Origin of the sequence: Mesorhizobium newzealandense (genome assembly GCF_042682145.1) — a bacterium.
Classification (GTDB): Bacteria; Pseudomonadota; Alphaproteobacteria; order Rhizobiales; family Rhizobiaceae; genus Mesorhizobium; species Mesorhizobium newzealandense.
Genome location: NZ_JBHUGZ010000028.1, coordinates 108,799 through 197,045, shown reverse-complemented (window position 1 = coordinate 197,045; position 88,247 = coordinate 108,799). Strand labels below are relative to the sequence as shown.

At 63.5% G+C, this 88,247-nt stretch carries 75 protein-coding genes, 1 tRNA gene and 3 pseudogenes (1 of these 79 running past the window's edge); 40 read left to right on the top strand and 39 right to left on the bottom strand.

From position 1 onward, the window contains the following. The first annotated feature begins 187 nt into the window (after positions 1-187). Positions 188-487 carry a hypothetical protein gene (locus ACFSOZ_RS33290; RefSeq protein ID WP_379105193.1) on the top strand — a complete coding sequence of 100 codons (300 nt, stop codon included), beginning with the start codon at positions 188-190 and terminating at the stop codon, positions 485-487. A 1,963-nt stretch (positions 488-2,450) separates the two neighbouring features. Here ACFSOZ_RS33290 and ACFSOZ_RS33285 read toward each other — a convergent pair. From ACFSOZ_RS33285 to ACFSOZ_RS33255, 7 genes and pseudogenes are all read right to left on the bottom strand, one after another. Next, positions 2,451-2,825 (bottom strand): RNase H family protein, encoded by a 375-nt coding sequence (locus tag ACFSOZ_RS33285; RefSeq protein ID WP_379105191.1) that lies wholly within the window; start codon positions 2,823-2,825, stop codon positions 2,451-2,453. A gap of 214 nt (positions 2,826-3,039) precedes the next feature. Then, positions 3,040-3,995: pseudogene (locus ACFSOZ_RS33280) on the bottom strand (homoserine kinase). 220 nt (positions 3,996-4,215) lie between these two features. After that, positions 4,216-4,590: a hypothetical protein gene (locus tag ACFSOZ_RS38845; protein ID WP_465264478.1), complete on the bottom strand. Its 375-nt coding sequence runs from the start codon at positions 4,588-4,590 to the stop codon at positions 4,216-4,218. Positions 4,591-5,103: 513 nt separating this feature from the next. Further along, complete coding sequence (locus ACFSOZ_RS33270) at positions 5,104-5,253, bottom strand: hypothetical protein (RefSeq protein WP_379105190.1); 150 nt, start codon at positions 5,251-5,253, stop codon at positions 5,104-5,106. A 259-nt stretch (positions 5,254-5,512) separates the two neighbouring features. After that, positions 5,513-7,507 carry an aldehyde dehydrogenase family protein gene (locus ACFSOZ_RS33265; protein WP_379105188.1) on the bottom strand — a complete coding sequence of 665 codons (1,995 nt, stop codon included), beginning with the start codon at positions 7,505-7,507 and terminating at the stop codon, positions 5,513-5,515. 73 nt (positions 7,508-7,580) lie between these two features. After that, positions 7,581-8,636 (bottom strand): deoxyribose-phosphate aldolase, encoded by a 1,056-nt coding sequence (gene deoC, locus ACFSOZ_RS33260; protein WP_379105187.1) that lies wholly within the window; start codon positions 8,634-8,636, stop codon positions 7,581-7,583. A 249-nt stretch (positions 8,637-8,885) separates the two neighbouring features. Next, positions 8,886-9,713: a ferredoxin--NADP reductase gene (locus tag ACFSOZ_RS33255; protein WP_379105185.1), complete on the bottom strand. Its 828-nt coding sequence runs from the start codon at positions 9,711-9,713 to the stop codon at positions 8,886-8,888. Positions 9,714-9,933: 220 nt separating this feature from the next. Here ACFSOZ_RS33255 and ACFSOZ_RS33250 point away from each other — a divergent pair, with 220 nt between their 5' ends. From ACFSOZ_RS33250 to ACFSOZ_RS33235, 4 genes are all read left to right on the top strand, one after another. Then, positions 9,934-12,018 carry a hydantoinase/oxoprolinase family protein gene (locus tag ACFSOZ_RS33250; protein ID WP_379105183.1) on the top strand — a complete coding sequence of 695 codons (2,085 nt, stop codon included), beginning with the start codon at positions 9,934-9,936 and terminating at the stop codon, positions 12,016-12,018. A 1-nt stretch (position 12,019) separates the two neighbouring features. Further along, the gene (locus ACFSOZ_RS33245) at positions 12,020-13,759 is read left to right on the top strand and encodes a hydantoinase B/oxoprolinase family protein (protein WP_379105181.1); all 1,740 of its coding nucleotides are present in this window, start codon (positions 12,020-12,022) and stop codon (positions 13,757-13,759) included. A 116-nt stretch (positions 13,760-13,875) separates the two neighbouring features. Next, complete coding sequence (locus tag ACFSOZ_RS33240) at positions 13,876-14,652, top strand: ABC transporter substrate-binding protein (protein ID WP_379105179.1); 777 nt, start codon at positions 13,876-13,878, stop codon at positions 14,650-14,652. A gap of 69 nt (positions 14,653-14,721) precedes the next feature. After that, positions 14,722-15,837 carry an aminomethyl transferase family protein gene (locus tag ACFSOZ_RS33235; RefSeq protein WP_379105177.1) on the top strand — a complete coding sequence of 372 codons (1,116 nt, stop codon included), beginning with the start codon at positions 14,722-14,724 and terminating at the stop codon, positions 15,835-15,837. Between the two features lie 81 nt (positions 15,838-15,918). Here the strand turns inward: ACFSOZ_RS33235 and ACFSOZ_RS33230 are convergent, their stop codons facing one another. Further along, positions 15,919-17,823 carry a BTAD domain-containing putative transcriptional regulator gene (locus tag ACFSOZ_RS33230; protein ID WP_379105175.1) on the bottom strand — a complete coding sequence of 635 codons (1,905 nt, stop codon included), beginning with the start codon at positions 17,821-17,823 and terminating at the stop codon, positions 15,919-15,921. A 117-nt stretch (positions 17,824-17,940) separates the two neighbouring features. Between ACFSOZ_RS33230 and ACFSOZ_RS33225 the strand changes: the two genes are divergently transcribed. Next, complete coding sequence (locus ACFSOZ_RS33225) at positions 17,941-18,147, top strand: hypothetical protein (RefSeq protein WP_379105173.1); 207 nt, start codon at positions 17,941-17,943, stop codon at positions 18,145-18,147. 124 nt (positions 18,148-18,271) lie between these two features. Here the strand turns inward: ACFSOZ_RS33225 and ACFSOZ_RS33220 are convergent, their stop codons facing one another. From ACFSOZ_RS33220 to ACFSOZ_RS33210, 3 genes are all read right to left on the bottom strand, one after another. Further along, positions 18,272-18,928, bottom strand: coding sequence for a methionine ABC transporter permease (locus ACFSOZ_RS33220; RefSeq protein ID WP_379105171.1), 657 nt, complete (start codon positions 18,926-18,928; stop codon positions 18,272-18,274). Continuing rightward, complete coding sequence (locus tag ACFSOZ_RS33215) at positions 18,909-19,997, bottom strand: methionine ABC transporter ATP-binding protein (protein WP_379105169.1); 1,089 nt, start codon at positions 19,995-19,997, stop codon at positions 18,909-18,911. Before ACFSOZ_RS33215 ends, ACFSOZ_RS33220 begins: the two co-directional genes overlap by 20 nt. A gap of 85 nt (positions 19,998-20,082) precedes the next feature. Then, positions 20,083-20,937, bottom strand: a complete 855-nt coding sequence (locus tag ACFSOZ_RS33210; RefSeq protein WP_379105167.1) for a MetQ/NlpA family lipoprotein — start codon at positions 20,935-20,937, stop codon at positions 20,083-20,085. On the opposite strand from ACFSOZ_RS33210, the gene ACFSOZ_RS33205 reads away from it, so the two are divergent. Then, positions 20,936-21,127 (top strand): hypothetical protein, encoded by a 192-nt coding sequence (locus ACFSOZ_RS33205; protein ID WP_379105165.1) that lies wholly within the window; start codon positions 20,936-20,938, stop codon positions 21,125-21,127. The genes ACFSOZ_RS33210 and ACFSOZ_RS33205 overlap by 2 nt on opposite strands. Before the next feature lie 203 nt (positions 21,128-21,330). Here ACFSOZ_RS33205 and ACFSOZ_RS33200 read toward each other — a convergent pair whose 3' ends face one another. From ACFSOZ_RS33200 to ACFSOZ_RS33190, 3 genes are read right to left on the bottom strand one after another with little or no spacing between them, the layout of a single operon-like run. Then, positions 21,331-22,818: an aldehyde dehydrogenase gene (locus tag ACFSOZ_RS33200; RefSeq protein WP_379105163.1), complete on the bottom strand. Its 1,488-nt coding sequence runs from the start codon at positions 22,816-22,818 to the stop codon at positions 21,331-21,333. Continuing rightward, a complete protein-coding gene (locus ACFSOZ_RS33195) occupies positions 22,815-24,017 on the bottom strand; it encodes a cytochrome P450 (protein WP_379105161.1) in 1,203 nt (400 codons plus the stop codon). Before ACFSOZ_RS33195 ends, ACFSOZ_RS33200 begins: the two co-directional genes overlap by 4 nt. Positions 24,018-24,063: 46 nt before the next feature. Further along, positions 24,064-25,512, bottom strand: coding sequence for an APC family permease (locus tag ACFSOZ_RS33190; protein ID WP_379105159.1), 1,449 nt, complete (start codon positions 25,510-25,512; stop codon positions 24,064-24,066). Between the two features lie 166 nt (positions 25,513-25,678). On the opposite strand from ACFSOZ_RS33190, the gene ACFSOZ_RS33185 reads away from it, so the two are divergent. The 6 genes from ACFSOZ_RS33185 to ACFSOZ_RS33160 are packed head-to-tail and all read left to right on the top strand — an operon-like array spanning position 25,679 to position 32,132. After that, complete coding sequence (locus ACFSOZ_RS33185) at positions 25,679-26,449, top strand: IclR family transcriptional regulator (protein WP_379105215.1); 771 nt, start codon at positions 25,679-25,681, stop codon at positions 26,447-26,449. Beyond that, positions 26,449-27,735 carry a Tm-1-like ATP-binding domain-containing protein gene (locus tag ACFSOZ_RS33180; protein ID WP_379105157.1) on the top strand — a complete coding sequence of 429 codons (1,287 nt, stop codon included), beginning with the start codon at positions 26,449-26,451 and terminating at the stop codon, positions 27,733-27,735. Before ACFSOZ_RS33185 ends, ACFSOZ_RS33180 begins: the two co-directional genes overlap by 1 nt. Positions 27,736-27,743: 8 nt before the next feature. Beyond that, a complete protein-coding gene (locus tag ACFSOZ_RS33175; RefSeq protein WP_379105213.1) occupies positions 27,744-28,400 on the top strand; it encodes an HAD family hydrolase in 657 nt (218 codons plus the stop codon). 20 nt (positions 28,401-28,420) lie between these two features. After that, complete coding sequence (locus tag ACFSOZ_RS33170; RefSeq protein ID WP_379105155.1) at positions 28,421-29,770, top strand: aminotransferase class III-fold pyridoxal phosphate-dependent enzyme; 1,350 nt, start codon at positions 28,421-28,423, stop codon at positions 29,768-29,770. A 35-nt stretch (positions 29,771-29,805) separates the two neighbouring features. Beyond that, positions 29,806-31,113, top strand: a complete 1,308-nt coding sequence (locus tag ACFSOZ_RS33165; protein WP_379105153.1) for an aminotransferase class III-fold pyridoxal phosphate-dependent enzyme — start codon at positions 29,806-29,808, stop codon at positions 31,111-31,113. Further along, positions 31,110-32,132 carry a phosphotransferase enzyme family protein gene (locus ACFSOZ_RS33160; protein ID WP_379105151.1) on the top strand — a complete coding sequence of 341 codons (1,023 nt, stop codon included), beginning with the start codon at positions 31,110-31,112 and terminating at the stop codon, positions 32,130-32,132. The genes ACFSOZ_RS33165 and ACFSOZ_RS33160 overlap by 4 nt, the downstream gene beginning before the upstream one ends. A 17-nt stretch (positions 32,133-32,149) precedes the next feature. On the opposite strand, the gene hpaH is transcribed toward ACFSOZ_RS33160, so the two are convergent. From hpaH to ACFSOZ_RS33135, 5 genes are read right to left on the bottom strand one after another with little or no spacing between them, the layout of a single operon-like run. Further along, positions 32,150-32,950 carry a 2-oxo-hept-4-ene-1,7-dioate hydratase gene (gene hpaH, locus ACFSOZ_RS33155; RefSeq protein WP_379105149.1) on the bottom strand — a complete coding sequence of 267 codons (801 nt, stop codon included), beginning with the start codon at positions 32,948-32,950 and terminating at the stop codon, positions 32,150-32,152. Next, complete coding sequence (locus ACFSOZ_RS33150; RefSeq protein WP_379105147.1) at positions 32,947-33,822, bottom strand: fumarylacetoacetate hydrolase family protein; 876 nt, start codon at positions 33,820-33,822, stop codon at positions 32,947-32,949. The genes hpaH and ACFSOZ_RS33150 overlap by 4 nt, the downstream gene beginning before the upstream one ends. A 31-nt stretch (positions 33,823-33,853) precedes the next feature. After that, positions 33,854-34,834, bottom strand: a complete 981-nt coding sequence (gene hpaD, locus ACFSOZ_RS33145; RefSeq protein ID WP_379105145.1) for a 3,4-dihydroxyphenylacetate 2,3-dioxygenase — start codon at positions 34,832-34,834, stop codon at positions 33,854-33,856. 14 nt (positions 34,835-34,848) lie between these two features. Further along, on the bottom strand, positions 34,849-36,366 hold the full coding sequence (gene hpaE, locus ACFSOZ_RS33140) for a 5-carboxymethyl-2-hydroxymuconate semialdehyde dehydrogenase (protein WP_379105143.1): 1,518 nt from the start codon (positions 36,364-36,366) through the stop codon (positions 34,849-34,851). Positions 36,367-36,377: 11 nt separating this feature from the next. Further along, positions 36,378-36,764, bottom strand: coding sequence for a 5-carboxymethyl-2-hydroxymuconate Delta-isomerase (locus ACFSOZ_RS33135; protein WP_379105141.1), 387 nt, complete (start codon positions 36,762-36,764; stop codon positions 36,378-36,380). 223 nt (positions 36,765-36,987) lie between these two features. On the opposite strand from ACFSOZ_RS33135, the gene hpaR reads away from it, so the two are divergent. Then, on the top strand, positions 36,988-37,383 hold the full coding sequence (hpaR, locus tag ACFSOZ_RS33130) for a homoprotocatechuate degradation operon regulator HpaR (protein ID WP_379105211.1): 396 nt from the start codon (positions 36,988-36,990) through the stop codon (positions 37,381-37,383). Between the two features lie 30 nt (positions 37,384-37,413). On the opposite strand, the gene ACFSOZ_RS33125 is transcribed toward hpaR, so the two are convergent. Continuing rightward, positions 37,414-37,923, bottom strand: a complete 510-nt coding sequence (locus ACFSOZ_RS33125; protein WP_379105139.1) for a flavin reductase — start codon at positions 37,921-37,923, stop codon at positions 37,414-37,416. Positions 37,924-37,929: 6 nt separating this feature from the next. Then, positions 37,930-39,474 (bottom strand): 4-hydroxyphenylacetate 3-hydroxylase N-terminal domain-containing protein, encoded by a 1,545-nt coding sequence (locus tag ACFSOZ_RS33120; RefSeq protein ID WP_379105138.1) that lies wholly within the window; start codon positions 39,472-39,474, stop codon positions 37,930-37,932. A 93-nt stretch (positions 39,475-39,567) separates the two neighbouring features. On the opposite strand from ACFSOZ_RS33120, the gene ACFSOZ_RS33115 reads away from it, so the two are divergent. Next, a complete protein-coding gene (locus ACFSOZ_RS33115) occupies positions 39,568-40,437 on the top strand; it encodes a helix-turn-helix domain-containing protein (RefSeq protein ID WP_379105136.1) in 870 nt (289 codons plus the stop codon). 42 nt (positions 40,438-40,479) lie between these two features. On the opposite strand, the gene ACFSOZ_RS33110 is transcribed toward ACFSOZ_RS33115, so the two are convergent. Together ACFSOZ_RS33110 and ACFSOZ_RS33105 are read right to left on the bottom strand one after the other, a co-directional pair. Then, positions 40,480-41,883, bottom strand: a complete 1,404-nt coding sequence (locus ACFSOZ_RS33110; protein WP_379105134.1) for an RtcB family protein — start codon at positions 41,881-41,883, stop codon at positions 40,480-40,482. Positions 41,884-43,098: 1,215 nt separating this feature from the next. After that, positions 43,099-44,658: a vWA domain-containing protein gene (locus tag ACFSOZ_RS33105; protein ID WP_379105132.1), complete on the bottom strand. Its 1,560-nt coding sequence runs from the start codon at positions 44,656-44,658 to the stop codon at positions 43,099-43,101. Between the two features lie 207 nt (positions 44,659-44,865). Here ACFSOZ_RS33105 and rtcR point away from each other — a divergent pair, with 207 nt between their 5' ends. The 13 genes from rtcR to ACFSOZ_RS33040 all read left to right on the top strand — a co-directional run bounded on the left by rtcR (position 44,866) and on the right by ACFSOZ_RS33040 (position 59,594). Continuing rightward, complete coding sequence (rtcR, locus tag ACFSOZ_RS33100; protein ID WP_379105130.1) at positions 44,866-46,464, top strand: RNA repair transcriptional activator RtcR; 1,599 nt, start codon at positions 44,866-44,868, stop codon at positions 46,462-46,464. A gap of 177 nt (positions 46,465-46,641) precedes the next feature. Further along, positions 46,642-47,736 carry a transporter substrate-binding protein gene (locus tag ACFSOZ_RS33095; RefSeq protein ID WP_379105128.1) on the top strand — a complete coding sequence of 365 codons (1,095 nt, stop codon included), beginning with the start codon at positions 46,642-46,644 and terminating at the stop codon, positions 47,734-47,736. Continuing rightward, on the top strand, positions 47,733-48,335 hold the full coding sequence (locus tag ACFSOZ_RS33090) for an ANTAR domain-containing response regulator (protein ID WP_379105126.1): 603 nt from the start codon (positions 47,733-47,735) through the stop codon (positions 48,333-48,335). The genes ACFSOZ_RS33095 and ACFSOZ_RS33090 overlap by 4 nt, the downstream gene beginning before the upstream one ends. Before the next feature lie 19 nt (positions 48,336-48,354). Further along, on the top strand, positions 48,355-49,221 hold the full coding sequence (locus ACFSOZ_RS33085; protein ID WP_379105209.1) for an ABC transporter permease: 867 nt from the start codon (positions 48,355-48,357) through the stop codon (positions 49,219-49,221). Then, positions 49,218-50,138 carry an ABC transporter permease gene (locus ACFSOZ_RS33080; RefSeq protein ID WP_379105125.1) on the top strand — a complete coding sequence of 307 codons (921 nt, stop codon included), beginning with the start codon at positions 49,218-49,220 and terminating at the stop codon, positions 50,136-50,138. Before ACFSOZ_RS33085 ends, ACFSOZ_RS33080 begins: the two co-directional genes overlap by 4 nt. 75 nt (positions 50,139-50,213) lie before the next feature. Beyond that, positions 50,214-51,857 (top strand): ABC transporter substrate-binding protein, encoded by a 1,644-nt coding sequence (locus tag ACFSOZ_RS33075; protein ID WP_379105123.1) that lies wholly within the window; start codon positions 50,214-50,216, stop codon positions 51,855-51,857. Further along, positions 51,847-52,791, top strand: coding sequence for an acetamidase/formamidase family protein (locus ACFSOZ_RS33070; RefSeq protein WP_379105121.1), 945 nt, complete (start codon positions 51,847-51,849; stop codon positions 52,789-52,791). Before ACFSOZ_RS33075 ends, ACFSOZ_RS33070 begins: the two co-directional genes overlap by 11 nt. Next, entirely contained in the window at positions 52,788-54,605 is a 1,818-nt protein-coding gene (locus ACFSOZ_RS33065; protein ID WP_379105119.1) for an ABC transporter ATP-binding protein, read from the top strand. The genes ACFSOZ_RS33070 and ACFSOZ_RS33065 overlap by 4 nt, the downstream gene beginning before the upstream one ends. 428 nt (positions 54,606-55,033) lie before the next feature. Beyond that, positions 55,034-56,242: an ABC transporter substrate-binding protein gene (locus ACFSOZ_RS33060; protein WP_379105117.1), complete on the top strand. Its 1,209-nt coding sequence runs from the start codon at positions 55,034-55,036 to the stop codon at positions 56,240-56,242. A 12-nt stretch (positions 56,243-56,254) separates the two neighbouring features. Further along, complete coding sequence (locus ACFSOZ_RS33055) at positions 56,255-57,034, top strand: ABC transporter ATP-binding protein (RefSeq protein ID WP_379105115.1); 780 nt, start codon at positions 56,255-56,257, stop codon at positions 57,032-57,034. Further along, complete coding sequence (locus ACFSOZ_RS33050) at positions 57,027-57,737, top strand: ABC transporter ATP-binding protein (RefSeq protein ID WP_379105113.1); 711 nt, start codon at positions 57,027-57,029, stop codon at positions 57,735-57,737. The genes ACFSOZ_RS33055 and ACFSOZ_RS33050 overlap by 8 nt, the downstream gene beginning before the upstream one ends. Then, entirely contained in the window at positions 57,737-58,624 is an 888-nt protein-coding gene (locus ACFSOZ_RS33045) for a branched-chain amino acid ABC transporter permease (RefSeq protein WP_379105207.1), read from the top strand. Before ACFSOZ_RS33050 ends, ACFSOZ_RS33045 begins: the two co-directional genes overlap by 1 nt. 1 nt (position 58,625) lies before the next feature. Continuing rightward, positions 58,626-59,594, top strand: coding sequence for a branched-chain amino acid ABC transporter permease (locus ACFSOZ_RS33040; protein ID WP_379105111.1), 969 nt, complete (start codon positions 58,626-58,628; stop codon positions 59,592-59,594). Between the two features lie 19 nt (positions 59,595-59,613). Here the strand turns inward: ACFSOZ_RS33040 and ACFSOZ_RS33035 are convergent, their stop codons facing one another. The 7 genes from ACFSOZ_RS33035 to ACFSOZ_RS33005 form a co-directional block, all read right to left on the bottom strand. Then, a complete protein-coding gene (locus tag ACFSOZ_RS33035) occupies positions 59,614-60,594 on the bottom strand; it encodes a 2-dehydropantoate 2-reductase (protein ID WP_379105109.1) in 981 nt (326 codons plus the stop codon). A 2-nt stretch (positions 60,595-60,596) separates the two neighbouring features. Beyond that, positions 60,597-62,123 carry an acyl--CoA ligase gene (locus ACFSOZ_RS33030; RefSeq protein ID WP_379105107.1) on the bottom strand — a complete coding sequence of 509 codons (1,527 nt, stop codon included), beginning with the start codon at positions 62,121-62,123 and terminating at the stop codon, positions 60,597-60,599. A 71-nt stretch (positions 62,124-62,194) separates the two neighbouring features. Then, a complete protein-coding gene (gene ggt, locus ACFSOZ_RS33025; protein WP_379105105.1) occupies positions 62,195-63,781 on the bottom strand; it encodes a gamma-glutamyltransferase in 1,587 nt (528 codons plus the stop codon). A 30-nt stretch (positions 63,782-63,811) separates the two neighbouring features. Beyond that, a complete protein-coding gene (locus ACFSOZ_RS33020; protein WP_379105104.1) occupies positions 63,812-64,612 on the bottom strand; it encodes an ABC transporter permease in 801 nt (266 codons plus the stop codon). Then, positions 64,609-65,511 carry an ABC transporter permease gene (locus tag ACFSOZ_RS33015; RefSeq protein WP_379105102.1) on the bottom strand — a complete coding sequence of 301 codons (903 nt, stop codon included), beginning with the start codon at positions 65,509-65,511 and terminating at the stop codon, positions 64,609-64,611. The genes ACFSOZ_RS33020 and ACFSOZ_RS33015 overlap by 4 nt, the downstream gene beginning before the upstream one ends. Then, positions 65,508-66,593: an ABC transporter ATP-binding protein gene (locus ACFSOZ_RS33010; protein WP_379105205.1), complete on the bottom strand. Its 1,086-nt coding sequence runs from the start codon at positions 66,591-66,593 to the stop codon at positions 65,508-65,510. The genes ACFSOZ_RS33015 and ACFSOZ_RS33010 overlap by 4 nt, the downstream gene beginning before the upstream one ends. Positions 66,594-66,670: 77 nt before the next feature. Next, positions 66,671-67,711, bottom strand: a complete 1,041-nt coding sequence (locus tag ACFSOZ_RS33005) for an ABC transporter substrate-binding protein (RefSeq protein ID WP_379105100.1) — start codon at positions 67,709-67,711, stop codon at positions 66,671-66,673. A gap of 238 nt (positions 67,712-67,949) precedes the next feature. Here ACFSOZ_RS33005 and ACFSOZ_RS33000 point away from each other — a divergent pair, with 238 nt between their 5' ends. Beyond that, positions 67,950-68,651 carry a GntR family transcriptional regulator gene (locus tag ACFSOZ_RS33000; protein ID WP_379105098.1) on the top strand — a complete coding sequence of 234 codons (702 nt, stop codon included), beginning with the start codon at positions 67,950-67,952 and terminating at the stop codon, positions 68,649-68,651. A 675-nt stretch (positions 68,652-69,326) separates the two neighbouring features. Here the strand turns inward: ACFSOZ_RS33000 and ACFSOZ_RS32995 are convergent. Both ACFSOZ_RS32995 and ACFSOZ_RS32990 read right to left on the bottom strand, forming a co-directional pair. Next, positions 69,327-70,085 carry an SDR family NAD(P)-dependent oxidoreductase gene (locus ACFSOZ_RS32995; RefSeq protein ID WP_379105097.1) on the bottom strand — a complete coding sequence of 253 codons (759 nt, stop codon included), beginning with the start codon at positions 70,083-70,085 and terminating at the stop codon, positions 69,327-69,329. Positions 70,086-70,206: 121 nt separating this feature from the next. Then, the gene (locus tag ACFSOZ_RS32990; protein ID WP_379105096.1) at positions 70,207-71,736 is read right to left on the bottom strand and encodes a winged helix-turn-helix domain-containing tetratricopeptide repeat protein; all 1,530 of its coding nucleotides are present in this window, start codon (positions 71,734-71,736) and stop codon (positions 70,207-70,209) included. Between the two features lie 229 nt (positions 71,737-71,965). Between ACFSOZ_RS32990 and ACFSOZ_RS32985 the strand changes: the two genes are divergently transcribed. Together ACFSOZ_RS32985 and ACFSOZ_RS32980 are read left to right on the top strand one after the other, a co-directional pair. Then, positions 71,966-72,220: a DUF1127 domain-containing protein gene (locus ACFSOZ_RS32985; RefSeq protein WP_379105095.1), complete on the top strand. Its 255-nt coding sequence runs from the start codon at positions 71,966-71,968 to the stop codon at positions 72,218-72,220. 101 nt (positions 72,221-72,321) lie between these two features. After that, positions 72,322-72,528: pseudogene (locus ACFSOZ_RS32980) on the top strand (MFS transporter); the annotation flags it as partial. 133 nt (positions 72,529-72,661) lie between these two features. On the opposite strand, the gene ACFSOZ_RS32975 reads toward ACFSOZ_RS32980, so the two are convergent. From ACFSOZ_RS32975 to ACFSOZ_RS32965, 3 genes are all read right to left on the bottom strand, one after another. Next, positions 72,662-74,365 (bottom strand): phospholipase D-like domain-containing protein, encoded by a 1,704-nt coding sequence (locus tag ACFSOZ_RS32975; protein WP_379105093.1) that lies wholly within the window; start codon positions 74,363-74,365, stop codon positions 72,662-72,664. Positions 74,366-75,089: 724 nt separating this feature from the next. Next, positions 75,090-75,166: transfer RNA gene (locus tag ACFSOZ_RS32970), tRNA-Arg, on the bottom strand. 277 nt (positions 75,167-75,443) lie between these two features. Next, the gene (locus tag ACFSOZ_RS32965; RefSeq protein WP_379105091.1) at positions 75,444-76,934 is read right to left on the bottom strand and encodes an ATP-binding protein; all 1,491 of its coding nucleotides are present in this window, start codon (positions 76,932-76,934) and stop codon (positions 75,444-75,446) included. 277 nt (positions 76,935-77,211) lie between these two features. On the opposite strand from ACFSOZ_RS32965, the gene rpmH reads away from it, so the two are divergent. The 4 genes and pseudogenes from rpmH to ACFSOZ_RS32945 form a co-directional block, all read left to right on the top strand. Beyond that, a complete protein-coding gene (rpmH, locus tag ACFSOZ_RS32960; RefSeq protein WP_008833937.1) occupies positions 77,212-77,346 on the top strand; it encodes a 50S ribosomal protein L34 in 135 nt (44 codons plus the stop codon). Between the two features lie 16 nt (positions 77,347-77,362). Then, positions 77,363-77,716 carry a ribonuclease P protein component gene (rnpA, locus tag ACFSOZ_RS32955; protein WP_111545239.1) on the top strand — a complete coding sequence of 118 codons (354 nt, stop codon included), beginning with the start codon at positions 77,363-77,365 and terminating at the stop codon, positions 77,714-77,716. 14 nt (positions 77,717-77,730) lie between these two features. After that, a complete protein-coding gene (gene yidC, locus ACFSOZ_RS32950) occupies positions 77,731-79,545 on the top strand; it encodes a membrane protein insertase YidC (RefSeq protein WP_379105089.1) in 1,815 nt (604 codons plus the stop codon). 57 nt (positions 79,546-79,602) lie between these two features. Beyond that, positions 79,603-79,686, top strand: a pseudogene (locus ACFSOZ_RS32945) (fasciclin domain-containing protein); the annotation flags it as partial. A 174-nt stretch (positions 79,687-79,860) separates the two neighbouring features. Here the strand turns inward: ACFSOZ_RS32945 and ACFSOZ_RS32940 are convergent. From ACFSOZ_RS32940 to ACFSOZ_RS32930, 3 genes are read right to left on the bottom strand one after another with little or no spacing between them, the layout of a single operon-like run. Further along, on the bottom strand, positions 79,861-81,408 hold the full coding sequence (locus tag ACFSOZ_RS32940; protein ID WP_379105087.1) for a DHA2 family efflux MFS transporter permease subunit: 1,548 nt from the start codon (positions 81,406-81,408) through the stop codon (positions 79,861-79,863). Further along, positions 81,405-82,697: an HlyD family secretion protein gene (locus ACFSOZ_RS32935; RefSeq protein WP_379105085.1), complete on the bottom strand. Its 1,293-nt coding sequence runs from the start codon at positions 82,695-82,697 to the stop codon at positions 81,405-81,407. Before ACFSOZ_RS32935 ends, ACFSOZ_RS32940 begins: the two co-directional genes overlap by 4 nt. Continuing rightward, positions 82,690-83,154 carry a MarR family winged helix-turn-helix transcriptional regulator gene (locus ACFSOZ_RS32930; protein ID WP_379105083.1) on the bottom strand — a complete coding sequence of 155 codons (465 nt, stop codon included), beginning with the start codon at positions 83,152-83,154 and terminating at the stop codon, positions 82,690-82,692. Before ACFSOZ_RS32930 ends, ACFSOZ_RS32935 begins: the two co-directional genes overlap by 8 nt. A 156-nt stretch (positions 83,155-83,310) precedes the next feature. On the opposite strand from ACFSOZ_RS32930, the gene ACFSOZ_RS32925 reads away from it, so the two are divergent. The 3 genes from ACFSOZ_RS32925 to yihA all read left to right on the top strand — a co-directional run bounded on the left by ACFSOZ_RS32925 (position 83,311) and on the right by yihA (position 85,066). Next, entirely contained in the window at positions 83,311-83,646 is a 336-nt protein-coding gene (locus ACFSOZ_RS32925) for a hypothetical protein (protein WP_379105081.1), read from the top strand. 125 nt (positions 83,647-83,771) lie between these two features. Then, positions 83,772-84,410, top strand: a complete 639-nt coding sequence (locus ACFSOZ_RS32920) for a CatB-related O-acetyltransferase (RefSeq protein WP_379105080.1) — start codon at positions 83,772-83,774, stop codon at positions 84,408-84,410. Further along, positions 84,407-85,066: a ribosome biogenesis GTP-binding protein YihA/YsxC gene (yihA, locus tag ACFSOZ_RS32915; protein ID WP_379105078.1), complete on the top strand. Its 660-nt coding sequence runs from the start codon at positions 84,407-84,409 to the stop codon at positions 85,064-85,066. The genes ACFSOZ_RS32920 and yihA overlap by 4 nt, the downstream gene beginning before the upstream one ends. A 52-nt stretch (positions 85,067-85,118) precedes the next feature. Here the strand turns inward: yihA and ACFSOZ_RS32910 are convergent, their stop codons facing one another. Beyond that, positions 85,119-85,853 (bottom strand): TetR/AcrR family transcriptional regulator, encoded by a 735-nt coding sequence (locus ACFSOZ_RS32910; RefSeq protein WP_379105076.1) that lies wholly within the window; start codon positions 85,851-85,853, stop codon positions 85,119-85,121. Between the two features lie 144 nt (positions 85,854-85,997). Here ACFSOZ_RS32910 and ACFSOZ_RS32905 point away from each other — a divergent pair, with 144 nt between their 5' ends. Beyond that, positions 85,998-87,182, top strand: a complete 1,185-nt coding sequence (locus ACFSOZ_RS32905; RefSeq protein ID WP_379105074.1) for an HlyD family secretion protein — start codon at positions 85,998-86,000, stop codon at positions 87,180-87,182. 22 nt (positions 87,183-87,204) lie between these two features. Beyond that, on the top strand, positions 87,205-88,247 hold the 5' portion of the coding sequence (locus ACFSOZ_RS32900; protein WP_379105073.1) for a DHA2 family efflux MFS transporter permease subunit. The gene runs 553 nt beyond the window's last position; the window shows 1,043 of its 1,596 coding nt (coding positions 1-1,043); its start codon is at positions 87,205-87,207; the stop codon falls past the right edge of the window.

Sequence of the window (88,247 nt, the reverse complement as noted above, 5' to 3'; positions counted from 1 at the left end):
GTACATAGCATCAATGTGATGCAAACCGTGTTTGATCGAGCAGGATGTCAAGCATTCGCGGTCAGCGGCTACGTGCGGCGAGGTGGCGGCGCGCCTGCACATATTCAGTATCTTGTGATGGACCAGGACGTAGACATTCCTACCGTCGACGGCGAAGGAAATTTGCGCGGTTCTGCTCGATCAGGAAATGCGCATCGATCAGGAGATCGATCTCGATCTCGAAATCTCTTCGGACGTCGACGGTGTACTCCATCTGGATGTTTTCCTGTGGGACTCCGGTCGAGGTCGAACAGGATACGACGATCGATCGCGCGATCAGCGACGGACCACCTGGTGGCACGGCGACGTGAACAGATATCGAGCTCGATCAGCAGACGTCGACATCGACATCGACATCGACAGCGACTGGAAGAACTTTACGCTGTCAGAGCATATGTTGACGTGCCCAGCAGGCCACGCGATCAGTACGCCGTCCGTGGACATCTGAGGACTGAATGGCAAGATCGACATGGATGTGGACGCAACACAAACACGCGATCATCTCGAACAGCAAACGTCGTGCAATGTCGATTTTGCACCACTGGTCTAAATCATCTGGGCAAACTGATCACATATCGTGTGAATCTGCACGCAGCCGAGGAAACCGGGCGCGAGTTCGTCTCAGCGCGCGCACAAATGGGGCGTGAGTGCTGACCCTGTCGGAGAGGGCGCCCGATGCAGTGTGCATCGCGTAGTTTTTGCCTGTCGGATCAGCGCTGAATTTAAACGGTTCGACGCGAATTGGGAGTATCTGCCTCGGCGCCACGGCCTGCAGGATCGCGGTGGAAGTCCGTCAGACAGAATGCCGCAATTTGTCTGTCAAATGCGAACCGATCTTAACCATACGCCAACTAAGGTAGATTAGGCAGCAGCTAACTCGCTATATTATTTTTTGTGGGGAGCCATAAGAGGAGGTGTCTGATTGTATTGACTCTCTCGCTGTCGCGTCGAACAGAACGGCTCGCCTTGCGAGCGTCCTTCCATCGTTATAGTCGACCCCCATCGCTATGGCGAAGTTGTCTCGCGCGGATTCTTCGTGATGAGTTCCGGGATTTCGCTATCCTGGATGGATCGAGAGCCCCGCATCAATTGGACTCCGTGGTCGGAAAGCTATCAGTCTGCTACGCTGCAACATCGGAGGCGCTGCCATAACGGACGAGCGCGTACTGAAGAGCCTCTCTTTGCTTCACCGATTGCTGCCCGAACGCCCCTCTCATGCTCCTCACGCGGCTCGAAGCATCAACATTTCAGATGCAATGATTTCGAAGTGACCCGCTTTGCGTGAGAGGCTACATGCACACTCCGTTTCTGTCCGAGAATGCTTGCTGCGCTTCGATGGTATCGCCGGTGGGCGTGTTACTTTCGGCGATCGCTGGACATGGACTGCGCAAGCTGGGTTGCCTGTTTCGCCGGAGACTATCGTCGCTTGCAAACGCCTATTGCCGAAACGGCATGGCGACCGCGCTGCCCGTGATCGCGAGCCCAGCATCGTATTCACGGGACGCGTAGCGACAGGTGCTGGCAACCTGTTGCGCGGCCTGTCAACAAGGTCATCGCCAATGAACTGAACTTGTCGCAGAATACGTCAAGTCGCACATCTCGCGTATCATGCCCAGGCTGCATGCGAAGAACAGGATGAGGCGGTTGTTCTGTCCAGCACAATGCTGCATGTCGCAATGGAGACGCGACAGAGCGGCTTTCCGACGCATAGAACCCAGCCACCTAGTAGTCCGTCATAGTAACCAGTCAGATCGGCTCTCTATGATATTGTGGATAGACAAATCCGGCGCTATCTCAGGACGCCATGACCAACAACTCGCTGCCATCAGGCAGCCCGATGGACATCTCCGCATGGTCCCACTACCATTTGGCAAGTGAATTTTCTGAGGCACCTTTACCTCAATGGCCGAAGAACGCGTCCAGCGCCGTCTTGCGCATCTGGCCGCGGACGTTGTCGGCTACAGCCGCCTCATGGAAGCGGACGCAGCAAGGACGTCGAGGTCCTCAAGGCCCGACGGCGCGATATTCTGACTCCCCTGATCGCTCGATATCGAGGCCGCCTGGTTACGGTCATGGGTGACGGCGTGTGGTCGAGTTCGCCAGCGCGTCGAGGCCCGTCAGTGCGCAGTCGACCTCCAACGCACGGCCGAGGCAAAACGCCAGTTGGCGGACTCCCGGCGGGTGATCCTCGCGCATCGCTATCAATCTCGGCGACATCATGTGGACGGTACAGCGATCTCTTTACGGCGATCGGCGTCAACGTTGCCGCTCGGCTGGAGGCATTGGGCGAACCTGGAGACATCTGCGTTTCGGGCAGCGTTTACGAATTCAGGTCAAGCGGAAGGTGCGAGACGGGTTCGACGATCTACGGACAGACGTCGTCGAGAATATTGCTGAGCCCGTGCGCGTCTCTACCGGGTGCGGCATCTGGCAATTGCAGCCCGGAAAGACGGCGAAACCGTGGCACTGGCGCTGCCGTCAAAACCCTCTATCGCCAGCCTGCCTTTTTCACCACTGAGCGCGACGCCGAACAGGACGTGCTCAGGCTTTGGCGCCGCAGCAGCTGACCGGGCCTTTCTTGAACGTTGCCATGCCTTCGCGCGCGAGTTCGTCGGCGCGTTCTGTTCTCGGCGTGGCCGCAAGTGGCCCTTGACCCAGTTCCAGGTCACCTTGTGGCGCCTGTTGGCCTCATCCAGCGCTGCCAGAGTTCGCCATTCTTGACGGCTGTTTGTCGGCGTCTTCCAGCCGTTCTTCTTCCAACCGTGGATCCACTGGATGCCGTCCATGACGTATTTGCTGTCGGTGGAAGGCCGACCGTGCAGGGTTTGCACGTCAACGCATTCAGCGCGAGATGGCGGCGAGCAGTTCCATGCGGTGTTGGTGGTCTCGGCCTCGCCGCCGGAAAGCTCATTGGTGGTGGCGTGAAGCGCAGGATCGCGCCCCAGCCGCCAGGGCCGGGATTGGCCGACAGCGCCGTCGTGAATATCTCAACCTGTTTGCTCATGCCAATCCATATTCCGAAGGAGCTCTGATCGCCCGCTGGAATCGCATCCTGCGGCTATACTCGGTCGGATGCGGACGTTTCATCACCAGCCGCCATTGGGAACAGTCAACCAGTCGTAGAGCCGGGTCAGCATGAAGCGCAGCGCCGATCCGCGCGCAGCATCGGCAGCGCCGCACATTCCTGGTCGCTCAGCGACGCACGCTCTGATAGCCAGCCAGCAATGCCTTGCCCTGGTCAGGTTGAAGGAGAATCCTTCTCGAAGCACCAGGCATGAGGCAGGTGGCCTGACATCGTAGGCGTAGAGGTCGTCGCAGCGAAATAGAAGTCGATCAGACCGGAAGCTTCTCGCGTGGCGAGGAAGAGACATTGTCGGGAAAAGATCGGCATGGATGATGCCTTCGGAAGATCCTTCGGCAGTTCCGCTCGAAGTCGGCGACGTCTGGCATCAACCTCGCGGCCAGGCCCGGCTCAACCTCGTCGCGCGTCGCGGGAGGTCGTTCCAAAGCTTGCGCACAGCCGTCGATGGCGAGCGACGTTCGGCGGTCATCGAAAAAGTCGGCTCCGGCCAGATGCAAGGCCGCCAGGGCCTTGCCAACCTCGCGCAATGCGTTGCTGCCGGCCGCCGCAGCGAAAGCCCTTCGAGAAGGTGATGATCGACCGCGGCCGGCCGCGAGCGTGCGGATGACGCTGCCGTCTATGCGCGGTCACCGGCACTGGGCAAGAGACGCCTTTCTTGGCGAGGTGGCCCATAAGTCGAGGAAAAACGGCAGATCGCGCTTCTCGACGCGCTTTTCATAGAGCCGTCAGGATGGAGGAGCCGCTGGGTGTGCAGCAGGAAGTTCGAGTTTTTCCGTGCTTCGGCGATACCTTGCTAGGACAGGAGATCGCCGACCGGATAGTGTTTGAGGAATGCCGCCGATTCGCCTCCGGCAACGTCGGTGTAGACCGCCATGTGGCCTTACGGCGCTCCATTGACGAAAGCATGTCGGCTCGCGTCAGTCGACATCGCGCAGTACCCGCATGACCGGAAAATCCTCGTTTCCGTGGCCGTGATGGCCAGGTCGATCGTGACATCGAGCGCTGGCGGAACGCATCGATGCTCTCGTCGACGATGATCTCCGGTGCCGATGCCCCTGCCGACACAGGCCGAGCGCTCGAGATGCCTGGCGATGTCATTCCACGAATCTCGCGGCGCGCTGCACGAGAAGCGACATGCGAGGCGCCGGCACGCTCCGCCACTTCAGACACGAGCGCCGCGAATGGATGAATGGCGCGCCAACGATCAGTAGAGATCGGCGCCGGCGCGGTTCCTTGACCGCCTCCTGGCGGTTGGTGGTGGCGTATCGTAGCAGATCGATGTCCGCAGCCGGGGCTATGGAGGTCTGAAAGCGATCCTGCAAGGCACGGATGATGCCGGCGGTGTCCTCGACGCGACAGCGTGGTCTTGGGTGACGAAGCCGAGCGCCTGCGATGCGGCAGGCGCAAGCTATCGCCGCGTCGGCCTCGGTCTCGATCAGCGTCACCGCGCCGTCCGGCAACTGGCCCATGGTGCCGATCACCTCGGGGTGTCGGCATGCCGATCAGCAGCACATGGCGGCCCAGCCGCTGATGGCGCATCGGCTGCTTGTGACCTTCGACACCAGCGGACAGTAGCGTCCAGATAGAGAGGTGGCGCGCCTGGGCATCCGCCGGCACCGTCATTTCGGCACGCCATGCGCCGAGAACACGACCGGCGACTGCGATGCTCAGGGGGAATCTCGAGAGCTCTTCGTATGAACTAGCGGCGCCAAGGCTTGCAGTCCTCGACGACGTAGCGGTTGTGCACGATCTCGTGGTCGGACATAGACGGAGCGCCATATTCTTCAGCGCCAGCACGACGATCTGGATGGCGCGGTCGACGCCCGCTCGCCAAAAACCGCGCGGCTGCAGAGCCGGATCGTCAGCTTGGTGGTTGTCTGAAGTCATGACTCCGGGCCACGGTTGCTCAAGCCGCAATGAGGTGCCTACCCCCGCCCTGTCAGTGCATCGGAGAAAGGGGGCGGCGATAGCCTTCATCCTCTTCACGGGACGGCGAAGCCGCAGGATGAGCACGGCGGCGAGTGCGGCGGCAAGGCATACCAGGTCATCGCATATTGCAGATGGCTGTTCGGCAGGTCGATGATGGTGGACGCCGCCGACAGGCAACCGCCGGATTGGCGTCTTGTCCGCATCGATGAAGATCGCAGCCAGCGTGGCGCCCGCCGCCAGCCGGCGCTCGCCGCATGCGTCGCGGTCCTTCCAGTAGAAGATGTTCTTGGCCACGGTCGTTGTCGGAAGCATCATCGACGGCTTTGCCGGCAGCGGGTTGCGGTGGGAGGCCGGTGATCGTCACCTTGCCCCGTCACTGCCCTTCGCGCGGCTTGCGAGCATCTTCAGGTCGTAGGGCACGAGCCGCGATTGACCAGGACGAAGCGGCCATCGCGAGGGCCATCACCCAAGCAGCGGCGAGGCATCGGGTGCTACGATGCCGACGACGCCGACAGGCTCGTGCAACGCCAGCGTCACGGCGCGGGCCGGCGGCTGGTGGACGCGGCCCTCGAACTTGTCGGCAAGGCCGGCATAGAGGAACAGCCGTTCGATCGACTGGTCGACCTCGTCGCGCGCCGCCTTGGCGCTGGCGCCGGTGAGGTCGGTGAGGCGGGTGGCAAACTCGCCGGCGCGGCCGGAAAGGTTCTCGGCCAGATAGTAAAGCACCTGAGACCGGTTGTAGGCGGTCGCCTCCGGCCAGCCCTTGCAGGCCCGCGCCGCCGAAACGGCGTCCCGGATATCCTTGCGGCTGCCGAGCCCGACTTCACCGGCGACCTTGCCCTTGGCGGTTGCGACGGCAAGCGAATAATTGCCGTCCGGCCGCACCTGCTTGCCGCCGATGAACAGCTTCGCCGTGCGGTCGATGACGCCGCCGTCGGACTGCTCGACAGGCTGTGCCGAGACGGTCGCTGGCTTGATGACCGGGCCGAGCGGCAGTTTTGCCGAGAGATACTCGAACATGCCCTCGCGCCCGCCTTCGCGGCCGAAGCCGCTCTCGCGGTAGCCGCCGAAACCGCAGGCGGCGTCGAACATGTTGGTGCCGTTGACCCAGACGACGCCGGCCTTCAACTGCGGCGCGACATGCAAGGCGAGATTGACATTTTCGCTCCATACCGAGGCGGCCAGCCCGTAGCGCGTGTTGTTGGCGAGCTCGATCGCTTCCTCGGTGTTGCGGAAGGTCATGGTCGCCAGCACCGGACCGAATACTTCCTCTTGGGCCAAGATGTTAGCCGGCGAAACACCTGTGGCGAGCGTCGGCAAATGGTAGTAGCCCGATGACGGTAGTGCGGCGTCCGGCTGCCAGCAGACGGCGCCCTGCCTGGCGCCTTCGGCAACCAGTCCCTTGACCCGGTCGAGCTGTGTGGCGTCGACCAGCGGGCCGATATCGGTGTTCTTGTCGAGCGGGCTGCCGACGCGCAGCCGGCTCATCCGCGTCTTGACCTTGGCGATCAAGGCATCGGCGATGCCTTCCTGCACCAGCAGACGCGAACCGGCGCAGCAGACCTGGCCCTGGTTGAACCATATACCGTCGACCAGCCCTTCGACGGCGCTGTCGAGATCGGCGTCCTCAAAGACGATGAAGGCCGATTTGCCGCCAAGCTCCAGCGACAGTTTTTTCCCTGAGCCCGCCGTGGCTTTCCTGATGATCTTGCCGACTTCCGACGAGCCGGTAAAGGCGATCTTCTGGATACCGGGATGGTTGACGATGGCCACGCCGGCCTCCGGGCCGCCCTGAACGATGTTGACGACACCCTTCGGCACGCCCGCACGTTCGCAGATCTCGGCGAACAGGATGGCGGTCAGCGGCGTGAATTCGGCCGGCTTCAGCACCACGGTGCAGCCGGCGGCAAGCGCCGGCGCGATCTTCCAGGCCAGCATCAGCAGCGGAAAATTCCACGGGATGATCTGGCCGACGACACCGACGCCCTTGTGGCCGGGGAAATCCCTGTCCAGCGCCTGCGCCCAGCCGGCGTGGTGGATGAAATGGCGGATGGCCAGCGGCACGTCGATGTCGCGGCTTTCGCGGATAGGCTTGCCATTGTCGATCGATTCCAGCACCGCGAACAGGCGCTGGTGACGCTGCATGGCGCGGCCGATGGCGTAGAGCACTTTTGCTCGGCTGTAGCCTGAAGACGCCGCCCATTTCGGCAGCGCCTTGGTGGCGGCCGAAACGGCTGCGTCGATATCGGCCGCGTTGGCATCGGACACTTTGGCCAGCAGCTTGCCGGAAGACGGTTCGCTGGTCTCGAAGGTCTTGCCGCCGGCAGCGGCTTTCCAGTCGCCGCCGATGAACAGCGCCTTGCCGAAGTCGCGCGCGGCGAGCCACGCATCGGCCTCGTTGCGGGCTTCCGGCGCCGGGCCGTACTCCATGGCGTGATAGCGGTCGAGAATGTTCATCAGGTGCCTCCTTCACCCTCCCCCTTGTGGGGAGGGGTCGATCGGCAAGCCGATCGGGGTGGGGGTTGGTCGCTCAAGCCATCGCGTGGCGATGATTGGCCGAATAGTGACCGGTCAGGTGATGCTCGAGCTGCCGCTCGATGTCGGTCAAAAGGCTCGAGGCGCCGAAGCGGAACAGGTCCGGCTCCAGCCACGGCCGGCCGAGCTCTTCCTTCATCAGCACCAGCCAGTCGAGCGAAGCCTTTGCCGTGGAAATGCCGCCGGCCGGCTTGAAGCCGATGAGATAGCCGGTCTCCTCGAAATAGGCGCGGATGGCGCGCACCATGGCGAGGCCAACGGGCAGCGTCGCGTTGACGCTTTCCTTGCCGGTCGAGGTCTTGATGAAGTCGGCGCCGGCCATCATCGCGACCATCGACGCCAGCATGACATTACGCAACGTGGCGAGGTCGCCAGTGCCGAGGATGACCTTCAGATGCGCGTCCCCGCAGGCGGCGCGCATAGAAACAATCTCGTTGTAGAGCTCCCGCCACTTGGCGCCGAACACCAGCCCGCGCGGAATGACGACGTCGATCTCGTCGGCGCCGTCCTTCACCGAGGCCTCGATCTCCTGCAGGCGGGTCGACAGTGGCGCAAGGCCATGTGGGAAGGCGGTGGAGACGGCGGCGACATGGATGCCGGTGCCGCGCACGGCGTCGACGGCGGTGGCGACGAAGGGATGATAGACGCAGACGGCCGCCGGTCGGATGGTCTCGCCCGCGATGCCGAGCCCCTCGACGATGTCGCGGCGGAACGGATTGATCGCCTTGGCGCAAAGCCGGCGCACGCGCTCTTCGGTGTCGTTGGAATTCAGCGTCGTCAAATCCATGCAGGCGACGGCGCGCAGCAGCCAGGCTGCCTGGTTGTCGGCCTTGATAGAGCGTCGCTTGGTCAGGCTGGCGACGCGGCGTTCCAGCGCCGAGCGATTCACGCTGCGCACCGATTCCATGAAGCCGAGATCGAGCTTCATGCCGGGGTTGCGGGCAATGCGATGGTCCAGTGGGACGGGGGTATTGGCGGCGGCACGCGCCGGCAGCGGCGTCACCTTCGACGCGCCGGCACCAAGCTCGGCTTCGCGGATTGTGCTGCTCATCTCCTGCCCTTTCATTCAGCGATCATGCCGAAGATAGCCCGCGAAGTCGTCCTTCACGAGTCCCTTAATGCATGTCGCCCAAAAGTGCGCAGCGGTTTTGGGACAACGACATGCATCGACTAAAACATAAAGCGCTTCGCGCCAGTCGACGCGACGTGCTTTAGGCGCTCATAGCTGAAAAAGGCTGCGAATGCAGCTGGTTTTTGACCGAAAGGTCAAAATACAGATTTGATTGCGTCGGCGCCCGGCTCAGCCGACGAAGGCGCGTTCTACCACGAAGCTCGCCGGATGATGCAGCGAGCCTTCCTCGAAGCCGAGGCTTTCGGCCAGCTCCTTGACGTCCTTCAGCATGTGCATCGAGCCGCAGATCATGATGCGGTCGGTTTCCGGATTGAGCTTTTCGATGCCGAGGTCGGTGTAGAATTTGCCGGACCCGATCAGTGCGGTGATGCGGCCCATGCAGGCCGATTCTTCGCGGGTCGTCGAATTGTAGAGGGTGACGCGGCCACCGGTCAGCTCGCCGATCAGCGGATCGCTTTCAAGCGCCGCCACCAGCTCCTGGCCATAGGTGAGCTCGGCATTGTCGCGGCAGGTGTGGGTCAGGATGACCTGCTCGAACTTCTCGTAGGTGTCGGGGTCGCGCAGCAGGCTGGCGAAGGGCGCGATGCCGGTGCCGGTCGAGATCATGAACAGGCGTTTTGCCGGCGTCAGCGCGTCGACCACCAGCGTGCCGGTCGACTTCTGGCGCATGATGACGGTATCGCCGACCTGGATCTTCTGCAGTTCCGAGGTCAGCGGGCCATCCGGCACCTTGATCGAGAAGAATTCCAGCTCGTCGTCCCAGGCCGGGCTCGCCACCGAATAGGCGCGGAACACCGGCTTCTCGGCATTGGGCAGGCCGATCATGACGAACTCGCCGGAGCGGAAGCGCAGCGACTGCGGCCGGGTGATGCGGAACGAAAACAGCCGGTCCGTGTAGTGCTTCACTGAGACGACGGTCTCGGCATAGACATTGGCCGGAATCGGGAACTGCAGCGGGCGGGCGCCGACGACGTTGAGTGCGGATGTGGTGTTCATCAAATCCAACCTTCTGGCCCAATTGCGAACGCGGGCACCAAACCTTCACCTGCGCGCCCGAACCATTCAGGTTTCGGCGCGCTGTCTGCACACTCCAAAGCGGTAAGCTCTTGTGTCCGGAATTTATTAGTATACAAACGATATTTGCGTCAAGATACCAGCGTAAAACACCTTTCCAAACTGACGCATATCCGTAGTCCGGGCATTTCGGGTTTCGACAATGAAAGAGAATTTTTCGGCGCAAGCGCGCGATTCCCTGGGAAATGTCGTTGCCGGTATCGATGTCGGCGGGACCTTCACCGACCTGCTTCTGATCGATGGCCGCGACGGTGGCCGGGTGCATATCGCCAAGACTCCCACCACGGTCGACAACCAGGCTTTCGGTGTCGTTTCGGCGCTCGGTGCCACCGGATTTCCGATCGACGGCATCGACCTCATCGTGCATGGCACCACCACCACCACCAATGCGGTGCTCGAGCGCCGGCTGGCGAAAACCGGCATGATCACCACGCGCGGCTTTCGCGATGTGATCGAGCTCGGCCGGCGCACACGGCCGCAGGCCTATGGCATGACCGGCAGCTTCGTGCCGATCATACCGCGCAATCTCAGGCTCGAAGTCTCGGAGCGCGTCGAGGCGTCAGGCACGGTGCGCACGCCACTCGACGAGGCCGAAATGCGCGCGGCGGTGAAGACGCTGATCGAGGCCGGTTGCGAGTCCCTCGTCATTCATTTCCTGCATTCCTACGCTAACCCTGCGCATGAGCGGCGAGCCGCCGAGATCGCCGCCGAGCTCTGGCCGAACGGCTACATCACCTCGGGCCATGCGCTGCTGTCGGAAGCGCGCGAATTCGAGCGCGGCGTCACCGCCTCGGTCAACGCCTCCGTGCAGCCGATCCTCGAGCGCTATGTCGAGCGGCTGCGCAAGGAATTGGGGGCAAAAGGCTATGCCCGCGACTTCCTGATCATGAACGGCAATGGCGGCATGATCTCGGCCCGCTTCGTCACACGTGAGTCGGCCAAGACCGTGATGTCCGGGCCGGCCTCGGGCGTCATCGCCGCTGCCTATACGGGAAAACGCGCCGGCTTCGAAAACCTCGTCACCTATGACATGGGCGGCACCTCGACTGACGTGGCGCTGATCCGCAACGCCGAGCCGGCGGTGTCGAACGAGATCGAGATCGAATACGCCATGCCGATCCATGTGCCGATGGTGGCGGTGCACACGGTCGGCGCAGGCGGCGGCTCGATCGCCCGCGTCGACGCGGCCGGCCTGATCCAGATCGGCCCGGAAAGCGCCGGCGCCAATCCCGGCCCGATCTGCTACGGGCGCGGCGGCCTGGAGCCGACCATCACCGACGCCAATCTGGTGCTCGGCCGGCTGGCACCGAAGAAGCTGCTGGCGGTCGAAAATCCGGTCACCGTCGAGCGCGTCACCGGCATCTTCGAGGACAAGATCGGCAAGGCGACCGGCCTGTCCGGCGTCGAGGCGGCGGGCGCGGTGCTGCGGCTCGGCAACATGAAGATGGCCGGCGCCATCCGCATGGTCTCGGTGTCGCGCGGCCATGATCCGCGCGATTTCGCGCTGTTCGCCTTTGGCGGCGCCGGTCCGCTGCATGCGACGGCCCTGGCGCGCGAACTCGGCTTGCCGAAAGTGCTGGTGCCGGCGCGGCCAGGCATTACCAACGCGCTCGGCTGCGTCGTCGCCGACCTGCGCCACGACTTCGTCAACACCATCAACCAGCCGGTTGCCATTCTCGATGAAACCCAGCTCCACGCTGTATTGGAACGGCATCGAAACGAAGGCGAGGAGCTGATCGGCAAGGAAGCGGTGAAGCCGGAGTCGATCCGCGTCAGCCACTCCGCCGACATGCAGTTCGTCGGCCAGACCCACATCATCAACGTGCCGTTGCCGTCCTCGTCGGTGACCCGGCACGAGCTGCAGTCGCTGTTCGAAAAGGCCTATTTCGCCCGCTTCAAGGTCGAACTGCCGGAAATCCGCGCCAACCTGGTCAACCTCAACACTTCGGTGACCGGTGTGCGGCCCGCGATCGACCTGTCGCGATTGATCGATCCGGCGGGGCGCGGAAAAACGCTCGACGAGGCGCTGAGCGAGATCCGGCCGGTCTGGTATGGCGGGCGCTGGCACGACACACCGGTATACGCACGCGAAAAGCTGCCGCTCGACGCGGTCATCGAAGGCCCGGCGATCCTCGAACAGATGGACGCAACCACCGTGCTCGAACCCGGTGACCGGGCGCGCTCGGACGCCGACGGCAACATCATCATCGACATTGGCGAGGCCTGAGATGAAGCTCGACGCCATCACACTTTCGGTCCTCCAGGCCGCTCTGCAGCAGGTCTGCGACGAGATGGACCTGACCTTCTCGCGCGCCGCCTTCTCGCCGGTCATCGCCGAGGCCAACGACCGCTCCGACGGCATCTATTCAGCGGTCGACGGTTCGCTGATCGCGCAGGGCAGCCAGGGCCTGCCGGTGTTCGTCGGCGTCATGCAGTATTCGACCAGGACGGTGATCGAGATGATCGCCGACGGCCGCTGCCTGCCGCCGGAGCCCGGCGACATCTACATCGTCAACGATCCCTATCTCGGCGGGACCCATCTGATGGATGTGCGCTTCGCCATGCCGGTCTATCGTGCCGGAAAAATCTTCTGCTGGCTGTCCAACACCGGCCATTGGCCAGACATTGGTGGCTCGGTGCCCGGCGGTTTCTCGGCCTCCGCGACCGCGGTCGAGCAGGAAGGCCTGCGGTTGCCGCCCGTCAAGCTGTTCAAGAAGGGCGTGCTCGATCCCGAGATCTACGCCATCATCTGCTCCAACATCCGTGTTGCCGACCAGCGCATCGGCGATATCAGAGCCCAGGCCGCCGCATTGCTGATCGGCCAGGACCGGCTCAATGGAATCCTGGATCGTTACGGTGACGAAACTGTTGTCGAGGCGATTGCCGAACTGCGCCGGCGGGCTGCCGAACAGATGCGCGCCAACATATCGGCCATCCCCGACGGCACCTACCATTCCAAGGCGTTCGTTGATTCCGACGGGGTGGTCAACGAGCCGCTGACCATTGCGCTTGCCGTCGAGAAACAGGGCGACACACTGACTTTCGATTTCGCCGGCTCGTCAAAGCCTTGCGCCGGGCCGATGAACAGCGTGCTGGCGACCACGCTGTCCTCGGTCTATCTCGCCATGCGCCACATTTTCCCGGATGTGCCGATCAGCGCCGGCGCCTTCGAGCCGCTCATCGTCAAGCGGCCGGAAGGCACTTTCCTCGACGCCAAATACCCGCGCCCGGTTTCGGGCTGCGCTGCCGAGGTGTCGCAGCGCATCGCCGAGGCGGTGTTCGCGGCCATGGTGCAGGCGTTGCCCGACAAGGTGACGGCGGCCCCAGCCGGATCCAGCGGCAATTTCGCGCTCGGCGGCAACGATCCGGCGCGCGGCCGCGACTACGTCATGTATCAGATCTCCGGCGGCGGCTATGGCGGCAATTCAGGCCATGACGGCCTGACCAATGGCTGCTCGACCATCGGCATTTCCAAGTCGCCGCCGGTTGAGATCATGGAGCAGGCCTTTCCGGTGCTCTACCGGCACTACGCGTTGCGCGAGGGTACGGGCGGCGCCGGCAAGCATCGCGGTGGTTTTGGCCTCGCCTATGAGGTCGAGATCCTGCGCGGCGACGCGCGCGCCTCCTTCGTCATGGACCATGGCCGTTTCGGCCCGCAGGGCGCGCTCGGCGGCAAGGACGGCGCGGTCAACACGGTGACGGTCTTCCGCGGCGGCGAGGAACACGTGCCGCCGCATCTCTCCAAGGAGCAGGACATCGCCCTGAAGGCCGGCGACCGCGTGCGGGTTGGCACGCCCGGCGGCGGCGGTTACGGCGATCCGCTTGAACGCGATGCCGATCTGGTGCTGCGCGACGTGGCGCTGGGGTATTACACGTCGGAGGAAGCCGGCGAAAAATTCGGCGTTGTCTTGTCGGCAGGCGAGCTCGCCGTTGACCGGAAGGCGACGGACAAGCAGCGCGCCGGCTGACACTGCCGGCGGCTTGGATCTCCGGCTGCGCCGTGATCGGCGCATGACATGTCGTTTCCGTCTCCGCCGGGGGCACGAAAGACCGTAGACTTCTCCGGTCAACGGAGATCTCGGACATGCGTCTTTTCGGTCGTTTCGTGCTCGCTACTTCGGTCGCCCTGGTTCTCGCAACGGGTGCCGCTTCCGCCCAGGACAAGAAGCTCAGGATCGGCACCGAGGGCGCCTATCCGCCCTTCAACTACGCCAATGCCGACGGCACGCTGGGCGGCTTCGACATCGACCTCGGCAAGGCGCTGTGCGCCGAGATGAAGGCCGAGTGCGAGTTCACCGTGCAGGATTTCGACGGCTCGATACCGGCACTGCAGGCCGGCAAGTTCGATGCGATCATCAACATCACCATCACGCCGGAGCGGGCCGAGAAGGTCGAGTTCACCCACAAATACTACCAGACGCCGCCGGCCATCGCGGTGCCGAAGGATTCGACCATCGCCGGTACCTCGCCGGACGACCTGAAAGGCAAGGCGCTCGGTGTGCAGACCGCGACCATCCACCAGAAATTCGCCGAGCAGAAATACTCGGGCTCGACCGTCAAGGCCTACCCGACCGGCGACGACGCCCGCACCGACATGGCCAATGGCCGCCTCGACGCGATGATGGACGGCTCGATCATCCTGACCGAATGGCTGAAGAAATCAGACGGCGCCTGCTGCAAGCTGCTCGGCACCCTGACGGCAGATCCGGCCATTCATGGACCCGGCGTCGGCATTGCGCTGCAGAAGGGCGACAAGGACCTGGCCGACAAGTTCAATGCAGCCATCGACGCGCTGCGCGCCAACGGAAAGTACAAGGAAATCAACGACAAGTACTTCACGTTCGACGTCTACGGGGGTTAATCCCGGCACCAAACAGACTTCGGCGGCGTCGTCCGGCGCTGCCGATTTTTATGAACGATGGAGACTTTCTTGGCTGAGCGGCGCTCCCCCTTCTACAGCAGCATCGTCGGACTGGGCGCGACCATGGGTCGGGTCGGCGGCGATTTCATCTCGGCCAAGACCTATTCCGGCATCGCCGACGAGCACCTGAACACCCGCAGGAATGTCGGCGTGCAGGATCTCAGCACCATGGGCAAGATGGACATCAAGGGGCCGGACGCCGAGGCGCTGGTCAACCATGTCATCGTCAATGACGCCGCGGCGATGAAGCCGGGCCAGGTCCGCTATTCCACCGTCTGCCGCGACGACGGTGGCATCATGGATGACCTCACCGTGTTCCGGCTGGCGCCGGAGCACTTCATGCTGGTCACCGGCTCGGTCAACCGCCTGAAGATGCTGCCCTGGCTTTTGCACCATGCGCAGGGCCGCAAGGCCTATGTCACCGACATCACCGCGGCCATCGCCTTCCCGACCATCCAGGGCCCGCGCTCCCGCGAATTGCTGAAGGCGTTGATCTCGGATGCCGATCTGGACGGGCTCAAACGCTGGTCGCTCACCTCGGGGCGCATTGGTGAGACGAAGATACTGATCTCGCGCACCGGCGTGACCGGCGAACTCGGCTTCGAACTGTTCGTGCCGGCCGACGAGGCGGCCTCGCTCTGGGACGCGCTGATGCGGACCGGCGGTGACTTCGGCCTGAAACCCTATGGCGTGCTGGCGATGTTCACGCTGGGGCTGGAAAAGGCCTATCCGGCGCATGGCATCGACATGGATGAGACCCGCACGCCGTTCCATGTCGGCCTCGACCGCTGGATCAAGTTCGACAAAGGCGATTTCGTCGGCCGGCAAGCTCTGCTCAAGGTTCGCGACAAGGGCCTCGACGAGCAATGGGTCGGGCTGATCCTCGACGGCGACAAGCCGGCCGCAACCGATGCCAGGGTCCTGGCCGATGGCGAGGATGCCGGCATCGTCACTTACAGCGACCACGGCTATTCCTTGGGCAAGGTGCTGGCCACCGCGCATCTGCGGCTGCCTTTCACCGCCATCGGCACCGAACTCAGCATCGACATCGACGGCAAGCCGACCCGCGCGATCGTGGCGCCGATCCCGTTCTTTGACCCCGAGGGCGTCAGGCTGAGGGGCTAACGCGGCTTATTCCGGAAATTGCTTTTGGGCTTTCCTTTTGGGTTAAGCCTATGAACGGGTATCGTCGCGGAAGGCCGACATTCATCCATCTGGTATGCCGACAGCAAGCAGGTCTCTCCGAAGATCCTCCAGGATTTTTGGGTTGCGATACGGATCGATCAAGATGGTGCTTACAGTCGCATCGGGCCTTGCCGCCAGACACTGTCTGGCTGCGTGAGCGGCGAGCAGCTCGTCACCCATTCTCCAATGACAGACCGCTAGAAACGCATATCCCCAAAATGCATAGGAATTGAGATTCCGGTAGGAGGCTATCGCCTCAGGATACCGTCCGAGAACCAGAAGAACCTGTCCACGCAGATCCCAGAACCAATCGTAGTTTAGGGGATCACGGGCGATGCAGACGTCCAGATCGGACAAAGCTTCCTCATGCCGACCGAGATAGCTCCAGCACAAACCCCGTATCGCTCTCGCCCGGGTTTCGTTCGGATTGAGCTTCACACCCTGCTCGAGATGCAGCAGCGCCTCCTCCAATTGTCCCATGAAGATGAGAGTGTGACCCACCGCTATATGGCTCCATGCCTGTTTCGGCTCAAGTATTAGAGCGCGGCGACCGTGGGAAAGAGCGATCTTGAGCGTGTTCCCGTCTCCCTCAAGCAGCCATTTGCTCGTGAGTACAGTCGCCATCATTGCATGGATGGTGGCGACATTCGGGTCGAGCTCAATCGCCCTGGCAAGATAGGGCTCTGCTTCCAGAGTAGTGTCATAGCGAACCATCCGAACGCGAGCCTGAAGATACAGATCGTAGGCATCGAGCTGGGCGATCGGAAGGCGCCGTATCTTCTCCACACCCGAAGTTCGGATTGTGCCGACGACGGTGATGGCGACACTTCTGGCGATCTCCTCCTGGAGTTCAAAAATATCTGTCAGCTCCCGATCAAATCGATCGGCCCAGATTTGATTGCCGGATCTGGCTTCTATGAGCTGCGACGAGATCCTGACCCGGTCGCCGGCACGGCGAATGCTACCCTGAAGCAGGTAATCGACGGACAACTGCTTCGCGATGGTGGCGGCGTCGACAGTCCTTCCCTTGAACACAAAGGAGGAATTGCGGGATATGAGATGAATTTCGCCGAATCGCCCCAGTTCGGTGATGATGTCCTCGGTGACCCCGTCGCTGAAATATTCTTGGCTGGCGTCGCTGCTCATATTCTCGAATGCAAGAACTGCAACGACTGGCCCGCGGCTTGATGCGCCACCGGTTTGCGGTTTGGACGTCTCGTCCATGCTCCGGCGCAATAGCCGAAGCTCGTCACCTGGCTCGAGGTTCAGCTCGCGCTTCAGCAACAGCCTGCACGCCTCATACTGCTTGATGGCGAGCGCAGCTTGACCCAAGGCGATATGCGCCCGCATCAGCGCGACGTGCGACGGCTCCCGCAGCGGATCAAGAGCAACCAGCCGTTCGGAAATAGCAACGCGCTCGCTACCGCTCACCGATTCAGCCAGAACTTGGAACACATCGATTGCGCGCAAGGACAGGTCGGCACGGACTTCGCGCAGCCAATCCTCGAAAGCATTGTCGGACGTGCTCAACCCATCAAGAAAAGGCCCGGCATAGAGGGCGGCTGCCCGCCGAAGATCGGCTGTATCACGGCTCGCGGATGCAGCGACGAATTCAGTTACGTCGATGGTGAACAATTTCGGATTGAGCGCGACGCGATCCCCGACCAGGACCAAGGCATCGGCCCCCAACCCGGCAAAGTCCTTGCGGATAGCAGCCAGGGCCTGCCGCAGGCTGTTTCTCGCCTGCTCCTCACCTCGATCGCTCCACAGAAGAGCAGCCAGCTTGTGACGCGTCACCTCCTGGTTCGGCGCTACGGAGAGAATGCCCAGGAGTGCTCTATTCTTCTTGGCGGGCATCTCCAAGGGTTTCCCCTGCGGCGACGTCAGGTGAAAACCACCCAGGAGATCGAGCCGCGCCGGGCTCATCGCGATGTACTCTGAATTTCTGCTTTTTTCGCGATATTCACGAGCTTTTCACAGGCATCTCACGCCCCGCATTCGATGTTGCCTCTCGCAACTAACAACATCCGAGAGGAAACTCCAATGTCCATCGTCACGGAGGTCTTGGGAAAGGCAGGTGAGACGCTCGCGAACGAACTGCCGAAGTGGCGTAAGGTCCGTCTTGGCCGATTTTTGTACAGCATCGCAGAGGCATATGCCTCTGCGACCTGGAAGGCCTACGGGGCGGCTACTGGCCTTGGTGCGAATGGTCCCGGACGTCAACCTGACGACGATGTCGGCAACTACTGAACTTCTTCGTCCCGACGCCGCAACGCAGACCTCGTCCGTGCCATGATCGGCGGGCTTTGTGGTTCAGAAGCACCGCTACAGGATCGTATGGAAGACAACGTCGCCCAGGTCGTTGGCCCAGTCCTTAGGCCCGCCGATCCAGCCTCGCCACCAACCGGTCGCCGGCCCACTGGATGCCGCAGACCAGGATGATCAGCACTATGACCACGGCGATCATGACTGACGTTTCGAAGCGCTGATAGCCGTAGCGGATGGCGAGGTCGCCGAGTCCGCCGGCGCCAATGGCGCCGGCCATGGCCGAGGCGCCGATCAGCGTCACCAGCGTTACGGTGAAGCCGGCGACGATGCCGGGCAGCGCTTCGGGCACCAGCACCTCGCGGATGATCGTCCAGCGGTTGCCGCCCATGGCGCGCGCCGCTTCGATCAGGCCGCGGTCGACCTCGCGCAGAGATACTTCGGCGATGCGCGCATAATAGGGCGTGGCGGCGATCGATAGCGGCACGATCGCCGCCCAGGTGCCGATCGAGGTGCCGACGATCAGCCGTGTCACCGGGATCAGTGCCACCAAGAGGATGATGAAGGGCACCGAGCGGAAGCCGTTGATGACGGCGCCGAGCGCGCGGTTCACCCACAGGCTTTCCGCAATGCCGCCGCGTTCGGTGGCAATCAACGCCAGGCCGAGCGGCAGGCCGAAGACCAGCGAGATGAGGCCGGAGGCCGCCGTCATCAGGACCGTTTCCCAGATCGAACGCAGCAGAAGCTCAAGCAGAATTGGCGACATGGCCAAGCACCTCCACCCGCGCCTGGCGGGCCTTCAGGAATGTGATTACGTGCGCGAGATGTCCTGCATCGCTGCCCGGCACGGCCAGGAACAGCGTACCGACAGGCTGCTGCTGGATATGGTCGATGCCACCATGGACGAGGCGGAAGGAGCCTGGAACAGCAACGGCAAGGTCGGACAGCAGCGGGCCGCGCGCCGCTTCGCCGGCCACGTCGACGCGCAGGATTGTTTCCGTGCCGGCTGACGGCACCAGCCGGGCTGCGAGGTCTGCCGGCAATTGCGGCCGGATGGCGCCGAGCAGGCTGCGCGTAATGTCGGAGCGCGGGTCGGCAAACACCGACCAGACCGGCCCTTCCTCGACGATGCGTCCGGCATCGATCACCGCTACGCAGTCGGCAATCGAACGGATCACCTCCATCTCATGGGTGATCAGCAGGATGGTCAGCCCAAGCTGCCGGTTGATGTCTTTCAGCAAGGCAAGGATCGACCGCGTCGTCTCCGGATCGAGCGCCGAGGTGGCTTCGTCCGACAGCAGCATCGCCGGCCGCGCCGCAAGTGCCCTTGCGATGCCGACGCGCTGCTTCTGGCCGCCCGACAGCGACGCCGGATAGGCCTTGGCCTTCTCCGACAGGCCGACGAGGTCAAGCAGTTCGGCGGCGCGCTGCAGCCGCTCGGCCCTAGGCCGCCCCTCGATCTTCAGCGGCAGCGCCACATTGTCCTCGACGGTCTTGGCCGACAGCAGGTTGAAATGCTGGAAGATCATGCCGATGCGCCGCCGCAGCGGCTGCAGGTCGCGCTCGCCAAGCCGGCTGATTTCGCGGCCCTCGATGAACACCGCGCCGGAATCGGGCCGTTCCAGCCCGTTCAGGCAGCGGATCAGCGTCGATTTGCCGGCGCCGCTGCGGCCGATGATGCCGAGGATCTCGTCCTTGCGCACCGTCAGCGAGACGCCATCGAGCGCCGGCGTGGCGCCAAAGCGGCGCTTCAGGTCGACAAGGCGCACAACGTCCTGCGGTGTTGCAGCGGTCTGGTCCGTGGTCTCGGCGGTTGTGGCAAAATGCTGGTTCATGCGCATATCCCAAATACGATTGCGGCCCGCGCGTTGCGCGGACCGCCTTCCCAGTCAAAGCGGGCACATCAGCGCCCGTAACTTACTAGTAGGCGCTGAGGCCGGTGCCCTTGTAGACCTTGTCGAACTCGGCCTTCACCGCCTCGTTCTGATAGGACGCGACCAACGTCTTGACCCAGGCCTCGTTCTCATTGCCGGCCTTCACCGCGATGAAGTTGCGGTAGGGATTGTCGGCAATGGGCTCTTGCGCGATGCGGTTTTCCGGCGTCAGGCCGCTTTTCAGCGCCCAGTCGGTGTTGACCACCGCGGCGTCGAGATCCTCGACCGAGCGGCCGACGATGCCGGCGTCGAGCTCCTTGATCACCACCTTCTTGGCATTTTCGGCGATGTCGGCGGTGGTGGCGAGAATGCCGGTGCCGTCCTTCAGCTTGATCACGCCCTCGTTCTGCAGCACGCGCAGCGCCCGGCCTTCATTGGATGGATCGTTCGGCACGCCGATCACCGCGCCCTCGGGCAGGTCGGCGACCTTGGTGTACTTCTTCGAGTAGAGGCCGATCGGCCAGACGCCGGTGTAGCCGACGCGAACGATATGGTAGCTCTGCGTCTTGATCTGGTTGTCGAGATAGGGCTGGTGCTGGAAGGCATTGGCGTCGATTTCACCGCGCTCCAGCGCCTCGTTGGGCTGGGTGTAGTCGTTGAACACCACGGTCTCGATGGCGAGGCCCTTTTCGGCCGCCTGCGCGACGACGACCCGCCACACATCCTCGTCCTCGCCGCTGATGATGCCGACCTTGATCGCCTTCTTGTCCTCGGCGAACGACGCATGGGGCGCCATCAAGCTGCCGATGGCGACGGCCGATGCGAACAGCAGAGCAAGGCCACTGCGCCGGTTGAGGGTTGACCAGAGGGAAGACGGCAAAGTGTTTTTGGAGTCAGTCATGATTGATCTCTGCGGTTGTGAAGTCATGCAGCCAGGCGGATTGCCGAGCCTTGGGCACATCGTCAGAAATTCTATCGACTTTATCAAAGAAAGCGTTTCGCCGTTCCCGTCAAAGCCGGGAATATTCTCTCAAAGTTTTCAGGAGAGTGAGCACAAGACGTCGCCGGCCGACCGCAGCGAGCTGCTGTGAGATCCTGCGCGCCATTGGAGGGACGTCAGATTCGCGAAACACCTGGCGTGACTATTGGCCTTGGGGTGTGTTGAGATTCAGGTCAGGCCGAGCTGAGATTGGTGGGCTCCGAGAACCGGAGCGGAGCGCACTTTTGGTACGTGAGCACCGGAAGCGCAGGAAACCGCCGTTCGCAAGCCGGCCTCACCTGAATGCCAACACACCTAAAGCGCGATCCAGGCGGTCTTGAGATCAAGATATTTGTCCAGCGCGTGCAGCGACTTATCGCGGCCGAAGCCGGATTGCTTGACTCCGCCGAGCGGCACGGTGATGTCGGCGCCGCCATAGGTGTTGACGTGGACGACGCCGGCATTGATGGCGCGCACCATGCGGTGGGCGGTGGAAAGGTTGGCGGTCCACACCGCTGAGGCGAGGCCGTAGACGGTCGAGTTGGCAAGGCGCACCGCTTCCTCCTCGATCTCGAAACGCATGACGCCGAGCACCGGTCCGAACACCTCCTCGCGGGCGAGCTGCATCTCTTGCGTCACATTCTCGAAGATCGTCGGCGCCATGTAGCTGCCGCCAGTCTCGGTGAGAATGCGTTCGCCGCCGGTGACGAGACGGGCGCCCTCAGCCTCGGCGCGTGCGACGAAGCCGAGATTCTTCATCAGCTGTTCGGCGCTCGACACCGCGCCGACGTCGCTCGACAGATCGAGCGGATCGCCGACCTTCAGCCGCGCGGTTGCCGAGAGAAGCTCGGCCATGAAGCGGTCATAGACCGACGCCTGGACGAGCAGGCGCGAGCCGGCGACGCAGACCTGGCCGGAATTGCGAAAGATGCCGTTGGCCGAGACGACCGCCGCCTGTTTCAGGTCAGGAGCATCGGCAAAGACGATGTTGGGCGACTTGCCGCCAAGTTCGAGAAAGACGCGCTTTAGATTGGAACGCGCGGAATATTCGAGCAGCCGCCGGCCGACCGGTCCCGAGCCTGTGAAGGTGATGGCGTCGACATCCATATGCAGGCCGAGCGCTTCACCAGTGACCGCGCCGCGCCCGGTGACGACATTGAGCACACCGGCGGGAAGTCCGGCCTCGCTGGCCAATTCAGCCAGCCGCAGCAGCGTCAGCGAAGCGATCTCCGGCGGCTTGACCACCACGCAATTGCCAGCGGCCAGCGCCGGCGCGATCTTCCAGGCGCCGATCATCAGCGGAAAATTCCATGGCACGATGACGCCGATGACGCCGAGCGGCTCCTTGTGGATCAGCCCGAGCACGTTGTCGGCCGTCGGCGCGATCTCGCCATAGATCTTGTCGATCGCCTCGGCATAGTAGCGGATGGTACCAGCCGCCGACAGCGGTTCGGCCTTGTAGGCCATGCCGATCTCGGTGCCGTTGTCGCGCACGCCAAGCACGGCCAGTTCGTCGGCATGCTTTTCGACCAGCTCGGCGAGTTTTGTCAGAACCTTCTTGCGAAAGGCCGGCGCGGCCCGTGACCATGAACCTTTCTCGAAGGCCTTGCGTGCCGACTTGACGGCGCGTTCGATGTCGGCGGCATTGCCGTCGGCGATGCTGGCGAAGGGGCGGCCGTCGATCGGCGATATCACCGGCAGCGTCGCGCCGCTTGTCCCCTCGGCCTGCAAGCCATCGATGAACAGGCCTCGCGCGCCGATTTCCGTCTTGCGCAGCGTGTCGATGGCATTCTGGCTGATCATTGGGGATTGGCTCCGAAACTAACATGCAATGTGGTTGGCGCGCGGAATTCCCAGCCGCGAAACACCGGCTCCTTGCCCGGTACCAGGCGGAGATCGGGGAAGCGTTTGAGAAGCAGCGTTACTGCAAGGCACATCTGCTCGCGCGCGAAAACCCGGCCCGAACAGAAATGATGGCCAAAGCCGAAGGCAGCATGGTTGCCTTCGTCGCGGTTGATATCGAAACGGTCGGGGTCGGCAAAGCGGCTCTCGTCGCGGCTGGCCGAGGAGACAAGTGCCGCGACCGCTGCGCCGGCCGGGATCGTCACGCCGCCAAGCTCGACCGCCCGCGTCGTCTGCCGCGTCTGCGTGCCGATCGGCGCCACCCAGCGCAAGCCTTCGTCGACGGCCTTCGGTACGAAGTTTTCCAGGTCGTCGAGGACCTGCCGCAATTGCCCGGGATGCGAAAGCAGGCCGGCCAGGATCGAGCCGGCGCCATGTCCTGGTTCCTGCATGCCGCCGAGCAGGATGACCTTGATGCTTGGCATCAGGAAGTCGATCGGCCGCGTTGTGCCTTCCGGCATGCCGTCATGCAGCATGTGCGACAGTGCGGAGTCATCGGGCGCGCGCGCAAGTCTCTCCAATGTGGGCAGGATGGTGGCGCCGACCTCGGCGCTGATCGCATCGGCGATCTCCTGCCGCTTGGGGTTGTTCTCGAAATTGATGGCACCTTGGGCAAGGCCGTAGAACCAGCGGCGCAGCGTTGGCATGTCGATGTCGGCGAGGCCGAGCGAGCGCGCCAGGCTGAGCGTCGACACCGACTCGAAATAGTCGGCCATCAGCTCGGCCGAGCCGCGTTCGGCGATCTGGTCGAGAAAAGGTTCGGCGATCGACCGCACCAGATCGCCGGCATAGGCGGCAACGGTGCGCGGCCGGTACTTCGGGTCGACACCTCCGCGCAATTGCTTGTGCGTCTCGCCATCGGTGGTCAGGATCGTCGGCTTGCCGAAGGACCGCTCGACGGGCGACGAGCCAACCACGGCGGAAAAGATGTCGGGCGATTTCGCCACGCTCTCGACATCCTTCCAGCGGGTAACGAACCACAGATTGACCGCCGGCACGAAGGCGACTGGGGCGCTGCGCCTGAGCTCGGCATAGATCGGATAGGGATCGGCCTCCAGCGCCTCGACGGTGATGTTTTCGGCAAAGCCCAAGGCCGCCACTCCTTCGCAGTGGAGGGGGCGGCGTAACCGCCCCCCTTTGCTTCGCTCAATCTTTCAGCGGCTGGCCGAGGTTTTCGAAGGCGACCGGATCGCGGCTCTTCAGCGCGCTCGCCAGCAACAGTCCGACCACCGCGGCAATCAGCACCAGCCCCGGCAGGAATACGCCAAGGAAGCCGCTGGCGCCCGACAGGCCACCGAAATTGATGACGATCAGATAGATGATGACGACGAAGGCGATGAAGGTCAGTCCGGGCAGGATGGTGGTCTTCAACGCATTCTCCTGCGCGGCCGGATTGGCCCGGAAAAACATCACCACGGCCAGCGACGCCACCGCCATCATGACGATGACGCCGAGCGTCGCGACATTGGTCAGCCACGAAAACAGTGCCAGCACCGGATCGAGGCCGAGCACGGCGAACAGCCCAACCACGATTGCCGCCAGCACGCTCTGGATGACCGAGGCGACATGCGGGCTCTGGTGCACCGAATGCGTCACGCCGATCGTCTGCGGCAACAGCTTCTCGCGCCCCGAGACATAGATGTAGCGGGCGACCGCATTGTGGAACGCCAGCACGCCGGCAAACAGGCTCGAGACGAACAGGATGCTCATCGCATGCGACAGCATCGTTCCGGCGTAACGATCGGAAAGGCCGAACAGGAAGGTCGTCGGATCCTGCAGCCCCTGCAGCGCCGGCAGCAGCTTGTCGACACCGGCGCCGACCGCCATCAGCCATGCCGTGACCATGTAGAAGACACCGATCAGCAGCACGGAGAAATAGGTGGCGCGCGGAACCGTGACCTCGGGGTCGCGGGCTTCCTCGGCATAGATGGTCGTCGCCTCGAAACCGATGAAGGCGGCAAAGCAGAACAGGATGGCGATGGCCGGCGCGCCTGAAGTGATCTGGCTCCAGCTGAACGGCGCCATCGACAGGCCGCTATCGCCACCGGTCTTGAGGATGGCGATGTCGAGGACCAGCACCACCAGATATTCGCACAGCACCAGCACCGTCAGGATCTTGGCCGACAGGTCGACCTGCCGGTAACCGAGCACGGCGACCAGCGCGATGGCGATGAAACTCCACACCCACCAGGGCAAGTTGATGCCCCAGCCGGCGAACAGCCCTGATGTGGCCGCGCCGAGCAGGCCCATGACGCCGATCTGCATGGCGTTGTAGGACAGGATGGCGATCAGTGCCGTGGCGCCGCCGGCCAGGCCGCCGAGCCCGCGCGCCGCATAGGCATAGAAGGCGCCGGCATTGCCGACATGGCGCGACATCGTCACATAGCCGACCGCGAACAAAAGCAGCAGGATGGTCACGATGAGATAGGTGCCGGCAAAGCCGGCGCCATTACCCATCAGCATGCCGAGCGGCGTGCCGCCGGCGACTGCCGTAAGCGGTGCCGCCGCCGAAATCACCATGAAGGTGATGGCGCCGACACCGAGACTGTTCTTGCGCAGCCTGTTGGCTGGCGCCTGCTCCGAAACTGCTGACATTGGTCCCTCCTGTTTGCGAACCCTCAGGCTCGCCGGCCGATCGGCCTGTCCCATGCGCTCTGGATGTCGGTTCATTATTTGAACCATTATTTTGAATATAGACTTGCAAACAAAGCCGATGCCTGTCAAGTTAATTCACACGTTAAATGATTATCCGGAGGCGGAATTGGGTACGGTCGGCAAGGCGATTTCACTTCTGGAGCTGTTCACCGTCGACGAGCCCGCGCTCGGACTGTCCGACCTTGCGCGCCGGTCGGGCTTCGACAAGGCGACGACGCGGCGGCTTCTGATCGCGCTGACCGGCCATGGCTTCGTAGAGCAGGATACCGCCACCCGGCACTATCGCCTCGGCGCCGGCCTGTCGCGGCTGGCGAGCATCCGCGAGGCGCGCTTTCCTTTCCTGCAGACGGCGGTTCCCCTGGTACGGGATCTCGCGGCCTCGACCGCTGAGACCGTGCATCTCTCGGAATTCGGCGTCGACACGCTGGTGACCGTCCATGTCGAACATCCGGCCTGGGCAAACCGGGTCAATGTCGATATCGGCCAGCTTTTGCCCTTGCACTCCACCGCGTCGGGCATCGCCTATCTGGCCTTCGCCCGCGACGAGACCGTCAAGGCATGCCTGGCGAGCTCGCTCGATGCCTTCACGGCGCATACGCTCATCGAGCCAGCCGCCATTTCCAGCTCCATCGGCGAGACGCGTGACCGAGGCTATTCGATCTGCGATCAGGGTTTCGAGGAGGGCGTGATCAGCGTCGCGGCGGCGATCCGCGCGGCGGACGGCTTTGCGCTCGGCACGATCGCGGTGGCCGCGCCAAAGGCCAGGACGACGGCGGCGGCGATCGCGGAACGGGGACTTGCGGTGATGGCCGCGGCACGGGAGATTTCGATGCGCCTCAATGGCGAAAACCTGCAAAACCTGAGGAGGCAGGCGTGATGTCTGCAGAGACGGCAACGGCGCCCCGCATCCTGGTCATCGGCACGGGTGACACCAAGGCTGATGAGCTCCAGTTCATGAAGCAATGCATCGAGGCATCGGGCGGCAGCGCGGTGATGATGGATGTCAGCGTGCTGGGCGACCCGCCCTACAGCCCGGATCACGACAAGCACGCCGTCGCCCGGGCTGTGGATGTGACGATCGCCGAGATCGTCTCGAGCGGTGATGAAAACACCGCCATGACACTGATGGCCGGCGGCGCCGTGCAACTGGCGCGCCAGCTTCATCAACGCGGCGAGATCGACGGCTTCATCGCCATCGGCGGCTCGATGGGAACCGACCTGGCGCTCGACGTCGCGCTTTGCCTGCCGCTCGGCGTGCCGAAATTTGTCGTCTCGACCATCGCCTATTCACATCTCATCCCGCCCGAACGCGTCGCGCCCGACCTGATGATGATCCTCTGGGCAGGTGGGCTGTATGGCCTCAACAGCATCTGCAAGCTTGTCCTGTCGCAAGCCTGCGGCGCGGTCGTCGGCGCGGCGAAGATCGTGCTGGCGTCGCGCGCCTCGGCGCAGGCTACGGGGCCGACCGTCGGCATGACGTCGCTGGGCAGCAGCTGCCTGCGCTACATGAAGACGCTGAAGCCGGCGCTGGAGCGGCGCGGCTATGACGTCGCCGTCTTCCACACCACGGGAATGGGCGGCCGCGCCTTCGAATCGATTGCCGGACAAGGGCACTTCTGCGCGGTGTTCGACTTCAGCCTGCAGGAAATCACCAACCATCTCGCCGGCTCCGTTGTCAGTTCCGGCGCGGACCGCCTGGAAAATGCCGGCGCCCGTGGCATTCCGCAGATCGCCGCACCCGGCGCGGTCGACATGGTCGATCTGCCGACCTGGCAGGATTTGCCGGCTAAGTTCTCCGAGCGCCCGTTCCATGCCCACAACCGGCTGATCGGCTCGGTCACAGTCGACGCCGACGATCGTCGCCAGGTCGCCAGAACCATCGCCGCCAAGCTCGGCGCGGCGAAGGGGCGCTCAGCCTTCATCCTGCCCTCCGGCGGCATCCAGGAATGGGACATGCAGGGTGAGCCGCTGTATGAGCCCGAAGCCCTCGCCGCCTTCGTCGACGAAATGCGCAAGACCATTCCCGCAGGCGTCGAGTTCCATGAGATCGACGCCCACATCAACAGCGACGACTTCGTCGGCAAGGCGCTCGAGATTTTCGACCGCTGGGTCGAGGAGGGCATTGTCCCGCGCGGCACACCAGTCAAGGGAGTGGCCGCGTGAGCACTCCTTTGGCCCAGGCGCTGGTTCTTGATTTCGGCGGCGTCGTCACCCGGACGCTGTTCGAGACGCATGCGCTGACCGAACAGGCGCTCGGCCTCATCGAGGGAACGTTGCAATGGCGCGGGCCGTTCGATCCGGACAGCGATCCGCTGTGGCGCGCGATGCAGGCCGACGAGATCAGCGAGCGCGACTACTGGCGCACGCGCACCCGCGAAGTCGGCCGGCTGGTCGGCGAGGACTGGCGGGCGATGGAAACCTTCGTCCAGCGTGCACGCGGCGCGGAGCCGGAAAAGGTGGTGCGGCCCGAGGCCGACAGCGCCATCCGCGCCGTGCATGCGGCGGGCTTTCGCCTGGCGATCCTGTCCAACGAGCTCGACCTGTTCTACGGCGCCGACTTTCGCCGGCGGCTGCCGCTGCTTAGCCTGTTCGACACAATAACCGACGCCACCTATACCGGTATCCTCAAGCCCGACCCCCGCGCCTATGCCTTCGTCACCGCGGCGCTCGGCCTGCCTGCCAGCGCCTGCGTCTTCGTTGATGACCAGCAGCGCAATGTCGATGGCGGTCGTGCCGCAGGCATGCGCACCGTTCATTTCGACGTTGCGCAGCCGGCACTTTCCTATGCCGAGGCCCTCGGCCATTTCGACCTCGTCCCAGCCGTCTGAGACCATTTGCGGAGCCTGTCATGCGCGACATCAATTTCCTCACCGAGACAAATGCCAAGCCGATCTGGCATCCGATGGCGCATCCGGCCGAGATGCGGGCCAATCCGCCGAAGATCATCATGAAGGGCGAGGGCGTCACCGTCACCGACATCGACGGCAACAGCGTGCTCGACGCGGTCGGCGGTCTGTGGAACGTCAATCTCGGCTACAGCTGCGACCCGATCAAGAAGGCGATAGCCGACCAGCTCGGCGCGCTGCCCTACTATTCCGGCTTTCGCGGCACCTCGACCGGACCGTCGATCGAGCTCGCCTACGAGCTCAGTGAATGGTTCGAGCCGGAAGGCATGGTGCGGACGTTCTTCACCTCGGGCGGCTCGGACTCGGTCGAAACCGCGCTGCGGCTGGCCCGGCAATACTGGAAGATCCGTGGCCAGGGTGACCGCACCAAGTTCCTCGCCCTGAAGAAGGGCTATCATGGCACGCATTTCGGCGGCGCGTCGGTCAACGGCAACGCCAATTTCCGCCGCAACTACGAGCCGCTGCTGCCCGGCGTCTTCCACATCCCGGCGCCGTGGACCTTCCGCAACCCCTTCGACGAGGCCGACCCGGCACGCCTGGCGAAACTGTGCGCCAAGGCGCTGGAGGACGAGATCGCCTTCCAGGGCGGTGACACCATCGCCGCTTTCATCATGGAGCCGGTCCTGGGTGCCGGCGGTGTCATCGTTCCGCATGAAAGCTTCATGCCGCTGGTGCGCGAGATCTGCGACCGTCATGAGATCCTGCTGATCGCCGACGAGGTGGTGACAGGCTTCGGCCGCTCGGGCGAATGGTCGGGCTCGCGACTGTCGGGCGTGAAGCCGGATTTCATGACCATCGCCAAGGCGATCACCTCGGGCTATTTCCCGCTCGGCGCCACCTTGATCGGCGCTAAGGTTGCAGACGTCTTTGAAGCCGACAAGACCAGCTTCGGCTCGATCGGCCATGGCTATACCTATTCCGGCCACCCGGTCGGCTGCGCCGCGGGGCTGGCGGCCCTTGCCGAGACAAAGCGGCTTCGCCTCAACGAGAACGCGGCCGCGCGGGGCAGCGAGCTCGCGGCCGTGCTGGAAGGGCTGAAGGCCAGGCACGCCATCGTCGGCGATGTCAGGTACAAGGGCCTGATGGCGGCGCTCGAACTGGTCTCGGATCGCGCGACGAAGAAGCCTGCCGACAAGAAAACCATGGCCGTGGTTTCGGAGGCGGCTTATGAAGCCGGCGTCATGCTGCGCGTCTCCGGCAACAACATCATCCTGTCGCCGCCGCTGATCATCAGCGCCGCCGACGTCGCGAAGATCGGCGAAGCGCTGGATGCTGGCCTGTCGAAGGTCTGACAGATCGGCTGTTACAACGGAGTTTCGGTACGCAAATGGCTCAATCACAGGAAAAACTGGCCGAGGAAGCGCTGGTTAGCCGGCGTTCCCGCCTGCTCGGCGCGAAATCGCAACTGTTCTATGACGAGCCCGTGCATCTGGTGCGCGGCGAAGGCGTCTGGCTCTACGATGCCGACGGCCGCAAATATCTCGATGCCTACAACAACGTCGCCCATGTCGGCCATTGCCACCCGCATGTGGTCGAGGCCCTGTGCCGGCAGGCAAGCCTGCTCAACACCCACACGCGTTACCTTCACACCGCCATCCTCGACTATGTCGAACGGCTGACCGCGACCTTCGATGCCAGCCTGTCTACCGCCATCCTCACCTGCACCGGCAGCGAGGCCAACGACATTGCGCTGCGCATGGCGCAGGCCGCCACCGGCCGCATGGGCATCATCGCCACCGACGCCACCTATCACGGCAACACGGCAGCGGTTTCGCAGCTCAGCACGCGTATGCCGCCAGTCGGCGGCCGAGCCCGTCATGTCAGGCTGGTGCCGGCGCCCGACAGCTATCGCCATCCGGATGCAATGGCCAACGGCAAGGCTTTTGGCGACGCGGTGCGAGAAGCCATCGCCTCGCTGCAACAGGACGGCATCGGCCTGTCCGGCATGATTCTGTGTCCGCTGCTCGCCAATGAAGGCTTCCCGGCGCTGCCATCCGGATTCTTCGATGACGCGGTGCATGCCGTGCGCGAGGCCGGCGGCCTGGTCATCGCCGACGAGGTGCAGCCGGGCTTCGGCCGCACCGGCAGCCATTTCTGGGGCCATCAGCGCGCCGGCTTCGTTCCCGACATCGTCACCATGGGCAAGCCGATGGGCAACGGCCATCCGGTCGCTGCCGTGGTCACCACCGGGGACATCCTGGCGACCTTCCGCAACGCCTTTCGCTACTTCAACACGTTTGGCGGCAACCCGGTTTCCACTGTGGTGGCGAATGCCGTTCTCGATGTTCTGGAGCAGGAAGACCTTGTCGCCAATGCATTTGATGTCGGCGCCTATGCACTGGGCCTGCTGCGCCCGCTGGCCGACCGCCATGAATGCATCGGCGAGGTCAGGGGCGCCGGGCTGTTCTTCGGCGCCGAACTGGTTCACGACCGCGAGACGCGCGAGCCGGCGCCAGACATTGCCGAGCAAGTCGCCAACCGGATGCGCCATCGCGGCGTGCTGATGGGCAAGACAGGCATCCATGGCAACGTGCTGAAGATCCGCCCGCCGATGCCGTTTTCGCGCGACAATGCCGCCTTTCTGATCGGCACGCTCGACGAGGTGCTTGGCGAAGTTTGCGGAGTGCCGGCGTGAACGCTGTTTCCACGAAGTCAGAGCCAGAGACGGAAGCGGATGTCACAGAGCTTGCCCGGCGTGCGCTCGAACATTGGGGGGTTCGTAGCGGTGAGCCGGAGTTGCTGAAGTACCGCGAGAATGCGGTGTTTCGGGTCCGTCTGCCAGATGGACAACCGGCGGCCATGCGCGTTCATCGGCTTGGCTATCATTCGGACGAGGCGTTGCTCTCGGAACTGCAATGGATGGGCTTCCTGCAATCTGCCGGCGTCGCCACGCCATCTCCCATCGCGGCGCTGAGCGGCGACCTGTTCGTACCGGTCGGCACAGGCTCTTTGACGCCGCCACGTCAGGTCGATTGTCTCTCCTGGCTGGAAGGCCGCGCCGTCGGCGCGCGAGGCGTGCCGCTGGATTTCACACCTGAGCAGGCAAGACAGGTCTTCACGGCAATCGGGCGAACCATTGCCCACATGCACAATGTCACCACCGTTTGGACACCGCCCGCCGGCTTTGCTCGCCATGCCTGGGATTTCGACGGTTTCTTCGGCCCGAACCCGAACTGGGGCCGCTTCGAGACCTCCCCCTTCCTCGACGGTCCACGCCGCGAGCTGGTTTTCCAGGCGCGCGAAAAGGCCGTGAAGGCGCTGTCGGAGCATGAACGCAGCGCCCGCAATTTCGGCATCATCCATGCCGACCTGGTGCGCGAGAATGTGCTCGTCCATGATAGCGCGATCCGCATCATCGACTTCGACGATTGCGGCTATGGCTGGCACATGTACGACCTTGCCGTTGCCCTCTACCAGAACCGCGAGGAGGCGATCTATCCACTGATCGAGGCCGCCCTGCTCGACGGCTATCGGCTAGAGCGGGATCTGACCCCGCAGGACATCGCAGCACTGCCGCTGTTTTCGGCGTTGCGCGCCTTCGCCTTCCTCGGATGGGTGCAGAGCCGTATCGAAGGCGACATCACCAGGGATGTCGGCATGCGCATGTCGAGCATCGCCGCCGATGTGGTGATTGCCTATCTGAATGGTGACTGATCGGGGTTGGCCGACCGTCAGGCAAAGTGAATGCTGACCGCCCCTGAACTGCCGAAATCGGCGACGATGGTGTCGCCGGGACGAGCTTCGACGGGTCGAACGAAGGATCCCGACAGGACCACCTCTCCAGCCGCGATCGATAGGCCGTAGCGGGCGAGCCGGTCCGCCAGCCAGGCAATGCCCATCGCCGGATGGTTGAGCACGCCGGCGCCAAGCCCGGTCTCCTCGACCTCGGCATTGCGCGAGACGATGGCGCCGATCCAGCGCATGTCGGTCTCCTGCGGCCGCTGCGGCCGGCCGCCGATGACGATGCCGGCATTGGCGGCATTGTCGGAAATCGTGTCGAAGAAGGTGCGCGCCTTCTTCGTCTCCGCATTGACGCGCTCGATGCGCGTGTCGAGGATTTCGAGCGCCGGCGTGATGTAGTCGGTGGCGTTGAGCACGTCGAAGATGGTCACGCCGGGACCTTTCAACGGCGCCTTCATGACGAAGGCGATCTCGGCCTCGACGCGCGGCTGGATGAAACGGCCGGCGGGGATCGTCGCTCCATCACTGAAGAACATGTCGTCGAACAGCACGCCCGAATCCGGCGTGTCGATTGCCAACGCATATTGCATGGCCTTGGAGGTCAGCCCGATCTTCCAGCCCTTGGGTTTCAGCCCGGCATCGATCTTGCGCTGCACCAGCGCCGCCTGGACGCGATAGGCGTCCTCCATCGTCGCCTCGGGAAAATCGAGGCTGAGCAGGCGGATCTGGCGGCGCGAACGCTCGGCCTCGAACAGCCGCGCCGCGGCGTCTTCCACTTGCTCCGGGGTCATTGGGCCGCCTCGTCGACGACGCCGTTTTTAAGCACGCCGATGCCTTCAGCCTCCACTTCGATCACATCACCCGGCTTCAGCCAGATCGGCGGCTCGAAGCGGGCGCCGGCACCCGTCGGCGTGCCGGTGACGATGACGTCGCCGGGCACCAGCGTGGTGAAGGTCGAGATGTAGGCGATGATCTTGCGGAAAGAGAAGATCATCCGGCTGGTGCGGTCCTGCTGGCGCAGCTCGCCATTGACGCGGGTGGTCAGCGCGATGTCGGCAATCTGCGCCTCATCCGTGAACGGCACCAGCCAGGGGCCGATCGAACCGCTGCGGTCGAAATTCTTGCCTTGCGTCACGTTGAACTTGGCATGCCGCACCCAGTCCCGGAGGGTGCCCTCATTGCACAGCGACAGCGCCGCGATATGGCCGAGCGCGTCGGCCTCGGCAATGCGCCGACCCGCTTTGCCGATGACGATGACGACCTCGCCCTCATAGTCCAGCTGCGAAGAGTCCGGTGGCCGCACCAGCGGCGCGCCATGGCCGACGAAGGAGCGCGGAAAGCGGATGAACAGCGACGGGTTCGAAGGTGCTGCCTGGCCGTCCTTGTACTCCTCGTTGCGGTCCGGGTAGTTGACGCCGACGCAGATGATCTTTTCCGGCGACGGGATCGGGATGTCGTAGGCGATGGCGTCGAGCGGGAAATCGGCGGCGAAGGCGTCGGCCTCTTCCGTAAGCCGCCCCAAGGCGCCGGCCTCGATCACCTCGCGCAGCGTCGGCCACTGGCCATAGCGGGCCGACAGGTCGACCACGCCCTTGCCGGTGATCGCGCCATAACGTGCCTTGCCGCCGACGGTGAAGGTGGCGAGCCGCCCATGTCCAGTCATCCGGGTCTCCTCATTCGGTCTGCGTCTGCCATCAAGGCGCAATGATTGGCGATGCCGTCAGATCCGGCTGGCGTGCCGCAACCCCGGCAAATGCACTGCCCTCCTCGAACCAGCTCTTCGGCGCCGGTGCGCCCCACAGCGTCTGGCGCTGCGGGTCCTTGAGGTCCCACTTGATCGGCTCGAGGTCCGGATCGACCGTCTGGTAGTCCGAGCAGTAGATTTCGATGCGGTGATTGTCCGGGTCGCGGACGTAGAGGAAGAAGGCGTTGGAAATGCCGTGCCGGCCGGGGCCGCGTTCGATGTTCGGCAGATAGCCGGTCGTCGCCATCAGGTCGAGCAGGTCGATGATGTTGAGCGGCGTCGGCACCCAGAAGGCGACATGATGCAGGCGCGGCCCGATGCCGTTGGTGAAAGCGATGTCATGGACGCCGCCCTTGCGATGCGTCCAGGCCGCCCACAGCTTTCCGCTGCTGGCATCCTCGGTGTATTCGGTGACGCGGAAGCCGAGCTCGTTGTAGAAGGCGACGGACTCGTCGACATTGGGCGAAAAGCAGTTGAAATGGTCGATGCGCAGCGGCTTGACGCCGTGATAGAGCGCGTATTTCTGGTGGATCGGCGGCAGCCGCTGCATCTCAGCGTAGAATTCGAGCGGTATGCCGTGCGGATCGCGGGTGCGAAAGGTGCGCGACTGGTAGGGCCGTTCGACCCATTCAACCGGCAGGCCTTTTCCCTTGAAGAAGTGCTCGGCCTTGTCAAGGTCGTCCTCGGAGAACAGCTTGAAGCCGAGGTCGCGCGCTTCGGCCGTAGTGGCCTTCTTCAGCACGATGCAATGGTGCCCGCGCTCCTCCAGCGCCCTGAGGTAAATGGTGTCTGATGTCTCGTCGGTGACCTGCAGGCCGAGTGTGTCGACATAGAAGGCGCGGGACCTGGCGAGGTCGGTGACGGCCAGCTCGACATGGCTGAGGCGCACGATGTTGAAGGCAGGGTAGAGATTGGGCTTGGGCAAGGGCATTTGATTTCCTCTGATCAGCCGCCGAGTTTCTGGATCGCGTGCGCCGTCGTGGCGAAGGCGATGTTCTTCGTCTCCATGTAGAAGTCGAAGGAATGGTCGCCGCCATCGCGGCCGATGCCGGAATTCTTGACGCCGCCGAACGGCGTCGGCAAATGGCGCACATTTTCCGAATTGACCCAGATCATGCCGGCGTCCAGCGCTTCGGTGAAGCGGAAGGCTCTGGTAACGTCCGACGTCCAGAGATAGCCGGTCAGGCCGTATTGCGTGTCGTTGGCCAGCGCCAGCGCCTCGGCTTCGTCGGCGAACGGAATGGCGCTCAGCACCGGCCCGAAGATCTCCTCCTGCGCGATGCGCATGGTGTTGGTGACGTTGGTGAACAGGGTCGGGCCGACATAGCAGCCGCCGCCCGGCCCATCGACCTTGCCGCCGCCGGCGGCGAGCGTCGCACCCTCCGACCTGCCGATGTCGATATAGGACAGCACCTTCTTTTCATGCACCGGATGGATCAGCGGCCCGACCACCGTTTTCGGATCGAGTGGGTGACCGACGACGATGCGCTTCGCCCTCTCGGCGACCTTGGCGGTGAAGCTGTCATAGACCGAGGCTTCCACCAGCAGGCGCGACGACGAGGTGCAGCGTTCGCCGTTCAGCGAATAGATCATGAAAACGGCGGCGTCAGCCGCGCGTTCGAGATCGGCGTCGGCAAAGACGATCACCGGGTTCTTGCCGCCAAGTTCGAAATGCACGCGTTTCAGCGTGTCGGCGCCTTGCTTCATGATCATCGAGCCGGTGCGGCTTTCGCCGACGAAGCCGATCGCCTTGATATCAGGGTGCTCGGTCAGCGCCTTGCCGGCGTCTTCACCCAGACCGTTGACCAGGTTCCACACGCCTTTCGGCAGGCCGGCCTCTTCGGCGATCTCGACCAGCAGGCGGGCAGTCAGCGGCGAGAATTCAGCCGGCTTATGAACCACGGTGCAGCCGGCCGCCAGCGCCGGCGCGATCTTCCAGGTCGACAGCATGAACGGCGTGTTCCACGGCGTGATGATGCCGACCGGGCCGATCGGCACCCGTGTCGTCAGGTTGACCTGGCCCGTGGTCCGCAGCGTCTCGCCGTCGCGCGCCTCGGGCGCGCGGTCGGCGAAGAAGCGGAAATTCTCGGCACCCCGCAACGCCGCCTTGGCCATGAACTTCAGCGCCTGGCCGGTGTCCATGCATTCGACGAACGCGATCTCCTCGGCGCGCGCCTCGATCGCATCGGCTATTTTGTGCAGCAGCTTCTTGCGCACCTCGCCCGGCATCGCGGCCCAGGCCGGAAACGCCGCCTTCGCCGCCCTGGCGGCGCGGTCGATGTCGGCGGCACCGCCGCGCGCGACGCTCGCCAGCGGCTTGAGGTCGACCGGCGACAGCGTTTCGAACGTCGCGCCGTCGAGCGCCGGCACCGCTTCGCCGCCGATCTGGTTCAGCACCCCGTCGCGCTTGAAACGAGCCAGATAGGCTTCGGCCTTCGTCAGATTGCCTTGCAGGTCGGACATGTCAGCTTCCGTCACTTGCCGCGCAGTCGCGGGTGGATTGCGTTTTTCTTCCAGCTCAACACCGGGTCGATTTCCCGGATCTCGAGCGACAGGGCGAAATGCGGTGTCTCGAACAGCGCGGCAAGGTGCTCGCTCACCGCCGCGAAGACGGCCTCGCCGGTCCGCTTCTTCTCCTCCGCACTGCGCCCGGTTCCGATGCGAAACGACATGTCGAGGAAGGCGTTTTCCGGCAGCCTGTCGGCCACGGCGTAGGCCTCGGCGCGAAAAGCCCGCACCCGCACGGCACCGGTCTCGAACAGCCCGGTGTCCAGCACGGTGCGCAACACCAGCGCGCACAATTCGCCCATGTCGACCCTGGCATCGAGATTGGCCGAATACTCGATGGAGAAGTGAGGCACGGCGTTTCGCTCCCCGATCACTTGCCTTGTTGTAGTTAACGCGTTAATTACATGAGGCATCCGAGAAGTCAAGTCTTGCATCGGGCTTGGCGCAACGATACGGGATGGCAAGGACGGGCTTTTGGCGGGCGGAATCAGCTGAAGGAAGGCCTGTTTTTCGATCGCAAGCGACCGTGGGAGGCTCTTTTCCTTGCTGCCTGAAAACACCCGTCGTTCCCTGCCAATGGCGCTCCTGCACGCCCGCGAAGCGGTGATGGCGCGGTTTCGCCCGATGCTTGCGGCGCATGACGTGACCGAACAGCAATGGCGCGTGCTGCGTGTGCTGAGCGAAGCCGGCCCGGTCGAAGCGACGGAACTTGCCGATCGCGCATCGGTGCTGCCGCCCAGCCTGACGCGCATCATCAAGGCGCTCGAGGGACGCAAATTCATCACCCGCAACAAGGCTGAAGGCGATGGCCGCCGTGTCGTGCTGACCATCGCCCCGACTGGTTCCGCCCTGATCGATGCTCTCTCGCCCGAGCGTCGCGTCATCTATGACGAGATCGAACAGCGCTTTGGCCACGAGAAATTTGAGCAGTTGCTCGATCTCTTGGAAAGCCTCATCGACGGGGAGAGCTGAGGCTCTCCGGTTCGGGCGGCTTCGCCCTGCTCACCCGCCAAAGCTGCCAAGCCGGGTTGGCTGCATATAGTTGCGGTCGACATAGAGCAGCGCCGAGCCGCCGCTGCCGTGCCTGACATCGATGACGCGGCCGATCATGACGTTGTGCGTGCCGACGACGTGCACGGTCTCGATCTCGCAATCGAAGTTGACGATCGCATCCGACAGCGCCGGCGTGCCGGAGGTCAGCGTCTGCCAGCGCGCCGCCGAATAGCGCGCTTCCATGTCCCTGGTCGCGCCGGCGAACTTTCCCGCCAGATGCATGTGGTCATGGGTCAGCACGTTGACGCAGAAGCGCCGGTTGGACAGGAACATGGCGGCCTGCGTAGAGCGGCCGTTCATGCAGACGAGCAGCGTCGGCGGCTCGTCGGAGACACTGCACATGGCGGTGGCGGTGAAGCCGCCGCGTCCCGCTGGACCGTCGGTGGTGACGATGTTGACCGGCGCGCAGACCCTCGCCATGGCGTCGCGGAAATCGGCTTTCGAAATCTGCGTGGCCATCTGATTTCACTCAGCCGGCGAAGCAAGTGGATTGAGCCAGGTATCTCCGGTCCAGCCATTCTCGTCATAGTCGGCCATGCAGGTGTCGACCAGTTCCTCCATCGCCTTCAGCCGCCCACCGCGTTCGGCGCCCTTCAGCACCTGCAGCCGCACTTCTTCCGGCGCCCCGGCATAGTTGAGCTCGTAGAGCGCGTGGCGGCCACCGAACTCGGTGCCGGTTGCGTCCCACAACAGCTTCATGATCTTGATGCGCTCGATATGGCCCATGTCGTTGGAGCCGCGCACATATTGCGCGAGGTATTTGTCGATCTCGGGATTGTTGAAGTCGCGCACCGATGACGGCAGGTAGATCAGGCCAGAGGCGATCACCCGGCGCACGGTGTCGATGACGCGCGGATAGGCTTCCGACATGAAGGTCCGGTAGGCGAGCGCAGCCTCCAGATTGGGCAGCACCGCACCATTCGCCCACGGGATCGGGTTGTAGGCCATGGCATTGGAAAAGCTCCAGAACATGTGCCGCAGCGCGATGACCTCGCCAAGCGCTGCCTGGTTGCCGCGGAAGGCGTCGCCGCCGGTGGCGCGCAGCGCCTTCGCCAGCAGGCCGGCGAGGAAGTCGAGCTTGACGGCGAAACGCGTGCAGCCCTGGAAGCAGTAGCCATGCATGAAGCCGGAAGCCGGGTGGAACGACAGGATTTTCTGCGCGTCGCGCAGCACCAGCACATCCTCCCAGGGGATGAAGACATTGTCGAGCACCAGGATCGCGTCGTTCTCGTCGAAACGCGACGACAGCGGATAGTCGAAGGGTGCTGCCACCGTATTGGCCGTCTGCTCGTAGGAGACGCGGCAGAACATCTTTATCCCCGCCGCATTCATCGGCACGATGAACATCACCGACAGCGACGGATCCTCGGTCACCGTCGCCGATCCCTGGGCCAGGAAATTGTAGTGGGTCAGCGCCGAGGATGTCGCCACCACCTTGGCACCGGAGACATAGATGCCGGCATCGGTCTCCCTGGTGATGTGGACGAAGACGTCCTTCACCTGTTCGGCCGGCTTGTGGCGGTCGATCGGCGGGTTGACGATGGCGTGGTTCATGAACAGCGCCGCTTCCTGGGCTCTCTTGTGCCAGGACAGCGCATTGTCCTTGAACGGCCCATACCAGTCGGCATTGGCGCCGAGCGTGTTCATCAGCGCCGCCTTGTAGTCGGGCGTGCGCCCCATCCAGCCATAGGACATGCGGGACCACTCGGCGATTGCCGTCTGTTGGGCGACAAGCTCGGCGGCGGATTTGGCAACGCGGAAATATTTGTGGGTGTAGCCGCCTGACCCGGTGTCGGTCGGCGAGGTCAAAGCGTCGCGCTGTTTGGCATCGTGCAGGGCGTCGTAGAGGCGCGCCAGCGACCGCACCGAATTGCGCATCGCCGGGTGCGTGGTGACGTCGGCGATGCGTTCGCCGTTGATATAGACCTCGCGGCCGTCGCGCAGGCTCTCCAGATACTCGGCCCCGGTGAACGGGCGCCCCTTGTCGGCACGGAAGTCTTCTGACCGCATGATGTTCCTCCACTCAGCAGGCCAACCCTAGCGCCCCGGGCGTGGAACGGTTATGGACGGAACGGCAAAATCGATTGGACTTTTTCCGGCGCCATGGGCCAGAACTCCATCCCCGACTTCTTCGTCTACGGCGAGCCGGTGCGGCCGCTCGATGTCGGTTTCCTGCATGTCGAGACGGTGCTTGCCCGCAGCAACATCCATCTTGGCGAGGTAGCCGCGCACAAGCATCCGCAGATGGGTCAGATCACCTTCTGGACCAGCGGCTCCGGAACCTACCGCATCGAGGACCGGTCCTGGGACTTTTCAGCACCCGCCGTCAGCTTCGTGCCGAGCAATGTCGTGCATGGCTTCTCGATCGGTCCCGGCACCGACGCCATCGTCGTCTCGGTCGCCGATGATGCCCTCGCCGCCATTGCCGGTCACAGCTTGCTGCCGCTGGACCGTCCGGTCTTTGCCGACGGCTTGCCGCAGCATGCTACATGGAAAAGGCTGGCGCCGGTGCTGGACATGATCGCTGCCGAATACGCCGAGGCACAGGCCGGCAACGACAAGGTCCTGCCGGCGCTGATCGCCGTCGCGCTCTCCCACATTGCCCGCCTCGGTCCCGGCGCGACCGCCTCCGCAATGTCTTCCGAGGCTTCGCTGGCACTAGCCCTGCGTCGGCTCGTCGATGTGCATTTCCGCGACAACTGGCCGGTCGACCGCTATGTCGAGACTCTGGCCACGACACCGCATCTTCTCGACAAGGCCGCCCGCGCGGTGCTGGGCAGCGGCGTCAAGCGGGTCGTCAGCGAGCGGCGGCTGCTGGAGGCCAAACGGCTGCTGCTTTTCACCGTGCGCACGGTCGAGGACATCGCCTACGAAATCGGCTTCGACGACCCGGCGTACTTCTCAAGAGTTTTTCGCGCGCGGGTCGGCGAGGCCCCGGCAGCCTGGCGCCGGAAGCAGTTGCAAGAGCATTGATGTTTATGGATGCGGGCCACGCGGCCCGCATCCAGTTTCCGGCTAGCGCCCCTGCTGCTGGCGCGCTTCCCGTTTCTTGCGCCACGGCGTGTTGGCCTCCCAATCGCCGGCCATGATGCAGCCATAGGGCATGACCTCGTCGACGATCTCCGCCAGCCCGAAATGCTCGATCTGGCGGCGCATCGACGCGGCGTTCTTGTAGGCGCTCGGCAGCTCCGAAATATCCGTCACGCCGGAGAAGAAGCGGGCATCGATGCCCTTCGTCTCTTCCTCGAAGATATCCGCGTCGGTGCGCCCGGCCTGCATGCGCCGGTGCTGGGTGCGCGAAAAGTTGCGCCCGGCGCCGTGCGGCGAGAAGCCAAGTCCGTGCGCCGCATTCCTGCCGCGCACGATCAGCACCGGTTCCGCCATGTTGAGCGGGATCAGCGTCAGATCGGTCGCGTCGTCGGCCCAGTTATCGAAGGCCGGCGTGGCGCCCTTGCCGTGGTAGAACAACCCGTCCGAACGGCGGAAGACGAAGTTGTGCTCGTTCCAGAACCGGTCCGACACCTTCGCCGATAGACGCTCGGCCGTCAGGTCATGGATAAGCATGTGATTGCCCTTGGTCCATTCGCGGATCGTCTGCAGGGCGGCCCAATACTCATCACCTTCCCGCGTATCGGCGGGAATCCAGGCATTCTGCGGCAAGGTTTCCGGCGACAGCGTCTTGCGAACGCCCTCGGCGATCTTCATCCCCTTGTTGTACAGCCGCGCACCCGGCGAACGTGAGCCGTGGTGGGTGACCAGCGCCGTCTCGCCGCTCGACTTCAGCGTGCCGACATAGGCGAAATGGTTGCCGTCGCCCTGCGTGCCGAAATGCTCGATCGCAGCACTGGTCATGTCGCGCAGCAAAGAGTTGGTCTCGAAGCGCTCGAAGACCTCCTTGGCCGGCCGGATCTGCTGGCCGCGTGGGCGTCCGCCCGGCCCGAAATGGGTGACCGCGTGGACGGCATCGAGCAGCGTGGCCGGCGCCACACCCGGAAACACCGAGATCGCCATCGAGCAGCAGATGTCGGCCGAATGCATGCCGGGGTGGATGCCTTCCGACACCGCAACGCCGCCAACCGGAATGGTGCCCGACGGACCGGCCGGGCAGGCATCCGGCATGATGGCGCCGGCGCGGATCACCGGCGTGCGCATCAGCTCGGCCATGCTGCGCATGACCGCTTCGACATTGGCGGCCTCGTCAGGCGTTTCCGCCTCGATGTTCAGATGCAGCGGCATGGATCGAGCCGCATGCAGCGGCAGCGCAGGCGGCGGCGCGAAAGCGCGCGCGGCCTCCAGCGCGTCGCCCTGCGATCCGCCGCTCTCCAGCACCGCGTTGGCAGCGGCGAGCGCCTTGCCGAACCACTTGCCCTGCGGCATTCCGGCGTCGATCAAATCCTGTCCACTCAAAATCTCGGTCATGGCTTTCACTTTCAGTACAACTGATTTGGCAGCATTGCGTATTGCGGACGGACGACAAGGGAATGCGAGACATTTTTCCGCCACTTCGCGAAGATGCGAAGGAGGGACACGAACCCCCACGCCTTTCGGCACCCGCTTGCCTGTTTGGCGCAATTCCGGACGGAAAACCGTTTCACACGTTTCCTGGAATTGCTCGGCAGCGGGCTGCGTCTACCTGTAGTCTCGCAGGCATTCGTCCTTTCATTCGGTCTGGCGACAAGGATCGGCAAGACAATGACTGAGCTACTTTCCGTCCCTGTGGGATGGAAGGGATGATTTGAACACCCGACCTTCCGCAACCTTCGCCGCGGACGCTCTAATCCTGCCTGCATTCGCCATTCTTTTTCCTTCTCCAGGCGGGCGACAAGTCGATGCGAGAAACCGATCGATCAATGACCGACGGGTGGATTCGAACCACCAGATCCCAATGTATTCCCGCAGGCATTCGCTCTCTTCAATTGGCTGGCGACAAGAGGTGGCAAGACGGTGACTGCGCCACCCCGCTCCGTAGAGCGAGAGAGTGATTTGAACACCCGACCTCCCGCCTTTCGGCGGGCGCGCTACCTGTAGTCCTGCCTGCATTCGCCATTTCTTGAGCATGATCTCTGGACAAACGGAAACCGTTTGTCCGAGAAAACCGAATTCCAGTTTTCGGGATCAGGCTTTAGTCTGTCGCCGCGGCGACAAGAGATGATGAAACCCGGGAGTCCCGCTCGTGCCAGAGAGCGCTTGCGTGGTGAGGAGTCGAACCTCACGGAGCATCCCTTTTGTGCTGTAGTTCCATCCGGCATTCGCCGCGGCTATTTCTCGCAAGGTGTGACGACAAGTCTGTTGTGAAACGCGTCTCCCTGCTCTGTCCGCTGAGCTACGGAGCTGTCGCTCCGGCGGGGATCGAACCCGCGACCCGGAAGTTCTGTAGTTCCACTGGCATTCGTCACGCCTTGTGTTCAGTTCCTTTCTTCCTCGGATGCACCAAAGCCGCGCAAAGATCATCGGGCATGACGACAAGGTTTGACGAAACGTCCCGCTCTACCACTGAGCTACGGGTCCATAGTGGCGGACCCGACGGGATTCGAACCCGCGACCTGGAGGTGAACAGCCTGTAGTTCCATCGGCATTCGTCATGCCCTGATTGTCTTGTTAATGGTCCCGGCGGACGCGCCGCCGGGACCATTGTCAGAGTTCGACCGCCTCGATCCTGCGCACCCAATGGTCCGGGTCGCCGCTCGAGGACAGCAACGTCGCGATCACGTCAAAGACGCGGTCGGAGAAGCCACCGACATTCAGGATGTCGGCCTGCGGCTTGGCTTGCGTCGTCGCAAACGGCTGGATGTCGATGCAGACCAGCTTCGCTGCCGGGTTCAACACCTTCAGCTTGCTCCATTCCTGCATCGTCGCCGTGCCCTGATGCGCATGCGCTGACGCATCCACCCAGGACTGGTTGTCCGACACGAACACCACCAGGTCGACCGTCGCCTTCTCGCGGACCAGCCGTGCCAGCGGAGCTGAACAGTTGGTTCCGCCACCACCGATGGCGGCAAGGTTCGCGGCGTTGGTCATCACCGTGTCGCGAGCGTTGAGGCGGATATCCACCACATCGTTCTCGAACGGCAGGACCCTGGCCGTGGGATTGCGGCGCAGCAGCGCGGCGGCCACCAGGGCAGCCACATCGATGCAGCGGACGGCCGAAGTCGCACCCTTGCGGTACCCGGTCGCCGGCGAGGCCATGGAGCCCGAAACGTCCGGGCACACGACCACATTGCCGTTGATCCGGGGAACGTTGCCGAGCGCGATTTCCATCGCATCCTGCAGTGCGTCCCTGACCACGCCGGGCACGTTCGCATCGGTCATGGTGAACGCCACCATGAGCTGATACGGGAACACGCGGGCGCGCCGGATTTCCTCCGGATCACGCAGACGCGTCGCCAGCTTCTCCGCGAACCCGTCCACTTCGAACACGCCGTTGCGGGCGAAAGTGTTGAGGTTCTGCCGCAGCATCTGCCATCCGGCCGTCTCCGCGATCTGCACCCAATGCGCTGATGTCAGCGGCATCGAGGTCAGCATCTGGAACGGCACTTCAGGCACAGGCAGCGACGGATCGTGCTTGAACGCCTCGAATGCCCCGACCGCGTCCGGCAAGGCCGCGACGTCATGCGGCTTGCCGATCAGGTAGCCATAAAGCGCCTCACGCGACGCCGATTTCGGCTTCGGGTGAACCATCTTGATGACATCGGCCAGCGACGGATCGTTGCCGACCGCGGCCCGCATGATCTCGAAGTCGGCCGCCTGCTCGAGCCACACCTGGACAAGGCGCTTCGGCCGCGTGCCGAGCGACTTGCGCCCGGTGGCGCCGGAACGCATCACCTGCACGAAAGTGCGCAGCATCTTGCCGTTCCTGACGATGCGGCCGAACGCGCGGTTGAACTCGTCGCCCTGCATGCAGGACAGAACGGCCAGCAGGAACGCCGGCATGTCCTTCATGTAGCCCTGCTCGAAGGCGTGGACGGCGGTGCGCGCCAGGAATCCGGGCTCGACCTGCCAGGCGAGCCTCAGCATCTCGTCCAGCTGCTCACGCGGCTCGGCATAGAAGGTCGCGTTGAACGTTCCCGTCGCCGCCAGCTGCGCCAGAGCCTGATGGGGCGACAGGCGGTAAGCCCGAGCGCCTTCATGGTTCCGAACGTCAGCTGGCGGGAGCAGCTTTCCTGCAATCGTCGCAAACACGGATTTGTTCGCCATTGTTCTCATCCTTCATTTCACATCAGCATCATTACAAGCTGCGTGCCAGTTTGAAGGACGAGCGGGTTTCGATCCGCTCAATTCGGACCAATAACTTGATTTCATTGAGAAATAAAGATTCAGCACGAGAACTCCAGCCTCTGGCGCCGTTCAAGCGTGTGCCTGTATAGTGATCCCAGGATCTCGTACCTTATAGCACAGGATAAAATGAAAAGACGCGTTGCAATCGGTATCCTCGGCACGACGCTCGATGCCAGTGGGCGCGACGACCGCTGGAAGAAATGGCGGCCGACGGTGGCGCTGTGCCAGCAGCCGGGATTGTTCATCGATCGCTTGGAGCTCATCCATGACTTGCGGTCGCAGCGACTGGCCGCGCAGATTATTGCCGACATAGAACAGGTTTCGCCAGCAACCGAGGTCAGGTCGCACATCATCGGCATGAAGGATCCCTGGGATTTCAGCGAGGTCTATACCGAGCTTCGCGATTTCGCCCGCGCCTATGTGTTCGACCCCGAGAAGGAAGACTATCTCGTCAACATCACAACCGGCACCCATGTCGCCCAGATATGCTGGTTCCTGCTCACCGAGGCCCACTTCATTCCGGCACGGCTGCTTCAGCTCTCGCCGCGCAAGCCCGAGGGCAACGGCGAGGTTTCCGGCGGGCATTCGATCATCGATCTCGACCTGTCCCGCTACGACGCGATCGCCACCCGCTTTGCCGCCGAGCGCGACGAGGCGACGTCGTTTCTGAAATCGGGCATCGCCACTCGCAACCCGGCCTTCAACCAGATGATCGACCAGATCGAGAAGGTGACGATCCGCTCGCGCGCGCCGGTTTTGCTGACCGGCCCGACAGGGGCAGGCAAGTCGCAGCTTGCCAGGCGCATCTACGAACTCAAGAAGGCGCAGCGGCAGGTCTCCGGCGCCTTCATCGAGGTCAATTGCGCGACATTGCGCGGTGATCAGGCGATGTCGACGCTGTTCGGCCACGTCAAGGGCGCCTTCACCGGTGCCCAGAACGAGCGCGCTGGGCTGATGAAGTCGGCTAACAAGGGTGTACTGTTCCTCGACGAGATCGGCGAACTCGGCCTCGACGAACAGGCCATGTGCCTGCGCGCCATCGAGGAAAAGCGCTTCCTGCCGGTCGGCGCCGACCAGGACGTCATGTCTGATTTCCAGCTTCTCGCCGGTACCAATCGCGATCTTTCGATCGGCGTGAAGGAGGGCAAGTTCCGCGAGGATCTTTTCGCGCGGCTGAACCTGTGGACCTTCCAGCTGCCGGCGCTGCGCGACCGCAAGGAGGATATCGAGCCGAATCTCGACTTCGAACTGCGCCGGTTCAGCGAGCGCGAGGGCCAGAATGCAACCTTCAACAAGGAAGCGCGGGAACTCTATCTCAGGTTCGCCATCGCGCCGGAGGCGATGTGGCGGGCAAATTTCCGCGATCTCTCGGCGTCCGTCACTCGCATGGCGACGCTGGCGCCGCTCGGCCGCATCAACGAGGAGACCGTGCGTGACGAGATCGATCGTCTGACGGCCCTGTGGCGTGTTGGTGATGCCGACGACCGCGACGCCATTCTGCAGGAGCTCCTCGGTCCCGAGCGCCAAAGCCGGATCGACATGTTCGACCGGGCACAGCTTGCCACCGTGCTGGAGGTTTGCCGCGACAGCAATTCGATCAGCGCGGCCGGGCGAAAACTGTTCGCTGTCTCGCGGCTGCAAAAGACCAGCGGCAATGACGCCGACCGGCTGCGCAAATATCTCATGCGGTTCGACCTCAGCTTCGAGGACATCGCTCGGCGCTGATCGACACCGCGCACGACCGACCCGCTGCAGGCGTCATGCACTTTCCCGCTTGACTGACCCGCCGTACCGAATACGCTAGGACAAAATACCGGCTCTGATCGCCGGGCGGCAAGAATGCCTCGTATGCCTCGCCCCTCCGGCGCTGGCTGCGGGGCATTGTCATTTTTGGGGATTTGTTTGAAACGGCGTATCGAGATCGGCATCCTTTATTCCCGCTCGGGGAGCTATCAGCTCGTGTCCGATGCGTGCCGGATGGGCGCCATGCGCGCCATCGCCGACATCAACGCCGACCGCCGCTATGGCATCGAACTGGTGCCGGTCGAGCGCGATCCGCAAAGCAATGCGGACCGCTACGCGACGCTCTGCGAGGATATCTTCAAGACCAGCAGCGCGCGCCACGTGGTCGGCTGTGTCACCTCCTGGAGCCGCAAGGAGACGATCCCGGTGCTGGAGAAAGCGGGCGGCATGCTCTGGTACGCCTGCCCCTATGAGGGCTTCGAGGCCAACGAGCACGTCGTCTACATGCACGCCTGCCCCAACCAGCATCTGGTTCCGCTGATGGCTCATGTCGTGCCGCGCTTCGGCGCCAACGGCTTCCTGCTCGGGTCGAACTATATCTGGGGCTGGGAGATGAACCGCGTGGCGCGCGACCTGATCGCGGATGCCGGCGGCAAGGTCCTTGGCGAGCGCTATCTGCGCATCGGCGAGACCGATGTGTCGCGCCTGATCGCCGAAATCCGGGCGACACGGCCGAACTTCATCCTCAACAATTTGATCGGCACATCGTCCTACGCCTTCCTGGCGGCTTATCGCGGGCTGGCGGGAGAGGATCCGGCCTTCAGCCCCGAGGCCTGCCCGGTCATCTCCTGCAACCTCACCGAGGGCGAGCTGCCGGCGCTTGGCGTATCCGGGAAAGGGCATTTGTCGGTCGGGCCCTATTTCGCGCCGCGGCCGGCCGCCTTTGCCTCGTCCTTCGAGGCGTCCGCCTATGCCTCGGTGCAAGTGATGGCCGACGTGCTCTCGCACGATGCCGACGCCGGTCCGGCGGAATTTTCCAAGGCCTTCGCCGAACGGCGCTTTTCCACCCGGCTCGGGCCGATCGCCATCGACGCGCACTCCCAGCACGCGACGCTGCCGGTGATCATCGGGCGCATCGCGGACGGCTTCTTCGAGGTCGTCAGCCGCGAGGACGAGGTCGCGCCGGACCCTTATCTGTCGCGTTACGACCCGGCCAAGACCTTCGGTCGCCCGCGCCTGAGGGTGGTGTCGTGAGCAAGACGCCACGCATCCCCAATCTCGGTGGGGCCAGGGCCTTCGTCCTGCATCGCCCACATCCGACGGTGCAGGCGATCACCAGGCAATTGTCGGCCATCGGCCTCATCACGCTGGATTGCTGGCCCGAACTGCCGCCCGAGGCGCTCGCGGCAGATTTCGTCTTCTTCGACGCCGATCTCGGCTTCGACGAGCAATTCCCGTGGAAGCCGGGCGAGGCGCCGATGCCGCTGGTGGCGTTGATAGGCTCCGAAGCGCCCGGCCGCATCGAATGGTCGCTGTCGCACAAGGCCGACGCCCAGCTGCTGAAGCCGGTCGGCAATGCCGGTGTCTACAGCGCGCTGCTGATCGCGCGGCAGAGTTTCGAGGCGCGCAAACACCTGGCCAGCGAAATTGCCTCGCTTCGCCAGCGCGTCGCCGAGCGCCAGACCATCGTGCGCGCGGTGGCCGCGCTATCGAAGAGCACCGACGACGACCGCGCCTATGCGCAGCTGCGCTCGCTGGCGATGAGCTGGCAGATCAGCGTCGAGGACGCCGCGCGCCGGATCGTGGCCATGACGGAGGAGGAGGGCGGCGATGACCAGTCCCATCGCGCCTGATCTGCCGGCGGCCGGGCGCATGCCGGTCAAGCCGCGCGCCGGCGTCTGGCGCCGTCTGGCCAAACGCCGTCTGGCACTGCTCGGCCTGGTGATCGTCGCCATCGTCGTCGCCGGCGCCGTGCTCGCGCCGTGGCTGACCGGCTATGATCCCAACGAGCAGATGTTCGACGGCCTGACCATCGAGGGCTCGCCCTTGCCGCCGGATGCCAAATTCTGGCTCGGCACCGATCTGCTGGGCCGTGACCTCTTGACCCGCATCCTCTACGGTGCGCGCACCTCGCTGATCATCGGCATCGTCGCCAATGGCGTAGCGCTTTTCATCGGCACTTTGGTAGGCGTCACCGCAGGCTATTTCCGCGGCTGGATCGGCGGCGCGCTGATGCGCTTCACCGACCTGATGATGGCCTTTCCGGCATTGCTGCTCGCTATTTGCCTGGCGGCGGTGTTCGAGCCCAGCCTATGGATCGTCGCTATGGTCATCGCCCTGGTCAACTGGGTGCAGACCGCCCGCGTCATCTACACGGAGACCAGCTCGCTCGCCGAGCGCGAGTTCATCGACGCCGAGCGCACCATCGGGGCGAGCGCGCCACGCATCCTGTTTCGCCACATCCTACCGCATCTGCTGCCGACCATCATCGTCTGGGGCACGCTCGGCATCTCGACCACGGTGCTGTTAGAGGCGACGCTCTCCTTCCTCGGCATCGGCGTGCAGCCGCCGACCGCGTCATGGGGCAACATCATCTTCGAGAACCAGACCTACTTCCAGGCCGCACCCTGGCTGGTGTTCTTCCCCGGCGCCGCGATCCTGGCGCTAGCGCTGGCTTTCAACCTGATCGGCGATGCGCTGCGCGACATCCTCGATCCGACGCAAAGGGGCCGGGCATGATCGCCTATCTCGGTCGCCGCCTCATCCAGTCGCTGCTGATCCTGCTCGGCGTCTCGCTGATCACCTTCGCGCTGCTCTATCTCCTGCCCGCCGATCCGGTGCGCCAGATCGCCGGCCGCAGCGCCACGCCGCAGACGGTCGAGAACATCCGCCAGCAACTCGGCCTCGACCAGCCCTTCGTCGTCCAGTACTGGCGCTATCTGACCAAGCTCATCAGCGGCGATCTCGGCCGCTCCTACATCCAGCGCTCCGAGGTCACCGAGCTGATCGTCTCGCGACTGCCGGCAAGCCTGCTGCTGATGGTCGGCGCCATCCTGTGCGAGCTGCTGATCGGCCTGAGCATGGGCCTGATCGCCGCCGTCAAGCGCGGCACCGCCACCGACCAGACATTGATGGTCGCCTCCTTCGTCGGCGTCTCGGCGCCGCAATTCGTCGTCGGCCTTTTGCTGCTCTACGTTTTTGCCGTGCGGCTGAGCTGGTTTCCGATCGGCGGCTACGGCACCTGGCGCCATCTGGTGCTGCCGTCGCTGACCATGGGCATCCTTGGCGCCGGCTGGTACGCGCGCATGATGCGCTCGTCGATGATCGACGTGCTGCGTCAGGATTATGTGCGCACCGCGCGCGCCAAGGGTCTGGCGCGTCGCGCCATCATCTTTCGCCACGCGCTGCCCAACGCCATTCTGCCGGTCATCGCCATGATCGGTATCGACATCGGCATCTTCATGGGCGGCATCGTCGTGGTCGAAAGCGTGTTCGGCTGGCCCGGCATCGGCCAGCTCGCCTGGCAGGCCATCCAGCGCGTCGACATTCCGATCATCATGGGTGTCACGCTGGTGTCGGCCTTCGCCATCGTGCTCGGCAACCTGCTGGCCGACATCATCGCGCCCTTCATCGACCCCCGTATTAAACTCAGGTGAGCATCAAGCTCAGATGAAAACCCGGGACATCGCCAAAAACATGACCGAAACCGAACAGAGAAAGGGAACATAACAATGAAAAAGTTTCTGGCATCCACAGTAGCGGCATCGGCGTTGGCGCTGATGCTCGGCATGACAAGCGCACGCGCCGAAGACACCGTCGATCCGAACGCCAAGCAGGGCGGCGAAATCATTGCCACATACAAGGACGATGTTACCACGCTCGACCCGGCGATCGGCTATGACTGGCAGAACTGGTCGATGATCAAGAGCCTGTTCGACGGGCTGATGGACTACGAGCCTGGCACCACCAACCTGAAGCCCGATCTCGCCGAAAGCTACGAGATTTCGCCCGACGGCAAGACCTTCACCTTCAAGCTGCGCCATGGCGTGAAGTTCCACAATGGCCGCGAAATGACGGCCGACGATGTAAAGTACTCGCTCGACCGCGTCACCAATCCGAAGACGCAGAGCCCCGGCGCCGGCTTCTTCGGTTCGATCAAGGGCTATGACGATGTCGCCGCCGGCAAGGCCGAAAGCCTCTCCGGCGTCACCGTGGTCGACCCCTACACCGTCAAGTTCGAGCTGACCCGCCCGGACGCCACCTTCCTGCATGTCATGGCCATCAACTTCTCGCATGTCGTGCCGAAGGAGGAGGTCGAGAAATACGGCGCCGATTTCGGCAAGCACCCGGTCGGCACCGGCGCGTTCAAGCTCGCCGAGTGGACGCTCGGCCAGCGCATCGTCTTCGTGCGCAACCCGGATTATTGGCACAAGGGCCTACCGCATCTCGACAAGATCACTTTCGAGGTTGGCCAGGAGCCGATCGTGGCGCTGCTGCGCATGCAGAAAGGCGAGATCGACCTGCCCCTTGACGGCATTCCGCCGGCAAAATTCCAGGAAGTGATGGCCGATCCCGAGCAGAAGGCGCGCGTCGTCGAAGGCGGCCAATTGCACACTGGCTACATCACCATGAACACCACAATGCCGCCCTTCGACAATGTGAAGGTCAGGCAAGCCGTCAACATGGCGATCAACAAGGCGCGCATCGTCCAGATCATCAACAACCGCGCGGTGCCGGCCAACCAGCCGCTGCCGCCGTCGATGCCGGGCTACGACAAGGAGTTCAAGGGCTATCCCTATGACGTCGCCAAGGCCAAGGCGCTGCTTGCCGAGGCTGGTCATCCCGATGGCTTCGACACGCAATTGTTCGCCATGAACACCGATCCCAACCCGCGCATCGCCCAGGCGATCCAGCAGGATCTGGCGGCCGTCGGCATCAAGGCCAGCATCCAGGCACTGGCCCAGGCCAATGTCATCGCCGCCGGCGGCGACAAGGCCGGCGCGCCGATGATCTGGTCTGGCGGCATGGGCTGGATCGCTGATTTCCCCGATCCCTCGAACTTCTACGGCCCGATCCTCGGCTGCGCCGGTGCGGTGCCGGGTGGCTGGAACTGGTCCTGGTATTGCAACAAGGATCTCGACGCCAAGGCGGCCGAAGCCGACTCGATAACCGATCCGGCGAAGTCTGAAGAGCGCAACAAGATGTGGAGCGCCATCTACGACAAGATCATGGAAGACGCGCCCTGGGCGCCGGTCTTCAACGAGCAGCGCTTCACCATGAAATCCGCACGCATGGGCGGCGCCGACAACCTCTATGTCGACCCGGTCCATGTCTTCATCAACTACGACAATGTGTACGTAAAAGATGTGCAATAACTGCGACTACACCATCCACGGGCGCCATCACCATTTCGGCTGGGACAATTCGTTTGCCCCGGCCGAGCGGGTGGCGCCCGGCTCGACCATCGAGTTCCAGTGCCTCGATTCCTCCGGCGGCCAGTTGACGGTCGACAGCACGGTCGCCGACATCGCCAAGCTCGACTTCGGCCAGATCAATCCGGTCACCGGGCCGATCTTCGTCGAGGGTGCCGAGCCGGGTGACGCGCTGAAGGTGACGATCGAGCTGTTCAAACCGTCCGGCTTCGGCTGGACGGCGAACATCCCGGGTTTCGGCCTGCTCGCCGACGACTTCAAGGAGCCGGCGCTCAACATCTGGAAGTATGACGCCGCCTCGCTCGCGCCGGCGCTGTTCGGCAAAAATGCGCGCGTGCCGCTGAAACCGTTCGCCGGCACCATCGGCAATGCGCCGGCTGAGAAAGGTCACCACTCGGTGGTGCCGCCAAGGCGGGTCGGCGGCAATCTCGACATCCGCGATCTTGCCGCCGGCACGACGCTCTATTTGCCGGTCGAAGTGGCCGGTGCGCTGTTTTCGGTCGGCGATACCCATGCGGCGCAAGGCGATGGCGAGGTGTGCGGAACGGCGATCGAAAGCCCGATGGATGTCGTGCTCAAGCTCGACCTGGTCAAGGATGCCAGGCTGAAGACACCGCGCTTCACCACCTCGGGCCCGGTGACGCGCCATCTCGACGCCAAGGGTTATGAGGTGACGACCGGCATTGGTCCGGACCTGATGGCCGGCGCCAGGGAGGCGGTCGCGCAGATGGTCGACCTGCTCGCCGGCCGCTACAAGCTCGATCCCGTCGAGGCCTATATGCTGGCCTCGGTGTGCGGCGATCTCCGCATCAGCGAGATCGTCGACATGCCGAACTGGGTGGTGTCGTTCTACTTCCCGCGCTGCGTCTTCGAATGAACGCAGGCGCGGGCAAGAAGCAGGCCGGAGCAACCGCTCCGGCGACGGCGGGGCCGGTGCTCGACATCGCCGGCCTGTCGGTCAGCGTGCGCGGCGAGGACGGCGAGCGGGACGTCGTCTCCAACCTGTCGCTGACGCTGGCCCGTGGCGAAACACTCTGCATCGCCGGCGAATCCGGCTCCGGCAAGTCGATGACGGCGCTGGCGATCATGCAGCTTTTGCCGCAACCCGCCGCGCGCATATCTTCGGGGAAAATCCGTCTTCGTACCGGGGATCTGGGCGATACCGATCTGGCGACGCTCGACGAACGCCAGATGCGCCGCATTCGCGGCGACCGCATCGCCATGATTTTCCAGGAGCCGATGACCTCGCTCAATCCGGTGCTGTCGATCGGCCGGCAGCTCACCGAATCCATCGAGGCGCACACCAGCCTGTCACAGGCGCAGGCTCGCCAGCGCGCCATCGAGGCGCTGAAGGCGGTGCGCATCTCCGAAGCCGAAAGCCGGCTAAGGCAGTTTCCCCACGAGTTGTCTGGCGGCATGCGCCAGCGGGTGATGATCGCCATGGCGCTGGCGCTCGAACCCGACGTGCTGATCGCCGACGAGCCGACGACGGCGCTCGACGTCACCGTGCAAGGCGAAGTGCTGGAGTTGTTGCGTGATCTGCAGCGCCAGCACGGCACCAGCGTTATCCTCATCACTCACGACATGGGCGTGGTCGCCGAAATGGCCGATCGCGTCATCATCATGCGGCATGGCCGCATGGTCGAGGAAGGCACGACATCAGACATTTTCGCCAGGCCGCAGGCCGACTACACGCGCGAACTGCTGGCCGCCGTGCCGCGCATCGGCAGCGGTGCCGGCAGGCAGACATCCAGGAATGTCGAGACGACAGCACCGGCCAATGTCGCTGATGTCAACGATCTGCATGTTCGCTTCGATCTGCGCGGTGGTTTCTTCGGCCGGGTCAACCGCCGCGTCCATGCCGTTGAAGGCGTCAGCTTTTCGATCGCGCCCAACGAGACGCTGGCGCTGGTCGGCGAATCCGGTTGCGGCAAGTCGACCACCGCCAAGGCACTGGCCGGACTGGTGCCTTACAGCGGCGACGTCGTCATTGGCGGACGCAACCTGTCCGGGCTTGGCCGCGACGAGCGCAAGGCGGTGCGCCGCGACGTTCAGATGATCTTCCAGGACCCCTTCGCCTCGCTCGATCCGCGCATGCGCGTCGGCGACCTCGTCGCCGAGCCGCTTGTCATCCACGGCATCGCCTCGAAGGAAGAGCGCCGGGAGGGTGTGGCGGCGCTGTTCGAGCGTGTCGGCCTGTCGGCCGACCAGATGGAGCTCTATCCGCATGAATTCTCAGGCGGCCAGCGCCAGCGCGTCTGCATCGCCCGGGCGCTGGCGCTGCGGCCGAAGCTGATCATCGCCGACGAAAGCGTCTCGGCGCTCGACGTCTCGGTACAGGCGCGCGTGCTCGACCTGTTGAAGGAATTGCAGCGCGAATTCGGCGTCGCCTACCTGTTCATCTCGCACGACATGGCGGTGGTCGAGAACATTTCCGACCGCGTCGCCGTCATGTATCTCGGCCAGATCGTCGAGATGGGCACGCGCGACCAAGTCTTTTCCAACCCGCGCCACCCTTACACCAGACGCCTGATCGATGCCGTGCCGGTGCCCGATCCGGCGAAGCGAAGAAGCCGCTTCGCCCGCCTGGATCAGGAGATCCCGAGCGCCACCCGCAGGATCGGCGAGGCGCCGCTGAAACTGGCTCTAACGGATGTCGGCAACGGCCATCTCGTCGCCGCGGAGACCTGAGGCGTTATTGCCGGGCGAGGAGCACCCGTAAGCCTCTCACCGAGACTCCCGTCGCTCGAGACGACCTCGCCGTGCCGCAGGTCGCGGTTCACATGTTCGTGTTCCATCTCGGACTCCCGGCTGGCGTCATGCCACCAAGCGCGTCGCGTGGAAACGGGTTCGGTCGATGTGCCTTAAGCTCTTGTTTTTTATGCATGTCGTTGTCCCAAACCGCTGCGCGCTTTCGGGCGACATGCATTGGTCGGCGTTGCTGCCCATGCAGCGGCGGCACCGTCAGGAGCCGACCCGGCGAAGAAGGATTTGCAGGGGCTTCGAATATGAAATCCGCAATGGCCCTTGCCGTGCTTCCGCATCTTCCTCATGTTCAATTTTCTGGTGATCGATCGTGGAGGGCCGGTCGGCTTCATCGTGATGGGAGGAAGTAGACAATGAAGGCATGCTATCTCGTTTCTGCCGCGCTGCTTGCCGCGGCCGCGATCCCCGCCTCGGCCGCCGAAATTTCCGATGGCAAGGTCAAGATCGGCATCCTCAATGACCAATCGGGCGTCTATGCCGATTTCGGCGGCAAGTGGTCGGTCGAGGCAGCCAAGATGGCGGTGGAGGATTTCGGCGGCAAGGTGCAGGGAGCGCCGATCGAGGTCATCAGCGCCGACCACCAGAACAAGGCGGATATCGCCTCCAACATCGCGCGGCAGTGGTATGACACCGAACAGGTCGATGCCATCATGGAACTGACGACCTCCTCGGTGGCGCTCGCCGTCCAGGGGATTTCCAAGGAAAAGAAGAAAATCGATATCGTTACCGGTGCGGCGACCACGGATCTCACCGGCAAGCAGTGCTCGCCCTACGGCTTCCACTGGGCCTATGACACCCACTCGCAGGCAGTGGGAACTGGCGGCTCTCTCGTGCAGCAGGGCGGCGACAGCTGGTTCTTTGTCACCGTCGACTATGCATTCGGCTATTCTCTCAAGGATCAGACCACCAAGTTCGTCGAGGGTCACGGCGGCAAGGTATTGGGCGAAGTGCGTTATCCCTTGGGGTCGACCGATTACTCCTCCTTCCTCCTGCAGGCACAATCGTCGGGCGCCAAGGTCATCGGGTTGGCGAATGCCGGCCTCGATACCTCCAACTCCATCAAGCAGGCCGCCGAGTTCGGCATCGTGCAGGGCGGCCAGCGTCTGGCAGCACTTCTCTTCACGCTGGCCGAGGTGCATGGACTGGGCCTTCAGGCAGCGCAAGGCGTTGTGCTGACCGAGGGCTTCTACTGGGATCGCGATGACAAGAGCCGCGAATTCGCGCAGCGCTTTTTCAAGCGCACCAACCGCATGCCGAACATGATCCAGGCCGCGACGTATTCGGCGGTGACGCAGTACCTGAAGGCGATCGACAAGGCTGGCACCGACGAGACCGAGGCCGTCGCCAAGCAATTGCATTCGATGCCGGTGAACGACGTTTTTACGGCCAACGGCAAAGTGCAGTCCGACGGCAACATGGTCCACGACATGTATCTCTATCAGGTGAAGTCGCCCGCAGAGAGCACCAAGGAATGGGACTACTACAAATATCTCGCCACCATTCCCGGCAATGAGGCATTCCTGAGCGAGAAGGAAAGCGGCTGTCCAACGGCTGTCCAGTGATCGGCGCGGCTTATGGCGCCGCCTGATCTGAACGGGAACGAACCGCGGGTGGTGCTTTCCGCCCGCGGGTTGCGGCGCGACTTCGCCGGCTTCGTCGCCGTCAGAAACGTCGATCTCGATGTCCGCCATGGCAACATCCATGCATTGATCGGACCCAACGGCGCCGGCAAGACGACCGTTTTCAATCTGCTCACCAAGTTCCTGGCGCCGACCAACGGCAGGATCGAACTGCTTGGCCACGACATCACCCGCACGTCGCCGGCCAAGGTCGCGCGGATGGGTCTGGTGCGCTCGTTCCAGATATCGGCGATTTTTCCGCACCTCAGCGTGCTCGACAATGTGCGCGTCGCGCTGCAGCGGCCGGGCGGACTTGCCGTTCAGTTCTGGCGCTCGCTCGCGGCGCTCGATCGGCTGACGCCGCGCGCCGTGGAACTGCTGCGCTCGGTCGGTCTCGACGATGCCAGGAACAGGCTCGCCGGCGATCTTTCCTATGGCAGGAAACGCGTGCTCGAGATCGCCACCACCCTGGCGCTCGATCCGAAAGTGCTGCTGCTGGACGAGCCGATGGCCGGCATGGGGCATGAGGATGTCGGCACGGTTTCCGACCTCATCCGCTCGGTGGCCAAGGATCGCGCCGTGCTGATGGTCGAGCACAATCTGACTGTCGTGGCCGACCTTTGCGACTGGATAACGGTCATGCAGCGCGGCGAGGTCCTTGCGGCCGGCGACTACGCCACCGTCAGCCGCGACGAACGCGTGAAGGTCGCCTATATGGGCACCGCCGATGACTAGTGCCTCGCCTCTGCTTGCGGTCCGCGGCCTCAACGCCTGGTATGGCGAGAGCCATGCGCTGCATGGCGTCGATCTGGAGGTGTTTCGCGGCGAGACGGTCACGCTGCTGGGCCGCAACGGTGTCGGCAAGACGACGACGCTGCGCGCCATCATCGGGCTGATCCGCAAGCGAACCGGCCAGGTTGTTTTCGACGGCAAGGATCTGATGCGGCTGCCGCTGCACCGGACGGCGCATCAAGGCATCGGCTTCGTGCCGGAGGAGCGCGGCATCTTCGCCACGCTGACTGTCGACGAGAATTTGATCCTGCCGCCGGTCGTCGCAGAGGGCGGCATGAGCGTCGACGAAATATTCGATCTGTTCCCCAATCTCAAGGAGCGCCGCAACAGTCCCGGCACAAGGCTCTCGGGCGGCGAACAGCAGATGCTGGCAATCGCGCGCATGCTGAGAACCGGCGTGAAAATGCTGCTTCTCGACGAGCCGACGGAAGGTCTGGCTCCCGTCATCGTGCAGCGTATCGGCGAGTTGCTGGCGACGTTGAAAAAGCGCGGCATGACGATCCTGCTGGTCGAGCAGAATTTCCGGTTCGCCAGCCGTGTCGCCGACCGATTCTATCTGATGGAGCACGGCAAGGTCGTGGCCGGGTTTCCGACCGGCGAACTGGCGGACCGCATGACCCTGCTCCACGAAGTTCTGGGTGTATGATGACGATGATCTTCGGCATCCCCGTTCAGGCTTTGCTCGGCCAGTTGCTGGTCGGACTGATCAACGGCTCCTTCTACGCCATGCTGAGCCTGGGTCTGGCCGTCATATTCGGCTTGCTGCGCGTCATCAATTTCGCCCATGGCGCCCAGTATATGTTAGGCGCCTTCGTCGGCTATCTGCTTCTCACGCATCTCGGCATTGGCTACTGGCCCGCATTGATCCTTTCACCGCTGATCGTCGGCGTTTTCGGCATCGTGGTCGAGCGCTTGGCGCTGTCGAGACTGTATGATCTCGATCCGCTCTACGGCCTGCTCTTCACCTTCGGCCTCGCGCTCGTGCTCGAAGGCGTATTCCGCTATTATTACGGCGTGTCGGGAAATCCTTACACGGTGCCGCCGCTGCTTTCCGGGGGCACCAATCTCGGCTTCATGTTTCTGCCCAATTACCGCGGCTGGGTCGTGGTCGCCTCGCTGATCGTCTGCTTCGGCACCTGGGCGCTGATCGAAAAGACCAGGCTGGGTTCCTACCTGCGCGCGGCAACCGAGAATCCCCGTCTCGTCCAGGCTTTCGGCGTCAACGTGCCGTTGCTGCTGACCCTTACCTACGGTCTGGGCTCTGCCCTTGCCGGGCTGGCCGGAATTCTGGCCGCGCCAATCTACCAGGTGAGCCCGCTGATGGGATCGGATCTCATCATCGTCGTCTTCGCGGTCGTCGTGGTCGGCGGCATGGGCTCGATCCTTGGCGCGATCGTCACCGGCTACATGCTCGGCCTTGCCGAAGGCCTGACCAAGGTCTTCTACCCCGAGGCCTCCAACCTCGTGGTCTTCGTCATCATGGCCATCGTGCTGCTGGTCCGGCCGGCCGGCCTGTTCGGGAGGGACGCCTGACATGGCCGAACTGACGCTTCGCGAGACGCCTGCCAGGACCTCGGCACGGCTCGAATGGACGCTGGTCGGGCTTGGCATCCTGGCGCTGCTGGTGGCGCCTTTCCTGGTCTACCCGATCTTCCTGATGAAAATGCTGTGCTTCGCGCTGTTCGCCTGCGCGTTCAATCTTCTGCTCGGTTACACCGGGCTCCTGTCGTTTGGCCACGCCACCTTCTTTGGCGGCGCCGCCTATTTCACCGCGCATGCCATCAAGGTCTGGGGCTGGCCGCCGGAGGCGGGTATCCTGCTCGGCATGGCGGGCGCGGCACTGCTCGGCCTGGTCATGGGCTTTTTCGCCATTCGCCGGCAAGGCATCTATTTCGCCATGATCACGCTGGCGCTATCACAGATGTTCTTCTTCTTCTGCGTTCAGGCGCCCTTCACCGAAGGCGAGGATGGCATTCAAGGTGTGCCGCGCGGCATCCTGCTTGGCTTCCTCGACCTGAACGTCTCGATGAACATGTACTATTTCGTGCTGGCAGTGTTCCTGATCGGCGTCTTCGCCATCTGGCGCATCGTCAATTCGCCCTTCGGCATGATCCTGCGCTCGATCCGGGAAAACGAGAATCGCGCCATTTCGCTGGGCTATTCCGTCGCCAACTACAAGCTGGGAGCCTTCGTCATGTCGGCGACACTGGCCGGGCTGGCCGGCGCGCTCAAGGCGATCGTTTTCCAGTTTGCCACGCTCACCGACGTCACCTGGCAGATGTCCGGCGAGGTTATCCTGATGACGCTTCTTGGCGGCATCGGAACCATGGTCGGGCCGATCATCGGCGCGAGCCTGGTCGTCGGGCTGGAAAACACGCTTGCCACCTCCGGTTTTCCGGTGACCATCGCCACCGGGTTGATCTTCATGGTGTGCGTGCTGATTTTCCGGCGCGGCATTGTCGGCGAACTTTACGCGCGGCTTCTCAAGCCGGCGAAGGACTGATGGCAATAGCTCCGGCGGCTCAGGAATAGCAGCCGCGCTCCACTGCCAGCCGGCGCACCAGCGTCAGCACGGCATCGATGGTGGGGGTCGGCTTGTCCGTTAGCCGGCCAAGTTCCTGCACGGCCGTCACCAGCGCGTCGATCTCCATCGGCCGGCCGCGCTCCAGATCCTGCAGCATCGAGGTCTTGTGCTCGCCGACATCGCCTGCGCCCTTGATGCGGCGGTCGACGGCGATGGGAAAGCGGACGCCGAGGCTTTCGCCGATCGCCTGTGCCTCCAGCATCATGGTGCGGGCAAGCGTGCGGGTGCCGTCATCGGCGACGATCGCCGCCAGCGTGCTGCCGGTCAGCGCCGAGATTGGGTTGAAGGAAAGATTGCCCCACAGCTTGACCCAGATTTCGCTGCGGATGTCGTCGCGAACCGGAACCTGCAGCCCGGCCTTGACCATCTCCTCGGCCAGCTGCGTGACCCGTTCGCTGCGCTCGCCGGAGGGTTCGCCGAGCGAGAAGCGTTTGCCCTCGACATGGCGGATGAGGCCGGGTGCGTCGACTTCGACGGCGGGATAGACCACCGAGCCAATAACGCGTTCCGGCCCGATCCGCTCCCAGATCTTGCCGCCGGGGTCCACCGCGTTCAACCTGGTGCCTTCGAGCGGCCCGCCGACCTCATGGAAATACCACCACGGCACGCCGTTCTGCATGGTGACGACGGCGGTGTCCTGCCCGAGCAGCGGTGTAATCTGGTCAAGCGCAGGGGTGAGGGAATGAGCCTTCAGCGCCAGTACCACATAGTCCTGGGCGCCAAGCTCCTCGGCTTTCGCGGCGGCCCGGACGGGAGCCAGCAATTCCTGGCCGTCTTCGATCAGGCGCAGGCCATCTGCCTTGATCGCGTCCAGATGCGCACCGCGCGCGACGATCGAGAGCTCGGTCCGGCCGGCCACGGCAAGCTTGGCGGCGAGATAGCCGCCGATCGCGCCCGCGCCAAAGATGGTGATCTTCATCGTCAAAGTCCGAGTTTGGCGGCAAGCCCGATGCGCTGCAATTTGCCGGTCGCGCCCTTAGGGATCTCATCCAGAATCAGGATCTTGCGCGGCACCTTGAAGTCGGCGAGCCGCGTCGCGGCATAGATGCGAATGTCGCTCTCATTGGCGGCCATGCCTTCGCGCAGCACCACCGCCGCCGCCACTTCCTCGCCAAGCTTGTCATGCGGCATGGCGAAGGTGACGACCTGAGCCACTGCGGGATGATCCATCAGCACGTCGTCGACCTCGAGCGGCGAGATTTTTTCGCCGCCGCGGTTGATGATCTCCTTCAGCCGGCCGGTCACCCGCAAATAGCCGTCCTCGTCGAGCACGCCTTGGTCGCCGGTGTGGAACCAGCCATGTGCGAAGGCCGTGGCATTGGCATCCGGGTTCTTCTCGTAGCCTGCCGTGACATTGGGTCCGCGAATGACGATCTCGCCGGTCTCGCCCGCACTGAGCAGTCGCCCGTCAGGCGCCATCACCGTCACCTCCGGTCCGGCGGAGGCGCCCACGCTGCCCGGCTTGCGCTGGCCCGGCGGCAGCCGGTTCGACGCCATCTGGTGCGCTGCCTCGGTCATCCCATAGGATTCGATCACCGGACAGCCGAAGGTCGCCTCCAGCTCGGCCATCACCTGCGCCGGCAGCGACGCCGAGGACGAGCGGATGAAGCGCAGGCGCGCTGCCGCCAGCGCCTCGGCATTGCGTGCCGCCCGCGGCAGGATCGCCTGGTGCATGGTCGGCACCGCCGTGTACCAGCTTGGCCGCGCCTCGCTCAGCCACTGGAAGAAGCGCAGCGCGTTGAAGCCCGGCGTGCAGTAGATGCTGCCGCCGGCGGCCAAGGAGGAGAGCACGGCCGCGATCAGGCCGTGAATGTGGAACAGCGGCATGATGTTGAGGCAGCGGTCATCGGCCGTCAGGCCGAGCGTCGCGCCGATGTGGGCCGCCGAGGCCGCGATGTTGGCGTGGCTGAGCGGCACCAGCTTGGGCCGCGACGTGGTGCCGGAAGTATGCAGCAAAAGCGCGATGTCGCCGTCCTGCGCCGTGTCAGAAGCGGCCTGCGGGCCGATCGCCGCGCCCTCGATGGTAAAGCTTCCGGCCGGCGCGCCAGGCAAGGCGACAAGCCGGAGTACGCCAATGCCGAGCCGTTCGGCGACCGCCACTGCGGGTCCGGTTTCGCCTTCTGCAACGAGGATCGCCTTGGCGCCGATATCGGTCAGGTAGAAATCGAGCTCGTCCGCGCGGTAGGCGGGATTGAGCGGCGCCGTCGACGCCGCGGCCGCAACCGCGACGAAGGCGGTGGCCATCTCCGGCCCGTTGGGCAGCACGATGGCCACCCTGTCGCCACGGCCAATGCCGCGCGCATGCAGCGCAGCCGCCGTGGTGGCGATCAAGTCGCGCAGTCCGCCATGCGTCAGCGTGGATCTTTCGGGCGCCGAAATCGCCGGCGCATTGTCGGCGCCGGCGGCAAGCGGGCGCGAAAGCCCAGGAGAGTTTCCGATACTGGTCATGATTACCGACACACTTTCCAATCCGACAGAATCCAGCCCGCGACTGTGATGCCACGGCAAAGCCGAAGCCATCAATAGCCAAGCGCTAATCCATCCTTGCGCGGATCGGAGGCGCCGGTCAGGGTTCCCTTCTCCCAGTCGATCAGCACCACCTGCCCGCCGCCCAGCGGGTGATGCGGTTCGGCTGTGCGATGGCCGCGCCGGCGCAGGCCCTCGATCGCCTCGATGGAAACGCTGCGTTCGGCTTCCACGGTATCATCATTGTAGAACACCCTCGGCGCGTCCAGCGCCTGCTGCGGGTCCATGCCGAAGTCGATCATGTTGGTCAGCAGATGGACATGCCCGAACGGCTGGTAGCCGCCGCCCATGACGCCGAACGGCATCACCACGCGGCCGTTCCTGGTTGCCATGCCGGGCATGATCGTGTGCATCGGCCGCTTGCCCGGCGCGATGGCGTTCGGGTGCGCCGGATCGAGGCGGAAGCTCGAGCCACGGTTCTGCAGCACGATGCCGGTCTTCGGGCCGACGACGCCGCTGCCGAACGAATAATAGGTCGAGTTGATGAAGGAGACCGCATTGCGGTCGCGGTCGACGATCGAGATGTAGACCGTGTCGCTGCCGGGCAGGTCCACCCGCGGCAGATGCGTCATGGCGCGTTCGCGGTCGATCTCGGCGCGCAGCCGGTCGGCGTAGGCGCTGGACAGAAGCTGCGTCACCGGCACCGGAACATGGTCCTGGTCGCCGACGAAGCGGTCGCGGTCGCGATAGGCCAGCCGTCCCGCCTCGATCTCCAGATGCAGGCGCTCGGCGCCATTGGGGTCGAGCCCGCCAAGCTTGAAACCCGACAGCACATTCAGCATCAAAAGCGCCGTCAGCCCCTGATTGTTCGGCGGCATCTGGTGAATGGCGTAACCGCCATAGGAGGTGCTGACCGGTGCCACGTAATCGCCTCTGGTCGCGGCGAAATCCTCGGTCGAATGCAGTCCGCCCAGTTCATTGAGCCGGCTGACGATATCGTCGGCGACGGCGCCTTCGTAAAAGCCGGCGCGGCCCTGCCTGGCGATTGTCCGCAAGGTGGCGGCCAGTTCCGGTTGCCGGTGGACATCGCCGGCCTTCGGCGCCTTGCCGCCCGGCAGGAAGATGCGCGCGGCATGCTCGTCGGCCGACAGGTCCGTCTCCGGTTCGGCCCAGTCGAAAGCGACGCGGTCGTGCACGACATAGCCGTTCTCGGCATAATGGATGGCCGGCGCCAGCGCCTCGGCAAGGCCCTTGCGGCCATGGTCCTCCAGCAACCGGGCCCAGGCGTCGACGGCGCCCGGCACGGTGACCGCGTGCGGTCCCTGCAGCGGGATACGGTCGAAGCTTTTTTCGAGATACCAGTCGACCGTCGCCTTGGCCGGGGCGCGGCCGGAGCCATTGAAGGCCAGCACGTTGCCTTGCCCCGCCGGGCAGTAGAGCACGAAACAATCGCCGCCGATGCCGGTCGATTGCGGTTCGACCACGCCCTGCACGGCGGCGGCGCAGACGGCGGCATCCATGGCATTGCCGCCGGACCGCAGCATCTCAAGCGCGGCAAGGGTCGAAAGCGGGTGCGACGTTGCTGCCATCGCTTCGGTGGCACGAACCGGCGAGCGGCCGGGAAACTGGAAATCACGCATTCTGTCTGGATATCCCATGGTCACTTGAAATCAATGCCGCCGCCCGAAGATCTGCGCAACCGACAACAGGACGACCGACAGCACGATCAGGCAGGTCGAGATGGCGGCGATCGTCGGGTCGATCTGGTCGCGCAGCGCATTGAACATGCGGCGCGTCAATGTCGTCGTCTCGCCGCCCGATATGAACAGCGAAACCACCACTTCGTCGAAGGAGGTGATGAAGGCAAACAGCGCGCCAGAGACCATCGAGAAGCGGATCTGTGGCATGGTCACCTGCCAGAACGCGGCGACGCGTCCGGCACCTAAGCTGCGCGCCACCCGCTCCTGGTTCATGTCGTAGGAGCGCAACCCCGACAGCACGGTCAGCACCACCAGCGGCAGGGCCTGCACAGTATGCGCGATGACCAGGCCGGTCAGTGTGTTGTTGAGCCCGATCCGCGCATAGAGGAAGAAGGTGCCGATGCCGATCAGGATCACCGGGATGATCAGCGACGCCGTCAGCAGCGCGTTGATGGTGCCGTTGAAGCGCAGCGTGCCCCTGTTGATCGCATAGGCGGCGGCGGTGCCGAGCGGCGTCGCCACCAATGTCGTCATGATCGCCACCTTGACCGAGACGATCGTCGCGGCACGCCACTCCAGCGACTGGAAATAGGTCTGGTACCAGCGCAGCGACCATTGCTGTGGCGGGAATTGCAGCAGCGTCGAATCCGAAAACGACATGATGACGATGATGATCGATGGCGCGATCAGGAACAACAGCACGAGGCCATTGAGCGCGTAGAGCCACAGACGTTGCCGGTGCGAAATCGGCAGGCCGAAATCCTCGCTCATCGCGAACTCCACACACCGGTGGCGCGCGCGCCGAGCAGCCATTGGAACAGGCCGAGAAGTGCCAGCGTGACCGCCAGCAGCACCACGCCGAGGGCCGCTCCGGCACCCCAGTTGGAATAGAGGCTGGTGGTCTGTTCCATACGCATCGCCCACATGATCACCTTGCCGCCGCCCATCAGCGCCGGCGTGACGAAGAACCCCAGACAAAGCACGAAGACGATGACCACGCCTGAGGCGAGGCCGGGAAGCGACAGCGGAAAGAAGATCTGCCGGAAGGTGGCGGCCGGACCGGCGCCAAGATTCATCCCGGCGCGCAGGCAGTCGGTGTCGATGGTCTTCATCGAGGCGTAGAGCGGCAGCACCAGGAACGGCAGCAAAATGTGCGTCATGCCGATGACGACGCCCGACAGATTGTTGGCGAGCGACAGCGGCTGGCTGATCACGCCGAGGTCGATCAGCCAGCTGTTGATCAGGCCCTTGCGCTGCAGGATCACCAGCCAGGCATAGGTGCGCACCAGAACCGATGTCCAGAATGGCAGGATGACGAAGATCAGGCAGATAGAGGCCGCCCGGCGCGGCAGCTGCGACAGCATGTAGGCCAGGGGATAGCCGAGCAGGACGCAGGCGCCGGTGACGATGAAGGCGACCTTGAAGGTGGTGACGAAGGTCTTGATGTAGGAGGCCTGTTCGAAGAAGCGCGCATAATTGGCGGCGCTGAAAGCGCCGGCCTCGTCGAACAGCGACAGCCAGAACAGCCAGCCGATCGGTACGATGATGATGGCGAAGACCAGGAACAGGCTTGGCGACAGCAGCGCCAGCAGCCGCAGCGACTCGCGCCGTGCGTCAGCGCGCAGCGGCCGCACGTTCAGATCGGCGTGGAAGGCGGATTGCGCGCTCATCCGTCTGATGCCACCAGGATGGTGTCCTGCGCATCGAGGCCGAGGCTGATCGGCTGGCCTGGAGCCGGCATTCTGGCCAGCACGTCGCTGCGGCAATAGTCGCGCAGCGTTAGCTGGCGGCCATCGCGCAACACCGCGTAGCAGACGAAGCTGTCGCCCTGATAGATGATGTCGCCAACCGTCGCATCGAGCACATTGACGCCGCTTTGCGGTTCGGCATTTGCCAGCAACCGCAGCTTTTCCGGCCGCACCACCATCAGGTGCTGGCCCGATGCCGGCGCCGGTGCGGCGGTATGAATTCTCCTGTCCTCATACCAGACGGAGCCGTTGCGGCACTCGACCGGAATGAAATTCGATTCACCGATGAAGCCGGCTACAAACCGCGTCTGCGGCGTGGCGTAGAGGCTTTCGGGCTTGTCGAGCTGTTCGATGCGTCCGCCGTTCATGACAGCGATGCGGTCCGACATGGTGATGGCTTCGCGCTGGTCATGGGTGACGTAGACGGTGGTCATGCCAAGCCTGCGATGCAGGCTACGCAGCTCGATCTGCATATGTTCTTGCAGGCCCTTGTCCAGCGCCGACAGAGGTTCGTCCATCAGCACGATGCGCGGCTCGAAGACGATGGCGCGCGCCAGCGCCACGCGCTGGCGCTGGCCGCCGGAGAGCTGGTCGACCCGGCGCTCGCCCAGGCCCTGCAGCTTGACCAGATCCAGTGCCTTTTCGACGCGCTCGGCCGTCTCGGCGGCGGCGACGCGGCGCTGCTTAAGCGGAAAGGCGATGTTGTGGAAGACGTTCATATGCGGAAACAGCGCGTAGTTCTGGAACACCATGCCTATGTTGCGCTTGTGCGGCGGCGTGGTGATGATCTCGTCGTCGCCGACCCTGATGCTGCCGGCATTGGCCCGCAGAAAGCCGGCCAGGATCATCAGTAGGGTCGTCTTTCCCGATCCGGAAGGCCCCAGCAGCGTCAGGAACTCACCGGCCTCGACATCGAGGTTGAGGTCGCGCAACACCGCTACGCTGCCAAATCGTTTCTCGATCCGGCGCATGCTGATCGGCAGCGCGGATGGCGCAATGGACAAGATCATCGTCTCCTAGGCAGGGGCGGCAAAAGCAGGGCGAGGCGCCGCCCTGCCGTGGTTTGGGCTCTGGCCGCAGCCTATTGCTGGACCAGATTGTTGAACTTCTCCGTCGCTTCCACCAGCGTGTCGCGCCAGAACTCGGCATCCTGCAGCACATGCTTCTTGACGTTTTCGGGCGCCGAATTGATGTCCTTGATCCTGTCCTGCGGGATCTTGCCGGTCTCGAAGGCCTTCTCGTTGACCGGCCCGTTGTCGACATAGAGCGGCAGATTGGCCTGCAGCTGCGGGCTGACGAACATCGCCAGCGCTTTCATCGCGGCTTCCTTGTTCTTGGCGCCCTTGGGAATGACCATGCAGTCGGCGGTCAGAACACCCTGGTCGAACGAGAAGCTGACCGGCGCGCCTTCCTTCTTCAAGGTGCCGGCGCGGCCGTTCCAGATGCTCGCCATGTCGACTTCGCCATCCTTTACCAGCTGCATGGCCTGGGCGCCGGAGGTCCACCAGGCATCGACGTGGCCACGGATCTTGTCGACGGATTTCAGTGCACCGTCGATATCGACCGGATAGACCTTGTCGATCGGAATGCCTTCGGCGAGAGCGGCGACGCTCAGCGTCTCCGTCGCCTGACTACCGCTCAGCGCGCGTCGCCCCGGAAACTTTTCGACATTCCAGAAGTCGGCCCATGTCTTCGGTCCTTTGTCGCCAAAGACATCGGTCCGGTAGATGAGCACGACGGAGGTGTAGGAAATGCCGACCCAGTCGTCATGGACGAGCTTGGGATTGATGCCGCTCTTGTCGATGATGCCGTAGTCGAGTTTTTCGAACAGGCCTTCCTTCGAGCCGCGGGCGCATTCGTCGGCGCCAAGCTCGGTGATGTCCCATTTGACCGCATTGCCGGTCACCTGCAGCCGCACGTCGTCGAGTCCGTTGGTGGTGTCTTCCTTGATGGTGATACCGAGCGCATCGGCGGTCGGCTTGAAGAACGCCTTGGTCTGCGCCTCCTGGTAAGTGCCACCCCACGAGGCGACGGTGATGGTGTCACCCGCAATGGCGGGGGCTGCGAGCGACGCCATGAGGGCGGCAACCGCAACAACGCAAACGTTTCTGGTGCTGTTCATTTTCGGCTCTCCAACCGGTGTTCCCATTGTTTTTGATTTGGCATGCTATTTTGTATACAATTTTCAGTGTAGCCTAGCGATCGATGTTGTCAACACCGGCCGGTGCAATCGAATTCAAGCGTGTCGGGTCAGACGGGGTGGCAAGCGACGGCTTCGCTGGGGGCGTGGCAAATTACGCCGACTGCGACTACAGCTATGCGTGTTCCGGCTGAAAGACCGGAGAACTGGGACGGAAATCTTGGCCAAGGAAACCAAAAATACGCTGCGCGACTCGGTTTACTCCTCGCTCAAGGCGATGATCGTGACCGGCCAGATCCCGCCGGGCTCGCGCGTCACCGAGAGCGACATCGCCGCGAAGCTGAATGTCAGCCGCACGCCGGTGCGCGAGGCCTTCAACCGCCTCGAGCGCGACGGCCTGGTCACCGGCAGGCCACGCCAGGGCTATGTCGTCACCGAGTTCGACATCAACATGTTCCGCGAGGCCTTCGAGATCCGCGAACTGCTCGACGGCCATGCGACCGAACTGGCGGCGGCCGCCGCGACAGAAAAGGACAAGGCGCGGCTGCGCGCCATGCTGGTCGAATGCGAGCGGCTGGCCGGCATTCCCGAACGCACCAACAGGGAAAAATTCCAGGAGCTCGAGGTCGGCATCGACCTGCATCGCGTCATTGCCGAAATCAGCGGCAATGTGATGCTGCACGGCATGCTGTGCGGCATCCTCGACAAGTGCCAGCACTATGTGTGGACAGAGCTCTTGTGGCTGGACGAATGGAAGATCGCCCGCGACGAACACGCGGAGATCGTCGACGCCATCTGCGCCGGCGACGCCAGCCGAGCCGGCACCCTGGCGCGCGCCCATGTGCGGGGATCCCGCGACAATGTGTTGCGCCTGCTGCAGGCCAAGTCGGATTACCAGAATTTCCTCGCCAAGGCGTCTTGAACACGCCGAAGGATGAAGCGCCCGGCAGGCCTTCATTGGCACGCCCGAAGAAATTCGAACGCCTTAGCGGCCGGCGCCTCTCATGGGCTGAGTTCTATGCGCTGTGGCCGGACCTGCGGCCGGCCAACGATAACGAGCGGAGGGGTACGGCCGGCGCGGCCGGCTGCATTCGGCCGCTGGAATGACGTGACAGCTAGTCGCGTCCTGGTTTTCCAAATCGGCACGAGGTGCCAATGGCTCCTGCTTAGAGACGAATATGGATCCGGCTGGCGTCCTCGCCGATCGAAGTGGACCGCCAGGCCTTCGTTGACTGCAGCCAATACAACGCAGCGCTCGAGCTGATCGTCCGACAGCTCGCAATCAGGGACTTTATCTCGCACCGACTGAACTGCCGAAAAGGTCGAGATGATGCGTCCGGGAGTAGAGGAGTCGATATATCCAGCGATAGCGTCAGTGACGTCATCGGGAACAAGAAAGTTGAATTGGCGCGATGTGGTGGAAGCTACGATCCGATTTAGCATTTCGCCTGCTGAAAGCCCCAACGGATGCTATCGCGGCGAAGGGCATATCAGCAAGAGCTAATGGGCATCGATAGGGTGTTATGCACCGAATTCTAAATAAAACCTGTCGAAAGGACGCGCTGCCTCGTTCGTTCCGGCGAAGCGCCTTTGGCCTTCAGCCCTTGCGCTCCTGAAGGCTGTTGCCGCCATCGACCACCAGCAGGGTGCCGTTGACATAGCTGGCGCCTTCCGATGCCAGGAACACCACCGCTGCCGCGATTTCGTCTGGCCGGCCCGCCCGCGCCGGCGGTGTATGCAGGGCCGCCATCCGCTCCATCTCGCTCGACGACCCCGTTTCGATCCAGCCGGGGGCCACGGCGTTGGCCGTGATGCCGTGTCTCGCCACTTCGAGCGCCAGCGTGCGCGTCAGGCCGACCATGCCGGCCTTGGCGGCGGAATAGGCGGCCGTGCCTTCGAAGGACACCAGGGGTCCGGTGACCGACGCCACATTGACGATGCGCCCGTAGCCCGCTTCGACCATCGCCGGCAGAAACGCCCGGGTGACCAGGAACGCGGTCTTCAGGCTGACGTCGATCCCTCGGTCCCAGTCGGCCTCGGTCATGGAGAGGAACGCCTTGTCGACCGATGGCGATGCCAGGGAGCCCATGCCGGCATTGTTGACCAGGATATCGACGGCGCCGGCGCTCGCCCGCAGCCGCGCGACATCGGCAGCGATGGTGAGATCGGCGACCGCGGCAGCGGCGTCGATGCCTTCGGCGCAAAGCTCGGCGGCGCGATCGAGCACGCGCGCGCTGGCGCCGGTGAGGAAAACGGCATGGCCGGCATGGCCGAGCTGCCGGGCAATGGCAAAGCCTATGCCGTCGGCGGCACCGGCCCCGGTGATCAGCGCACGCTTGATGCTGGCAGGGGACATCGTCAAATCAGGCTCCGCCGGTTTCCGCCCGTCTGCGAAGTCGGACAGCAGCGATCGCAATCCCCAAACGGCACTTTTGCCGCTGCAGGGTGAATGGCCGTCGGGAGGTCACGCCGGCGCGTCATTCCGGAAGACCGGCCTTGCGGAAGCCATCGACGAAATGCTCGAGCGTAGCAGCGTCGCGGAATGGCTCCGTCGTGGCCCAATGGCGGGTTGTGAAATGCGGGTTGCCGACGAGGAACAGTTCGACCTCCGCGCGCGCCTCGTCGAGCCGGCCGAGTTGCGCAAGGCTTGCCGCCAGGAAACGGCGTGAGCTTGTCCGATATGTCTCGTCCCTGCGCAGTGTCTCGACCGCGGCTTCGTAATCGCGGGCCGCATATTGCGCCGCGCCGAGCGTCAGATAGTACCAACTTGACGGAAACGGGTTCAGCCGGAACGCCTTGCGAATATGCTCGAGACTCTCCTCTACCCGCCCGGCCAGGGCCGCGATGTCGGACAATGCCGCCCAGGCGTCAGCCTCGTTCGGGTCGAGCTCGAACGCCTTGGCGAACTCGGCATCCGCCTCGGCGAAATTGCGCTCATAGGCAAGCAGGTAAGCCAGCACCCAGCGGCAGCCGGCATCGTTGGGATCGATCGCCACGGCTTTGCGCGCCAGTTCCAGAGCAACGCTACGGGCAGATTCAGTTGGTCCGCCGGAATGCACCCACCCCATCCAGTGGTTCATGGCAAGCCAGCGATAGGCCTCGGCGTATTCCGGATCGAGCACGACCGCGCGCGTGAGCATCAGATGCGCTTCCTGCGCCATCTGCGGCGAATCATCCATCAGCTTGCGCGCCCGCACGCAGAGATCGTAAGCCTCGAGGTTCTTGGGCCGGTTGCGTGGCGGCGGTGCGCGCAACCGGCCGAGCAGCGCCTCCACGATCTTGGCCGTCACCTCGTCCTGAACGGCAAAGATGTCTTCCAGGCCGCGATCGAAGCGTTCCGCCCATAGATGATCGCCACTCACAGCGTCGACCAGCTGTGCGTTGATGCGCACGCGCCCCGCTGCGCGTCTTGCGCTGCCCTCCAGCAGGTAGTGCACGCCAAGATCCCCAGCGATCGCGCGCACGTCCATCGCCTTTCCCTTGTAGGCAAAGACCGAGTTGCGGGCGATCACGAACAGGCCGGAGATCCTGGACAGGTCGGTGATCAGGTCTTCGGTCAACCCGTCCGCGAAGGAGTCCTGCTCGGGATCGTTGCTGACATTGACGAAAGGCAGCACGGCTATCGATGGTTTGCCGGGCAGCGGCAAAGGCTTTCGCTTCGCGTCACCAAGCAGTTCGATGGCCCCGGTGAAGCGGTAGCCGACGCGCGGAACGGTGACGATCCATTCGCCGCCCCCCTCACTGCCATCCCCGGCCGGACCAAGCAGCTTGCGCAACTGCGCGATCTGGACGGTGAGGTTGCCTTCCTCGACCGCCGTGCCCGGCCACGCCGCGTCCATCAATTCGGCCTTGCTCAGGATGTCGCCGGGCCGTCCGACGAGCGCCGCGAGCAGCTTCAGCCCGCGGTAGCCGACGGCAACGGGGACATCGTTCCGAAGCAGCGTTCCCGCACCGGAATCAAGCACGAACGGACCAAAGGCAAAGCGCGATCCCTGCATGGGGCGCATCTATAGAGCAATTCCAGGAAAAGTGTGAAACGGTTTTCCGTCCGGAATTGCGTCAAAACAATGAGTTAGAGCAGGTTGCCGGTTCCGTGGACCGGTGAACTGCTCTAGCCCGTTTGGAACTTTTGAGAACTATTTGGGAGGGCTTAATTACGGCGCTGTCCGTATCCGGCAGAATTCAACCTCTTTCAGGTCGAGGGTTCTTGGACCCTCAAACCCTATGGAGGTTGCCATGACCAATATTCTTGAATTTGCCCCGCACAAGGCGGCGAGGCCGGGAGCGCCCGAGGCGCCGGTGTCGCGTCGGCACCTGACGACCCTGCGAAGCATTGTCGCGACCTGGCGCGACCGGACCTGGCGCGAGCGGATCCGCTTCCGCTGGGAGCTTGAGCAAATGTCGAAGGCCAATCCCCATTTGATCGACGATATCGGTCTGACGGACCGGCAGGTCGAGACAGAGATCGCCAAGCCGTTCTGGCAGGCATAAGGCGAATGCTGTAATGACACCGGATCGCCAGTTCCGCGTGCCGCGGCGGCTCGCCGGCACCTGCACTCGCCTGAATTTGCCGATCCTGCTTCGAAGTCGGCATGACCGCCGAAAGCACGGCATCACCGCGAGGGGATCGGATCTCATGGGCCGCAATGGCGGGCATCATCGCGACCGTCTTGGTGTTGCCGTGGCACAGGGGCTGACCTATCCGCTGCTGAGCTTCATCCTGGAAGGGGACGACGCCCGGCCCGATCGGCTCGTCGGCGGCGATGACGCCGCTGGGTTTCATTGTATTGGCCCCTTTCCATCGTCAGGGGGCAGCCAAAACGTCTTGATATTAAACAAACCTGCAGCCTGGATATCTGTCTTGAGCCGAAAGCGGACGGTTCAAGCGTCACATTTTGGAAACGAAGACCAGTCTAGTGGTCCCCTTCTCCCCTACGAGAACATCTCGCGGTCCTTGATCCGCCGCACGTCGGTATAGTCCTTGAGCCACCACGGATCCTGCCCGGCCGCCGGCGGCAGCTTCAACTGTAGTTTGGTGCCGGCAGTCTTGGCTTCCCGCTGCGCTATGCGGAAGTGGTAGTGGTCGAACGTCCGCAGCGCCTCCACCATGTAGGACACGGCAATCCGCCGGTCCCTAGCGAGGATCAGGTTCTCGCCATTCGTCTCGTCGGCCGCCTCGGAGAAGTTGTAGGAGCCAAGATAGACGCGTGCGCTGGGCTTGTCGAAATCAATCACCACGAACTTGTGGTGCATGCGGTTGCCGCCACCGCCCACCGGCTCAGCCTTGAACGGCGCCGGGGTCCTGCCCTTCAGCAGCGCGGTGGGAAACACCACCGGTGGATTGCCGTCCGGTTTCTGCACATCAAGCCCGCCGACCTTCTTGTCGGAAATGCCGTAGACGAAGCGCGCGTCGTTGTCCCGCACCCGTCCCACTGCATCGCGGATTACCCCCGGCGTCTGCCACAGGAATGCCAGGGAGAACAGCAGGCTCGATTTCGTCGCGTCGATGTCGTCGGCGATCTTGCTGAGCTGCGCGTTGGCCGCCGCATGCGGCGAAAACGTCACCTTGACGTCCACACCGGCGATCCCCACGTCGCGCCAGCTTGCCGATCGGCTGGTGCCGAACCCGGTTTCGGCCCAGAAATCCTCGAACGCCTCCCTGAACACCTGCACCGGCGCGGCGCCGGTGAAGATCATCGCGTTGTTCGACTGCACGTAAAAGCCACGCCAGCTGAAATTGGTGGAGCCGCCGATGGCCTTCTTCACCTGGTTGCCATCGACCACGATCATCTTGTTGTGCTGCAGCTTGCCCATGCTCTGGCGCTTGACGTTGGCGGCGCCAGCCGAGGCGATGAGAATATCTGCCGACTGCGTCTCGCCCGAATGCGCCTTACCGTGCTTGCCGTCGTCGTCGATAATGATCTTGAGCCTTGGCCCCAACTGCCGCAGCCGGTCGACGAACCCCTTCTCGCTCAAGTCGTAGGCCACGACGCAGACCTTGGCGCTCGCATCGCCAATCGCCCCATCCAGCGTCTCGTAGATCGCATGCCGCGCCTCGAACCCCATCCAGCTTAACGCCTGTTCCGTCTTTGGGTGGGTCGGAGTAAACGCCAGCCCGTCATCGGCATCCTCCGGCAAGAGGGTCGAGATTGGCCCAAACCGCTCCCAGCGGTCGACGAAGGCCTGTGACGATACGAAGCCCCGCGTGAACGCCACGTTGAGCGCGCCGGGATAGGTCTCGCGCCGGAGTTCGATGTCCGCGGTCTGCGGCTCGCCGTAGCTCAGCTGCCCGTCGTCGTCCATGAACACCGGCGTCACCATGTAGGTGTAGTCGCCGGGGATCTCGGCATTGAACGGAAAATGCACCCAGCGAAACTTCTGGATCGGCGATAGCCGCGACGACAGCCTGTTGGGATTGACCGCACCCTCCGGCCCCGGAAAGGCGATCCGGTTCGGCACCGCAAAGAACCGCGTCCCGCCCGGCACGCGATATTCAATGGCAAAGCCGACGAAATCCCGCGGCGGCTGTCCGTTACGCCAGTTCATCGCCAGCAGCGCCATGCCGTCGCCGCGATGCACCTTCAGCGCGAACGGCGCCGCCGCATTCTTGCCCGCAACCTGAAACTCCCCGGCCATTCCACTGCCTCCAAAGCGCAAGCGGTCGCCCGCCGCCGTGGCAGGTGCACCCTCAAGAACGAAGACGTGTTGATCATAAGTAAGAGTAGAGAGCTGGATGCTATCACGACCAAGTGCGAAAGAAAAGTATCATGATGAAGGCCTCCAGGCCGGACTATCAACGCAGCTGCTGGAAGTAATAGTCGATATATTACTGACGGATAGCAGGTCATCGTGCCGTGCTATGGCGCCATCGCATTCAACTTTGGCGCCGGGCTGCCTCGGCAGGCCTTGCCCGGGCGGCGACGGAGCGCCTAGAGCAATTCCAGGAAAAATGTGAAACGGCTTTCCCGGGAAAAGCGCATAGCGCTTTCCCTTGGGAATTGCGTCAAAACAAAGAGATAGGGCGGTTCTGCGTTTCCGTTAAGCGATGAACCGCTCTAGGATAGTGAATGCCGACCGCTAACCTTGAACGGTGACCGTCCGGGTGTTCTTGCCGGAGCCGTGCCGGACAAGAGCGCACCGCCTGGCTGAGAGGCTCCCCTGGACGTCTGATTTGAAGCCTGCTGCGGTTGGAGGCTGGCAGCAGCCGGTCGAAATCGCCATCGCTGCCATTCTGGTCATTGTGTATGCGCCTCGACTCCGCAAACCAAACGAGGCGGCACGCCGCACTGCGAAACGGCTGGCGGCATTGGGGTGCAATTCCATCCCGCCTGCGCTCTTCAGCGGTTTCGATGATTTGGAATGGCGCGCCCGAAGAGATTCGAACTCCTGACCCCCAGATTCGTAGTCTGGTGCTCTATCCAGCTGAGCTACGGGCGCGCAACAGGCCATGCTTTCCATGACCCCACGAGCCAATCGTGAACGACCGGCCGCGACGAGACGTGTTCCCTAGCGACTGAATTTCCGAAAAGCAAGCCGATCTGGCAAAAGTTTTGTCGCAGGGGCTTCAGTCCAGCAACGATAGCCCGATCCTGGCGCTTCGAAACGGCCTCCAAGCCGGGGCTCGGCTCAATCCCTGAAGGGAAGCGCACCGATCCCTGAGAAAATGGGCGTCGGCCTGCAGGCAACAGCATCGGACGAAACAACGCCCGACGCGTCATGCCGGGCGGCGCAGGCCGTTGCGGGCCTGGTCGAGCCGGACCGGCTGGTCGGGAATGGTGACCGCAAATGTGGTGCGCCCGCCAATGCTTTCCACCAGCTCCACCGTGCCGCCGTGCGCCCGGATCAGCTCGTGTGCGATCGCCAGGCCAAGGCCGGTGCCGCCGCTGCGGGCCGAACCGCGAAACGCCGCGAACAGGTTTTCCCGCGCCTTGGGTGGGAGCCCGGGCCCAGTGTCGGTGACGACGATGCGGCTGACGCTGCCCAGCCGCACGGCCGACACCGCCAGTCGCCGGACCAGCGCACTTTCGGTGTCTGACGCCATGGCCTGCACCGAATTGCGGCAGAGATTGGTGAGCACGCGGAACAGCTGATCGGAATCGGCGTCCACTTCGAAGGCCGGCTCGATGGCGTTGACGAACTCGATGCCCTGCTCGATGTCGAGCAGGCCGTGCACGTCCTCGACCAGCTGGCGCAGCCGCAGCCTGCGGCGCGAAGGCGGCGGCTCCTGCGTGCGGCCATAGTGAAGCACGCCTTCGGAATAGGAGACGGCGCGGTCGAGCGCGCGCAGCAGTTTCGGCGCGAAGGCCTGCACCGTCGGGTCCTTGACCTGGCGCAGGCGGTCCGACATCAGCTGCGCCGAGGCCAGGATGTTGCGCATGTCATGGTTGATCTTCGACACGGCCAGGCCGAGGTCGGCAAGGTGCTTCTGCTCGGAGAGCATCTTCTGCAGCCGCTCCTGCATCTGCGACAGCTCGCGTTCGGCAACGCCGATCTCGTCGGCGCGGGCGGCGGGATGGATGATGCGTCCGGGATCGTCGGGCGCTTCGGAGAACGACAGCATCGAGCGCGTCATCGTCCGGATCGGCCCGATCATGATCAGGTCTATCGCGGCATAGACCAGCATTGCGGTGAACAGCGAGATCAGCAGGGAGACGAAGGCGACATTGCGCGAATATCTGAGCATGGCATTGCGCAGACTGTTGTCCGGCATGATCAACTCGAACTCCTTGTCGCTGTCGCCGACCGGACCGAAAACGCGCAGCATGCGGTCGCCGCCGAAAAACAGCGTGTCGAGCGCGCCGGTCATACCCTTGATCATGCCGATGCTGGCGATGTCGACGTGTTCGTCGACCTTCGGCGGCATCTCGGCCACCACCAGCAGCCGCGAGACCCCGCCGTCACGCACCGCGATCGCCTTGGCGCCGATCGCCATCAGCACGTCGTTCTGGGCCGTACGCGACAGCGAGGTGGATTCACCCTGCACCAGCACGATCGACACCGCCGCCGCCGTGCTCAGCCGCTCCTTCAGCCAGTTCAGCCGGTAGCTGGCGATCCAGGGCAGGAAGATCAGCACTTCGGCCAGAAGCACGAAAACGATGGTCAGCAGCAGCAGCTTGGTCGACAGGCCGCGCGACAGCGGCACCGTGCGCACGGCGGTTGGCGCCGCCGTGCCGATCCTTTCCTCCGCTTGTATGGTTTCGCTCATGCGGCTATGTCTTCACGATCACTTGATCAACGCAGATTAGGCGATTGCGGCTTTTTTGCCAATTTCATCCTTCGTCGGAAACATAAACCGGCCTGACGACGACCGGCTTCGGCCTGACGACGCCGGATTGACTTCCAAAACCCTTCTTTCTATAAGCCCGCTCACGCTCGGGCCATTCGTCCCGGCGCGGTTTCGATCGCGCCAAAACCGGCCCGGCAAAGCTCCTGTTACACAGTGACAGAATCAAGAAGGGCCGCACCCCGCGGTATTAAAACAAATGAAGCGTACCTACCAACCGTCTAAACTCGTCCGCAAACGTCGGCACGGCTTTCGTGCCCGCATGGCCACCAAGGGTGGTCGCGGCGTCGTCGCAGCTCGCCGCAACCGCGGTCGCAAGCGGCTCAGCGCCTGAACGGAAGACGAGATCGTTGCCCGCATCCGGCAAGCCAGTGGGTCCAAATCCCAAGCGGCTTCTGAAGCGCGCGGAATTCCTGGCCGTCCGTCGTGGTGAAAAGCGACGCGGGCGGCTTTTTCTCGTTGAGGTTCTCGACCGCGGTGACGGCCTGTCGCCGCGCGTCGGCTATACCGTCACCAAGAAGGTCGGCAACGCGGTTGTCCGCAACCGCGTCCGGCGGCGGCTGCGAGAAGCCGTTCGTACGCATGCGGCAAGTGACATGGCGCCTGGCAATGACTATGTCATCGTCGGGCGCGAAGACGTGCTTACCATTCCGTTCGGCCAGTTGAAGGCCGAACTCTCCCGCCGACTGCGCGGAACACGATAGGCCAAGGGCTTTCGATGGAAAACAACCGGAACTTCTTCATCACCATCGCGCTGTCGGTGCTGATCCTGGCGGTGTGGCAATATTTTTATGTGTTGCCGCGCAGCGAGCAGCAGCGCGAGGCGGCCCGCATCGAGCAGCAGCGCGTCGAAGAGCAGAAGAAGGCCGCCGACGCCGCCAACCCCGGCGCCGATGCCGCAACGCCCGTCGCGCCTGGCGCCATTCCGAATGCACCCGGCACCGACGCCGTGACGCCGGCCGGCCGCGAACAGGCACTCGCCACGACGACCCGCGCCAAGATCGACACACCGAGCCTCGAGGGGTCGATCAACCTCACCGGTGCCCGTCTCGACGACCTCAAGCTCAAGCACTACACCGAGACGGTCGACAAGAACTCGCCCGAGATCAGCCTGCTCAATCCGGCCGCACTGCCCAATGGCTACTATGCCGAGATCGGCTTTGTCGGCAACGACAAGACCGGCACCGTGCCCGGTCCCGAGACGGTGTGGGCCGTCGATGGCAATGCGACGCTGACCCCGACGACGCCGGTCACGCTGACCTATTCGAACGACAAGGGCCTGACCTTCAAGCGCACCTTCTCAGTCGACACCAACTACATGTTCACGGTTTCCGACACGATCCAGAATTCGGGCGCGGCTGCCGTTTCGCTGTCCAATTATGGCCGTGTCACCCGTTTCGACAAGCCGGCCGTCGCCAGCACCTATGTGCTGCATGAGGGCCTGATCGGCTTCACCGGCACCGAAGGCCTGCAGGAACACAAATACGCGTCCATCGAGAAGGACAAGCAGGCGACGCCGGGCAAGTCGACCGACGGCTGGCTCGGCATCACCGACAAATACTGGGCGGTGACGCTGGTGCCGAGCGAGAAGCAGCCGTTCCAGCCGCGCTACGCCTATTTCGAGGACGGCCGCCATCGCTACCAGTCCGACTTCCTGACCGACCCGATCACCGTCGATGCCGGTCAATCGGCGACGGTTGAGAGCGAAGTCTTCGCCGGCGCCAAGGAAGTCGGCAAGATCAACGCCTATGCCGAAGACCGCCACATCAAGCGGTTCGACCTCCTGATCGACTGGGGCTGGTTCCACTTCATCACCAAGCCGATGTTCTGGCTGATCGACACGCTCTACAAATTCTTCGGCAATTTCGGCCTGGCGATCCTCGCCACCACCGTCATCGTCAAGGCCATCTTCTTCCCGCTCGCCAACAAGTCCTACGCGTCGATGGCGAACATGAAGATGGTGCAGCCCAAGATGCTCGAGATCCGCGAGAAATACGCGGACGACAAGATGAAGCAGCAGCAGGCGATGATGGAGCTGTACAAGACCGAGAAGATCAATCCGCTCGCCGGCTGCTGGCCGGTGGCACTGCAGATCCCGGTCTTCTTCTCGCTCTACAAGGTGCTCTACATCACCATCGAAATGCGCCATGCGCCGTTCTTCGGCTGGATCCAGGATTTGGCGGCACCCGATCCGACTTCGCTGTTCAACCTGTTCGGCCTCGTTCCGGTCACTTTGCCGCACATGCTGATGATCGGCGTCTGGCCGCTGATCATGGGCGTGACCATGTTCCTGCAGATGCGCATGAACCCGACGCCGCCGGACCCGACGCAGGCCGCGATCTTCACCTGGATGCCGGTGATCTTCACCTTCATGATGGCGGGTTTCCCGGCCGGTCTGGTCATCTACTGGGCCTGGAACAACACGCTGTCGATCCTCCAGCAGGGCGTGATCATGAAGCGCCAGGGCGCCAAGATCGAGCTGTGGGACAATCTGGTCGCACTGTTTCGAAAGAAACCGTCACCGGCCGAATAGCAGGCCTCTCCTTTTGTCAAAAAGCCCCGGCTGGTCCGGGGCTTTTTATTTGGGCAGGGGTCAGGTCACGTGACGATCGCCGACGTCAACCAGTCGAACGGCGTCATCCATGTCGTCAACAAGGTGCTGTTGCCGAAGTAACGGCTCAAGGCAGGTCCGTCGAGGCTTTCTCGGGCCTGCCGTCCCACCTCATGACGAGGTGCCATGTTGGGAAGCCGTATCGGCGTCGGCCGGGGTCGTGTAGTCCTCACGGGGCCCCGGTTTCTTTTTGGCTGCGGCTTGCCCTGCAGACGGGCCTCGACCGCTGCCAAAGCATCACTCCATGACGGCGCTGTGGTCGACCTTGGCCGGCGTCGCCGGCTTGCGCAGCAAAAGAACCAGCGGAACGGCGGCAAGCGACAGGATCATCATCAGCTTGAAGTCGTTCATATAGCTGATGATCGTCGCCTGCAGCGTCACCACGCCATCGAGCGCGGCACGGCCGGCGGCGCTGTAGGGGTTCATCGCCTGGAAGATCGTCGGGTTGCCGAACGCCTGGTTGTAGGGCGTCACATAGGTGGCGATGTTGGCGTGGTTGACCTGCACGTTCTGCGTCAACAGCGCGGTGACGACCGATATGCCGACGCTGGAGCCGATGTTTCGCGACAGATTGTACAATCCGGTGCCTTCCGCGCGCCGCTCCGGCGCCAGCGTGGCGAAGGTGATGGTGGTCAGCGGAACGAACAGGAAGCCGAGCCCCGCACCCTGGATGAAGCCGGTGCGGATGATCGTCCATTGCGAGACATCAGGGGTCCAGCCCGTCATGTCGTACATCGCCCAGGCCGTAATCAGCAGCCCGGTCAGCAGCAGCCAGCGCGTATCCACCTTGCCGACCAGCCTGCCGACCAGGAACATGCAAGCCATGGTGCCGAGGCCGCGCGGTCCCATGACGATGCCGGCCGTCACCACCGGATAGCCCATCAGCGTCTGCAGATAGGGCGTCATCAAGGCCAGTGAGGCGAGGTAGGTGATGCCGATGATGAAGATGAAGACCATGCCGACGGCAAAGTTCCGGTCGAGGAAGAGCCGTGGATTCACGAACGAGTTGCGGGCTGTGAAGGTGTGGACGAGGAAGATGTAGAACGCCGACGCGCAGATCAGCGCCTCGACGATGATCTCGGATGACGAGAACCAGTTGAGCTGCTCGCCGCGATCGAGAAACATCTGCAGCGAAGCGATGGTGAGGCTGAGCATGCCAAATCCCAGCCAGTCCAGCCTTGCCTTGAGGTCGGTCTTGGTTTCCAGGACGAACATCGATACGCCGGCGAAAGCCAGCATGCCGATCGGGACGTTGATGTAGAACACCCAGCGCCAGCTGACATTTTCGGTCAGCCAGCCGCCGATGACCGGCCCCAGCACCGGTCCGACCATCACCGAAACGCCGAACAGCGCCATCGCCGAGCCGCGCTCTTCCACGCTGTAGATGTCGAGCAGGATGCTCTGCGACAGCGGCACCAGGGCCGCGCCGAACAGGCCTTGCAGCAAGCGGAAGCCGACGATCTGCGGCAGCGACTGCGCGAAGCCGCAAAGCACCGAGGCGATGACGAAGCCGGTGATCGAGATCAGCAGGATGCGCTTGCGGCCGAAACGGTTGGCAAGGTAGCCCGACGGCGGCGTCATCACCGCCGCCGCGACGATGTAGGACGTCAGCACCCAGTTGATCTGGTCGGCGCTCGCCGAAACGCTGCCCTGGATATAGGGAAGCGCCACATTGGCGATGGTCGTATCCAGCGCCTGCATGATCACGGCCAGGATCACGCAGGCGGTGATGGCGCCGCGATTGGCGACCACCGATGTGCCACCTGTCGCGGACGCGCTGGTCATGACTTCTGCTCGAACCGGTTGATGAGATCCGTCACGAAGTCCGGCAGGCCGCGCGCATGGCCGGTATCTATGCCGACCACGACGCTCATTCCGCCGCGCAACGGCGGCTTGCCCTGCGGATCGTCGACCGTCACGCGCATCGGGATGCGCTGCACGACCTTCACCCAGTTGCCGGTGGTGTTCTGCGCCGGAAGCAACGAGAAGCTCGACGATGACGCCGGGCTGATGGAGGCGACGGTGCCGTGCCAGACGCTGCCCGGATAGCTGTCGACGCTGATCGTCGCCGTCTGTCCCGGCCGCACATAGGTCAATTCGGTTTCCTTCGGCTCCGCCGCGATCCAAAGGTCGGTCGCCGACACCAGGCTGAACGCCGGCTGCGACGCCGGCAGGTATTTGCCGACCTGGAGCGCGTCCACATTGGTGACGATGCCGTCGAACGGCGCCTTGACGATGGAATCGCCGAGGTTGCGCTGGGCGTCGTCCACGGCGGACTGGGCCTGCAGGTAGAACGGGTTCTTCTCGACCGGCTGGTTGGCGTCGCCACCCAGCTGGGCAAGCGTCGCCTGCGCCTGCGCCTTGGCTACGGACACTTTCTGGCGGGCGGCGACGAGGTCGTGCTGGGCGCTGTCGAAGGTCGCCTTGGAGGCTGTGGAGGTCTTGAGAAGATCCTGCTGGCGCTGGAAGGCGGCCTCGTAATAGGGAATGTCGGCTTCGGCCTGTTCGATCAGCGACTGCGACTGCTGGTAGCTCGCCTGCAAGGTCAGCACCTGGTTGCGCACCGTTCCGAGCTGGGCCTGGGCCGCGGCAAGAGCGGTTTCGAAAGAGGCCGGCCTCAACCGGAAAAGCACCTGGTCCTTCTTCACCGCCTCGTTCTCGTTCACGTCGATCTCAATCACGGTGCCGGAGACGTCGGTGGAAACGCCGAGCGACTGCGCCTGGATGTAGGCATTGTCGGATGTCATGACCTGGCCGCCGACGACGTAGTAATAGCCGCCGACCACCAGCGCGACCGGAAGCAGGGCGAAAAGGATCGGCCGTGTCAGGCTGCGCTTGGGCTTGACCGGCGCCGGGGGCGCGACGGCAACTCTGGCTTGCTGCTGCGGCGGCGTGGAAGGAGCCTCAAGTGCCGCCGGCTCCAGGGCAACCGGTGCTTCGAGTTCGTCATCGGCGATGACGGTGTTGGCTCGCCTCTGCTCGCGCTCGCTATCCAGCCGGATGATCTGGTCGCTCTTCCGATCGGGGGAAGGTGCATCCCCGGCAGGCTTCTTGGGTGAGGTTGAATCAGCCATGTACTTTCTCCCGGTCGACGGCTGGCTGGGCGCAAGCCTCGAGCAGATTGGATTTGATCAGGGATAGGGTTTGCAGCAGGTGCAACTGGGCATCCGCCGAGAGGCCGACGAAGGCCTCGTCGCGCGTTTTCTGGCCGTTGCTGCGCATGATTTCGAGCAGCGGATGGGCTTCCGGCGTCAGGTAGAGCAGCCATGCCCGGCGATCTGCGGGATTGGGCCGGCGCTCGATGAAGCCGCGCGCCTCCATCTTGTCGAGCAGCCGGGCGAGCGTGATCGGCATGATCTCGATCAGGTCGGCCAGTCTGTTCTGGTGGATGCCTTCATGCAGCGACAGATAGGCCAGCACCTGCCACTGGGCGCGGGTCAGCCCCAATGCCCGCGAACGCTGCTCGAACCGCTTTCGAAGCAGGCGCGCGACATCGTGCAGCACGAAGCTGATGTTGGGTGACGATGGCATGGGAGGGACTGGTTTTCTTGGCGCGACTTTTAGTGAGCATGCTTATTATCATCATGCACATAATCCTGCTGGACGCGACGCACAAGACGCACTAAGTCCGCTCGGAAAAAATGTCGCATCCGCTGCGGCGCAACAGAAAGGTCCGGCGACAGGCAGTTGCCGGACGAGGACATGACGATGAATTGGCTCAAGATCGCGACTTTGGCGACGCTCGCCGGATGGCCTGTCACTGCGCTCGCAAACGAGGCGGTCAGCTGCGGCGGCGCCGCTATGCTGGGTGGGGCACAACTGAACTGCAGCCACGTCGAACCCCAGGCGCCGCCTCAGTTTTGCACGTATAGCTGGGCTCTGCACACGCCGGCCGGCGATCAGAAAATCGTCGAAGGTACCTTCATGCTGCCGCCCGGGGCTTCGAACGTCACCGTCTATCAGGGCAGCGGTTTTGACAGCGCGCTGTCCGATCCGATCGTGATCTGCCGCGGCAGCAAATGAGCGACGCCGCGACGGAAGGCTCGCTCGCCAGCCGATTGGTGCTATAGGGCGGATCACGCTATTTTGAACGGGTGCATGCGGACTTCGCCTGGCACCCGGCGGCCAATTATCTGACGGACCTCGACATGGACGGACCCAACCCTGACATCAAGCACCCGATCCCGATGCACACCCGCGTCGGCTTCCTCAAGGGACTGGTGAGCGCGCCGAACATCGAGATCGGCGATTTCACCTATTATGACGACCCCGACGGGCCGGACAAATTCGCCGAGAAATGCGTGCTGCATCACTATCCGTTCATTGGCGACAAGCTCATCATCGGCAGGTTCTGCGCCATCGCCGAGGGCGCCCGCTTCATCATGAACGGCGCCAATCACGCCATGTCAGGTTTTTCGACCTATCCGTTCAACATCTTTGGCCATGGCTGGGAAAAGGGTTTTGACCCGGCAACCTGGTCGAAGGAAGTGCGCGGCGACACCGTGCTCGGCAACGATGTCTGGGTCGGCATGGACGCGGTGATCCTGCCCGGCGTGACGATCGGCAATGGCGCTATCATTGCCGCGAAATCGGTGGTGACGCACGACGTGTCGCCCTATGCGATTGTCGCCGGCAATGCGGCCAAGGTGGTCAAGATGCGTTTCGACCACAGGACGATCAGGCGGCTGCTGGCGGTGGCGTGGTGGGACTGGCCGGTGGACAAGATCAGCCGCAACCTCGATGCTATCCGGGGTGCCGATATTTCTCTTCTGGAGGCAGCAGCTTGAACGCTCTGAACAACACCGTGATCGGCACTGAACTGTTTACGCGTGGGTGGATATTCATCCGCGGCGTGCCGGCAATGAAGTTCCTGCCGCCGGAAGGGCCGCCGGAAATCGCCTTTGCCGGCCGCTCGAATGTCGGCAAGTCGTCGCTGATCAACGCGCTGGTCAATCAGAAGGGGCTGGCGCGCACCTCCAACACGCCGGGGCGCACGCAGGAGCTCAATTATTTCGTGCCGGATGGATTTTCCGGCGAGGGCGCCGACCTGCCGCCCTTGGCGCTGGTCGACATGCCGGGCTATGGCTACGCCACCGCGCCGAAGGAGAAGGTCGACGAGTGGACCAAGCTGGTCTTCGACTATCTCAAGGGCCGCGTCACGCTGAAGCGGGTCTATGTGCTGATCGACGCCCGCCACGGCATCAAGGCCAAGGACGACGAGGTGCTTTCGCTGCTCGACAAGGCGGCGGTGTCCTACCAGATCGTGCTGACCAAGACCGACAAGATCAAGGTTGCCGGCGTGCCGCGGCTGATCGAGGAGACGCTGGCAAAGATCAAGAAACGGCCGGCGGCGTTTCCATTCGTCCTGGCGACGTCGTCGGAAAAGGCCGAGGGCCTGCAGGAATTGCAGGCCGCGATCGTGCTCGCCGCGAATGGCGGCTAGAGCAATTTCCAGGAAAAGTGCGTAACGGTTTTCCGTCCGGAATTGCGGATAGCTAACGCTTGGCCTCGATGGCAATCATCTGGTGGCTTTCTTCCGCCACAAGGCTTTCGGTGCCGTAGGCTTTCAGGAACATGGCGACGCCGGACCTGACGATGTGGTCGATTTCATCCTGGCTCGGGGCCTTGGTGCGGTAGGCGAATATGCACTGACGGAAAAGACCGGCCAGGCACAGGTCGGTGAACTGATAGGCGGCAAGATCGACATCGTCGATCCGCAGCAGGCCGCGCTCGATGGCGGCATTGAGAAAGATCATCAATTTGTCATGGCCTCGTTTTGGGCCGCGTTCGTAAAAACGGGCGCCCATGTCTGGTATCCGGTCAGATGCGCCGATCACCGTACGTTGCGCCTGGATGACCTTGGCCGACGTGATCTTGAGGGCAAGAACCTTGCCGAACTTCACCAGCGTCTCGCGCAGGTCGTCGGCGTGGTCGAGCACATCATACATGTTCTTGAAGATCGTGCCGCGCTCTTCCTCGATCAGCGCTTCGAACAGCTCTTCCTTGTTGGCGAAGTAGACATAGATCGTGCCTTTGGAGACACCGGCCTCGCGGGTGATGTCGTTCATCGACGCCGCTTCGAAGCCCTTGTCGATGAAAACACGACGGGCGCCTTCGATGATCTGGCTGCGCTTGACCGGATCCTGGCCCGCCGCCGGACGGCCACGGCGCAGGCTGTCCAGCAGGTCGCCGCACTGGTCGGTTTCGACGTTGGGCGGTGTCTCGATCATGAAAGTCACACCTCGAAAATAATTCGAACCAATCGGTTCGATTGCCCTTGATATGGTCCTCTTTCCGCGCTATGTCAACGCCCGGATCGAACCGAACGGTTCATTATTATACCTAAGAGACTATTCCAACTTTAGAGAGATGTCATGTCCTCGAACGCGCCGACCACCGCCGAAGTCCGTCCTTTCCCCAATGCCAAGGTCGCGCCGGCGACGGAAGCACCGGAAGTGCCTGTCCTGCCTGCCGTATCGTCGCCGCCAGCAGAGGCTCCGGCCAAGAAGAAGCGCTCGGTGCGCTCCTTTCTGCTGCCGATCATCGGCGTTGCGTTGCTGAGCGCCGGCGCCTGGTACGGTTACAATTACTGGACCACGGGCCGCTTCATGATCTCGACGGACGATGCCTATGTCCAGGCCGACATGGCGTTCATCTCGCCCAAGATTTCCGGCTATGTCGATCAGGTCAAGGTAAGCGAGAACCAGCAGGTCAAGGCTGGCGATCCGCTGCTTGTCGTCGATGACGGTGACTACAAGATCGCCGTCGCCCAGGCCGAGGCGCAGATCGCCACCTTGAGCAAGACCCTCGACCGTATCGACGCCCAGACCGAAGCGGCGCGCGCCTCGCTGCAGCAGGCGCAGGCGCAGAAGGTCGCCGACCAGGCCGCGGCCGACAATGCGGCGAAGGTCGCCGATCGCGCCTCGCAACTGCTCAAGACGCATGTCGGCACGCAGGCACAGTTGGACGATGCCCAGACGGCGGTCCAGCAGGCCAATGCCGCCCTTGTCGGCGCCGACGCGCAGATCGCCGCGGCACAGGCCAATATCGGTGTGCTGCAGGCACAGCGCGCCGAATCAGCAAGCACGCTGGCATCCTTGCAGCTCGGCCGCGACAAGGCCGTGCGGGATCTTTCCTTCACCGTGCTCAAGGCGCCCTATGACGGCGTCGTCGGCAACCGTTCGGTCGAGCAGGGCGATCTCGTCAGCCCCGGCCAGAAGCTCGCCGTCATCGTGCCGATGGACAAGCTATACATCGTCGCCAACTTCAAGGAGACACAGCTTGCCCGGCTGGTTCCCGGCGAGAAGGTCAAGATTGCGGTCGATGCGACCGACGGCCAGGATTTCGAGGGAACCGTCTCGTCGCTGGCGCCGGCTTCGGGTGCCGTGTTCTCGCTGCTGCCGCCCGAAAACGCCACCGGCAATTTCACCAAGGTCGTGCAGCGCGTTCCGGTCCGCATCGACGTGCCGGCCGACGTGCTGAAGAGCGGCAGGCTGCGCGCCGGCTTGAGCGTCGTCGTCGCCGTCGACAGCCGCACCGCGCCTTCGGCCTCGAACTGAACGGCCGCCGGGGAGCAATGCCATGGCCACCGCAACCCTGACAGCAGGAGCGCCGCCGGCGAGGCCGGCTGTGCCGGACACCATCTCGACGCGGCGCGTCATCGCCTTCCTGGCGATGGTGTTCGGCATGTTCATGGCCATCCTCGACATCCAGATCGTCTCGGCCTCGCTGGCCGAGATCCAGGCCGGCCTGAGCGCCAGCTCCGACGAGATCCCGTGGGTGCAGACCGCCTATCTGATCGCCGAGGTGGTGATGATCCCGCTGTCGGGTTTCCTCAGCCGGATGCTGTCGACACGCGTGCTGTTCACGGTCTCGGCGGCCGGCTTCACCGCTGCCAGCGCGCTGGCAGCGACTGCCACCAACATCGACCAGATGATCGTCTACCGTGCCGTCCAGGGCTTCATCGGCGGTGGCATGATCCCGAGCGTCTTTGCCGCTGCCTTCACCATTTTCCCGCCGTCGCGCCGCGCCGTCGTCTCGCCGATGATCGGCCTGGTGGCGACACTGGCGCCGACCATCGGCCCGACCGTCGGCGGCTATATCAGCCATGCCATGTCCTGGCATTGGCTGTTCCTCATCAATGTCGTGCCCGGCATCCTGGTGACGACGGCGGCCTGGACGCTGATCGACTTCGACAAGCCCAATCTCAAGCTGTTCAGCAAGTTCGACTGGTGGGGTCTCGCCGGCATGGCGGCCTTCCTGGGCTGCATGGAATATGTGCTCGAGGAAGGCCCGAACAATGACTGGCTGCAGGATCAGGGCGTGTTCATCTGCGCCATCGTCATGACCGTCGGCGCGGTGGTCTTCTTCTGGCGGGTGTTCACCGCCGAGGAGCCGATCGTCGACCTGAAGGCGTTCAGCAACGTCAACTTCGCCTTCGGCTCGCTGTTTTCCTTCGTCATCGGCATCGGGCTCTATGGCCTGACCTATCTCTACCCGGTGTTCCTCGGGCGCATCCGCGGCTACGATTCGATGATGATCGGCGAGGCGCTGTTCGTCAGCGGACTGGCGATGTTCGTCACCGCACCGATCTCGGGCATCCTGTCGAGCAAGATGGACCCACG

Excerpts from the sequence above, each read along its gene's own strand:
- ACFSOZ_RS33125 (WP_379105139.1), bottom strand. The coding sequence starts at position 37,923 with ATGGCCACGCAGATTTCGAAAGCCGATTTCCGCGACGCCATGGCGAGG.
- ACFSOZ_RS32965 (WP_379105091.1), bottom strand. The coding sequence starts at position 76,934 with ATGAGCGAAACCATACAAGCGGAGGAAAGGATCGGCACGGCGGCGCCA.
- ACFSOZ_RS33265 (WP_379105188.1), bottom strand. The coding sequence starts at position 7,507 with ATGAACATTCTCGACCGCTATCACGCCATGGAGTACGGCCCGGCGCCG.
- ACFSOZ_RS32935 (WP_379105085.1), bottom strand. The coding sequence starts at position 82,697 with ATGGCTGATTCAACCTCACCCAAGAAGCCTGCCGGGGATGCACCTTCC.
- ACFSOZ_RS32975 (WP_379105093.1), bottom strand. The coding sequence starts at position 74,365 with ATGGCCGGGGAGTTTCAGGTTGCGGGCAAGAATGCGGCGGCGCCGTTC.
- ACFSOZ_RS33240 (WP_379105179.1), top strand. The coding sequence starts at position 13,876 with ATGCGTCTTTTCGGTCGTTTCGTGCTCGCTACTTCGGTCGCCCTGGTT.
- ACFSOZ_RS33075 (WP_379105123.1), top strand. The coding sequence starts at position 50,214 with ATGAAAAAGTTTCTGGCATCCACAGTAGCGGCATCGGCGTTGGCGCTG.
- ACFSOZ_RS33180 (WP_379105157.1), top strand. The coding sequence starts at position 26,449 with ATGTCTGCAGAGACGGCAACGGCGCCCCGCATCCTGGTCATCGGCACG.
- ACFSOZ_RS33060 (WP_379105117.1), top strand. The coding sequence starts at position 55,034 with ATGAAGGCATGCTATCTCGTTTCTGCCGCGCTGCTTGCCGCGGCCGCG.
- ACFSOZ_RS33115 (WP_379105136.1), top strand. The coding sequence starts at position 39,568 with ATGGGCCAGAACTCCATCCCCGACTTCTTCGTCTACGGCGAGCCGGTG.
- ACFSOZ_RS33040 (WP_379105111.1), top strand. The coding sequence starts at position 58,626 with ATGGCCGAACTGACGCTTCGCGAGACGCCTGCCAGGACCTCGGCACGG.
- ACFSOZ_RS33065 (WP_379105119.1), top strand. The coding sequence starts at position 52,788 with ATGAACGCAGGCGCGGGCAAGAAGCAGGCCGGAGCAACCGCTCCGGCG.
- ACFSOZ_RS33070 (WP_379105121.1), top strand. The coding sequence starts at position 51,847 with ATGTGCAATAACTGCGACTACACCATCCACGGGCGCCATCACCATTTC.
- ACFSOZ_RS33220 (WP_379105171.1), bottom strand. The coding sequence starts at position 18,928 with ATGTCGCCAATTCTGCTTGAGCTTCTGCTGCGTTCGATCTGGGAAACG.
- ACFSOZ_RS33005 (WP_379105100.1), bottom strand. The coding sequence starts at position 67,711 with ATGAACAGCACCAGAAACGTTTGCGTTGTTGCGGTTGCCGCCCTCATG.
- deoC (WP_379105187.1), bottom strand. The coding sequence starts at position 8,636 with ATGAGCAGCACAATCCGCGAAGCCGAGCTTGGTGCCGGCGCGTCGAAG.
- hpaH (WP_379105149.1), bottom strand. The coding sequence starts at position 32,950 with ATGACCCCGGAGCAAGTGGAAGACGCCGCGGCGCGGCTGTTCGAGGCC.
- ACFSOZ_RS33230 (WP_379105175.1), bottom strand. The coding sequence starts at position 17,823 with ATGAGCCCGGCGCGGCTCGATCTCCTGGGTGGTTTTCACCTGACGTCG.
- ACFSOZ_RS33150 (WP_379105147.1), bottom strand. The coding sequence starts at position 33,822 with ATGACTGGACATGGGCGGCTCGCCACCTTCACCGTCGGCGGCAAGGCA.
- yidC (WP_379105089.1), top strand. The coding sequence starts at position 77,731 with ATGGAAAACAACCGGAACTTCTTCATCACCATCGCGCTGTCGGTGCTG.
- ACFSOZ_RS33270 (WP_379105190.1), bottom strand. The coding sequence starts at position 5,253 with ATGCGGACAAGACGCCAATCCGGCGGTTGCCTGTCGGCGGCGTCCACC.
- ACFSOZ_RS33210 (WP_379105167.1), bottom strand. The coding sequence starts at position 20,937 with ATGACTGACTCCAAAAACACTTTGCCGTCTTCCCTCTGGTCAACCCTC.
- ACFSOZ_RS33015 (WP_379105102.1), bottom strand. The coding sequence starts at position 65,511 with ATGAGCGCGCAATCCGCCTTCCACGCCGATCTGAACGTGCGGCCGCTG.
- ACFSOZ_RS32990 (WP_379105096.1), bottom strand. The coding sequence starts at position 71,736 with ATGCGCCCCATGCAGGGATCGCGCTTTGCCTTTGGTCCGTTCGTGCTT.
- ACFSOZ_RS33035 (WP_379105109.1), bottom strand. The coding sequence starts at position 60,594 with ATGAAGATCACCATCTTTGGCGCGGGCGCGATCGGCGGCTATCTCGCC.
- ACFSOZ_RS33170 (WP_379105155.1), top strand. The coding sequence starts at position 28,421 with ATGCGCGACATCAATTTCCTCACCGAGACAAATGCCAAGCCGATCTGG.
- ACFSOZ_RS32920 (WP_379105080.1), top strand. The coding sequence starts at position 83,772 with ATGGACGGACCCAACCCTGACATCAAGCACCCGATCCCGATGCACACC.
- ACFSOZ_RS33110 (WP_379105134.1), bottom strand. The coding sequence starts at position 41,883 with ATGACCGAGATTTTGAGTGGACAGGATTTGATCGACGCCGGAATGCCG.
- ACFSOZ_RS33255 (WP_379105185.1), bottom strand. The coding sequence starts at position 9,713 with ATGAACACCACATCCGCACTCAACGTCGTCGGCGCCCGCCCGCTGCAG.
- ACFSOZ_RS33080 (WP_379105125.1), top strand. The coding sequence starts at position 49,218 with ATGATCGCCTATCTCGGTCGCCGCCTCATCCAGTCGCTGCTGATCCTG.
- ACFSOZ_RS38845 (WP_465264478.1), bottom strand. The coding sequence starts at position 4,590 with ATGGGCCAGTTGCCGGACGGCGCGGTGACGCTGATCGAGACCGAGGCC.
- ACFSOZ_RS32985 (WP_379105095.1), top strand. The coding sequence starts at position 71,966 with ATGACCAATATTCTTGAATTTGCCCCGCACAAGGCGGCGAGGCCGGGA.
- ACFSOZ_RS33200 (WP_379105163.1), bottom strand. The coding sequence starts at position 22,818 with ATGATCAGCCAGAATGCCATCGACACGCTGCGCAAGACGGAAATCGGC.
- hpaR (WP_379105211.1), top strand. The coding sequence starts at position 36,988 with ATGGCGCTCCTGCACGCCCGCGAAGCGGTGATGGCGCGGTTTCGCCCG.
- ACFSOZ_RS32910 (WP_379105076.1), bottom strand. The coding sequence starts at position 85,853 with ATGATCGAGACACCGCCCAACGTCGAAACCGACCAGTGCGGCGACCTG.
- ggt (WP_379105105.1), bottom strand. The coding sequence starts at position 63,781 with ATGCGTGATTTCCAGTTTCCCGGCCGCTCGCCGGTTCGTGCCACCGAA.
- ACFSOZ_RS33245 (WP_379105181.1), top strand. The coding sequence starts at position 12,020 with ATGAAGCTCGACGCCATCACACTTTCGGTCCTCCAGGCCGCTCTGCAG.
- ACFSOZ_RS32930 (WP_379105083.1), bottom strand. The coding sequence starts at position 83,154 with ATGCCATCGTCACCCAACATCAGCTTCGTGCTGCACGATGTCGCGCGC.
- ACFSOZ_RS33165 (WP_379105153.1), top strand. The coding sequence starts at position 29,806 with ATGGCTCAATCACAGGAAAAACTGGCCGAGGAAGCGCTGGTTAGCCGG.
- ACFSOZ_RS33020 (WP_379105104.1), bottom strand. The coding sequence starts at position 64,612 with ATGAGCGAGGATTTCGGCCTGCCGATTTCGCACCGGCAACGTCTGTGG.
- ACFSOZ_RS33045 (WP_379105207.1), top strand. The coding sequence starts at position 57,737 with ATGACGATGATCTTCGGCATCCCCGTTCAGGCTTTGCTCGGCCAGTTG.
- ACFSOZ_RS33050 (WP_379105113.1), top strand. The coding sequence starts at position 57,027 with ATGACTAGTGCCTCGCCTCTGCTTGCGGTCCGCGGCCTCAACGCCTGG.
- ACFSOZ_RS32940 (WP_379105087.1), bottom strand. The coding sequence starts at position 81,408 with ATGACCAGCGCGTCCGCGACAGGTGGCACATCGGTGGTCGCCAATCGC.
- ACFSOZ_RS33190 (WP_379105159.1), bottom strand. The coding sequence starts at position 25,512 with ATGTCAGCAGTTTCGGAGCAGGCGCCAGCCAACAGGCTGCGCAAGAAC.
- ACFSOZ_RS32905 (WP_379105074.1), top strand. The coding sequence starts at position 85,998 with ATGTCCTCGAACGCGCCGACCACCGCCGAAGTCCGTCCTTTCCCCAAT.
- ACFSOZ_RS33225 (WP_379105173.1), top strand. The coding sequence starts at position 17,941 with ATGTCCATCGTCACGGAGGTCTTGGGAAAGGCAGGTGAGACGCTCGCG.
- ACFSOZ_RS33205 (WP_379105165.1), top strand. The coding sequence starts at position 20,936 with ATGATTGATCTCTGCGGTTGTGAAGTCATGCAGCCAGGCGGATTGCCG.
- ACFSOZ_RS32995 (WP_379105097.1), bottom strand. The coding sequence starts at position 70,085 with ATGTCCCCTGCCAGCATCAAGCGTGCGCTGATCACCGGGGCCGGTGCC.
- rpmH (WP_008833937.1), top strand. The coding sequence starts at position 77,212 with ATGAAGCGTACCTACCAACCGTCTAAACTCGTCCGCAAACGTCGGCAC.
- ACFSOZ_RS33085 (WP_379105209.1), top strand. The coding sequence starts at position 48,355 with ATGCCGGTCAAGCCGCGCGCCGGCGTCTGGCGCCGTCTGGCCAAACGC.
- ACFSOZ_RS33285 (WP_379105191.1), bottom strand. The coding sequence starts at position 2,825 with ATGGACGGCATCCAGTGGATCCACGGTTGGAAGAAGAACGGCTGGAAG.
- ACFSOZ_RS33030 (WP_379105107.1), bottom strand. The coding sequence starts at position 62,123 with ATGACCAGTATCGGAAACTCTCCTGGGCTTTCGCGCCCGCTTGCCGCC.
- hpaE (WP_379105143.1), bottom strand. The coding sequence starts at position 36,366 with ATGTCCGACCTGCAAGGCAATCTGACGAAGGCCGAAGCCTATCTGGCT.
- ACFSOZ_RS33290 (WP_379105193.1), top strand. The coding sequence starts at position 188 with ATGCGCATCGATCAGGAGATCGATCTCGATCTCGAAATCTCTTCGGAC.
- ACFSOZ_RS33055 (WP_379105115.1), top strand. The coding sequence starts at position 56,255 with ATGGCGCCGCCTGATCTGAACGGGAACGAACCGCGGGTGGTGCTTTCC.
- ACFSOZ_RS33120 (WP_379105138.1), bottom strand. The coding sequence starts at position 39,474 with ATGCGGTCAGAAGACTTCCGTGCCGACAAGGGGCGCCCGTTCACCGGG.
- ACFSOZ_RS33250 (WP_379105183.1), top strand. The coding sequence starts at position 9,934 with ATGAAAGAGAATTTTTCGGCGCAAGCGCGCGATTCCCTGGGAAATGTC.
- ACFSOZ_RS33105 (WP_379105132.1), bottom strand. The coding sequence starts at position 44,658 with ATGGCGAACAAATCCGTGTTTGCGACGATTGCAGGAAAGCTGCTCCCG.
- ACFSOZ_RS33215 (WP_379105169.1), bottom strand. The coding sequence starts at position 19,997 with ATGAACCAGCATTTTGCCACAACCGCCGAGACCACGGACCAGACCGCT.
- rtcR (WP_379105130.1), top strand. The coding sequence starts at position 44,866 with ATGAAAAGACGCGTTGCAATCGGTATCCTCGGCACGACGCTCGATGCC.
- hpaD (WP_379105145.1), bottom strand. The coding sequence starts at position 34,834 with ATGCCCTTGCCCAAGCCCAATCTCTACCCTGCCTTCAACATCGTGCGC.